This window comes from Planktotalea sp. (assembly GCF_050633725.1).
Taxonomy (GTDB): Bacteria; Pseudomonadota; Alphaproteobacteria; order Rhodobacterales; family Rhodobacteraceae; genus Planktotalea.
Window position 1 is genome coordinate 3,902 of sequence record NZ_JBOEHB010000006.1, and the last position, 115,343, is coordinate 119,244.

Here is a 115,343-nt window from a genome sequence, read left to right on the forward strand (position 1 = left end):
CCGCTTTGTCAATCTCGTCGATTAAAAGAACAACTTTTTCACCGGCTTCAAAGGCTTCCCACAACTTGCCCTTGCGAATGTAGTTTGCCACATCATGAACACGTTCTTCGCCAAGCTGGCTGTCACGCAGGCGTGAAACGGCGTCGTATTCGTAAAGCCCTTGTTGCGCTTTGGTGGTTGATTTGATGTTCCATTCAATCATCCGCAGGCCAAGACCTGATGCGACCTGGCGCGCCAATTCGGTTTTACCTGTGCCCGGCTCCCCTTTGACCAAGAGGGGGCGTTCAAGCGTTACCGCCGCATTGACCGCAATCGTTAGATCGTCAGTTGCCACGTAGTCCTGCGTTCCAGTGAATTTCATCTACAATCTCGCTAATTGATGTAATTTTTCCGCACCTTAACGGCTGGGGTTTTTCGCCGCAACGTGAGTTTATTCGGTAGTGACAAGGTCAGTTGCTTGCGGTATTGCCGCGCTAGAGGTGCCATATACCTAAGGAAAACATCTATGGATGATGGCTATAAAGAGGGAGCGGACATGAAAGCTGAAGTTTTTCTGCCCGATGATTACCAACCGGCTGAAGACGAGCCGTTTATGAACGAGCGTCAGACAGAGTATTTTCGCCAGAAATTGATCAATTGGCGCGATGAACTTCTTTCTGACAGCCGCGACACCATCGAGACATTGCAAGATGGGACGCGCAACATTCCTGACGTCACCGATCGCGCCAGCGAAGAAACAGACCGCGCGCTAGAACTGCGCACGCGGGATCGCCAGCGCAAATTGGTTGCTAAAATTGACGCCGCTCTGCGCCGCATTGATGAAGGCGAGTTCGGCTATTGCGAAGTGACGGGAGAGCCGATTTCGCTCAAACGCCTTGGTGCACGCCCAATCGCAACGATGAGCCTTGAGGCGCAAGAACGTCATGAGCGCCGCGAGAAAGTGCATCGCGACGACTGATCGCATCCGATCTTTGAAATAAAGGAACGCCGGGGCTTTCGCTTCGGCGTTTTTCTTTGCAAACCCTAAGGCATGGCAAATGGTATGAACATCAGCGTGGTCGGCGGCGGAATCGCAGGGCTTACAGTAGCAACCGCATTGGCGCAGCGCGGTGCGTTGGTTACGGTGTTCGAACAGGCCGAGGCGATCAAAGAAGTTGGCGCAGGACTACAGATAAGCCCGAATGGGCTACGTGTTTTGCGCGCGCTTGGTTTGGAGCGGCAGTTGGCAAGCTGTTCGTCCAAAGGCAAATGCGTGAGTTTGCGCCGTGCAGAAAGTGATCGGGAAGTCGCGCGTTTGGATTTGACGCGTTTGCCTGCGGATCAAAGCTATCATTTTGTGCATCGCGCTGATTTGATTGCATTGCTGCTGGATGCCGCGAAGCAAGCTGGCGTGAACATTCAGCTGCTGCAAAAGATTAAGGCGATAGAGCCCGGAAGCCCCGCTACGCTTCACTTCGAAACAGGCGCGCAGGTTCATAGTGATCTGATCATTGATGCAGCGGGACTTCATAGCCCGCTGCGCGCGACATTAAATGGTGACAGTGAGCCATTCTTTACAGGGCAGGTCGCTTGGCGCGCGGTTATCCCGAATACATTTGGCCGCTCAGGTGATGTGCAAGTGCACATGGCTCCGAAATCCCATGTCGTGAGCTATCCGCTGCGCGGCGGCGCGTTGATTAACCTCGTTGCCGTACAAGAACGTACGCTTTGGGCGGATGAGGGCTGGTCGCAAAAGGATAGTGTCGAAAACCTCCTTGCTGCGTTTGAAGGCGTTGCGCCGAGCCTGCGCGCTATGTTGGAAAAGGTGGACACTCTGCATCTTTGGGGGCTTTTCCGTCATCCCGTTGCCCCAAACTGGCACGGCGAAAGCTGCGCGCTTATTGGCGATGCGGCGCATCCGACGCTGCCGTTTCTCGCGCAGGGCGCTAACATGGCTCTAGAAGATGCATGGGCGCTTTGCCGCGCGCTGCAAGAAAGCGGCCCGATAGACCTGCGTCTTGAGGCGTTTCAAGAGTTGCGCCATGCGAGAGTGTCAAAGGTGGTCAAGGCCGCGACAGGCAACGCGTGGAAATACCATCTGCCTTATGGGCCAACCCGATTTGCAGCGCATCTCGCGCTAGGGGTTGGCAGCAAAATAGCACCAAATTTGATGCTTCGGCAGTTCGATTGGCTCTATGGATATGACATCACATCCCAGTCATTTGGCAAATAGCGGTTTCGTGTCGCTCAGACGGTCTTTATACTGGCGCAAACGAAGGAAGCCGGAACAGGCCCATGATCAGAGCAGCTCTTCTCGCACTTGGCCTTTTAATTGGCAGTAGTGGGCCAAGCCTTGCGCAGCACTTCAACGCGCTTGCGCGGCTTGATGTGTCTGCAAGCCGTATCGCCATGCAGGGCGGCGCGTTCAAACTTGACCTCGCTCTGTCGCAGGGCGTGCCATATCGCGTTTTCACACTGACCGAACCTGCGCGGCTGGTCATAGATTTCCGAGAAGTCAGTTTCACAGGAATTGATCCCAAGGCGCTGATTTCGAGCAAAAACTCTGATCTCATTAGGTTCGGCGTGGTGCGCCCGGGCTGGTCGCGGCTGGTTCTTGATCTGCCTAGCCCGCAAGTCGTGGATCATGCTGGGCTAAAGGTGGACGATGACGATGGGCTTGCCCATTTGGCCATTTCGCTTTCGCGCGCGACTGAAGAAGAATTTGCTTCGCGCTCTGGCGCGCCTAGCGATCCACTTTGGTTAAGAACACAGCCCTCTACCGAGATAAAGCCGCCACTTGTTGACGATGGAAAGCTGACAGTTGTTCTTGATCCCGGCCATGGCGGCATTGACCCCGGAGCGCAAGGCGCAGGCATAACAGAAGCCGAGTTGATGCTGGTCTTAGTGCAGGAAGTCCGCGACGCGCTGTTGCGCTCTGGTGATTTTAACGTGGTGTTAACCCGAAGCCGCGACGAATTTGTCTCGCTCGAGCGACGCGTGAAGATTGCGCGCTCGGTCGGCGCGGATATGTTCGTGTCTTTCCATGCGGACGCGCTGGCGAGCGGCAAGGCCAATGGCGCAGCGGTTTACACGCTTTCAAAAGCGGCCTCTGATGCGGCGTCCGCTGCTTTGGCAGAGCGGCACAATCGAACCGACCTTTTGGCAGGCGTTGATTTGTCCGGCCAGGATGACGAAATCGCGTCAATCTTGATGGACCTTGTTCGATTGGAAAATGGCCCGCGATCCAAGGCTTTGGCGCGCGGCATTATCTTGGGAATCAACAATGAAGTAGGGCACACCTACAAGCGCCCGATACAATCCGCAGGGTTTTCCGTGCTCAAAGCAGCAGACATTCCGTCGGTGTTGATCGAAGTCGGATTTCTGTCGAGCAAAGATGACCTGAGCAAGCTGACTGATCCGATATGGCGGGGTAAGCTGGTGACAGGGATAAACAATGGTATTTTGGCTTGGCTTTTGACCGATGCGGCCGACGCCGAGCTGCGGCGCAAATGATTTACGCCAAGAACAACTGAATTGCGCAAAAAACTGCTTAGGTGTGTCGCGGTTGTGTTTTGACCATTCGGGCGCGGGCGCGTATAGACAAGTCAATAAAAATTGGGGGCCAGCACGTGCTCAGAGCAATCGTATCATTTTTCGGGTCAATCTTCTCATTGGTAACAATGGGGATGATGATGGTCGCGCTGACAATCGGCGCAATTTTCTGGATGTACGGACGTGACCTGCCCAGTCATGAAAGCCTTGCGCAATACAAACCGCCAACGATCTCGCGGATTTACTCTGGCGAGGGCCAGATCATCGACGAATTTGCCAAAGAACGCCGTTTGTTCGCGCCTGCGAACGAGATTCCTGATCTCGTCAAACACGCGCTGATTTCTGCCGAGGACAAGAATTTTTACAATCACTCTGGCTACGACACGCGCGGTATCGCGGCTGCGGCTGTTGAATGCGTTCAGTCGAAAGGCAAAGGCTGTCGCGGTGCCTCGACAATTACGCAGCAGGTTATGAAGAACTTCTTGCTCGATGGATCGCGCCAAGCCGAGCGTAAGATCAAAGAAATCATTCTTGCCAGCCGTATCGAAGAGACGCTGACAAAAGATCAAATTCTTGAACTTTACATGAATGAGATTTTTCTTGGTCAAAACAGCTTTGGTTTCGCTGCCGCGTCGCAGTCGTACTTCAACAAAACCATGAGCGAACTTGAACCGCATGAAGCTGCGTTCTTGGCAACCATGCCAAAAGCACCAAGCCAAATGCACCCCGTGCGCCAGAAAGAAAAACTGCGCATACGTCGTAACTACGTCTTGGAAGAGATGATGGAGAACGGTTACATCTCGCAAGAAGTGTATGAGCGCGAGATACAACAGCCTGTTAAGTCGGTTCAAAACGGGGATTATGAGAGCTTTAAGTCGGCTTTGCCGCCACGGGACTATTTCACCGATGAAATCCGCCGCCAGTTGAGCCGCGATTTTGGGGAAGGTGAGTTCTTTACTGGTGGCTTGACCGTGCGCGCGACGATTGATCCTGAAATGCAAGCCGAGGCTGCTGACGCGCTGCGCCGCGGTCTTGAACGCTATGATCGCTCGCTTGGCATTTGGCGCGGCACAGGGCTTAGCCTGCCAAGTGAAGCGCTGACATCCGAGAGTGCATGGCGCGAGGCACTGCGCAAAACAAAAGCGCCGCGCGATGTCCATTTGGAAAATAAATGGCATCCTGCGGTCGTTCTGGAAGTTGGTACCAACGAGGCCCGGATTGGGATTGAAGGTGTTGAAAACGATGAGGACGGGCATTGGATTCCTGCCAAAGACGTTCAATGGGCGCGCAAGCGTTTCAAGGACGGAACGCTTGGCCGAAAAGCGCGGGTTGCTGGCGACCTATTGGAAGTGGGTGAGGTCGTTCTTGTTCGCAAAATGACGGATGACAATTCAGGTGCTTTCATACGCTGGACGCTGCGCCAAATTCCAGAAGTGCAGGGTGGCTTTATGGCGATGGACGTCAATTCAGGCCGCGTGATCGCGATGCAGGGCGGTTTTTCCTATCAGCATTCGGTCTTTAACCGCGCCACACAAGCGCAGCGTCAGCCCGGATCAAGCTTTAAGCCCTTTGTATACGCTTCTGCGCTAGATAGCGGTTATACGCCTGCGACCATCGTTGTTGACGCGCCGATCGAAATCAATACGCCGCAAGGGATGTGGCGACCAAAGAATGCGTCGAAAACGTTCTATGGACCAACTCCGCTTCGGACAGGTATCGAGCGGTCGCGTAACTTGATGACCATTCGCCTTGCGCAAGAGGTGGGTATGGATGTTGTCGGAAACTACGCCGAAAAATTTGGCGTTTATAAAGAAGGAAACTTCCTTCGTGTTCTGGCCAACTCGCTCGGCTCACAAGAAACCACTTTGTTTAACATGGTGGCGGCCTATGCGATGTTCGCTAATGGCGGTGAGCGGGTCGAGCCGACTTTGGTTGACCGTGTTCAGGACCGTTACGGTAAAACAGTTTACAAACACGACCCCCGCATTTGCACAGATTGCGATGATCCAGCGATTGCTCCAACGCGCAGCCCGCGCATCGTGTCTGAGCGTGAGCGCGTGATGAATGATGTAACCGCCTATCAGCTCACATCTATGATGACCGGCGTTGTCGAGCGCGGAACTGCGTCCAAGACTGTGAACTTGGGTGTGCCAACAGCGGGTAAAACCGGTACAACCAACGATGCAAAAGATGTCTGGTTTGTCGGCTTCACCAATCGCATCGTTGCGGGGTGCTACATTGGTTATGATAACCCGCGCAGCTTGGGTCGCGGCGCATCTGGTGGCGGTATGTGTGGTCCTGTGTTCAATCAGTTTATGAAAAAGGCCACAAAGAAATACGGCGCAAGCAAATTTGATGTTCCAGGTGGGTGTGAATTCATCAAGATTGACCGCTTTACTGGCGCGCGTCTATCTGACACCGCCAAAGGCAAGAATGTTGTGAATGAGTGCTTCCGCGAGGGCGAAGAGCCGGTGTTTGGTATTTCCTTTGATGGCGGTTTTGCCATGGGTGGAAACCTGACGCTGATCCGCCCAGACGGTCAGGCGCAAGCGCGTCAGGTCACAACATCCACTGGCAAAAAGGCAGTTGTCGGGCCTAAAGCGACCTTTGGTACGCTCAGTTCTGGCGGGCTTTATTAGCGTGCGCGTCTGATTACTTTACAAGATCAAGTCTCGCTTGGTCTTGTGAGTGGTTGGGGGCTGGTTTATCACCCTGAGAAAGCTATTTAGACGGGACGCCCCATGCGCGCAGAAGCTCAAAACACAGTTGATGAGATCGAAAAATCCTTGGAGCTGTTAAAGCAGCGACTTGATTGGGATACTGCGGCGTTTCGGCTGGAAGAGTTCGATGCGCGTGTCGAAGACCCCGATCTTTGGAATGATCCCACCGCGGCGCAAAAATTAATGCGCGAGCGACAGATGCTTGTCGATGCAATGGGGACCTACACATCCATCAAGCAGGAATTGACCGACAACATTGAGCTGATTGAACTTGGCGAAATGGAAGAAGACGAAGAAGTCGTTGCCGAAGCTGAAGAGGCGCTAACCGCGCTCGCAAGCAAAGCTGCTGCGAAAGAGCTAGAAGCCCTGCTGGATGGCGAAGCCGATGGCAATGACACGTTTCTTGAGATCAACTCGGGCGCTGGTGGCACCGAAAGCTGCGATTGGGCGTCAATGCTTGCGCGCATGTATGTACGTTGGGCCGAGAAAAGTGGCTATAAGGTCGAACTACAGTCTGAAAGCGCGGGCGAAGAGGCTGGCATTAAGTCGGCGGCTTACAAGATTAGCGGTCCAAATGCCTATGGTTGGTTGAAATCTGAAAGTGGCGTACATCGCCTTGTGCGTATTTCGCCCTTTGATAGTGCCGCCAAGCGACATACCTCTTTTACGTCTGTGAAGGTTTATCCCGTCGTTGACGATAACATTGAAATCGAAGTGAACCCCGCTGACATCCGGATTGATACCTACAGATCTTCGGGTGCGGGTGGTCAGCACGTGAACACCACAGACTCTGCTGTGCGTATTACCCACGCGCCAACGGGGATCGTGGTGACGTCGTCTGAAAAATCACAACACCAAAACCGCGATATTGCGATGAAAGCTTTGAAATCTCGCCTCTATCAGATGGAGCTTGATAAACGCTCCGCGCTGGTGAACGAGGCCCATGAGAATGCAGGTGATGCAGGCTGGGGCAATCAAATCCGCTCATATGTCTTGCAGCCTTATCAAATGGTGAAAGACCTGCGCACAAATTACGAGACCTCTGATACCAAGGGTGTTCTTGATGGCGATCTTGATGGTCTGATGGGCGCAACGCTTGCGCTGAATGTTGCAGGAAAGAGCCGCGCAGAAGCGCAAAGCTCGGACTAACCAAGCCTTGGGAGGGGCGACGCGATGGGTGATCTGGTAGAACAGGGCGCTGTCGCGCTCGCTGCGAAAATAGCCAATAAAGAGATCAGCGCCGAAGACCTGATGCGCGCTTCACTTGATCGCATCGAGCAGGTGAATGGCACTGTTAACGCCGTTGTTTCTTTGCGCGAGAGGGATGCGTGCCTCGCGGATGCGCGCGCCGCTGATGCCATTGCGCCAAAGGGCCCGCTGCACGGATTGCCCGTCGCGATTAAAGACCTAGCCAATGCGGAAGGGTTACTCACATCGCTCGGCTCACCCATTTTTGCCGATAACATTGCGCAATCTGATGACCTCATGGTGAAGCGCATGAAAGATGCGGGCGCTATCGTCATCGGTAAAACGAACACGCCTGAGTTCGGCCTTGGCAGCCATACGTTTAACCCCGTTCATGGAATAACGCGTAATCCATACGATCCATCGCGCTCTGCTGGTGGCTCGTCTGGCGGCGCGGCGGCTGCCCTTGCAACGGGAATGACCCCGATCGCGGATGGCTCTGACATGATGGGCTCGCTTCGCAATCCCGGTGCATGGAATAATGTTTATGGTTTGCGGCCAACCTATGGCTTGGTTCCACTTGATATGCCTGGCGATATGTTTCTTCATCAATTGGCTGTAGCAGGCCCAATGGGACGCAGTCCCGAAGATGTGGCACTGTTGCTGGATGTTCAAGCCGGCCTTGATACCCGTCATCCCCATAGTTTCTCGCAAGCTCCGAGCAAGGAGCAACTAAGCGGTGACATCAAAGGCATGCGCTTTGGTTGGCTTGGCGATTGGAGCGGGGCATATCCGATGGAAGACGGCGTGCTGGAAACCTGCGAGACCGCGATTGCGCAATTCGAAGCGATGGGCGCGCACGTAGATAGATTGGACGCGCCATTTCCTGCAGAGCAAATTTGGGATGCTTGGGTTGGTTTGCGCGCATGGGCAAATGCAGGCGGCAAAGCGGCGCTGTATGAGAACCCGAAAATGCGCGCGATGCTGAAAGACGATGCTATCTGGGAAATCGAAACAGGCATGGCGTTAAGCGCGATGGAGGTTCACCGCCTCAGCAACATCCGCACGCAGTGGTTCAATACATTGAATGGACTTTTCGCCGATTATGACGCGCTGTTGATGCCTTCAGCCCAGCTTTGGCCGTTCCCAGCGGAGTGGGACAGCCCCAAGGAAATCGCTGGCAAGAGCATGGATACCTATCATCGATGGATGGAAATTGTGATCCCCGTCAGCCTTGTAGGCGTGCCAAGCCTGAACATTCCCGCAGGCTTTAACGCGGCTGGATTGCCGATGGGGTTGCAGGTGTTCGGCCCGAGGCACAGCGATGCAAAGCTATTGCAGATAGGGCAGCGTTGGCACGAAAGCACGGACTTCTCGTCGCAGCGACCTGATTTGAGCGCGCTCACGGGTTGAACCGTTAGGTTTTTCCCGCTTTGCTAAACTTGGGAGGAACGACAATGCCATTATCGCCGATAGAGGGTGTTCCAGAGTTTGAGCAAGTCTCTGGCTCTGTTTTCAAAGATGCGCTTCGCAAGGGATGGGCCGACTTTCGCGCGCATCCGTTTTATGGGCTGGTCTTTGCCAGCTTTTATGTGCTCGGCGGATTGCTCATCACGTGGATTACATATCTTACGGGAACAACCTATTGGTTGGTTCTTGCCGCGATTGGATTTCCATTGCTCGGCCCCTTTGCCGCAGTCGGCCTGTACGAAGTCAGCCGCCGCCGCGAGCGCGGAATTGGTCTGGAAAATCCCGGAATTTTTGGGGTCGTTCTGCATCAGAGTAAACGACAGCTTCCTTCGATCTGCGCAATTATCGTATTCGTGTTTCTGCTCTGGTTTTTTATTGGCCACATGATTTTCGCGCTGTTTCTTGGGTTGACGCAATTGACCAATATCCACTCAAGCCTTGAGGTTTGGCTTTCGAGCAATGGTTTGATGATGTTGCTCGTTGGGAGCATTGTTGGCGCTTTGTTTTGCTTGTTGCTTTTTATGATCACCGTTTTCGCACTGCCGCTTTTGCTAGAGCGGGAAATTGATTTTGTGACTGCAATGATCACCAGTTTTCAAATGGTTGCCGACAATTTTGTGCCGATGCTTGCGTGGGGCGTGTTCATCGCAGCGGTTATGATCCTGTCGATGATCCCTGCGTTTTTCGGGTTGTTTCTGACGCTTCCATTGCTTGGACATGCGAGCTGGCATCTTTATAGCGCGCTGCGCGTGGATGATCGCTAAAGGATCATTCTTCGCGCCCTGTCGCTTTCAACTTTCCATGCAGTGTTGACGCAGCGGGATGACCGAGTTCGAGCGCAAAAATATAGGCGTGGGTTAGATAAAAGCCCCTGGAGTCTTCATCCTCGCTCATCTCCGCAGCTTCGCTATAAAGCGTAACCAGCGCGGCGTGATCTTGCCGTGCATGCGCTTCCAACAGACGTTGATCCAGATCGCTCATTCAGCGGCAACAGGAGGCGCGCTGCGATAAGTCTCGATCTTGCCCGCGACCCATGCGTGGAAGCAGTGCGTTGGACTGTCCATCACAGCAGAGAAGCGTCCGCCATCGAAATGCGGTGCGTGACGTCCTTTTTGCATGCCTTGCACAACGAAAATGTCCTCTTCAAACACCAGCTTCCATTGTTCCGTATTAGCGGCGCGCATTTCTACGCTTGTTTCCGGGGTTGCATAGTAAAGGTGAATTTTTTCAACTGTGCGCTGCTGCGTTTCGGGAACGAGGACAATTGCAAACGCGTGATCGCGATGAACGCCTAACAACACATTTGGGTAAACTGCGATATATTCGGCAGCTTCCTCCCATTTTTCGCCAACGCCTTCGAAATCTTCGAAGACTTGCCCATCTTTACCTTTTAGTTGGCGGTAGACCAATGTGCCTTGGCCAGAGTAAGCGTCCTGTTTTTCGATGTTGTAGTGATCTTCCAAACGCGAGTAGCTGTTTAGCCCAGGATGAACCCAAGGCAGATGATAGCTTTCGCAATAGTTTTCGACCGCCAGTTTCCAGTTGCAATCGACCGCCAATTCAAAAGCGCTATCTGGGCCGCCATGAAACAAAGGTTTGTCAAATTCGGCCCATCGGGCGATGAGATCAGCGTTTTCTTCTTCAAAGGGCAGGGCGGTCCCGTCAACATTGATCCAAATGACATCGCGCCAAATATAGCTGCGGACTTCGATCAGCCCAAGCAGGGCGCGATCTATGCTCGAATGAGTGTTGTGCCCCGGACCACCCACATGCGGCGTGCTCACCAGTCGCCCATCAGTTCCATAGCACCAGCTATGGTAGGGGCAGCGGATCGCGCCTTCGATCTTGCGAGGCTCTTCGACGAGGATCATCCCGCGATGGCGGCAGATGTTTTGAAACACACGCACCGTTTCGTTTTTATCGCGCACGAGTAACAAGGGCATACCCAAAAATGTGATCGGTTTGGCGTCGCCGATCTCGGGCACATCGGCGGTGACAGCCAAGCCTGACCAAGATGAAAAGAGAACCGCGTGTTTCTCTTCTTCAAAAACGTTAGGATCGATGTAGTGCGGATTGGGCAAGCCTTGCGCGCTTTCGACACTACGACGAACCGCAGTTAGATCGGTTTTCTGTGCTGTCATGCTCTTACCCTTCCTCTCGCGTGTGGCTTTACCCTAGGAAGAGATGGATAGAATCTTTTGCCTTTATGCGACGCTGACTTTTCTCACTGCGACTTTGTGCGTTCAGATGTTTTAGGAAAAAGATTCTCCGACGCGCAGCAGGCGACGGTGAAAAGCGGGCAATTCATCAAGCTCGCAAAAGCCGGATCCGCGCGCAGTTTGTAGGATCAAGGACGTCGAATCTCCCAAATATTCATATACCATGCGCGCAACGCGGGTTGTGTTGATGGTCTCGTTCACGGTGCGCGCAGCGTAGCCATGCCAAAAATTTCGATTAAGCGAGGCGACAGGGGCAATAAAGTTAAACGTGCATGTAAGTGCATTGCGCCGCGACACCATCGCACCAATTCCGTCTTCCCATTGCAAGGCGTAGCCCCTGAACTGACGCGTGCGCACATTGGCAGGCAAGCCTTGCTCCGTAACTGATTGGCGCGCTTCTGAACCCTTCACAAAAGTCCAGCCATCGCGACGGTACACAAAGAGCAATCCCATGACGAAAGATTCTGGGTAGAGAAAACTCTGCCGGGAAAAGCGATAAAAGCCACTGGGAAGCATCTCTTCAGAGACAGCGGAGGTTTCCAAAGCTGTGAATTCTCGTATTTCTGGATGGGTCAATAGATCAGGCCGTGTCTGGCTTATTGCTTCCAGTGGCTCTGTCAGTATTCGAGCGTCCGTGCCAAAGAATTCGCAAATCTTTGCCAATGTATCAGGGCGAGGATAGCTTTCGCCATTGAGATAGCGATTAAATTGAGCGCGATTAATGTCCAATTGGCGGCACACTTCAGATACCGAAGGGTAGGTGTCGCTTAAAATGCGTAAGTTTCGGCCAAATAGTTCTCGTACTGGAAGACCGTTTGCATGTGATTTCATGTGTATCCAGAGCCCCTGTTGGATGCGTTGACAATAATTGAAAAACACAAACTTCAAATGCGATTCAGGCATCTGATACAATTCCGAACAACTTTGAGCAAAAACGCGTCAGATGTCGAGCGGATTGGTACAAATTGCATGCGGACGATGCTGTGAAAGCAGTAGCTTTCGCGCCCCAAGCTATTTTAATTTAACGAAGACTAATTAAGGAAAGAACATGCTCGGAGTAGTTATTTGGAGCGCCGAAGTCGATAGTAAAGCAATCATTTGGTGTGAAGATCACGGTGAATTGGCATTTTTGGGGCAGTCACAACATAGTGCGGCCTGCACCGAGCGCTTTGATGAAGGCGATCTAATTCAGTTTGATATCGAAGAGTTTAGCAACTTGAGATTTGCGCAAAATCCTCGGAAAATCGCTCAGCATTATTGCAGTGATCTGAGTTCTGTTCTGGAAACGGCGCAGGTAATCAAAGAGCGTATTGAAAGCGAAAAGCGCGGATCAATCAGCGACAGCGAAAATGTCGTCTCGCTCGCACGTGAGAAAGAGTTGCGGGAATTGTCAGCGCAGGATGCTGCGGCAGGGTAGCCCAACCGCAGCACTATTTCACAGTCCTAAAATCAGGTGCCACGTGATAGCGCTGCGACGCCAGTGCGCGCCAACTCAGACAGTCCCAAGGGCCGCATTAGCTCGGCAAAAGCATCGATCTTTTCTGACGGTCCTGTTAGCTCAAACACAAAGCTCTCCAGCGTGCTATCGACAACATTGGCGCGGAAGATGTCAGCAAGGCGTAGCGCTTCGACGCGTTTGTCGCCAGAGCCCTCAACCTTGAACAGTGCCAATTCACGCTCGACAGATGGGCCCTCAACGGTCAGGTCATTGACCTGATGCACGGGAACAATGCGGCCCAGTTGCGCTTTGATCTGCTCAATCACCTGCGGCGTGCCCGTGGTAACGACTGTGATACGGCTGAGCTTGCCGAGATGGTCAATTTCGGCGACGGTCAGGCTTTCAATGTTATAGCCACGACCTGAAAACAAGCCGATAACTCGCGCGAGAACGCCCGCTTCGTTGTCAACGATCACTGCCAGCGTGTGGGTTTCCTGAACATCGGAAAAATTCGGACGTAGGTTATAGGCGGAATGGCTGTTTGAGCCTTTTTTGATCTTAAGAGGTGACATCGCTCTGTCCTTCTTCGGTCTCTAAATACCTTGGGGGATGGGGAGCATTGCCCCCCACCTCGATAACTCAACCCGGTGCTTAAACCAGCACGGAGCCTTTGGCATCAATCACGCCCTGCGTGTCGGCTTCACCGAGTAGCATTTCGTTATGCGGCTTGCCTGACGGGATCATTGGGAAGCAGTTCTCATGCTTTTCAACGAGGCAATCAAAGATCACAGGCCCGTCATGCGTGATCATTTCCATGATCGCATCATCCAATGTGTCAGGGTCAGAGCACAGAATGCCCTTTGCACCAAAGGCTTCGGCCAATTTCACAAAGTCGGGCAGAGCGTCGGACCAGCTTTCTGAATAACGCTCACCATGCAGAAGTTCCTGCCACTGGCGGACCATGCCAAGGCGTTCGTTGTTCAAAATGAACTGTTTCACAGGCAGACGATACTGAACCGCTGTTCCCATCTCTTGCATGTTCATCAACCAGCTGGCTTCGCCTGCGATGTTAATCACAAGCGAGTCTGGATGCGCCATTTGCACGCCGATGGACGCAGGATGACCGTAGCCCATCGTGCCAAGGCCACCTGATGTCATCCAACGATTGGGATCTTCAAAGCCCAAGTATTGTGCTGCCCACATCTGGTGTTGGCCCACTTCGGTGGTGATGTACCGGTCATGTTTCTTGGTCAGCTCTTCCAAACGGGCAAGGGCGTATTGTGGTTTGATAACCTTGCCCTTTTGCGTGAACTTCAGGCAATCGACCTTGCGCCAGTCATTGATCTGACCCCACCAGTTTTTCACAGCGCCTGCGTTGGTTTTGCGTCCGCGCGCTTTCCAAACCTTAAGCAGGTCCTCAAGCACATGCGCCACATCGCCTACGATGGGCATATCAACATGGATCACCTTGTTGATGGAAGACGGGTCGATGTCGATATGCGCCTTGCGGCTGTTCGGGCTGAAATGTTCAAGCACGCCAGTGATACGGTCATCAAAACGTGCGCCGATGTTGATCATCAAATCGCAGCCGTGCATCGCCATGTTGGCCTCGTAAAGACCATGCATGCCGAGCATCCCAATCCAAGCGTCGCCTGATGCTGGATAAGACCCAAGACCCATCAAAGTCGACGTAATTGGGAAACCTGTTGCCCCAACAAGCTCGCGTAACAATTGACTTGCCGCTGGGCCAGAGTTGATCACACCGCCGCCCGTGTAGAAAATGGGGCGCTCCGCTGCTTCAATCGCTTCGACCAATTCGGTGATGGTTTCAAGATCGCCCTTCAGCTGGGGTTGATAGTGGCCCAAATCGGCCTTTGCTGGAGGCGTGTATTCGTCCGCTGCGAATTGAACATCTTTTGGAATGTCGATCAAAACAGGGCCGGGGCGGCCAGTGGTGGCCACATGGAAGGCTTCATGGATCGTGCTTGCCAGCTCCGAGGTCTCTTTCACCAGCCAGTTATGCTTGGTGCAGGGGCGTGTGATGCCTACGGTGTCCGCCTCCTGAAAGGCGTCAGAGCCAATCATGAAGGTCGGAACCTGACCTGTCAAAACAACAATCGGGATGGAATCGAGCAATGCGTCCGTTAGGCCCGTCACAGCGTTTGTCGCGCCGGGGCCAGAGGTTACAAGGCAAACACCTGGTTTACCCGTTGAGCGCGCATAGCCCTCAGCTGCGTGCACCGCGCCTTGCTCGTGACGTACAAGAATGTGACGAATGCCGTTTTGCTGAAAAATCTCGTCATAGATAGGTAGGACCGCGCCGCCGGGGTATCCAAAGACAGTGTCGACGCCCTGATCCTTCAGAGCTTGAATCACCATTTTCGCACCGGTCATTTTCTGTGCCATGCGCCTTGTCTCCATCTAATAGGCGTTGTCATTTTCGTTTCGCATAAAAAAGCCCCCGACGCTATGGCGGGGGCGCATGGTTTCCCTCACGGGTGCCGCTATGGGCCCATGCGCCTTGAATTCACGATGACGACGAGGTCGTACATTGATCTGCTCCTTTAAACGTGCGGGGACAATATGTGTGTTGTAAAGAAGGGTCAACAGGCTGGGCGTGAAAAATATGTCCCCTGCTGGCAAAAATCTTTCCATTTATTGCGTAGACTGGGGTTTCTGGCGACATAAGACGGAATTTTGGAGGTTATTTTACCGCGATCTGACGTTTTCATCCGTCGTGAACGGTGCGATTTTTGTGAAACTCGCGGAAAACGAGTCGTTGTCATGGGCGCAGGTGATGAAATCGGGTGTCACATTGTTTGGAGATTGACCAAATACGGCTTTTTGAACGCTGGTTTTTTTCTCTCCAAGGCCGCGTCAGTTTAGGCGGTTTGATTAATCGCAAGCTTGGCGTTCGGCGGATATGATGATCATTTGATCCGCCCTACAAATCACAAGATGAAGAATTTCAACGCCAACCTCTAGAGCCAAGATTTTCTGCGAAAATCTTGGTCGTCAAAATCCTTCGCAGAAGGATTTTTTCTTCAGGCGTCGCGCCATGTGCCATTTTCAATTCCGTCTAAGGACCAATCTCCAACAGACCATCGAACCAGCCGCAGGGTCGGGTGTCCAACTGCGGCTGTCATCCGACGAACCTGTCGATTGCGCCCTTCGCGAATAGTCAACTCTAGCCAGCAATCTGGCACGGATTTGCGAAAGCGCACAGGCGGGGTGCGCTCCCAAAGGGCAGGGGGATCAATACGGCGCACTTCAGCAGGGCGCGTTTTTCCATCTTTGAGCGTGACGCCCTCCCGCAAAGCGCGCAACGCATCCTCATCTGGAATGCGCTCAACCAGAACCAGATAGCTCTTTGGTTTTTTGAACTTGGGATCAGCGATCTGCGCTTGCAGCTTCCCGTCATCGGTCAGCACCAGCAAACCTTCGCTATCGCGATCTAACCTGCCCGCAGGATAGACGTTAGGCACGTCCACAAAGGCAGACAGGGTTGGCCGCTTGGATCCTTCCAAGCCCTTGTCGGTAAACTGAGAGAGAACGCCAAAGGGCTTGTTCAATAAAATAACGCGGCTCACAAGAAAGCGCCTGTTCCCTGCAAAACGCCGTGTTCCAAAGCATAGCGGGTGAGGCCAGCGGTTGATGAAATACCTAGTTTGCGTTTGATGTTTTTGCGATGCGTCTCCACGGTGCGCACAGAAATTTCCAACGTCGCGGCAACGTCTTTGTTCGAACGACCCTTTGCCAGTTGTAAAAGAACCGTCTGCTCTCGGCCGGTTAGGGTTTCTGTGCTTGCACTCGGTGTCAGCGAGCCTTTTGCGCCAGTGCACAGATAGCGCTCGCCCGTCATGACCGTATCAATCGCTGTCTTAATTTCTTCGGTCGGCACGTCTTTCAACAAATATCCCATCGCGCCATGGCTAAGCGCAGTTGTGATATACTCGGCGCTGTCGTGCATGCTTAGAACCAAGACGCGGGTTTCAGCGCGCGCCTCGAGCAGTAATTCAATCGCCGTCAGCCCATTCATGCCGGGCATATTCAGATCGAGCAAAATAACATCAGGGGCAAGTGCCTCGGCGCGATCAATAATGTCTTGACCAGAAGAGCAGGTCGCGACGACCTCTATATCCTCATAGCTCTCCAAAATCGCCTGTATCCCCTCAGCGACCATTGGGTGATCGTCAACGATTGCGACGCGTACCGGCATTAGATGGCATCCTCTGAATTTGCGTTTTTTGCGGCTGGGGCAGCTTCTGGCGGCAACATATGGCTGAGCGGGACGCGCGCTTCAATAGTTGTGCCGTCTTTATTGCTGCTGATGAACAAGGCTCCGTCGATCTGTTCCATACGTTCTTGCATGTTTCGCAATCCCATCCCGCCAAGCGTTTTCTGGTTTTCTCTGGTTTGGGTCTTTGCGAGGCCGTGGCCATTGTCGCGAATGGTTAACACAGCGCCGCGACGATCCCCGCGCACAGAGACGTGGATTTCTGTGGCATCTGCATGGCGTTCAATATTGGTTAATGCCTCCTGCGCGACGCGGTAGAGGGCGATTTTGGACTCTGCATCCAAACGGTTTCGAAATACGACGGTTGAGAACTCGGATTCAATTTGCGTGCGCGCAGTGAAATCCTCGGTCAACGCTTTCAAGGCAGGGCCGAGGCCGAGGTCGTCAAGAACCCCGGGGCGTAAATCGCGGCTAATGCGGCGCACTTCGTGAATGGCACCAGACAGGCTGTCGATCCCCTTATCGAGCATCTTGGGAACCGCTCGTTTGTCCGAGCCCAGCTGGCGGCGGGTTACGTCAAGTGCATAACGAATCCCAACAAGGATTTGGCTAATACCGTCATGCAGTTCACGCGCAACGCGTCCGCGCTCCTCTTCTTGGGCATCAAACACGCGTTGCGTAAGTGCTTTGAGTTTGGTGTCTGCCAGCCTTCGCTCTCGAATATTCAAGAAGAGGCCAGAAATGAAAACGATCAAAAGGGCGGCCAAGGTTATCGCACCGATATAAAGGAAAGTTGCTCGGGTGCGGGCCTCAACTTGGGCCCGTGAACTTGCGACCGTTGCAATGACATCGTCGATGAAAACCCCTGTGCCAACCGCCCATTGCCAGCTTGGAAAACTGGTCACATAAGTGATCATGCGTGCCTCTTTCCCTGTTGAGGGTTTGGGCCATAGATAGCTGTGATATCCGGCACCAGAGCGCGCGATCTGAATCAACTCATCCACAACGGGCGTGCCTTCGCTGTCCGATAGGCCAGACCAATTGCTATTGATCAGATGCGTGTCGCGCGGGCTGACCAGATTGGTTCCGTCATAGTGATAAACAAAAAAACTACCTTCATGCCCATAGATCATCGCAGCAAGAATTTGCATGACTTGCTGCTTGGCCTCTTCGTCATCGGGCGGCGCGTTGCCGTAAATAAAATAGAACCCGTTGCGCGCTTGCGTTACGTAGTTGCGAAGCTCGTCTTTCTTGGCCTCAATCATCGTTTGTTCAAGCGTAGCAATCTCGCGCTCGGCCAATTGACGCGATTGAAAAGCAACAAGCAGTGAAATAGCAGTCACCGCCAAAATCAACGGCAGCGTTCCTAAGAGGAACAGCTTTTGAGTGTAGCTGAGGCTGAAAGCAGTGCGCAGTGACATTTGCTTTAGCTAACGGCGAATCGAGCGCGAATCAAAGCGATTACGCGTAAACGATTCTCGTCTTGGTTCCGACAATTGTGCGTGATCGCTCAGTAAAAGGTCGAAAAATGGTGTTTTGCTGTATTTTTGCCCTATTACCAAGCGTCTTTAACTGCTCACTACGTAGAACTTGGTATTTTCATTTTTGACGGTGCGAGTAGTCTTGCCGGACTTGAAACGATCCGCGCGGGGGGGAGAGCTGGATCCAATCCGGCATTTTCTTTGCGCATCATCAATCTGGGAGGATTCTTTATGGATCGTCGTTCTTTTCTAAAAACATCCGCACTCGGCGGCACGGCAGCAGCAGCGTCCACGCTTGCAGCACCAGCCTATGCACAGGGCAAGCGCGTTCTGACTATGGTTCAGTCTTGGCCACGTGGCTTTGCTGTTCTTGATGACGCAGCGACATACCTGCAGGACATGGTTGGCGCGATGTCTGACGGTCAGTTGACCATCGACAAAAAAGCACCGGGCGAACTGGTTGGCGCGCTTGAAGTATTTGACGCTGTGTCTTCTGGCCAAGCGGACATGTACCACTCTGCGGACTATTATTTCATCGGTCAGCACCCAGCGTATGCGTATTTCACAGCCGTACCATTCGGCGGCACAGCGCAAGAGCTGACAAACTGGTACCACCACGGCGGCGGCCACGAGCTGCACTCCGAGCTGGGCGAAATCTTCAACCTGAAATCCTTCCTTGCTGGTAACTCTGGTTCCCAGTCTGGTGGTTGGTTCCGTAAAGAAATCGGCTCCGCGGCTGACTTCAACGGCCTTAAGTTCCGTATGCCTGGTCTTGGTGGCAAGGTTCTTGGTAAACTGGGCGCATCTGTTCAGAACATCCCGGGCGGCGAGCTGTACCAAGCGCTGTCTTCTGGTGCTCTTGATGGCCTCGAGTGGGTTGGCCCAATGGCGGACGAGCGCGCCGGCTTCCAAGAAGTTGCGAAAGTTTACTACGCTGCGGGCTTCCACGAGCCAGGTTCCGGCCTTGCATGTGGTGTAAACCTTGACGTTTACAACGACCTCTCACCTGCGCACCAAGCAATCATCTCCAACTCTTGCGCGGCAACAACGCACCTGCAGCTGTCCCAGACACTTGCAAACAACGGTGCTGCACTTGCGCGTCTTCAGTCTCAGGGCGTTAAAGTTCTGCAGTTCTCTGACGATGTTTGGGATGCGTTCGGTAAAGCCTCTGCTGAAGTTATGGACGAGAACATGGGCGACGAAATCTTCGCGAAAACGCGTAAGTCCTTCGAAGAGTCCATGGCGGCGTCTTCCTCTTGGATCGACAAGTCAGACGGTTACTACGTCAAACAGCGTAACCGCGTTCTGGGCAACTAAGCCTTTTACGATTTTGAAAACGGGTCAGGCCTCTGCAAGTGCAGAGGCCTTGCCTGCACCATGATATTGCAAAGCTGGCACATCTTAGAACGTTTGGCTGCAATGACAGGTTTATGAAAAAGGGGACACTGATGGCGGATGACGCATCTGGCGGAGCGCTCGCGGCAATAGGCGATGGTTTGCTCTGGTTTATTCAGAATATTGGCATGGCATTTTACAACTTTGGCTATGCTCTGTCGCATCCTGCATCATGGCTCGATTGGTCCGATAGCCAATCGCTGATGCGGTTCATCTACTATGGTGCCTCGGTCGAGCTATTCTTCGTGGTCTTAACGGCGTTTTTGATCCTGACAGCAGTCGGGATGTGGAAAAACGCGATCATGTGGGGCGTTGTGCGCGTGCTTGAGGGATTTGCCAATTCGGTTGGCCGTTTCTTCGCATGGGCTGGCCTGCTCATGGTTCTCCAACAAATTGTCATCGTCTTTATGCAGCGTATCTTTACGCGTCCTGACATTTCGTTTGGATTTGGCATTCCGCTACAATTTGATATCTCATGGTTTGCGGAAGAGCTGAAACTTTACAACGCCTTAGTCGTTTGTCTTTGCGTAACCTATACCTTTGTTCAAGGCGGGCATGTCCGGGTTGATCTGATCTATGCGGCGGTTAAATTCCGCACCAAACGAATGATTGATATGATCGGCTCGTTGATCTTCATGATGCCTGCTGCAATCCTGATCTGGATGTACGGCTGGTTCTTCATGTGGCGCCATCTGGTGACGCCAAAGGTTTCGGCGTCAGACAAATTCGACTTGCTCATGCGCAAATCCAAACTGCTGAAATGGAATGTCGAAACCATCGGTTTCTCGCCAAACGGATTTACGGCCTACTTCCTGTTCAAGATCTTGCTCGTAGCTTTCACCGCTATGGTTCTTTTGCAAGCCGTTGCCTTCTTCTATCGCTCTTATCTCGAGTGGAAGGAAGGCGAAGAAAGTGAGGGCAAGTACCTCGATAAAGATACGCTCGGTGAGGGCGAAGAAGCTTATGAGGGGACACACTAATGTTCTTTGGTCTTGATGGCGTTGAAGTCGGCCTAATTATTGTCTTCCTTTGCCTTTTCGGGGGTATTTTGTCCGGCTTTCCAGTGGCTTTTGCCATTGGCGGTGCTGGTGTCATTGCATTCGGTATTATCGCAGCGCTTGACGGTGCTGGATTGCTTATCCACCAAGCGATCGACACGGGATCGCAAATGTATATCGATCTTGTGAACTCGGGGGTTAAGGCTGAAACAATCTCGGTCTTCCGATACCCCGAATTGCCGACCTATGAAGGCCCTGTTTTCCCACGTGGCTGGGAACACGCGCTGGATCGTAACGTTTCCTTTATTGTGAACCGCATGAACGAACGTGTTCTGGCGGGGCAGTCTATTGAAACGCTTTTGGCCGTTTTGATGTTCGTACTGATGGGCATCACGCTTGAACGCTCCAAGATTGCGAATGATTTGTTGACCACTATGGCGCGGGTCTTTGGACCGCTTCCCGGCGGCTTGGCGGTATCTGTTGTTGTTGTGGGCGCGTTTCTTGCGGCGTCCACAGGTATCGTTGGCGCGACAGTTGTGACGATGGGTTTGCTCAGCTTGCCGACAATGCTGCGCAATAACTATTCACCTGAAATCGCAACGGGCGTCATCGCGGCCTCGGGTACGCTTGGTCAGATTATTCCACCTTCTATCGTGATTGTTCTGCTCGGCACGCTTGCGGGCGATCTTTATTCCTCTGCACAAGAATCGCGCGCAATTGAAGCGGGATGTACCGACGCTCTCACTTACTTGGGTGAGCCAGCGGTGGTTTCAGTTGGCACATTGTTCCAAGCGGCGCTTTTGCCCGGTGTTCTTCTGGCCTTGCTTTATGCGCTCTATGCCTTTGGTTATGCGCTGCTGAACCCAAGCAAAGCCCCCGCAGTTGCGTTGGCGGGTGAAAGCGATGAAGTCATCACGCGCGGAGAGGGGCTAACGTGGTTTGTTGGTATTCCTGTTGCGTTGATTGTTGGCATGATCCTCTTGGGTAACCTGAATGTCATTGGCAGTCAGAGCCTTGACGTTGATAGCTATTCGGACATCGGCGAAAGCGCGAGCTTGCGGACAAACGTAAGCGCTGATTGTCAGGCTTCGATGATTGAGCTGCATGGTCAATCGGCTTGGGACACGGCGATCGCGCAAACGGAAGCTATCGAAGCGGCTGGCGGCGTTGCCGAGAGTGTTAAACTGTCCGAAGACGAGATCGCAGCTGCAATCGCTGAAAAAGCAGGGGCAGCGGCGCCAATCGGAACAGGTATCGCAATCCTCGCTTTGATCATGACCCTGATCCTGACGACAGCGCGCGGCGCGCGCCCGTCCTCCAATCACGGACCAATTTACATTGGTTTGATTGGTGTCGTTCTGGGGCTATTGGTCGATCTGTTGTTCATTCGCCCGGGCACCAGTAGCGGGGCGAGCGTTATGATGATGCTGATCCCTTGGGCCTTGGCGCTCTATGGCTGCACGCATGCTGCGATCATGCTGTCCAAGAACGAGTTGATCCGCGTTGTCTTTCCTCCGCTCGTATTGATCGTTGCTGTACTTGGCTCGATCCTTGGAGGCATCACCAACCCGACACCAGCGGCTGCGCTAGGTGCGGGCGGCGCGATCATGCTCGCGGCGTATCGCCGTCTGCGCGACGAGGATAAGTCTGGCAAGATCATCTTGTTCTCAACACTTGCGGTAATCTTGATGATCCTGATCGGGGTGAACTTCGATCTACGGGTCAACCAAGGCAGCCCAAGCTTTGAAACATGGGTCGCGTTCTTCTTTGCTTACACGGCTTGGCTCTATGCGGCGTTCGGATTGCTGTTCTCGTGCTACGTTCTGTATCGCGCTGGCATCTTGCCACCGATTGTGCGCGAAACGGCGAAAGTGACCAGCATGGTCTTTACCATCCTGATCGGCTCTCAGGTGCTGAACCTTGTGGTGATTTCCTTTGGCGGCGAGCATTACATCCAGCAATTCCTGCGTAGCTTTGACGATGAAGTGAAAGTCTTCCTGATCGTGATGCTCGTGCTATTTGTTCTGGGCTTCGTGCTTGATTTCCTTGAGATCATTTACATCGTAATCCCGATTGTTGGTCCCGTCATATATGGCGGAACTTTTGATCCGAAATGGGTGACGATCATGATCGCGGTGAACTTGCAAACCTCCTTCCTGACGCCGCCGTTTGGCTTTGCTCTGTTCTATCTAAGGGGGGTTGCACCCAAGGAAGTCACTACAGGCCACATCTATCGCGGCGTTGCGCCTTTTGTTCTGATCCAAGTTGTTGGATTGGGCCTGCTTTGGCTGTTCCCGTCAATCGTGACGATCATTCCGGATTTGATCCCGAATTGATCTATCGAGCACAGTGTTAAACCAAGAAGCGAGGCCATTTTGGCCTCGCTTTTTTGTCGCGGCCGCCTTTGAGCAATGCATTTTGGCCAGACACAAAAGGCATGGTTCACATAAGGCAGGAGTGTAAGTGGAGAGAAACGCCGCGTCGCTGGCTTTAGTCTGGCACGGCCCGATAGCCACCGGGCAGCGAAATGCTGGCCACTTGCTCGGCGATTGGCGCCGTTGAAAGCGGATGCAATGTAGGCTCAAACGCTTCAGGATCTCGCATTTTGCACCAAACGCCGTTTGCGAAAACCTCTAGTCCTGAAAAGCTGGCTTTATACCCCATCTTTGGACTGCCGGGGACCCAGTAACCAAGGTAAACATACGGAAGACCTGCGTCCCGAGCGATCTCGATGTGATCCAATATGATATGAGTGCCGAGGGATTGGCGTGGCAGATCGGGTTTGTAGAACGAATATACCATGCTCAAACCATCATCGAGCACATCCGTTAAACAGACTGCGTTCAGCTCCAGTGTGCTTTCGTCTGCGTATTCCACAACGCGGCTTCGGATCGGAGTTTCTTCGATCATCGCTGCAAATTCGAACACATCCATATCGACCATGCCGCCAGAGGCATGGCGCGACTCTAGGTAAGTACGAAACAGCGCGTATTGCTCTTCAGTGGCCCAAGGCGAGGTCGCACGGCGCTCAAGATGCGCATTGCGCCGTTTGATGCGCCTTTGGCTTTTGCTTAGGCTGAAGGCAGATACATCAATGCGCGCCGAAAGACAGGCCGCACAATCCGTGCAAGATGGGCGATAGAGGACGTTTTGGGATCGTCTAAATCCTTGTTTGGAAAGGCTATTATTTAGTGCGTCCGCGCCATCACCTTGCAGTGCAGTAAACAATTTGCGTTCCATCCGATCCTCGAGATAGGGGCACGGCTGGGGCGCAGTGACATAAAACTGCGGAGCAACTGGAAGCGAGTGACGCATAAACTAAACTATCCTTTGAGGCAGGCTAACATTCAATTTATGTACACGCCAAGCCTAGAACTGGGATCGCGCCGCTTTTATCGCCGGTTGATCATGACGGACCCCAAGGCCATGTCTGTCAAACTTTGGCCACGGGCCGAGCCGAGCATCATGATGACAGAGGTTGCTTGAAGCAGGAAAAACGTCATCGAGATCGTGTAACCGAAAGTGTGTACCAACGCTTGGCTGAAATCAAATCGCTCACCACGCGCATCGCGCAGCTCGATAGACATCATGCGCATTCCCCAAGTTGCAGACGAGCCAGCAATCGTCACGCTGCGATACCCAAACCCGATAACCAAGAACAGCAAAGGCAGAATGAAGAGACCTGTAAAGCCGGTTAACGGAACGGCTATGGCTGTCAAAACTACGGTGAACGCTGTGTCAATAAGCCAAGCAATCAAACGCTTAGTGGGCACGGACGCATAAAACTGCGGCGCGCGAAATGGGTCAGGGTGGTTGGCAAATGGCTGGGTCATTGTCCTGTTCTTGTTGCTTAAGTTTCGTAAATGCGACCTACCTTGGGAGGCAGGTAGGCCGCAAGAGAAGGAGCTGTTACGCGTCTTCTGTTTCTTTTGATGCGTCAGATGGCTTTGCGCGATCATCCATGAATTGATCGAACTCTGCTTTGTCTTTTGCATCGCGCAGACGCTGCAAGAAATCTTCAAAGCTGTTCTGCTCGTCTTCTAGGCGACGCAGCGTTTCTTCTTTGTATGCGTCAAAGGCCGAGTTGCCAGAGGGGCGCATTGCAGAGAAAGCGTGATGGCGGGACATTTGGCGGCCAGCGCCGCGGCAAGAGCGATTGAACATGCGTTTACTCCAGATCATGTAGAACAATAGGGCAAGGCCGACGGGCCAGACAAAGATAAAGCCGAGGACCATAGCCGCAATCCACGCGCCTTTGCCTTTGCTATCGAGCCAGGCCTCAGAGCGGGCGAACCAACCTTGGGGTTGGGCGGTATAGGCGGGGGCTTGGGCGAGGGTGGACATGAAGTTCTCCTGTTTCAGTTTTGCGTTAATGTGAATGTCTTTCACATTGAATAAATGGGGAGCTTTTCCTGCCGCGCAAGGGATAATGTAAAACTTTTTAACATTAATGAGGTTCGGAGGCTCTGGGGGCGCGACCAAAAGGGTGGTATCGCCTTGAATTAATGTTGAAATTTAAAAAATGGGCCTGTTTATAAAATATCTCTGGATAGCGCTAAAAGAGGTAATCACAGACTTAAGTGAACTCTGCGAGCGTTGCCCCTGAGTGCTTTAGAACATCCTGCGGCGAGGCTTTGAACACATGACGCGGGGTTCCAGCGGCGCCCCATATCTCGCTGAAGTCCATCAATGCTGGATCAAAGAAGGCGCGCGGTGGGGTAAGGTGCCCCAATGGAGAAACTCCGCCGATCGCAAAGCCCGTTTGGGCGCGGATCATAGCAGCATCGGCTTTGCCCAGCGGTTCACCCGCAAGCGCTGAAGCTTTTACACTATCCACTTGATTGCCGCCCGACGTGAGAAACAGCACACAGCGTCCAGACGTCTCTCCTAGAAAGATGATAGATTTGACGATTTGATCGACCGTGCATCCTAGCTCATCCGCAGCCATTTGCGCGGTCGTTGCGTGACCTGTTTCTCGGATTGTGTCTTCAAGTCCGGCGTCAAGGATTGCCGCGCGCACGCGCTTTAGTGATTTGCTCATGGCTTGGTCTCGTAGGTTTCAGGTTTGCACTGCACCACATTCAACGCTGTGTGCCAAGAGGCGCCAAGAGGCGCTGAGCGCAAAATGCTTCATCGCTTTTTTGGGCAAGGGCAGATCATTAGGCCGTTGAGGCGCCCAAGCTCCCTACTTCTCATTGCCTATCTTTGAAAACTCCGCTCTAGTTCCAGAATAAGAAAGAAGGATAAGGGAGAGTTAAGTTGAAAAACCTATTTATTGCCGCTGCAATCGCAGCACTTACGACGAGCGCCGCTTCTGCAGACGTGAAAGTCGGAATGATCACAACGCTATCGGGTGGTGGTGCAGGCCTTGGGATTGATGTGCGCGATGGCTTCATGCTCGCGATGGGGCAATCGGGCCGTGACGATATCGAAGTGGTGATCGAGGATGATCAACGTAAACCGGACATCGCGGTTCAGCTTTCCGATAAAATGATCCAGTCAGAACGCGTTGATGTCATGACGGGTATTATCTGGTCCAACCTCGCGATGGCCGTTGTTCCGGCGGCGGTCAATCAAGGGGTGTTCTACCTCTCGCCGAATGCTGGCCCATCGCCGCTTGCGGGTAAGGGGTGTCATAAGAATTATTTCAACGTGGCATGGCAGAACGATAATTTGCACGAAGCGGCCGGGGCCCATGCAAATGGTGTTGGCTATGAGAACAGCTTTATCATCGCGCCGAACTATCCTGCAGGCATTGACGCGCTGACAGGCTACAAACGCTTTTTCGACGGCGAATTGGCAGGCGAAGTCTATACCAAATTGGGCCAAACAGATTACGCGGCTGAAATAGCGCAGGTCCGTGCAAGCGGCGCGGATAGCGTTTTCTTTTTCTTGCCCGGTGGAATGGGAATTTCTTTCCTCAAGCAATATGCCGATAGCGGAGTAGAGCTGCCTGTTGTTGGCCCCGCTTTCAGCTTTGATCAAGGGATTTTGCAAGCCGTCGGCGACGCGGCCTTGGGGGTCGTGAACACATCCCAGTGGAACAAAGACATCGACAACCCAACCAACGCTGCGTTTGTCGAAAGTTTCCAAGCCGAATACGGCCGCTTGCCGTCGCTTTATGCGAGTCAGGGTTTTGATACGGCCAACCTGTTGTTGTCCGCGTTGGCAATGGCGGAGCCTTCAGATGCGGATGCGTTCCGCGAGGCTTTGCGCGCTGCGAAATTTGACAGCACCAGAGGCGAGTTTGCATTCGGTCCCAATCATCATCCCGTGCAATCGATCTACGCGCGTGAAGTGATCAAAGAGGGCGATGTTTACACAAACAAAATCATCGGTACCGCTTTGGAAAACCACTCGGACGCTTATGCGGCTGATTGCAAAATGTAAGCGCGCGCCTTTGCTTGCCTCTTGCGAGAGGCAAGCGCCAAAGCGGACCTGATATGTCTTTCATTTTGATAACCGAGCAAATCTTGAACGGCCTTCAGTTCGGGGTGATGCTGTTTTTGATGGCGGCTGGCCTGACGCTGATCTTTGGTGTGATGGGGTTGATCAACCTCGCGCACGGCTCGCTTTATATGGTTGGCGCTTTTGCGACTGCGGCGGTTGCGTCGATGACGGGATCCTTCTTCTTGGGTCTTGTCGCGGCGTTGGTGGCGGCGGCCCTCGCAGGGGCAATCATTGAAATGGTGGTTATTCGGCGGCTCTATAAGGCACCTCACTTGGATCAGGTTCTGGCGACATTTGCCCTGATCCTCATCTTTTCTGAAGGAACGCGCTGGGTTTTCGGCTCTTTCCCTCTGTTCTTGGATATCCCGCATGCGATCTCTGGCCCCGTGACCTTGCCCGGAGGCATTCAATACCCGCTTTATCGCCTCACACTTATTGGCATTGGTCTTGCCGTTGCCGTCGGGCTTTGGTTGCTGATTGAAAAGACCCGTCTGGGAATTCAAATTCGTGCGGGCGAAAATGATCGTGAAATGATCGCAGCCCTCGGCGTTGATATTCGTAAATTATACACGCTGGTATTCGCCCTTGGCGCAGCGCTGGCGGGCCTTGCGGGGGGGCTTGTTGGTGCAATTCAATCGGTTCAGATTGGAATGGGCGAACCGGTTCTGATCCTCGCCTTTGTTGTGATTGTTATCGGTGGGATCGGATCGGTCCGCGGCGCTTTTGTTGGCGCGTTGCTGGTGGGGCTAACGGATACGCTTGGCGGCGTTTTTCTGCCTGAACTTTTCAAGCTCTTTATGGAGACAGGGGCCGCGCAACGCAGTGGCTCTGCGGTTGCCTCGATGAGCGTTTATGTTTTGATGGGGATTGTCCTTGTGTGGCGGCCCACAGGCTTGTTTGGAGCGCGCGCATGAAGTTGAACGAGAGCGCGATAAACCTAGCAATGCTCGTCGGGCTTGTCGCATTGCCACTTTGGGCGCTGCTCATTGACGAGCCGTTCACAATCACCCTCGCAACGCGCGCGGTGATCCTAGCGCTGGCGGCTGTCGGATTGAACGTGATCTTGGGCTATGGCGGAATGGTAAGCTTTGGCCATGCCACGTTCTTTGGAATCGGCGGCTATGCAATGGGCATCTTGGCCCATCATGCGCAAACCTACACTGCGTTGGACCTCGGCTTTGTGGCTTTTGATGGCAGCAAATCAATGCCTGTGATCTGGCTGACGGCGATGGTCCTGTCAGCGCTTGTCGCTTTTTTGATTGGTGTGTTGTCGCTGCGCACGAGCGGCGTCTATTTCATCATGATCACCTTGGCTTTTGGCCAGATGTTTTTCTACTTTGCGATCTCATGGGCGCAATATGGCGGCGAAGATGGCCTGTCGATCTATGTTCGCAATGGCTTTCCCGGGCTGAATACACTGGTTCCAATCCAGTTCTACGGCATTTGCTTTGCGATCCTGTGTATTGTTCTGTTCTTTGTTGCAAGATTGCGCGCCGCGCCTTTTGGCCTTGCGCTTAATGCTGCGCGCCAATCAAGTGAACGGGTCGAAACGGTGGGGCTTAACCCAACGCGAATAAAGCTGCTCGCTTTTGTTTTGTCGGGCGCAATCACCGGGCTGGCGGGGGCGCTATTTGCTGATCTCAATCGGTTTGTGTCGCCCTCGATGTTCAGCTGGCAATTGTCTGGTGAATTGATCGTCTTGATTATTATTGGCGGTGTAGGACGGCTTATGGGCCCTGTTATCGGGGCTTGCGTCTTTGTAGCGCTTGAGCATTTTCTCGGCGGGCTGACCGAGTTTTGGCATGTCTACCTTGGGGTTATCCTGCTTGGCATTGTGTTGTTCGCGCGTGGTGGTCTGATCGGCCTGTTGACAGGAAAGGACAGCGCGCATGTCTGATGCGGTCCTTTCTACCCGAAACCTTGCCAAAAACTTTGGCGCGCTAAAGGCAACGGATGATGTTTCTATAGATTTGCGCGCAGGCGAAATTCATGCGGTGATCGGGCCAAATGGGGCTGGGAAATCGACTCTTATCAAACAGATATGTGGCAGTTTGAAACCCGATGCGGGGCAGGTGTTTCTCAATGGACGCGATGTGTCAGGGCTGAGCACGCAGGATCGAGCGCATGCAGGTTTGGGGCGCACGTTCCAAATTTCCGCGCTTTGCATGGAGGACACAGTTCTTGAAAACGCGGTCCTTGGCACAATTGGAGCAGAGCGCGCAGTCTGGAGCTTTTGGTCCAACGCGTTGAAGATGAAAAAGCTGACCGAGCGCGCGATGGAAGCGCTTGAGCGCATTGGTCTTGCCGAGCATCATCAAACCAAATGCGCTAACCTCAGTCACGGCCAGCGTCGCCAATTGGAAGTCGCAATGGCCCTCACGCTATCACCGCGCGCCTTTATCATGGACGAGCCTATGGCGGGGCTGGGCGCTGAAGGATCAAAGCAACTGACTGGGATGTTAGATGGTTTGCGAAGCGAGGCCCCAATTCTACTTGTGGAACACGATATGGATGCGGTCTTTGCTTTGGCCGATCGGATCAGCGTTTTGGTCTATGGCAAAATCATCGCGACAGGCACAGCGGACGAGATCAGAAACAGCCAAGATGTGCGCGACGCCTATCTAGGTGAAGAAGTATGAGTTTTCTGAAAGTGGAAAATCTCACGGCCTCTTACGGTGTAAGCCAAGCGTTGTTTGGCGTTGATTTAACAGTTGCAGAAGGCGAGGTCGTCGCGCTGATGGGGCGCAATGGCATGGGCAAAAGCACGACAGTAAAAGCCATATGCCGAATGATTGACTCGCAAGGCGGGCTGACCTTCGATGGCAATGATTTGCACAAATTGCCGAGCCACAAAGTCGCGCGTTTGGGGGTCGGCTTGGTGCCCGAAGGTCGCCGCTGCTTTGCCGATCTCACCGTGCGGGAGAACCTGACAGCTGCAATGCGAGACGGGGCGTGGACGTTTCAGTCGGTGACGCAATTGTTTCCCCGTCTTGGTGAGCGCCAAGGACAGACAGCCGCGACCCTATCAGGGGGCGAGCAACAGATGTTGGCGATTGGGCGGGCCTTGATGACCAACCCGCGTCTTTTGATTTTGGATGAAGCGACGGAGGGTCTCGCGCCGATCATTCGTCAAGAGATTTGGGCGGCGATAAAACGCCTGAAATCCGAAACTGGCGTGGCAATCCTGCTGATTGATAAGTCGCTGAAAGAGCTGGTCGCTGTCTCGGATCGCGCTGTGATCATAGAGCGTGGTAAGACGGCATGGTCTGGGAAAACCAGCGATTTGGTAACTGGCGTTAGTGAAAAGTATCTTGGAGTTTAATCTGTCTCAGCCGCTGAATGTCGGCGGGGGCAGAGGTCAGCAATTTGAAAGCTGACTCAAGCAGCGACAACTATGACTAGGACATAGTCAATCGCGCTTGAGCCACCCTCACTCACCTAGCGAACAACATAAACCGAACATTTTGCGTGCCGCACAACGCGGGCAGCATTGGGACCTAGCAGGTAGTCTGCCAAATCCGACGTATGCGCCCCAACAACGATCAAGTCTGCACCTGTCGTATCTGCGAGTTTCAACACTTCTTCATAAGCACGGCCTGTCGCGATGACATGCCGTACTTTCTTGTTTTCTGCATCATTCAGAGCCTTCGTAACCAGAGCATTAAGATGCTCTTTGGCGTCGGCGACCATCATGTCGTGATGGTCCTTGTTAAAGAAGGTTCCGACCTGACTTATTCCGAAATCAGGAACAACGGCGATGACATCGAGCTGTGCACCTTCCAGACGGGCCATGCGTGCGGCCGTTTGGATCGTGTTGATATCGTCATCGCCATTGCTGACGTCTACGGCGCATAAAACTGAGTTGCTCATGCTGGCACTCCTTCTCGTGACATGCGGGCGCGTTGCAGGAAGGCGATCAGAGCCAAGAACAACAGGGCCGGAATGAAGATCAACTCCTTAGCCATTTGCTTGGCTGGCGCGTTGACTGATGCGATTTGCACGGGGTCATCGGCGTAGAAGTCAAAGCTGCCCAATGATGCGCCAAACGGTGATCCGAATGATGGCTCGTCCATTTTGACAATGCCGTCTTCTTCCAAAAGAAGCAGACCAGATGCCGCGAGACGTTCTTCACCAGAACCAGCGCCAACAGGGAGAACCAGAGTGGTTTCCTTGATATCGCCGGTATCAAAGTCTGGACCGGATACCACCAAACGCATCTCGTCGCCTTCGCTTGCATCACCAAGGGCCTGGGTGAAGGCCGCTGGCTCAACTTGCTGGAAGGGTGGTTGTAGGCGATCCATGACAAAGTCAGGACGGAACAACACGAAGGCCACCAAGATCAGTGCAACGCTTTCGTAAATGCGGCTCTTAGTCAGGAACCAACCCATTGTGCCTGCCGTAAAGACAAGGATCGCAATGGAGGCGGTGACAAAGACTAAGATGCCTTGCATCCATGTGACGTCAATCAACAGCAAATCGGTGTTGAAGATGAACACGAAGGGCAGGGCCACGGTGCGCAGGCTATAGAAGAAGGCCACGAACCCTGTCTTGATCGCATCACCGCCTGAAACAGCCGCCGCCGCAAAGCTGGCAAGACCAACAGGAGGCGTCACATCGGCCATGATACCGAAGTAGAACACAAAGAGGTGCACAGCGATCAGCGGAACAATCAATCCAGATTGCGCGCCAAGCTCAACAACAACGCCCGCCATCAAAGAGGACACAACGATGTAGTTTGCCGTTGTCGGCAGACCCATACCAAGGACGAGAGACAACAGGCCCACCATCACCAGCATCAGGATCAAGTTACCGCCCGAGAGGAACTCAACCAGATCGGCCATAACTTGACCAACACCTGTCAGGGTAACTGTGCCCACGATCACACCTGCGGTTGCCGTCGCAAGACCGATACCGATCATGTTACGGGCACCGTCGATGAGGCCTTGGATCAGATCCGCAACACCTTGCGTGACTGCATTGGCCATATCGTTCTCGCCGCGGAAGATCGCTTTGAGAGGGCGCTGCGTGAGCAGGATCACGAACAAGAGCATCGTTGCCCAGAAGGCCGAAAGACCGGGTGATTTCTGCTCGATCATCAGGAAGTAGACCAAAACGATGATCGGCAGCAGGTAGTAGAGACCTGATTTGTAGATTTCGCCAACAACGGGCAGTTCTACCTCAGCCGCATTAGGATCATCTGGCTCCAGATCAGGAACGCTCGCCGCCATCCAGAGCAGACCAACATAGGCCGCGAAGATAAGGATCGACATTACCAGCGCAGAGGCACCCGGAACAGCCGCAGCAATCCAGCCAACAGGGTATTGAACACCGTAGCAAAGCAGTGCGAAGCCTACAAAGAAGGCCGCCATGCCGCCAATAGTCTTACCCATAGACACAACGCGGTTGCCCAGCGTCGGCATGTTGTTCTTCACCGCTTCAAGGTGAACAATATACACCAGCGCGATGTAGGAGATCGTTGCAGGCAAGAATGCGTGAGTGATCACCTCGACATAAGAGATGCCCACATACTCCACCATCAGGAACGCCGCAGCGCCCATGACGGGTGGCATGATCTGGCCGTTAACCGACGATGCGACTTCGACCGCGCCCGCCTTTTCTGAGGAAAACCCAACACGCTTCATTAAGGGGATGGTGAAGGTGCCGGTGGTTACGACGTTCGCGATCGAAGAGCCGGAAATAAGGCCAGTTGCGGCAGAGCCGACAACAGCGGCTTTTGCAGGTCCACCTTTAAGGTGACCAAGCGCGCCAAAGGCCATTTTGATAAAGTAGTTCCCTGCGCCAGCCTTATCGAGCAGAGCGCCAAAGAGAACGAAAAGGAAGACGAATTTCGTCGAAACGCCAAGGGCGATACCGAAGACACCTTCAGAGGTAATCCACATATGGCTCATGGCTTTTTTCAGCGATGCGCCTTTCCAGCGGATCACGTCAGGAACAACTTCTGAGGAGCCGAAAAAGACATAACCCAGAAAAATCACCGCAATGATCGCCATTGCAGGTCCAAGCGCGCGGCGCGCACCTTCAAACAAGATCAGCAAACCCGCAAGTGCGAACCATTTGTCCAGGTCATCAGCAAGGCCACCAGCGTTCACAATCTTCTGGTAAAAAATGTAGCCATAAAGCGCGGTGAACACACCGAACAAGCCCAATAGCCAGTCCTGGATAGGGATGTAGTGGCGTGGGCTGGATTTAAGGGCAGGGTAGGCCATGAACGCGAGGAAAATCGCAAAGCCTAGATGAATTTGACGAGAGTTATTGATGATGTCGCCGGGCAGAACATAGTTTGCAATCGGTGACGCCAAAAGGACTTGGAACAGCGACCAAACGACGGCGACGATCGCCAAAAGCGTGCCAACGCCTCCAGCAGGATCTCGTGCACCAGCGTCGGAGGATGCAACAAGATCTTGAAGCTCCTCCTCGCTTAAAGCACGGTTTTCGGATGATTTTTCGGCCATGTGTTACGTCCCCCTGAAGACAGTTTCGCCATATTTTTATGGTCTAAACAAATAGGAGAGACGCTGAGCGCCTCTCCTTGGCAGCTCGATCGATTAGTCGATCAGGCCTTTTTCTTTGTAGTACTTCGCCGCACCAGGGTGCAGAGGTGCAGACAGACCAGCTGTTGCCATTTCCTTTGGATCAAGGTTGGCAAATGCAGGGTGCAGCTTTTTGAAGTCTTCGATGTTTTCCATCACGGAAGACACAACCGCATAGACCGCTTCGTCAGAAACGTCCGCAGATGTTACGAATGTCGCGCCAACGCCGAATGTCGCTGTGTCGCCATCGTTGCCACGGTACATGCCGCCCGGAATGGTTGCGGTACGGTAGAATGGGTTGTCATCAACCAGACCTGTTACCGCATCGCCATCGACCGTTACGAGAACGGAATCGCATGCTGTTGTTGCTTCTTGGATGGAACCAGATGGGTGACCAACGGTGTAAACCATCGCGTCAATTTGGTTGTCGCAAAGCGCGGCGGACTGCTCAGCTGCTTTCAGCTCTGTTGCCAAAGCGAAATCGCCTGTTGTCCAGCCTTTTGCTTCGAGCAGAACTTCCATCGTGCCGCGCTGACCAGAACCCGGGTTGCCGATGTTTACACGCTTGCCTTTGAGGTCATCAAAGTTCGTTACGCCTGCATCCGCACGGGCAACAACGGTGAAGGGCTCAGGGTGAACCGAGAATACAGCGCGCAGGCCTTCGAATTTGCCAGCGTCCTTAAACTTGGATGTGCCGTTATACGCGTGGTACTGCCAATCAGACTGCGCAACGCCGAACTCAAGCTCGCCTTCGCGGATTGTGTTGATGTTGTAAACGGAGCCACCTGTGGATTCCACGGAGCAGCGAATGCCGTGCTCTTTGCGGCCTTTGTTTACCAAACGGCAGATTGCACCGCCTGTTGGGTAATAAACGCCGGTTACGCCGCCTGTTCCGATTGTGATGAATTCCTCAGCCATCGCAGCAGGTGCGCCAATTGTAAGCGAAACCGCGGCAACAGCAGCAAGAGTGAATTTGTTTTGTGACATGTCGTTCTCCCTTTGGTGTCTTGATATAGCTCGCACAGATTTTGGTTCAGACGGCCGAGTGGGCAGCACAAAAGAAGCAGCAGACGCACGAGCAATACGTCAAAATATCTAACCGATATGCGTCAAGAGGGTCTCAGCCAGAGCGCGATCTGTCTATGCGCGTAACTACCTATGGAAAGAATCCCGATGAAATGACAGGCTGCGGGATCACATCTCGGAAATACACATATGTCGCGAATTTTTCCTAGGAATTCCAATAGCCAACCTCCCATCGGAATGAACGCGCAGGGGTGCTATTTGATCGACTCTCAAGGCAAGAGCTACTTTGATGGATCGGGTGGGGCGGCAGTTTCCTGTCTTGGACATGGGGATCGCGATGTGATCGAGGCGATAAAAAGCCAGCTCGATTCGATGGCCTATGCGCACAACAGTTTCCTGTCATCCGAACCTGCTGAACAGCTCGCAGATTTGTTGGTCGATCATGCTCCGGGCGATTTGGAGCGGGTTTATTTTGTATCCAGCGGATCGGAAGCGATTGAAGCCGCGCTCAAACTTGCGCGCCAGTATTTTCTGGAAATAGGCGAGCCGAACCGACACAAAATCATTGCGCGCCGCCAAAGCTATCACGGCAATACGTTGGGTGCTTTGGCTGTGGGTGGCAATGAATGGCGCCGCGCGCAGTTTGCGCCGCTTTTAATTGATGTCAGCCATATCGCGCCTTGTTTTGCGTATCGCGATCAAGCTGAAAACGAAACAGAAGCCGAGTACGGATTGCGCGCTGCAAACGAGCTGGAGGAAGAAATCCTGCGTCTTGGCCCAGATCAGGTCATGTGCTTTGTCGCCGAACCCGTTGTAGGCGCAACGCTCGGCGCGGTGGGCGCTGTTGAGGGCTATTTTCGGCGCATACGAGAGATTTGTGATCAATACGGTGTTCTTTTGATCTTGGATGAGGTGATGTGCGGGATGGGCCGTACAGGCTCTTTGTTCGCGCATGAACAAGAGGGCATTTCCCCAGATATTTGCACGATCGCCAAAGGATTGGGGGCCGGCTACCAACCTATTGGGGCGATGATGTGCCGTGAAACCATCCATGATGCGATCAAGATGGGATCGGGCTTTTTTCAACATGGCCATACCTATCTGTCCCACCCGACAGCCTGCGCCGCTGGCGTCGCGGTACTGAAAAAACTGACCGGTGGCTTGGTCGATGGGGTGCATGAAAAAGGCCGATATTTGCAAAACAAACTACACGAACGCATGGGCGAGAATGCGCATGTAGGGGATATTCGCGGGCGCGGACTCTTTGTTGGGGTCGAATTTGTGCAGGACCGCCATAGCAAAGCCAGTCTGGATCCAGCATTGAAGTTCCATGCAGCGCTCAAAAGCGCGGCTTTTGCCGAGGGGTTGATCTGTTACCCTATGGGCGGCACAATTGATGGGCGAAACGGGGATCATGTCTTGCTGGCGCCCCCCTTCATTTCAGAGCGCGCGCAATTGGACGAGGTGGTCGACAAGCTTGGAGCGGCTTTTGAGAAAACGCTTGAAAATGTCGGGCTGCGATAGCCTTCGTGCGGCCCGAATAGGGGCGCTGCTGTGAGGTTTTCGCTTGGTTTTATTCTCGCGCTCAGCTTGGCTGGATTGCAGTTTCTCGTAATTGTTATTGTCGTTTCAACGTCTTACGTGACGTCGGAAAGGGCGATGCTGCAATACGCGCGGGATCGTTTGGCCGAAGCTGGGGCAAATGCCAGCGCGCATTCCAACGGTTTTCTTAAACCCGCGCGCGAAAGCGCAGAGCTCTCTAAGCGCGTATTTGAAAGCGGTATTGTTGCGAAGGGCGACTTTTCGCAGCTAGAGACATTCCTGTTTCAAGTCCTGCAGAACCAAACACAGATTTCCGGGATCTATTTTGGCGATGAAAGCGGCAATTTTACGTATGTGATGCGAACGGACGGGCCGGGACCGTTTCGCACGAAAATTGTGCAAACGCAGGGCGATGTCGCTGGTGCAAAGTTTATTTGGCGCAACCCGGATTACTCGATCGTCGAAACGGCAGTTGACGCAAATGACGATTTTGATCCACGCACGCGCCCCTGGTACGAGAGCGCCAAACGCGACCGCGCAACGATCTGGACAAAGCCCTACATCTTCTTTTCTTCGCGTCAGCCGGGCATAACAGTTGCTGTTCCTGTTATGGAAAACGGTACTTTGGCTGGGGTGATTGGCGTCGATATCGAGATTTCCGCAATCTCGAAATTTCTATCGCAACTCGCGTTGAGCGAACATGCATCTGCTCTCATTCTTGATGAATCAGGCCATGTCATTGCCCACCCCAATATGGCGCAGATTATGGAAAATGACGGGACGACCCCGCTGCGCTTGATCGAAATCGGAGAAATTTCCGATCCGGTCGCGCAGGCCGCATTTGCGCGTTTGGGTGCGGCCGAAGTCATTCAAATCGAGCAAGAGACACAGTCAGAATTCAAGTATGAAAAGAACGAATATGTTTCTCTTTTGAAACCGCTTAGCAGCACGGGGTTGCCTTGGACAATCGCGGTGTACGCGCCAGAAACGGATTTCACGCAAAGCATCAAGGACAACCGTAAACGCAATTTATGGCTCGCAGCGGCAATTACATTTGTTGCTGCGCTTGCAGGGCTTGCCTTGTCAGAACTCATCCTAAGACCCGTGCGCGTGTTTGCGGTGCGAACAGCGCTGGTTTCACAGGGTGCGGTATCGGAAACAGACCCGCTTCCCGCGACATACCGTGAGCTTGGAAAAGCGAACGAGACTTTGATTGATCAGATCGCCCAGCGACGCAAAGCGGATGCGCGCATCCATGAGCTGAACAGGGATTTGTCCCATTTTTCCCGCGTGAATTTGATGGGCCAAATGGCGACAGGCTTGGCGCATGAACTGAGCCAGCCGCTTACCGCGATTTCGCAAAACGTAGACGCTGCGATCACGACTGCGCAGCAACAAGACAACGAAAACGCCGATCTTTTGAGCATCCTTCGCGAACTTGACGATCAGGCCCATCGCGGCGGCGATATTCTGCGCGCGCTGCGTGGGTTTGTCCGCAAGGATCAGGGCGAAATGGAACCCTTCGATGTGAATGAGTTGGTCAAACAAGCCGAAAGCCTGTTGCATCACGAAGCGATTGAGCAGGGGGTCACACTGCGCTTTGATGTCGAAAAATTGCCGCAAGTGACGGGAAACAGAATTCAAATTGCTCAGATTTTGATCAACTTGGTACGCAATGCGATTGAAGCGATCACCTCGGCTGACAGCGCAACCAAAGAAGTAATGATCAGAGCCTTTGAAAAGGCGGGTGAGTTGGAAATTTGGGTGGAAGATTCAGGGCCGGGTGTCGATCCGGACGTAACGTTGTTCAAGCAGTTCGAAACGAGCAAGAAGGACGGCATGGGGTTAGGTCTGTCGATTTGCCGAACGCTTGCAGAAGCAAATGGCGGTCGGCTGCGCTATGATCGCAGCTCCAAGAACGGGGCGAGATTCTGTTTGTCTCTGCCTATCTGATGTATAAAGTACCAGACGCGGCAAGGCCCGATTGCTTTGGCGCTGACATCAGTGAGGTTCTGATTTGACGACGCTGCCCTTTGAGCCGCCCTTTGAAAATCCAATTGTCTTTCTTGTAGATGACGATGAACGCATTCGCACCAGTCTTGCGCGCGCGTTGGACAAGCGCGGCTTTCATGTAGAAAGCTTTGCTTCGGCCGAAACCTTTCTGGATGCCTATGATCGGCGGCAACCGGGTTGCCTCGTGCTGGATTACGGAATGCCGGGGTTGAATGGTCTGGATTTGCAAAAGCATTTGGCGGCGAACAACCTGTTTGTTCCAATCATCTTTATTTCTGGGCAAGGGGGCGTGCCTGAATCTGTGCAAGCGATGAAAGCTGGCGCGATAGATTTCCTCGAAAAACCGTTCCGCCAGAGCGAGTTGGTCGCGTGCATCAATACCGCGTTCGAGGCCGATCTTGCCGCGCGCAGTGCCGAAGAGGTCAGCAAGACCGCGCGTGACAAATTTGAACTGCTCACCGCGCGCGAAAAGGAAATCGCGATTTTCATAATTCGCCACCCATCGACGACATCCAGCAAAGAGATTGGTCGACAGTTGGATATCAGCCCACGAACTGTGGATCATCACCGTGCGCGCATTTTGGAGAAAATGTCGATCGGCTCGGTCGCCGAACTTATTGATCTTTCTGGCACTGCCGCGTTGCTGCCAGCTGATCCAGTGAAAGATCGCGCCTTGTTGTCGCGATCTGTAGCGACGTGATATCGAAATGAGTGATTTTACCAATATTACCCGCGTGCCAACACCGTTTGATCGTTGCAATGGTCTAGATGCTTTGGATGTTTTGCCCGCTCTACCGAGCACGCAATCAGACCTGATACTGGGCGCGGCAGGATGCAGTCCCTACCTTAAGGGGTTGATCACAAAAGAAAACAAATGGCTCGAGGAAGGGTTGGACAATCCGGACACAGCCATTGATCGCCTATTCGAAGATTTGCGGCGCACCGAAAGTAAAGCTTTGCCCAACGCGTTGCGGCAGGCCAAGCGACGTATTGCTTTGATCACCGGGCTTGCTGATTTAGGCGGTGTTTGGCCGCTTGAAAAAGTCACAGGGGTTTTGACGGAATTTGCTGATCTCGCCGTAACATGCGCGTTGCGCGCAACGATTGGAGCTGAGATTGCACGCGGAAAACTTCCGGGCATGGGCGAAGATGATATCGCGGATGCAGGCGGGATGAGTGTTCTCGCGATGGGCAAGATGGGCGCTCATGAGCTGAATTACTCGTCGGATATTGACCTGATCTGCCTCTTTGACGAAACGCGTTTTACACCTGATGATTTTCATGATGCACGTGCCTCCTTTGTGCGCGCGACGCGCCGTATGGCCGCGATGCTGAATGATTTGACGGGCGAGGGGTATGTCTTTCGCACTGATTTGCGGCTGCGCCCCGATCCGGGCGTGACGCCTGTTTGTATGGCGATGGAAGCGGCAGAGCGATATTACGAAAGCCTCGGGCGCACGTGGGAGCGTGCCGCCTATATCAAGGCGCGCCCCTGTGCGGGGGATATCAACGCTGGCAATGCGTTTTTGAAGTCGCTTACGCCTTTTGTGTGGCGCAAACACTTGGACTTTGCGGCGATCCAAGACGCACATGACATGCGCCTGCGTTACCGCGAGCATAAAGGTCTTGGCGGGGCGTTGAAATTGCCAGAGCATAATATGAAACTTGGGCGCGGGGGCATTCGCGAAATCGAGTTTTTCACCCAGACCCGACAAATTATCGCAGGCGGGCGCGATCCTGAGCTAAGGGTGCGTGGCACGGTGCAGGGGCTAGATATTCTTCGCGCAAAGGGATGGGTTCCTGAAGAAACGGCTCACGCTCTTACAGATCATTACCGCGCGCACCGCGAAGTTGAGCATCGTTTGCAGATGATCAATGACGCGCAAACCCACAGTCTGCCGAACTCGGACGAGGGTTTCGCGCGTCTTGCTGCCTTTATGGGACGCGAAGAAAACGAGATGCGTCAAGACTTGGAGCGTCGATTGCAGGCGGTGCATGATCTGACCGAGGGGTTCTTTGCGCCAGACTCCAAAGCCAAACAGATCGAACACAGCTTTGATGAGAACATTCTGGCGCGTTGGCAAACCTATCCGTCTTTGCGCTCTGAGCGCGCCGTTGAAATATTTGAACGGCTCAAACCAGACATTCTGAAACGTCTATCGCAGACGGCCAAACCGAACGAGGCGTTCTTGGCCTTTGACGGGTTTCTAAGCGGCTTGCCTGCTGGTGTTCAGTTGTTTTCTCTTTTTGAAGCCAATCCTCAACTTATTGATCTGCTAATCGACATTGTCGGAACGGCGCCTGCACTTGCGCGTTACTTGGCGCGCAATGCTGCTGTGTTTGACGCCGTGATCGCAGGGAGCTTTTTCGATGAATGGCCCGGTGTTGCAGCGCTCACCAAGCGGCTTGACGATGTGCTTTCGCGTGAAACGGACTACGAAAACAAACTAGACGCGGCGCGGCGTTGGGCAAAAGAATGGCATTTTGGCATTGGTGTGCATCATCTGCGCGGCTTGGTCAGCGCCCCTGTTGCCGCCACGCGTTATGCAGAGCTGGCGGAAGCTTCCTTGCGTGCGCTTTGGCCCTATGTCGTCGAGAATTTCGCGGCGAAACACGGCCCCTTGCCGGGGCGAGGGGCGGTCATTATCGGGATGGGATCGCTTGGCGCAGGGCGCTTAAATGCGACATCTGATCTTGATTTGATAATGATTTATGATGCCGATAGCGTCGAAAGCTCGGATGGAACGCGCCCGTTGCCAGTGCGCCAGTACTACGCGCGCCTTACCCAAGCGATGGTCACAGCCATGACGGCGCAGATGGCGCAGGGGCGCCTTTACGAAGTTGATATGCGCCTGCGGCCGTCTGGCACGCAGGGGCCCGTGGCTACCTCTTGGCAAAGCTTTCAAGACTATCAACAAAACCAGGCATGGCTTTGGGAGCACCTAGCGCTTACACGCGCGCGGGTCATCGCCGGAGACGACGCACTTGGCGCTGATGTGGAAGCGCTGCGGTTGTCGGTCATCGACAGGCCGCGTGCGCCAGACATGGTGTTGCAGGAAGTCGCAAAAATGCTTGCGCGCATTCAATCCGCGAAACAGGCCAAGTTTTGGGACGGCAAACTCGGTGCAGGGCGGTTGCAGGAAATCGAGTTGATTGGACAAGCTGGATTGCTTGGAGGCGCCGAGCACGCACGTGACATCGAAACCGGCCTGCGCTCTTGCGTCGCTTTAGGCTGGATGGATGCCGCACAAGGCGAAGCACTTTTGAGCAGTTACAGGCTCTTTTGGCAGATGCAGGTTGCCGCAAAGCTTCTCAGTGAAAAGGTCATTGATGACGCAGACATGCCAGACGCAATCGGGCAGGGCGGATTGGCGTTCCTACTGCGTGAAACGGGGTATGAAGATTTGGAAGAACTACGTTCGGGAATTAACCAAATCTCTGCGCAGGCGGCGGAAACTTTGGTGGCTGTTTTGCCAAACGTCCAAGGGGATGTGTAATGCGTATGCTCAAAGGCGACGAGTTTGATCCCAAGGGTTTGATCGCCGAGGCCTTCAACATGGAAGGAATAACGCCCGCCGAATGCCGCAGCATTTTTCTGGACTGGGCTTTGAACCTGCAAGGTGACAGCCGCGCCGCGATTGAGGTTTTGCTAAAGCGTCATGCACATAGCGATCATCCGATGACCGAAGTTTTGACAGAAGGGTTAGGAACCAACCTTCGAGCAAAGCGCAGAGGTGGTTGGCGCTCTCGAAAGCGGCCATGACGCAGGTTTTATTGCAAAAAGGGCGATACCGCGCGCGCCAGAGCCAAGCGCCAGAAGATATCAAGGCGGCGCAGTCTCTGCGCGCGTTGGCATTTGAATGCGATGACGCAGATGAATTGGACGCGCATTGCACCCATATTTTGGTCGAGGATACAAATACTGGCGAGGTCCAGTGCTGCTTTCGCATGCTTTGCCTGACCGCACATGACGTTTCTCAAAGTTACTCGGCGCAGTTTTACGATCTTTCCGCTTTGGAGCATTTTGAAGGGGCGATGGTCGAAATGGGCCGTTTTTGCACCCACCCCAAGGCGAGCGCGAACCCAGATATTCTTAGAATGGCATGGGGCGCGATGACGGTTTTTGTCGATGCAAACAAGATAGAATTGCTCTTTGGGTGTTCGTCCTTTCGCGGAGTTCACACAGAAGACTACCTTGATAGCTTCGCCGTTTTAAGCGCACGTCATCTCGCGCCGAAGCGTTGGTTGCCAAGGGTGAAAGCACCCAATGTTTTTCGGTTTTCTAGGGCTGCGAGCGGCGCGTTCAATATCAAACGTGCCATGCGCGCGATGCCACCTTTGCTCAAAACGTATTTGATGATGGGGGGCTGGGTCAGCGATCATGCGGTGATCGATCGAAAGATGAACACGCTGCATGTTTTCACCGGGGTCGAGATCCGTGCCATCCCGCCTGCGCGAAAGCGACTATTAAGAGCGGTGGTTGGCTAAAATGGCGCGGCGCCGCTTCCGTACTTTCTTCAGATAAACGGAGCAAGTGTTATCGAAGGCGTTGACCTTTTGATGCACCTTGCGTAGCTGGCAGGCATGGCACGCGCACCCCTTCTTCAGCTTTCCGATATCTCCCTGACCTATGGCGGAGATCCTGTTTTTGATGCACTTGATTTGGTGGTCCAACCAAATGATCGTGTCGCTCTTGTAGGGCGTAATGGTTCGGGCAAATCGACATTGATGAAAGTCATGGCTGGCTTGGTCGAAGCGGACAGGGGGAGCGTTATCGCAGGTCCCGGTGTCAGCGTTGGTTACATGGAGCAAGAGCCCGAAATGAAAGGGCATGCCACGCTTGGCGATTTTGCTTTGAGCGCGCTTGATCCGTCAGAAGCCTACAAAGTTGAACGCGCAGGCGCAGGTTTGAAATTCGATCCAGCCCGCGCTGTGGAAACCGCATCAGGCGGCGAGCGTCGCCGCGCGGCTTTGGCGAAACTCATGGCAGAAGCCCCCGGTTTGATGTTGCTAGACGAGCCGACCAACCATTTGGACATCGAGGCCATTGGCTGGCTTGAGGCCGAGTTAAGCACCACGCGCACTGCCTTTGTTCTAATTTCGCACGACCGTGCATTTTTGAATGCTCTGACGCGCGCGACGCTTTGGATCGACCGTGGGCAGGTAAGACGTCAGGAAAAGGGCTTCGAGCACTTTGAAGCGTGGCGGGATACGGTTTGGGAAACAGAAGATATTCAGCGCCATAAGCTGGACCGCAAGATCAAATCCGAAGCGCGTTGGGCGGTAGAAGGCATTTCCGCGCGCCGCACACGCAACCAAGGACGGTTGCGCGCTTTGCAAGATTTGCGCGCTGAACGTGCGTCGCAAATCAGGCGTCAGGGCACAGCGGCAATGGCGCTTGATGGCGGACAGCAGTCCGGCAAAAAGGTCATCGAAGCGCATAACCTTGAGAAATCCTTTGACGGCAAACAGATTGTTCAGAACTTTTCGCTTACGGTGCAGCGCGGTGATCGAATTGCTTTTGTTGGCCCGAACGGCGTGGGAAAAACCACGTTGATCAAAATGCTGATGGGACAAGAGCCCGCCGATAGCGGCGAGGTAAAGCTGGGTAGCAAGCTTGAATACGCCATCTTTGATCAGGCGCGCGCGCAGCTAGATCCGGAAATGACGCTTTGGGACAGCCTCACGGGCGATCCTGAGATGCGTGTTTCTGGCAAGGCGGATCAAATCATAGTGCGCGGCGCGCCGAAACATGTGGTCGGGTATCTCAAAGAGTTCTTGTTTGACGACGCCCAAGCACGCGCGCGTGTTCGATCGCTCTCTGGCGGTGAAAAAGCGCGGTTGCTCCTTGCAAAGATCATGGCGCGGGAAAGCAATCTTTTGGTGCTTGATGAGCCAACCAATGATCTTGATGTTGAAACCCTGGACTTGTTGCAAGACTTGCTGGGCGAATACCCGGGCACGGTTTTGCTGGTAAGCCACGACCGTGATTTTCTAGACCGTGTTGCGAGCACCACGATTGCGATGGAAGGCGACGGACGCGCGACGGTTTATGCTGGTGGATGGAGTGATTATCAAACCCAGCGCGCCGAGATTGCTAAGGAAAAAGCCACGCCAGCCAGAAAAGCGAATGCAACCCAAGGCTCGGTTCAGGCGAAGCCAGAACAGGGCAAGTCTGGAAAGCTGACTTTTAGTGAAAAGCACCGCTTGGAAGAATTGCCCAGTGTCATTCAGCGCTTAGAGGCGGAAATCTCCAAGCTAGAAGAATTCCTCGGCACGCCGGATTTGTTTACCGAGGAGCCTGCAAAATTTGCCAAAGCCAGCGATGCCCTTGTGGAGCGACATGCTGCGCTAAGTGATGCGGAAGAAGAGTGGATTACGCTTGAGGAGAAGGCGGGCGGTTGAGGCGTTTATAGCCTGCACTCATGATAAACACCGTCACAGCAATGCGGTACACATGCGCGAGCGTGACCAAAGCGGGATCAGCCGCAAGGCTAAGGGCCACCAAGGACATTTCAGTGACGCCGCCCGGCGCAAGGCTAAGCCATGACGCGCTAAATCCAATATCCGCGAGCTGCATGGCCAGCAGGGCGAGTGCAAAACCAAGCAGAAGCATCATCAAGGTCGATGCAACCCCCAGAAGCACGCCACGTTTCAGGATAGCAGCGCTTAAGCCGTTAAAACGCAGTCCTAAAGTTGTCCCAACAGCAACTTGAGCAAGGATAACAAGCCAGCTTGGAAGCGACAGCGCCAGCCAGCCGGTCGCGCTCAGAATGCCAGCAAGAAGCAATGGACCTGTCAATTGTCCTGCGGGAATACGCAAAACGTGGCCGAGCCCATAGCCACAGGCCCCAACGCAAATGATAAGCCAAAGCGCGCTGGTGTTGGTTTCGGACATTTCGGCAAGTCCCGCAGCACTTCCCACGGGGTGCCCGACCCAAAGCGACATGATCAAAGGGATCAGCGTGACGACCAAAACAATGCGCAAGAACTGCTGCACCGTCAGCGTTGCGATATGCGCGCCAGCTTTTTCGCCGAGGGTCATCGCTTCGATCAATCCACCCGGCGCGGCAGAGAAAAAAGCAGTGGGTGCATCATAGCCACCAAAGCGGCGCATCAGTTTGTAGTTGAGCCAATGGGCAAGGGGGGTAAACAGCGTCACGACAAGCAACATCACAGCGATTGTTCGCCAAGACGTGAGCATTTCGAGATGCACCTGAGCGCCGATTAACAGACCAATGCAAGCAATGAATGGCAGTCTAAACAGCTCAGGAACGGAGAACCCGTCCATGATTTTTGACGGCAGCAAGGCCACGCAAAGCGCGCTGGAGGTCATCGCGCCCAGCATAAAGGGAAGAGGGATAGGGAATTGCGAAAACAGCCATCCAGAAAGGCCTCCCACCAGAAGGAAAACGAGCATTTTTCTAAGGGTTTGAAAGGTCAAAACGATGCTCGCAAAGCGAAAGGAAACTGGAGCGGGTAACGGGAATTGAACCCGTAACTAAAGCTTGGGAAGCTGCCGTGATACCTTTTCACCATACCCGCCTTATATTCGGGATACGCCTGCTCAGTGAAGCCGTCAAGCGCGCTTATCCACGCCGCTTTCGCCTGCGCCCCCCCGCGGTATCACCGCCACCTGTATTGAAGCTCACGTTGGGAAGCGTTGCGACTTTGCTGAGTTCGGGGAAAGCATCGGTTTTATGTGGGATCGCGCTGGCGTTCACGAAATGCTCTTGGAATTTTGGTTCGATCGCCGTTTCAACTTTGGTGATTTCACCGACAGTCTTCTCGATCTCTGCCCGTGAGGCGACATTGCACAGCGCAATGCGCGCGCCAGTGCCAGCGGCATTGCCAGCGCTGCTCACCTTGTCCAGTGGGGCGTCAGGGATCATGCCCAGAACCATCGCGTGTTTGGGCGAAATATGCGCGCCGAATGCACCTGCCAGAACAACGCGGTCCACGTGGTCGACCTCGCGTTGATCCATCAAAAGGCGCGCGCCAGCATAAAGTGCAGATTTCGCCAGCTGGATAGCACGAATGTCCCCTTGGGTGACTGTGATGCGTGGACCACCGTCGTCGCTGGCGTCATGGATCAAATAGGAATGGGTGCGCCCTTCGGGAAAGCTGCGCTCTGTTCCGGTTTGCGCCGCAGAGCCGATGAGACCACTTTCATCAAGCAAGCCTGCCATGCGCATTTCGGCCACCGCTTCAATGATGCCAGAGCCGCATATGCCAGTGATCCCGGTCGTTGCAATCGCAAGGTCAAAACCATCTTCATCTGACCAAATGTCAGAGCCAATCACACGAAAGCGCGGCTCTTTTGTTACGGGATCAATTTCGAGCCGTTCAATTGCGCCAGGGGCCGCGCGTTGACCTGAGCTAATTTGCGCACCTTCAAACGCAGGCCCTGTGGGGGACGAGCACGCCAGCACGCGGTTTTCATCCCCAAGAAGAATTTCGGCATTCGTGCCAACATCAACAATGAGAACCAAGTCCTTGGATTTACCAGGTTCTTCGGAAAGGGCAACGGCTGCTGCATCCGCTCCAACATGGCCCGCAATGCAGGGCAGTATATAAACCCGCGCGTTGTCGTTCATCGAAACTAGGTCCATGTCGCGTGCATCTAGGCTCATCGACCCTGATGTCGCCAAGGCGAAGGGCGCTTGGCCAAGTTCCACAGGGTCGATGCCCAACAGCAGATGGTGCATAACCGGGTTACACACAAAAACCGTTTCGAAAATCGCTTTGGGGTCGATCCCAGCCTCTGTTGCGATGGTTTCGGTTAATCCATTGATCGCAGTGCGCACCGCTGCAGTCATTTCAATGTCGCCACCGGGGTTCATCATCACGTAAGAAACGCGGCTCATCAAATCTTCGCCAAAGCGGATTTGAGGGTTCATAAGACCCGACGAGGCCTTGACTTCGCCAGTCACAAGATCACACAAATGCGCCGCAATGGTGGTCGAGCCAAGATCAATGGCCAGCCCGTAAAGCCCGCCCTCATAAAGCCCCGGCCATACTTCCAAAATACGCGCATGGTTTTCATCATGCCCTTTGTTCACGGCGACAGTAATTTGCCAATTGCCCTTGCGAAGCGTGGGTTGCAATTTGCTGAGAACAGGCAGGGCGGCACGAATATCAGCGATGTCCCATTGCTCTTTCAAGGCGCGGGCAACCCGTTCCAAATCGCCCGTTGGCGTGTGCATGTCCGGCTCGTCGACTTCGATGAAATAAAGCCGCGTTGCAGGGTCCATTGTGATCGCGCGCGCCGAGGCCGCTTTGCGAATGACCTGCTTATGCACTTGGCTTTCTTCGGGTACATCAATCACAATGTCGCCTTGCACCGTCGCTTGACATCCAAGGCGGCGACCCGCTTTCAATCCGCGCTTGTCATCATAACGCTGCTCAACGGCGTTCCACTCGGACAAAGCGTCCTCGCGCGCGGTCACGCCATGTTTGGGGAATTCACCAAACGAGGGTGTGATCTGGCATTTAGAGCAAATGCCCCGTCCGCCACAGACACTATCGAGATCAACACCAAGCTGGCGCGCTGCCGTTAATACAGGCGTTCCAACGGGAAAATTCCCGCGTTTTCCTGAGGGTGTGAAGACAACAAGAGGATCACCAGACATAAGTTCTCACCTGTGGATAAAAGCTTTGCTCGTTTTGTACCTTATGGCTCAAAGATGAAAGCGAAAGCGTGTGAGCGGCATAAACTTTGCCACGTGCGTCATTTCTGCGATTGTCTCGTTTGACATTCCAGCTATCCATCGCATTACTGATCGCGCGCCACCTTTTACCAAAGAGCAAAACATGTCCTCGCAAAACCCTGAGCCACCCACTGTACAGACCGATGAAACCCAAGTGGAGTTTTGGCGCCGAACGCCGCCTGCTTTGTTTCCGACATTGATGGGCTTGTTGGGCTTGGGCTTAGCTTGGCGCGCCGCTGCACAATCAGGGATACTGTCCATAACGCCTTGGATCAGCTATGTCTTGCTTGCTTTCGCGAGCGTGTTGTTGCTGTTCGTGTTGGCGTGCTACCTCTCTAAAATAAGCGTGCGCCTAGGTGTGATTTTGGAGGATCTACGCTCCGTGCCGGGGCGCGCAGGCGTCTCTGCGATGGGCGTTAGCCTTTTGCTGTTTTCTAGCGCTATGGTGCCCTTGTCGCCTCTGGTCGCAACAGCAACGTTGTTTATGGGGTTGATTTGGCATAGCGCTGTCGCCGCCTTGATCATTTTCGTTATGGTGCGCACACCGCAGGGCCTCGTTATTTCACCCGCTTGGCATCTGTCTTTTGTCGGCTTTATCGTCGCCTGTTTGTCTGCGGTGCCACTTGGCTATGTCGCGCTATCCCAAACGATCCTTGGTGCGACCGTGCTTATGTCTTCGTTGATCTATGGCGTAAGCTTGTTGCAACTGAGCAAAGCCGAAGTACCTGAGCCGCTGCGCCCGATGCAGGTAATCCACCTCGCACCCCTTAGCCTGTTCACAACGGTCTCTGTCCTATTAGGACATGCGTTGCTCGCATTGATCTTTGGCACATTGGCAATAGGGCTTGCAGGGGTGTTGATCACACGCGTGCGCTATCTGACACGCGCGGGATTTTCGCCGCTTTGGGGCGCGTTCACATTCCCCGTGGCTGCATTTAGCGTCGCGCTCTTTGCACTTAGCGCGCAAATTGGACTTTTCGCCTGGCTCGCGCTCGTTCCTCTGGCTTTGGCCAGCGTTATCGTCCCGATCATCGCTTTGCGTGTGCTGCGCATGTGGTCCACGGGGGCGCTGGCGACAAAAACGGGTGCTGCAGTTGCATAATACGCGCGCACGCCCTTTTCATTTCGCGCGGCCCGTGAAATAGGAAACTGCCAAACGACCCTTCCAAGGAGAATTCTCATGGAGATTCGCGAGGCTCTTACCTTTGACGATGTGCTACTGGTCCCTGCGGCCTCAAATGTGTTGCCCAGCACCGCAGATACACGCACGTTTGTGACGCAATCAATTGCATTGAATATCCCGCTGCTTAGTTCTGCAATGGATACAGTTACCGAAAGCCGTATGGCGATTTCGATGGCCCAAGCAGGCGGCATGGGGGTTATCCACCGTAATTTGGACATCGAAGCCCAAGCCCGCGAAGTGCGCCGCGTGAAGCGATTTGAAAGCGGGATTGTTTTTAACCCGATCACATTGACGGCTGATCAGACACTTGCCGACGCCAAAGCGTTGCAAGAGCGCTATCGCGTGACTGGTTTCCCCGTTGTCGATGAATCAGGTCGCGTCGTGGGCATTGTAACCAATCGCGATATGCGCTTTGCGACAGACGATGCAACGCCTGTTCGCGTGATGATGAGCGCCGACAATCTCGCGATGTTGCAAGAACCTGCGGATTTAGAAGAAGCCAAAAGCTTGATGAAATCGCGCCGGATCGAGAAACTGCNNTGGGCAAACTGACGGGCCTTTTGACATTGAAAGACACAGAGCAGGCAGTCTTGAACCCGACCGCCTGCAAAGATGACTTGGGCCGTTTGCGCGTGGCCGCGGCAACCACTGTTGGTGATGCAGGTTACGAGCGCTCACAGGCCTTGGTCGAAGCAGGCGCGGATATGATCGTTATCGATACAGCGCATGGTCACTCCGAAGGCGTTGCCCATGCAGTGCGCCGCGCCAAAGAGCTATCCAGCACGGTTCAAATCGTGGCCGGAAATGTCGCCACGGGCGCTGCGACGCGCGCATTGATTGATGCAGGCGCCGACGCGATCAAAGTAGGTATTGGCCCCGGATCGATTTGCACCACACGTATGGTCGCAGGTGTCGGCGTTCCTCAGCTAACGGCGATCATGGATTGCGCCTCTGCTGCGGGTGATATTCCGATTATTGCCGATGGCGGGATCAAGTTCTNNTTGCCAAGGCGATTGCGGCGGGTGCATCGTGTGCAATGGTTGGCTCAATGATCGCGGGTACCGACGAAAGCCCGGGAGAAGTCATTCTATATCAAGGCCGTAGCTTCAAAAGCTACCGTGGTATGGGAAGCCTTGGCGCGATGGCGCGGGGGTCTGCTGATCGGTATTTCCAAAAGGATGCCGCAAGCGACAAACTCGTGCCCGAAGGAATCGAGGGTCAGGTGCCCTATAAAGGGTCTGCAAATGCAGTTGTGCACCAACTCGTCGGCGGTTTGCGCGCGGCAATGGGATACACAGGCTGCGCAACGGTCGAGAGCATGCGAAAAGACTGTAGCTTTGTGAAGATTACAGGCGCAGGCTTGAAAGAAAGCCACGTGCACGATGTTCAAATCACCCGTGAATCACCGAACTACCGGATCGGATAGGGGCGCAATATGACTCCAGCAGCGCGCGTTCAGGCCGCAATCGAATGTTTAGATGACATTTTTGCGGGCGCGCCTGCTGAAAAAACGCTGACGAGCTGGGCGAGACGTTCGCGTTTTGCAGGCTCCAAAGATCGCGCGGCGGTGCGCGATCATGTGTTCGATGCATTGCGAAATCGCGACAGTTTTGCCGCTCTTGGTGGCGGTTTGAGCGGGCGGGCTGTGATGATTGGACTGGCAACCCATCAAAACCTACCTCTTGACGATCTCTTTAGCGGCCTAGGGTACTCCGCAGCACCGCTAAGTGAAGACGAACAAGCCTTAGTTGCTTCGGCTGAAGTACGTCTCAAAGCCGAAGAATTTGATGAAATTTGGGATCTGCCAGATTGGTGTCAAAGTAAATTACAGGCTTCGCATCCCGAGACGGCTAAAGAGATTGCGACTGCCCTGAGACAGCGCGCGAGCGTCGATTTGCGCGTGAATACCCGCAAATCAAGTCGCAGCGATGCTTTGGAAGAGCTGGCGAGCAGCGGCATTTCTGCTGAGGTGTGCCAGATTTCTAATTCTGCGCTTCGCGTCACTGAGGGCGCGCGCCGTGTTAAAAATAGCCCAGCCTATTTGGAGGGCAGGGTTGAGCTGCAAGACGCGGGCAGTCAAGCGCTGGTTGATGCGATCCCGCTGTCAGGCGCGCACCGTGTGCTGGACTACTGCGCAGGCGGCGGTGGCAAAGCCTTGGCGCTTGCTAGTCGCGGAACCGCCGCTATTTTTGCTCACGACATTAGCGATGCTCGGATGAAAGACATCCCAATCCGTGCAAAGCGTGCAGGCGTGGAAATAACCTGTCTCAACACCGCGTCCCTTGCGTCACATGGGCCTTTTGACGTGGTTCTCTGCGATGCGCCATGTTCGGGTTCAGGTGCTTGGCGGCGCAGTCCCGACGCGAAATGGCGGATTACACCAGACAGATTCGAAGAGTTAGTAGAATTGCAATCCGATGTGCTAAGCAATGCGTGTTCCTTGGTGCGCCCCGGTGGTCTCTTGGTCTATGCGACGTGTTCTCTTTTCGCAGAAGAAAATGAACATCAAGTTAAACGGTTTTTGGATCATTCATCGCAATTTGAGCTAAACACGTCTCATTCTTGGAGCCCTTTGGACGATTGTGATGGGTTCTACGTTGCAATTATGAGTTCATAGTTGCGTTAACTCATCTTTGAGTTGTATTTCTTCCAGCTTAGGATAGCCTTAACACATTCGCCTTAGGAGCGTTGATTAGGTCTATCTTGGAGCTTGATGTGTCTCACGCAATAATGGAACGACGGGCGAGCGCCTCCATTGATGCATCGTCATTGATTCAGAACGTTCTGTTGCCGCTTTGCGCACTCAGCGCGTTGTTCTTTTCTGTTTGGATACAGGCCAGAACCGCCAGCTTGATTTTGGGAACCATTGCGAGCGTTCTGTTGATCGTTTGGATCGTGCAAATTGTTCGGAAGCTAAGAAAAACATCGCTCGAAACGTCGCAAGTGCAAGTTGTGAGGTCGATTGGGGAAAATGACACGCGACCAGCATTGTTAAGCGATCCAATGGGGCAAGTAATTTGGCACAATCGCGCCGCTCAAGAAGAATCCAGCCGTGGTCTTGCCACCCTTACAACCGTATCCTCCTTGTTTGACGGCTTGGTCCCAAATGCAACAAGTGTGGTTCGACGGCTTGAGGGGGATGCGCGCAAAGAGGGCAGGGCGAAAGAGCGCCTCAACGGAATAGGCAGTGCGCTAGAAGTCCATGTCCAACGTTTGGGCACTTTTCTGCTTTGGCACATTGATCACATAAACGAGGCTCAAAGCAGCGAAACAATCGGCGAAGCTATGCTGACGATTGGTCGCAACGGGACGATACTATACATGAATCCCGCGGCAAAAAACTTGATCGGAGAACGCGTTACATCGCTTGACCGACTTTTCCTGCCGGGCACAATTGATCCGTCGGGCATTCGAACACTCGCAACCCGCAGCGGTGCAATTGATGTACATGTGCGCGAGCAAAGAATGTCACTTGAGCGTTCCCATATGTTTTTAAAGGTCGTCGAAGGTACGCTGCGGAGCAATGAATTCTCTTTACTTGACCTACCTGTGCCGCTTTTGCGGTTGTCATCAAATGGGACCATCGCACAAGCGAATGAAAGCTCAAGTGTCTTGCTCGATCAATCTCAGCTCGTTGGCCGAGCACTTCTTGATGTCTTTGACGGATCAGGACTGGACTTCGAAGATTGGATTTCAAAGGCCAATCACTCTGATCAACCGACAGATCCTGAATTTCTGCGGGTTAAACTGGGAAATAAAGAGACATTTGTCCAAGTCGCTCTAAAGCGAGTTAAGCATGATACAGACGTTAGCATCATCGCGGTTTTGTCCGACGCAACTAAGCTGAAGTCTTTGGAGGCCCAATTCGTGCAAAGCCAGAAAATGCAAGCGATCGGTCAGTTGGCGGGTGGGGTTGCTCATGATTTCAACAATCTTTTGACTGCGATTTCGGGACATTGCGACCTGATGTTGCTGCGCCATGATCCGGGCGATCAGGATTATGGTGATCTGATGCAAGTGCATCAAAATGCGAATAGAGCGGCGGGGTTGGTGAGCCAATTGCTCGCGTTTTCCCGCAAGCAGACTTTGCAACCAGAACAATTGGATCTTCGCGATACCCTGTCCGATTTGACCCATCTTTTGAATAGGTTAATTGGTGAAACAGTGGTGCTGACCCTGTCTCATGATCCTGTGTTGCAGCCTGTTCGGGCAGACAAACGCCAGTTGGAGCAAGTTATTATGAACCTTGTTGTCAACGCACGAGATGCGATGCCTGATGGTGGCGAAATCACGATTGAGACCGAAAATATTGCGCTAACGGCCCCCATGCGGCGAGACAGAGTAACTGTTCCATCTGGTGACTACGTTGTTGTACGTGTTCGAGATCTTGGCACAGGCATCGAGCCAGTTGCGCTTCAGAAAATATTCGAACCCTTTTACACCACGAAACGCACCGGCGAAGGAACTGGCTTGGGCCTGTCGACCGCTTACGGAATCGTTAAGCAAACAGGGGGCTACATATTCGCGGAAAGCGAGTTGGGAATTGGGACGTGCTTTTCTCTGTATTTTCCAGCCAGTAAAGCGCGAGAAGAAGCACCAAAACAGGAAGTTCTGGCTGAACAAAATCGATCGGTTACTCAATGTACAGGGACTGTTTTACTCGTCGAAGATGAAGCGCCAGTGAGAGCATTCGCATCAAGAGCCCTAAGCATGCGCGGTTTCGAAGTCATAGAAGCGGAATCCGCCGAGCAAGCGCTAGAATTACTTGAAAACTCTGACTTGCATGTGGATGTTTTTCTAACGGACGTCGTGATGCCTGGGATGGATGGCCCAACTTGGGTAAGCAAAGCCCTTGTAACGCGGCCAAACGTGAATGTTGTTTTTATCTCTGGATATGCGGAAGGTGCGTTTCAGGGAGACAAGGCGCATATGCCAAATTCGGTTTTCTTACCGAAACCATTTTCACTGTCGGAACTCACTTCTACGGTTCAGAACCAACTACATTAACCGCCGGAGGAAATGCTCTGCCATAGATCGAACTCTTCGGACATCTTTCGTCTGAATTTTGTTTCAACGTCACGCGAAAGAATCGGTGAACTGCCTGACGAAACATTCAAGCGCTCAAGCTCAATCTTGCGGTTTAGGCGGTGTTCCAGAAAGCCTGTCCAACCGGCACGATCTTCGTAGCGAAACAAGTGGTCTACTTTAGTCCCGTTCGGTCGGGGCTCCAAAAATCGTGCTTGCGATCCTACGTTGGCAAAAGACGGTTTGTTTCCCTTCATATAGGCGAGAACGAATTCGTCGAAACTGATGTCAGCGGTCGAGTTCGGATGCCCGCTTAAAAAGGGGCGTTGACGGTATTTATACCAACTTCCCAGCCAACTTATTGGTTCTCGCATCATCGCAAAAGTTTCCATTTCCGCTTTGCACGCTTTTTCAAACATCGGACGGAAGAATCTGTTGTAGCGGTAGACGGGAGCGTGTTTCAATTCGGGTGGGTCGGAAACGATCATTGATGCTTTGTCGGACAAGGCTGCCTCTATCGCGGTCGTTCCTGTTTTAGGGACTGACAGTAAGACTAATTTTTCTTTCCAAAACACCAACATAGCAGACTTTCGAAACTTTTGATCGCTGATAAACCCATTCTTAACCGATCCGAGACATTCTGCCAGCAGGAAGATTCAGCTTGATTTGTTCTCTTTTTGATCTAAATGTGAACGAATAAAGAACATTGGAACTGATTGCTGCGCTTGGCAGCATGTGAAATAAGGTGGCAGACACAATGGCAACGGCAGATTTATTGACCATGAGCAGCAAAGCAACCGCAGACAAGCAAAAGGCACTCGATAGTGCGCTGGCGCAAATTGAACGCCAGTTTGGCAAGGGTTCGATCATGAAACTGGGCGATGAAAACGCCGTCCAGCAAATTGAAGCGACCTCAACAGGCTCGCTAGGTTTGGATATCGCACTGGGCATCGGTGGCCTGCCAAAGGGGCGAATTGTTGAGATTTATGGCCCTGAAAGCTCTGGCAAAACTACGCTGACCCTACATACGGTCGCGGAAGAGCAGAAAAAGGGCGGGGTTTGCGCCTTTGTCGACGCAGAACATGCGCTCGATCCGCAATATGCGCGAAAGCTTGGTGTTGATCTGGACGAGTTGTTGATTTCACAACCCGACACAGGCGAGCAAGCACTTGAGATCGTCGATACGCTGGTGCGTTCAGGCGCTGTGAATATGATCGTCGTTGATTCGGTTGCGGCTTTGACGCCGAAATCCGAACTCGAAGGAGATATGGGGGATAGTAGCGTTGGCGTTCACGCCCGTTTGATGAGCCAAGCAATGCGCAAGCTTACGGGCTCGATCGCGCGTTCTAACTGTATGGTGATTTTCATTAACCAGATCAGGATGAAGATCGGCGTTATGTTCGGCTCTCCGGAAACGACGACCGGTGGTAACGCGTTGAAGTTCTATTCATCTGTTCGCCTGGATATCCGCCGGATTGGCGCGCTAAAGGACCGCGATGAAGTGGTTGGTAACGCCACGCGTGTAAAAGTGGTTAAGAACAAAGTCGCGCCGCCGTTCAAGCAAGTTGAATTCGATATTATGTATGGCGAAGGCATTTCCAAGATGGGCGAGCTGCTTGATCTAGGGGTGAAAGCCGGCATCGTGGATAAGTCTGGATCATGGTTTAGCTATGGTGACGAGCGGATCGGGCAGGGACGTGAAAACGCCAAGACCTTCCTAAGAGAAAACTCTCACATGGCCTACGACATCGAAGATAAAATCCGCGCGGCGCACGGCCTCGATTTTGATATGCCAAAATCCGAGCAAAAAGAGGATGACGATATCCTCGAAGCGTAATCAGGACGTCAAGTTTGGAAAAGAGCGCTGCCTTTGGGGAGCGCTCTTTTTGTTTGTTTGGGCTGCGGCACTTTTAATGCTTTGGATCAACCTGTGGACAGTTGCGAGGCAGAGGGGTATTTCACCATGAACGCAAATCCGGTCTAAAAGGCGCATGTCCAATGGCAAGTCTTAACGATATTCGATCCACCTTCCTGAATTACTTTGAAAAACAGGGGCATGCCGTAGTGGCATCCAGCCCGCTGGTTCCGCGCAATGATCCTACTTTGCTTTTTGCAAACTCGGGCATGGTGCAATTTAAGAACCTGTTTACCGGGTTAGAAACACGCGATTATGCTCGTGCAACGACGTCGCAAAAATGTGTCCGTGCAGGCGGTAAGCACAACGATTTGGACAACGTGGGATACACTGCGCGCCATCACACGTTTTTCGAAATGCTCGGCAACTTCAGTTTTGGTGACTATTTTAAAGCAGACGCGATCAAGTTTGCTTGGGAATTGCTGACAGAAGAATTTCAAATTCCCAAGGAAAAACTGCTTGTAACGGTTTTCCATACGGATGACGAGGCAGCGGAAATCTGGAAGAAAGTCGCTGGTTTAACTGACGATAAAATCATTCGCATTCCAACGGATGACAACTTTTGGCGCATGGGGCCTACGGGGCCCTGTGGTCCGTGCACCGAAATTTTCTACGATCATGGCGAGCATATCTGGGGTGGCCCTCCCGGCAGCCCTGAAGAGGATGGTGATCGGTTTATCGAAATCTGGAACGTCGTTTTCATGCAAAACGAGCAATTCGAAGATGGCACCATGAAGCCGCTCGATATGCAGAGTATCGATACCGGAATGGGGTTAGAGCGTGTTGGCGCTTTGCTGCAAGGCAAACACGACAATTATGACACCGACCTTATGCGTAATTTGATCGAGGCGAGCGCGGATGCGACGAGCAGCGATCCTGACGGGCCGGGCAAAACCCATCACCGCGTCATTGCGGATCATTTGCGCTCCACGTCGTTCCTGATTGCAGATGGCATTATGCCATCCAATGACGGACGCGGGTACGTTCTGCGCCGAATTATGCGCCGCGCGATGCGTCATGCGCATCTTTTGGGGGCAAGCGATCCGTTGATGCATCGTCTTGTTCCAGCACTTGTGCGCCAAATGGGCGGTGCATTCCCCGAGCTTGGGCAGGCGCAAGCGATGATTGAAGAAACTTTGCGCCTTGAAGAAACACGTTTCAAGCAGACGTTGGATCGCGGCCTCAAACTGCTCGACGACGAACTTGCGGGCCTTCCCGAAGGTGACGTTCTGCCTGGCGCGTCGGCGTTCAAGCTATATGACACCTACGGTTTCCCGCTCGATCTCACACAGGATGCGCTTCGCGAAAAAGGGCGTGAAGTCGATACAGATGGTTTTGATGCCGCAATGGCCGAGCAAAAGGCCAAAGCGCGGGCCGCTTGGTCGGGTACGGGCGAAGCCGCCGATAGTGCGATCTGGTTTGATGTTGCCGACGCATATGGCGCAACCGATTTCTTGGGATATGACACAGAGACGGCCGAAGGATTGATTGCGACGCTTGTCATGGACGGCGCGGAAGCCGACACAGCCAAGCAGGGGCAAGAGGTTCAAATCATCCTGAACCAATCGCCATTCTATGCTGAAAGCGGTGGCCAAGTTGGCGATCAAGGTCTGATCAAAACAGAGGCTGGTGTCGCTCGGGTTACGGATACAAAGAAAAGCCAAGGCGTCTTTATCCATATAGCGACCGTCGAAAGCGGTGAGATTTCGAAGGGCAGCGCGGCTGTTCTGGAAGTTGATCATGCGCGCCGCTCGTCCATTCGGGCGAACCACTCCGCGACCCATCTGTTGCATGAAGCATTGCGTGCAGCGCTTGGCGATCATGTCGCGCAGCGTGGCTCTTTGAATGCAGAAGACCGTTTGCGGTTCGACTTTTCTCACGGAAAGGCGCTCACGCCAGAAGAACTGGTAGGGGTCGAAAAGGAGGTTAACGCCTACATTCGACAAAATGCGCCAGTTGAAACACGGATCATGACGCCAGACGATGCGCGCGCGATTGGTGCACAAGCGCTCTTTGGTGAAAAATACGGTGACGAAGTGCGGGTCGTTTCTATGGGCGTGCAAGCTGGCTCTGGCAAAGGGAGCAATGGAGAAACCTATTCGCTTGAACTTTGCGGCGGCACGCATGTGCGTCAAACGGGTGACATCGGTGCCTTTGTTGCGCTTGGCGATAGTGCGTCCAGCGCGGGCATCCGCCGCATTGAAGCACTGACTGGCCAAGCTGCTCTTGATCACCTTCGTGCGCAGGATCTGCGTTTAGCGACTGTCGCGAACGATCTCAAAGCGCAGGCGAGCGATGTGCCGGCCCGAGTCAAAGCGTTGCTTGAAGAACGTAAAACATTGAACAATGAAGTCGCGCAATTGCGCCGCGAACTGGCGATGGCAGGCGGCCAAGGGCAGGGCGGCGGTGCTGAAGCTGAGGTCGTGAATGGCATCAACTTTGTAGCGCAGGTTCTTTCGGGCGTCTCTGGCAAGGATCTACCTGCACTGATTGATGAGCATAAATCGCGCATTGGCTCTGGTGCTGTCTTGCTTATCGCTGATGCAGGCGGCAAGGCGGCTGTTGCGGCTGGTGTTACGGATGATAGCAAAGACAAAATTTCGTCTGTCGATCTTGTGAAGGCAGCGGTCGTGGAGTTAGGCGGCAAAGGTGGCGGCGGTCGTCCAGACATGGCGCAGGGCGGCGGCAAGGACGTCGCGAATGCGCAGGCAGCCATTGCTGCGGCGAAGCAAGTCTTGGAAGGATAAATAATGCCAACAGCACTTTGGATTGCGAATGTCCATGTCACGGACGAAGCGGCGTATAAAGAATATGCAAGTCGCGCTACGGGTGCGATTGCGGATCATGGCGGTGTGTTTCTTGCGCGCGCAGGCAAACATGAACAACTCGAAGGTCGGGATCGCGCACGCAACGTTGTCGCGCGTTTTCCTAGCCTGCAAGCCGCACACGATTGTTACTACTCTGACGCTTACCAAGCCGCGCTCGATTTTGCGCGCGGCGCCTCTGAACGTGATCTGGTGATTGTTGAAGAGGCTGAGATCTAAGCCCAAGCGAAAAGTTGTGATCGGCTCTGAAACACTGGCGGTTCTCTGCTGGTGTTTTTAGTTTTCAGAACAAATTGACCAAAGAAGTCCAAGTCTAAGCTAGATATGATCTGTGGATAATTCATCCAACCTATGGCCGATTCGGCAAATACGATTCTCGCGTCCCCCTGAAAAAAGTAAACAATCGCAATCGACTAGCGCCACTGTTTCGAATGTGGCAAGAGTGCGCCTTTTTTGCGCAAACTTCCTGTTGATAAAACTGGTGCGGAAAAAACACAGTTTCGTCGAATATCAAGTAAAATAAGGGGTTTTGGTTAATGAACCCGAATTGGGGCCTGTTTTCTCTATAGCTGCTCCAAAGTTTCTTGCGTTAGGTTTTAGATACGTGAAGGGAAACTGGAGGATTTCATGAAAAAGACCCTATTTTCTGCTGTAGTAGCAGCTGTCGCCTTTGCCGCACCTGCAATGGCTTGGGAAGGCAAAACAGTAGCTTGCTATGACAAGCACCTGGTTCCTGCGACTTACCATTACACAAACAAATTGGTTAAGCCTGGCAAGAAACAGTACGAGCACCGCAATGGTCGCATCGAGCTGGTTTCTTACCCACCTGTTTACCGTCAGATCGCGACGCTTAACACAGGCGCGCACTATGTAATGCGTCAGGTAAAGTGCCACCACTAAAGGAATAGTCTGCGTTGTTCGTCTAAGAGCAGTGCAGTCATCCAAAACGAAAAGCGCGGCAGATTTCTCTGCCGCGCTTTTCTCGTTTGAAAGATAAAGATTGTGGTTACGCGTTGCCGCGCGCTTGGCGCTTGCGCTCATGCGGGTCGAGGTAGCGCTTACGCAGACGCACAGCGTTTGGCGTTACTTCAACAAGCTCGTCGTCGTTGATGTAAGCAATCGCTTCTTCAAGGCTGAGCGTGATTGGCGTCGTCAAACGAACCGCTTCGTCCGTGCCAGAAGCACGTACGTTGGTCAGTTTCTTACCTTTGAGCGGGTTCACTTCCAGATCGTTCTCACGGCTGTGCTCGCCGATGATCATGCCAGTGTACACATCAGCTTGTGCGCCGATAAACATTTTGCCGCGATCTTCGAGGTTCCACAGGGCGAAGGCCACGGATTGACCGTTCTCCATGGAGATCAGAACACCTGCGCGCCGGCCCGGGATTGCGCCTTTATGCGGTGCCCAGCCGTGGAAAACACGGTTGAGAACGCCAGTGCCGCGTGTGTCCGTGAGGAATTCACCGTGATAACCGATGAGACCACGGGACGGCACATGCGCGATGATGCGGGTCTTGCCAGCGCCAGCGGGGCGCATTTCGACCAACTCGCCTTTGCGCGCGCCTGTGAGTTTTTCGATGACCGCGCCAGAATATTCGTCATCCACGTCAATGGTGGCTTCTTCAATCGGCTCAACGCGCTGACCGTCGGCATCGTCTTTCATGATCACCTGCGGGCGGGAGATCGAGAGCTCAAAACCCTCGCGGCGCATGTTTTCAATCAAAACACCCATCTGGAGTTCGCCGCGACCGGAGACCTCAAAGGCCTCGCCGCCCGGCGTTTCACCGATTTTGATCGCAACGTTGGATTCCGCTTCTTTCATCAAGCGGTCACGAATGACGCGCGACTGAACCTTTTTGCCATCGCGGCCCGCAAGAGGGCTGTCGTTGATGCCGAAGGTTACTGTAATGGTGGGCGGATCGATGGGCTGTGCATCGAGCGGCTCGTCAACGGCCAATGCGCAGATCGTATCCGCAACCGTCGCTTTGGACATGCCAGCGATGGAAACAATGTCGCCTGCCTGCGCTTCGTCGATGTCCTGCTCAGAGAGGCCACGGAAGGCTTGGATACGCGTGACGCGGAATTGCTCGATCTTTTGGCCAATACGGGACAGCGCCTGAACCGTTGCACCTACCTTCAGCGTACCGCTTTCAACGCGGCCCGTCAGAAGGCGGCCAACAAAGGCGTCAGAGCCGAGCGTTGTTGCCAGCATGCGGAAATCTTCGCTTTGGCGCGCGATTTGGCGCGGCTTGGGAACGTGGTTCACGATCAAGTCGAACAAGGCAGAAAGATCTTTGCGCGGACCGTCCAGTTCATTGTCGGCCCAGCCGTTACGGCCAGAGGCATACATGTGTGGGAAGTCGAGTTGGTCGTCATTCGCATCGAGCGAGGCGAAGAGATCAAAACACTCGTCCAGCGCGCGATCAGGCTCGGCGTCTTGCTTGTCCACTTTGTTAAGGCAAACGATAGGGCGCAGACCAAGGGCCAGCGCTTTGGATGTCACAAATTTGGTCTGAGGCATCGGGCCTTCAGCCGCGTCAACCAGTAGGACAACGCCGTCAACCATGGACAGGATGCGTTCAACCTCGCCGCCAAAGTCGGCGTGGCCGGGCGTATCAACGATGTTGATGCGTGTGCCTTTCCACTCAACCGATGTCGGTTTTGCGAAAATTGTAATGCCGCGCTCGCGCTCGATCGCGTCATTGTCCATAGCGCGTTCTGCAACGGCTTGGTTCTCGCGGAATGCGCCAGATTGCTTCAAAAGTTCGTCCACGAGCGTCGTCTTGCCGTGGTCAACGTGTGCGATAATCGCAATATTGCGAAGGTCCATTAGAGTCTGCCTTTAAGTGAGTTGCGCCCCCGTTATAGGGACGCAACTCAAAAGGCCAGCAAAATAGCGCGTTACTCTTAAGAGGGGGCGAAACTCAGCGTTCTATTGCTAAAAAACGCTAAGTTATGCAGGCAAGTAGATCTTAAAATGCGCGCGTATGTCGCTATCGAGCTCTGCGTCGAATCTCGCTTTTGAGCGCGTTGCGAGAATTTCTTCTTTCTTGGCGATGGCCTTTTCGATCAGAACAGGTTTGCCAATTTCAGCCCATTCCTTTGGCGAAGTGCGATCGCCGAGGCTGGGATAGACGTGATCGGCTTGCATACGGCCCAGCGTTTGTTCCGTGCCAAGGTAGTGACCGGGACCACCCATGCAGACCTCTGCCATTTGATCCAGCGCGAGGGTTTCGTCACTCACTTCGATCCCGCGAACACAACGCATGGCTTGCCCGATAATGTCATCGCTGAGGATCAGGCTTTCGTGGCAAAACCCAAGCAGGGAGGAATGCATGCCAGCCGCCTCATAAACCATGTTGAGACCAGAAAGCCCCGCCATAACGTTAGAGCACATCTGCTCCCATCCCGCCTGCATGTCCGGCATTTTGGAATCCGATGCGCCGCCTGCCGCGCCGCCGGGCAGGCCGTAAAAGGCGTGCATTTGCGCGCAGCCTGCCGAGAGCAACGCTTGCTCGCCCGAGCCGACGGTCATTGCGCCCGTGCGAAGATCAAGGCCAAAGGGCCATGTGCCAAAGATCGCGGGATGGCCGGGTTTGATGGCGTTCACATAGACCAGACCCGCAAGGCATTCCGCGCAGGCCTGCGTGATCGCGCCTGCAATCGTCGAGGGGGCCGTCGCACCAGCCATGCCAGCCGACAAGAGCAAGACAGGGATGCCGCCCTCAATGCAGGCCTCCATAACTTCGCAGGATTCTGTTGCGAATTTCATCGGCGGAACAACAAAGCAGTTCGAATTGGACATAAACGGGCGCTCGAGCCATTTGTCTTTGCCGCCCGCGATTTTATGCAGCATTTCAACGGCGTGTGGGACGATGCTTGCTTCGGAAAAGGATATGCCGACATGTTTTGTCGTCCCGCTTGTGCAGGCGTAAACCGAATTCAACTCGCCTTCCATCGTGTCGAGGATATCGCGCGCAACCATGGGGCGCTGCACAAAGTTGATATTGTCCAACACGTCGCAAATGCGCGCGGCGTCGTGCAGGTCTTGCAGCGTGCTTTCGCGGTACTCATGGCCCTCGATATCCACCAAATGAACCGCAGCGCCAGCGGTGCCGTAATGCACACGCTGGCCTGAAAGATCGAGATCATTGAGACCATCGCGACTGTAGAGCGTCACCTCGCGATTGGCCTTCGCGAGGGCATCCTCGACCAGCGCGCGGGGAAAGCGGATGCGTCCGTCATCGCCAAGAATAGCACCTGCATTCGTCAGGATTTCAACGCCAGAGGCAGGCGCATCGGCAAGGCCAATGGTCTCAAGCGCCGTCAGCGCCGCTTGGTGGATTTTCTCTACATCAATATCGCTGAGCGGTTTATATTGCCCACCTTCCAACCCAGCGCGGATGGGGCGCAGGTGATCGGCAAGTTTGCTAGAGCGCGCTTCACGGCGCGCAGAGCGTCCGCCAGAGCGACGAGTAGGGGATTGTGCATTCATGATAGTCTTGGCTTTCAATTGGAATAGGGAAGGGGTGAAACCTTCCTAAGGGCGCCCGCGCGCCGCACGGCCACGCCGCGCTCCAATCGTCACGCGCGTCAGCGTGAGCTTCCAAGATGAGTTCGCCAAGGGCTTTCCTCCGACCAGTGCAGATCAGTGAAAAGCCAATTTTTTTGCGATTCTACTTCAATTGCGACAAGGCGTCGCTTTCAGACTTTACCAGCGCCCAGATGCGCCGCCGCCACCAGATGAGCCGCCGCCAAAGCTAGAGCTTGAGGAAGAAGAAATTCGGCTGGTTGAATAGGGCTCTACAGATTCGAAGGAACAATTTGAGCATTTGATAATTTTGTTGCCGTGACCGCCTGACTTACGCGTGGCTTTCATCAAAACTTCGCGCGTTAAATCTAACGTCCTTTGCCCGCATTGCGGACATTTCTTAAGCTTTACGAATTTGTCTTTGAAAATAAGCGCGCCAATGCCGCCGAACACGGCAAGAACTATCGCCCAAACCCAGTTGTCGCTCTCTCCTTTGGGGGCCTCGGCTCCGGCAAGGAAGGGAGTGACAATCGTGTTAATCGTATCTGTAACACCTGCCTCGATGCCGTCCTGATAGCGATCCTCTTTAAAGGCAGGCAGGAAAGAGCGATCAATCACGCGCGCCGCGGCGCGATCCCAATCGCGCCCATATGCACGGCCAAGCTCGATACGCATTGCGCGGTCTGTGCGCAGGATCATTACGAGCACACCGTCGTTGCTGGTCTTGTCGCCAATGCCCCATTCATTGAACAGACCCGTTGCGAATTGCTCTAGCGTTTGATTTGGCGCGAACATGTCTTGGCGCGACAGTGTAAGCACTGTCATTTCGACACCTGTATCTTTGCGCAGTTTCTCAAGTTGCTTAGAAACCCGCGCGTCAGAGGCGTCGTCCAAAAGCCCCGCGTAGTCGTTCACGGTTATCGAATTGTATTCAGGGTAGGATTGCGCCAGCGCCGTGCTCGCCGAGAAAACCAGCGCCAAAATCATCAAAATACGTGTCATCAAAATTGCTTTCGTTGCTTCTATTCCCAAAAACTAGCGCAATTCAGTCTATTCGCAAAGCGTCGCCGCAAAAGCGCAAAGTCTGCGCAAAGCATCGCCGTAAGCCTCATCATCAATCGTCATGGCGACGCGAATATGACCCGCAGCAGCTTGGCCAAAGCTTTCACCGGGCATCACGGCGATGTGTTCGTCGTCCAGCAAGCGATTGGCGAACTCTTCACCCGTTAGACCCGTCTCGCGAATATCCAACATCACATACATCGCGCCATCCGCAGGAATTAGGCGCACATGGTTTTGTTGTTTTAAAATGTCGACCGCGATTGCGCGGCGGCGCTCGAACGGGGCGGCGATCTTTCGTTCGAAAGCTGGCCCTTGACGCAGCGCAAAGAGCGCGGCGTCCTGAATGAACCCTGCAACGCCATAGGTCGTGTGTGTGGCGAGGTTCATCAGATGCGCAATCGCTTCTTTCGGTCCAACGATCCAACCGACGCGGCTTCCTGTCATCGCATGGCTCTTGGACATGGAGCCAACTACAAGCGTGCGCTCGGCCATATCGGGCAGGGCGCGCGGCGAGATATGTTCGCCCTCCCAGACTTGCGTGTCGTAGACTTCGTCAGAAACGAGCCAGAGGTCATGGCGTTTGCAAACCTCTGCGATGCCTTCAAGCGTTTCGCGGGTGTAAACAACGCCTGTCGGGTTGTTGGGGGAATTGATCAAAAGGCTCGCCGCGCCTTCCGCCTCTGCCTCGATATCCTCAATGCGCGGTTGGAAGCCATCCTCGGCATGGGCTTGGATTGGGGTCGCGATGCCGCCAATGCCGCGCAACGTGCCGGGGTAGGTTGCGTAATAAGGATCGATGAACAGCGCTTTGTGCCCTTCGGGGCAGGCCGCAAGATGCGATGCAAAGAGCGCCGCTTGTCCACCGGGAGTGATCAGGACATTTTCAACCGTGGTTTCTACGCCAGTGCGCTCCTCAACGCGGCGCGCAACCTCGGTCCGCAGCGCCAAAATACCGGGTACCATCGCATAGCCCGTGTGACCACCGCGCGCGGCCTTGTCCATCGCACCCAAGATGCTGGCGTCAGTGCGAATGTCATGCTCGCCAATCGTCAACTCGGTCACAGGCGTACCGCCCGCGATCATTTGACGGGCGCGCGTGAAGACCTCCCAACCGTCGGATCCGCTGGGCGTGATATTGGTCAATCTCGGTGACAGAACTGGCATTGCGATCTCCTTGCAACAGACGCCCACTTGGACGCGGCGCGCGAGATTCGTCAACACGTCTGGACGCGGGGGCAGTTGCGCGCTATCAAGGGCGCATGAACACCGTACAAAGCATCATTATTATTTGCTGTATTTCCCACTAACTTCGTTAGGCGGGCCGGTTTCACATTTCTTCTTTTGATCTGAGTTGCTAAGTCCGCCGCAATACCTGCGCGCGCTTTAAGGACTTGTGACATGACCAAAATCACACTGCACAACACCAAGACCCGTTCCAAAGAGGAACTGGTGCCGATCAAAGACGGGCAAGTGTCGATGTATGTCTGTGGTCCAACGGTCTATGATCGCGCCCATATCGGCAATGCGCGCCCTGTGATCGTGTTTGATACGCTGTTCCGCTTGCTGCGCCATGTGTATGGCGAGGCGAATGTGACTTATGTGCGCAATTTCACTGACGTGGACGACAAGATCAACGCGCGCGCGGCAGAGAGTGGGCGCTCGATCCGAGAGATTACCGATGAAACAACGCAGTGGTATCTCGATGATATGGCCGCTGTGGGGGCGCTTGAGCCAACGCATATGCCGCGCGCAACCGAATATATCGCGCAGATGGTCGCGATGGCGGAGGACTTGATCGCTAAAGGCCACGCTTACGCGGCTGAAGGGCATGTGCTCTTTGCCGTTGAGAGCTACGCTGATTACGGCAAGCTGTCCGGTCGCTCTGTCGATGATATGATCGCAGGTGCACGGGTTGAAGTCGCGCCCTACAAGCGCAATCCAATGGATTTCGTGATCTGGAAACCCTCCGATGAAGGCACGCCCGGTTGGGATAGCCCTTGGGGTCGCGGGCGTCCGGGCTGGCATATCGAATGCTCTGCTATGGCGCATGAATTGCTGGGTAAAGCCTTTGATATCCATGGCGGCGGCAACGATCTGATGTTCCCGCATCATGAGAATGAAATCGCGCAGAGCAAATGCGTCGGCGATGATTTCGCCAGCATCTGGATGCACAACGAGATGTTGCAGGTCGAGGGCAAGAAGATGTCCAAGTCCTTGGGCAATTTCTTCACCGTGCGCGATTTACTGGATCAAGGCGTTCCGGGCGAGGTCATTCGTTTTGTATTTTTGTCCACGCATTATCGTAAGCCGATGGATTGGACGGCTGAAAAGGCTAAAGAGGCTGAGAAGACGCTGAGGAAATGGCAGGCATTGACAGATGGAATCGATGAGGGTCGCGTTACAGCAACTGTCATTCACGCGATTGCGGACGACCTAAACACTGCTGGGGCAATTGCCGAGATGCATAAACTGGCCAATGCAGAGGATGCTTCGAGTTTAAAAGCAGCTGGAAGGCTACTTGGGTTGCTAAGCGACGCAAAAGAAGATTGGTTGAGTGACGGTGCTGAATTTGGTGTAACCAACCACCTTAGGTTATTTGCAAACACGCTAAATAGCTTAAGGACTGAAGCAATGAAAACGAAGAACTTCTCTAAATTGGATGCGTTGAAAACCCAACTTTCTGACATCGGTATCAAGACGATGCAAACTAAAGAAGGCATTCAATTGGAAATTGATTGGTTCGGCGCTTACCAAGCTATGCTGATCGCGAAGAAAGACCCTCGTTTCGTAAGAGTGACTGGTGTGAACAGGCGCGAAACATGGGAATGGCTAAAGAAAGAAATAGAGGCTTTAGTGTGACCCGTTTCGAAACGCAGGACAGCCTCCGACCGCGGGTGGGGGTGAAGCCCCCGCCCTGGGGGGCGGTCGGGGGCTGTCCGTGCCAAGAGCACGGACTTGGCGAGACAAGCAGACGGTGCGCATCATGAGCAAAGAAAAACTCTACCTCTACGACACCACCCTGCGCGATGGGCAGCAAACTCAAGGCGTGCAATTCTCGACCAAAGAGAAAATCCAGATCGCAGAAATGCTCGACCAGCTTGGCGTGGATTACATCGAAGGCGGCTGGCCCGGTGCGAACCCGACGGACTCTGCGTTCTTTGATGAAGCCCCAAAAACCAGTGCCAGAATGACCGCCTTTGGCATGACCAAACGGGCAGGGCGCTCGGCTGAGAACGACGATGTGCTCGCCCAAGTCATGCAAGCCAACACAGGCTCCGTCTGCCTTGTCGGTAAATCGAGCGCCTTCCATGTCTCCGACGCGCTCGGCATCACCAAGGCCGAGAATACCGCCAATATTGCCGCCTCCATGTCACATATCGTGGGCGAGGGGCGCGAGGCGCTCTTTGATGCGGAACATTTCTTTGACGGCTATAAAGCCGATCCCGATTACGCGCTCGAAACCCTACACGCCGCCATCGAGGCTGGTGCGCGTTGGGTGGTGCTGTGCGATACCAACGGCGGTACGCTCCCTGCGGAAGTAAGCGAGATCACCAAAGCGGTCATCGCCTCTGGCATCAGCGGTGAGCAAGTTGGCATCCACACCCACGACGACACAGCAAACGCTGTCGCGTGTTCGCTTGCGGCTGTCGATGCTGGCGCGCGCCAACTCCAAGGTACGCTGAATGGGTTGGGCGAGCGCTGTGGCAATGCGAATCTCACGACTTTGATCCCAATCCTGCTGCTGAAAGAGCCCTACAAAAGCCAGTTTGAGACAGGCGTTACGCTTGATGCGCTTAAAACGCTCACGCAGATATCGCGCACGCTGGATGACATTTTGAACCGCGTGCCCCAGCGCCAAGCGCCCTTTGTTGGTAATTCGGCCTTCGCTCATAAAGCGGGCTTGCACGCCTCCGCCATTCTCAAAGACCCCACCACCTATGAACATGTTGCGCCTGATCTTGTGGGCAATGAACGTATCATTCCGATGTCAAACCAAGCGGGGCAATCTAACCTGCGAAAACGCCTTTCTGATGCGGGACTAAGCGTGGAAAAGGGTGATCCTGCGCTTGGCTACCTGCTCGATGAAATCAAAAGCCGTGAAGCGCTTGGATATTCCTATGACACAGCGCAAGCCAGTTTCGAGCTGCTGGCGCGCCGCGCGCTTGGCCAAATGCCCGATTTCTTCGAGGTAAAGCGCTACAAAGTTACGGTTGAGCGCCGCAAGAACAAATACGACAAGATGATCTCGCTTTCCGAGGCTGTCGTGGTCGTAAAAGTGGATGGGGAAAAGAAACTCTCCGTCAGCGAATCCATGGATGAAACGGGCTCGGATCGTGGTCCTGTGAATGCGCTTTCCAAGGCTTTGGCGAAAGATTTGGGGCAATATCAAGAGATGATCGACGATATGCGCCTCGTCGATTTCAAGGTGCGCATCACCCAAGGCGGTACCGAAGCGGTGACGCGTGTCATCATCGATAGCGCTGATTCTAAAGGCAATCGTTGGAGCACGGTGGGGGCGTCGCCCAATATCGTGGATGCGAGTTTCGAGGCGCTCTTGGATGCGATCCAATGGAAGCTGATCCGCGATACGAAAGAAAAATGAAGAAGTAACCTTGACGTTACATGTCACCCTAGCTACTCATGTCACCCACAGGTTACATGGGGCAGCAAATGGCGTGGTTACTACTTACAATTTCGGGCGGGCTAGAGGTGGTTTGGGCCGCAGCTCTCAAAGCGTCCGACGGCTTTAGCAAACCCCTCTATAGCGGCATCACCGCGATTGGTGCGTTTGCCAGCTTTTGGCTACTGGCCTATGCGATGAAGTCTTTGCCGCTTGGCACGGCCTATCCTGTTTGGGTCGGCATTGGTGCGATTGGCTCGTTTCTCATCGGCATTCTGGTGTTTGGCGAAAGCGCAACGCCGCTACGCCTCGCAAGTGCTGCGCTGATCGTGATCGGCATTGCTGGCCTCAAGCTGGCGGAGGGCTAGGACATGAAAGCTCAAACACTCACAAATGTAAGGCTGATCGTTCTGGGCATCGCCGGACTCGTTTGTGCCAGCTACAGTGGCTTGGCCATTCTCTGGGATAACCCGCAACCGTTTTCGCCTTGGTTGCCCGGTATCGCTGGCGTTTTCGCTGCGATCGTAATCACCCTGTCTGCAATCCTTGCTGGGCCGCGAAATACGCAAATCGCAATGGACGAGCTGTATCGCGCAGAGTGGGGCAAGGCGGTTCAGATATCCTATTGGATCGGCATCTTGTTGTTTATCGCTGGCGCTGTTGCGATCACGCGCGACTGGATTTCTCCCGCTGCAGGCATAGCGGCCGCAGGTACTGCATATGGTGCTTCGCCGATGTTGCTCTTTTGCCTGATCTCGCTGCGGGGGTGAGCTATGGAGACGCTACAAAACACGCTCAAAGCGCTGCGCACGGAAAAGGGGTTTACCCAAGCATCCCTTGCTGAAGCGGTCGGCGTTTCGCGCAAAACCATCAACACGATTGAAAACCATGTGTTCACCCCATCTGCCTTGCTCGCGATGCAAATCGCGCGGGCGTTGGATGTGACGGTCCATGACATTTTTTACTTGAAAGACGATTGATATGCTCATGAAAATAATAACTTTTACGGCGATAAATCTCGCAATAACCGCGCTGATCGCGCTTGGTTTGATCGCCTCTCAAAATCCGAAGGCCCTTGTTGAAAGCGACGCCGCGGCTGGCTTGAACTTTGAAAGCACAGTCGAGCGCGGCGTTAGCACTGCGCCTGCGCAGGTCGGCATCGAAATGGGGGATGGCTGGCAAATGCCTGTGCGCCAGTACGGAACGCAGGACGCCAGCAAACCTTTGTTGGTTCTTGTGCACGGCTCTGGTTGGGTCGGGCTGCAATTTAATGACCTCGCCCAAAGCCTGTCAGATGAGGCCTATGTGCTTGTGCCGGATCTGCGTGGTCACGGCGCTAGCCCAGAGCGGCGCGGGGATGTGGATTACATTGGCCAGATGGAAGATGACCTCGCCGCGTTAATCAAAGCAGAGCGTCTGCCAAATCAAAAAGTCATCGTCGCAGGTCATTCGTCTGGCGGCGGGTTGGTGACGCGATTTGCAGGCGGCGTGCATGGCGCGCTGATGGACGAGGCGATCCTGCTTGCGCCCTTTCTCAAGCACAACGCCCCGACAACACGTTTAAATTCAGGCGGTTGGGCGCATGTGTTAACGCGCCGCATCATTGGGCTGAGTATGCTCAATACATTCAAGATCACTGCGCTGAATCACCTCACGATTATCCAATTCAACATGCCCAAGGCGGCGCGCGAAGGTAAATTCGGACACCTTGCAACGCTGGCCTATTCCTACCGCCTCAACACAGGGTTTGCCCCGCGCGGCGACTACCTGAAGGACATCGCGGCATTGCCGAACTTCACGCTGATCGTTGGGAGCGAGGACGAAGCCTTCTTCGCAGATCAATACGAAGGGGTGATGAGCGCGGTCACGGACAAGGGCAGCTATCATATCGTGGATGGTGAAACCCATCTGAGCATTGTAGACGCTGCGCAAACCGAAAGCTTGATCCGAGGAACGTTTGAGTGAGCAAGACACCTGACTGGCACGCCTGTGCGGCCATCGTTGAGCGGGGCGATCCGACACGCTTTCGCGCGGCGATGGCAGCAAAACCCGAAGCGCGCGCCGTGCTGTTTCCAATCTATGCGGCGAATGTTGAAATCGCGCGCGCCCCTTGGGTGACGCAGGAGCCAATGATTGCAGAGATGCGTTTGCAATGGTGGCGCGATGTAATGGAAGAAATCATCGAAGGGCGCGAAGTGCGCCGCCATGAGGTCGCAACGCCGCTGGCCACTGTCCTGAGCAAGGAGGGGGCAAGCGCATTTGACCGCCTGATCGAAGCGCGCCGCTGGGACATCTATAAAGACCCGTTCGAAGACACCGCAGCTTTCACGCGCTATCTTGAGAACACCGCTGGGGGGCTGTTGTTCGCCAGTTGCGATGCGCTTGGCAAAGCCGACACGCAGGTTGCCAAAGATGCGGGATATGCGGCGGGGTTAGCGACGTTCTTTCAAGCCATTCTAGAACTTGAGGCGGCCAAACGTGTGCCGCTTTTGGATGGTCGTCACAGCGCAATTGTCGAGTTGGCAAACGATGGGCTTGATCGTTTGAGTAGGGCGCGCAAACAGCGCAAGCAGCTCGCGCCAGCGGGTTGCATTTCACTTGCCCATAGCGAAGCCTTGCTGGTTCAAGCCGCGCGCGATCCGAGTGCGGTCAGTGAGGGACGGCTGCAAACCAGCGGTCTGCGCGCTTCTTTGAGCCTAATGAAGGCAGCGCTATTCGCGCGTTGGTAGCGGTTAACTGGCGCTGAACTCTTTCGGGCGCATCACCAGCCAAATTAGCGCAGAACCCGCCAAGGCAAGGAAAGGCACCATCGCAAGGTTCACCGCCGTCCAGCCCTGAACAGGATCACCGCCAGAGCAGTTCATCAAGCCGCCCGAGGCAAGCGATGCCATTGTGACGCCGCCAAAGACAAACAGATCGTTCATGCCCTGAACCCGTCCTTGGTCCTGCTTTTCATGCGCAGAGGTGAGCATCGCTGTGGCACCGATAAAGCCAAAGTTCCAACCCACGCCAAGCAAAATGAGCGCGATGAAGAAGTTTTCAAGCTCTACATCTTGCAGCGCAACAACGCCCGCTGCGGCAAGGATAACGAGACCTGCACCAACGATCTTTTCTACGCCAAAACGCGCGATCAGATGACCGGTAAAGAACGACGGGATGAACATCGCTAGAACGTGGCTGGACACCACATCCGCCGCTGTATTCGTCTCATAGCCGCAACCAACAACCGCCAAGGGGGTTGAGGTCATCACGAGGTTCATCAGCGCGTAAGAGACCATGCCGCAGATCATTGCCACTGCGATGCGCGGCGTTTTGATCAATTCAAGCCGGCTTTTGGCAGCGGGTGCGTCAGCCGCTGGTGCAGGGGGCGGCGGGATTTTGATGAACAAGAAAAGAGCGGAGCCAATCACGTTGATCGCGATCACCACGGCATAAGTGCCAAGGAAGGGCACCACATAGGCGTCAGCGGTGAATTTCACCAATTGCGGGCCAATGATTGCTGATGCGAGACCACCTGCCATGACATAGGAAATCGCTTTCGGGCGGAATTCATCGCTGGCCGTGTCAGCAGCAGCAAAGCGGTAAAACCCTTGCGCGCTCATGTAGAGGCCAGTGAAGAAGCTGCCAAACAGAAACAGCGGGAAAGACGCGTAATAAAGCGCGATTGCACCGATCAAACCACCCGTTGCGCCGCCCGCAGTCCCGATCCAGAACCCTGCGCGCCGTCCATATTTCTGCATGACCGTTGAAATTGGCGTGGCCGCGCACATCGACCCGAGAACAATCATCGAAATCGGCATGGTCGCAAAGCAGATGTTTGACGCGAGCGATTGTCCGGCGAGGCCAGCGATTGTGAAGAGCATCGGCATCTGCGCGCCAAGAAAGGCTTGGGCGAGAATGAGGATGAAAACGGTGCGACGTGATGAGGATGTGGATTGGGTCATGGATTCTGCCATACGCCTGCTTTTTGGATCAAGCAAGCGCGCTCATGCCGCATCAATAAGGTGTGCAAAGGAACCGCTGATGTGACCTTGCGTCAAACCCATGTCGGGCAGGGCGGTGCCCTCGGCGTCGCTGGCTTGGAACAGCGGTGTTCCTTCGGCGCGTATGGTGCTGGCGTAGTGGAATTCATGGGCGTTCCAGCGGCCTTTGAAGGGGCCAGTCTTGGCGCTCAAAGCGCGATAGCCGAGATGGAGTTTTCGTTTTGCGAAGGACGTTTCCAGTTTCAGAAGCCCAGCCATCGCGTGCCGCGTTCCATCCGCGTCAATCAACCCATCGCCCAAGAGCATATAGCCGCCGCATTCTCCGTAGATCGGTTTGGCACTGCCGTGCTGGCGCAAAGAGTGCAAAAATGTCTCGCTGCTTGCCAATGTGCCTGCGTAAAGTTCAGGATAGCCGCCGGGTAAGAAGACGAAATCGCTTTCTGGAACTGCCGCATTTGCGAGCGGTGAAAATGCGATGACTTCCGCGCCTTGTGCACGCCAGTCTTGCAAAACATGAGGGTAGGCAAACGCAAAGGCGGCGTCCTGCGCGATCGCGATACGCTGCGCGGGCGGCGCGAGCGAGGGCAATGCGCTGTGTTTGGGCAATGGCTTTGACAACGCTGTTAGCGCGCTGAGGTCGATACGGGAGGCGACCAAATCTGCGGCAAGATCGATGAAACTGTCCAAATCATCGCGCTCTTGTGCTTGAACCAATCCAAGGTGGCGCGAGGGCGTTTGAATAGCTGCGTCGCGAGGGATTGCGCCAAGCACAGGCAAGCCGAGCGGCTCGAGCGCGCGGCGCAGCATCGTCTCGTGGCGCGCGCTGCCGACTTTGTTCAAAATGACGCCTGCGATTACGACGTTCGGATCATACTGCGCAAAGCCTTGCAAAATGGGCGCAACCGATTGGGCCATACGGGACGCGTCGATCACCATGATGACGGGCAATTTAAGAATTTTCGCCAAATCCGCGACAGAGCCGCGGCCTTCAGGGGGGGCGCCGTCAAACAGGCCCATTGCGCCCTCAACGATCAAAGGCGCATCGCCCGCTGCCAGTGAGGTGATACGCTCTGACGACATGGCCCAAGCATCAAGGTTAAAGCAAGCTGCGCCAGAGGCCGCCTCGTGAAAGCGCGGGTCGATATAATCAGGGCCAGATTTTGCGCCGCGAATTGCATGGCCTTGGCGCTTGAGCGCGCGCAGCAAACCAAGTGTTAGGGTTGTTTTGCCCGAGCCCGAAGCAGGAGCCGCGATGATGAGGCCCGTGCCGGTCTTCATATGGCCTCGGCAGGTTTGCCTCGTCCCAAAGGATCGGTGTTGCGCGGCTCGAAACCTTGGGCAATGGCTTGCCAATCGAGCGCTTGGCGCATCAGGACAGAGCGGCCAATGCACAAGATGGACGGCGGCTTTAGATCTGCCTTTTCAATGTCCGCTGCCATCGCGCCAAGCGTGGTTTCCAGCACATGCTGATCTGGCGTCGTGGCAGAGGTGACAACCGCGGCAGGCTCATTTGGGTCGCGCCCTGCGTCAAGCAAGGCATTGGCGATGCGTTCGACATGTTTCATGCCCATGTAGATCACCAGCACCTGCGCGCCCTCGGCGATGGCCTTCCAATTGAGCGAAGATGGCGTGTCGCCAGTCTGATCATGGCCTGTCACAAAGGTCACAGATTGATTCACATCGCGGTGCGTGACGGGAATGCCTGCGTAGGCTAGACCGCCGATGCCTGCGCTAATGCCCGGAATGATGCGAATAGGAATGCCGTGCTGCACCAGCGTTTGGCCTTCTTCACCGCCGCGCCCAAATACGAATGGATCGCCACCCTTAAGACGCAAAACGCGTTTGCCCGCTTGGGCCATTTCGACCAGTTGCAGCGAAATATCGCGCTGCTTGGCTGAAGGCTTGCCGCCGCGTTTGCCTGCGTAGATATGCTCGGCTTGTGGTGCCCAGTCCAAAATCGCGCTTTGCACGAGGGCGTCATAGACAATCACATCCGCTTGGCGCAAAGCGTTCAAGGTGTGAAGGGTCAACAGCCCTGGATCACCAGGGCCAGCACCAGCAAGCCAAACCCAGCCAGCTTGGAATTCGGGCCATTCGTTGCCCACTAACGCGGGGAGGGAGATATGCGAGTCGCTCATGTGCCCCTTATGCCCCCTGCGTCATTTAGGGGAAAGGGACCAAGCGACATCATTTGAGCAATTGGCGGCGCGGATTTGCACGCCTATAGTCAGCGAGATGAGCAGAAAGCCCGAAACAGAACTGCGCCGTGGTTGGACCACAGGTGCCTGCGCGACAGCAGCGGTGCAAGCCGCGCTTGCTGGGCTCTGGGAAGGGCGTGTGCCGTCATCGGTGCAAATTACGCTCCCGCGTGGTGAAACGCCTGTCTTCGAAATTGCGAAAAGTGAGATTGGCGACGGATTTGCCTGCGCGGCTGTGATCAAGGATGCAGGAGATGACCCTGACGTGACGCATCAGGCTTTAATCGAGGCGCGGGTTGAGGTGTCCCAAGGGGGCATCATTTTCAAAGGCGGAACAGGCATCGGCCATGTGACGCGCCCCGGTTTACCGATTGCAGTGGGCGAGCCTGCAATAAACCCGGTGCCACGTTCGATGATGCAAAGCGTCGTGCGTGATACCGCCGCGCGCTTGGGCGAGGGGGCCGATATTACGATTACGCTTAGTGTGCCTAATGGCGCGGAGTTGGCGGAAAAAACATGGAACCCGCGTCTCGGAATTATCGGCGGGCTGTCGATCCTTGGCACAACGGGCATTGTGCGCCCGTTTAGTTGCGCGGCTTGGATTGCCTCAATCCATCGCGGCGTTGACGTAGCGCGCGCTGAAGGCTTGCCGCGCATTGCGGGCTGCACTGGGGCGACCAGCGAGCGGGTGGTGCAGGGCCTCTACGATCTACCTGATCACGCAATGATGGACATGGGCGATTTTGTTGGCGGCATGTTGAAATATATCAACAAACATCCCGTGCCTCATGTCACGATTGGGGGCGGGATAGGCAAAATGACAAAACTGGCCCAAGGCGCGCGCGATTTACACTCTGGTCGCTCGCAAGTGGATTTGGCCGCTCTGGCGCATGTGCTTGATCGAGCGGAGGTTGCAGACATGAACACCGCCTTGCAAGCCTATGAAACTGTTGGAGAAGATATGGCCGTTTGGGTGGCGCAAAACGCCCTAAAGACCGTGCGCGGGATGATCCCTGATAGCGTCGGCGCGGATGTGGTGATAATTGATCGCAAAGGCAAGGTGATAGCGCGCGCATGACAATTCTGGTACTTTCTGGCACCCGCGAGGGGCGCGATATCGCGGCTGACTTACACCGCAGTGGCATTGATGTGATTGCCTCGCTCGCTGGGGCAACGCGCTCTCCGCGCGCGCAGGACGTGCCAACGCGGAGCGGGGGTTTTGGCGGGGCTCAAGGCTTCAAAACCTATCTGAAAGAGCATTCGATTTCTGCGGTCCTGGACGCAACGCATCCTTTTGCGAGCGCAATAACAGAGCGCTCCGCGCGCATTTGCGCTGAGCTGGGCATTCCCTATTGCCTTTATAGCCGCCCTGCATGGCGCGCGACTGAGCAGGACAATTGGACGATGCTTGGCAATGAAACCGAAGCTGCGCAGCACGTTAAGGCGGGTGAAATCATCTTCCTTGCAACGGGCCGCAAAACGCTGGAGAGGTTTGCCAACCTTTCAAACAATTATCTAATTTGCCGCCAGATTGATCCGCCTAACGGGCCATTTCCGTTTCCAAACGGGGAGTTTCTGATCGGGCGTCCGCCGTTTTCAATCGAAGATGAAGTGCGTTTGTTCAAGAAACTCAAAATTGATTGGTTGATCGTGAAGAATGCAGGGGGAACGGCAAGCTTTTCCAAACTCGATGCCGCGCGTGAACTTGGCTTGAAGGTCGGGATGATTGAACGTCCTGCTGTGCCGGATGCGCTTTGTGTCTCAACGATTGAGCAGGCCATCGAATGGAGCGCCGCGCATGGATGAACGGGTGATTAAGGGCGACGCTTGCGTGATCGAAGGGGCCGAATGGCTGGCATCCTATGATCCGCGTTTCAAAGCCGCTTGGGAAGAGACGGGGCCCTTGCCATTGCGTTTGAAACCAGAAGGATTTGATCAGCTTTTGAATGCGATCATTGGTCAGCAAGTGTCTGTCGCCTCGGCCAATGCGATTTGGGCGCGGATGGAAGGTTTGGGTCTGACCTCTGAGGATAACATTGCAAAGGCTACCGATGACGAATTACGCGCGGCTGGGCTGAGCGGTCAAAAAATGCGCTATGCCCGTGCTTTGGCTGCTGAACGTATTGATTACGAGGCCCTACGGGCGATGTCGTCAGATGACGTCATTAAAACCCTCACAAAAGTCACAGGTATTGGGCAATGGACCGCAGAAATTTATGCGATGTTCAGTCTAGGGCGTGCAGATGTGTTTGCGCATGGGGATTTAGCCCTGCAAGAAGCGGCGCGCATTTTGCTTGATTTGCCCGAGCGCCCGAAAGAAAAACAAATGAGAATAATCGCGGCGGATTGGTCGCCGTGGCGGTCGGTTGCAGCGCGCGTGCTTTGGGCCTACTACCGCGTAGCAAAAGCACGGGAAGGTATCAGATGACACGAGTTCTTAACGCACAGCGCCGCGAGCCACTTTCGGGCGAGACACGTTCGGTCGTAGTATTCTTGCACGGATATGGGGCCAATGGTGCGGACCTTTTGGGCCTTGCTGATCCTTTGGGCGAACACCTGCCAGATACGCTGTTCGTCGCCCCTGATGCGCCAGAGGATTGCGCAGGATCGCCAATGGGGTTCCAGTGGTTCCCGATCCCATGGATCGACAATTCTTCAGAAGAAGAGGCCGAGCGCGGAATGAACGCGGCGGTTGAAGACTTGAACGCCTTTCTTGACGCTTTGATGGTGGATGAAGACGTGCTGCCTGAGCAGGTCGTTTTGTTCGGCTTCTCGCAAGGCACGATGATGTCACTGCATGTCGCGCCGCGCCGCGAGGATTCAGTTGCAGGTGTCGTCGGTTTCTCGGGCCGTTTGCTTTCACCCGAATTGCTGGTGGACGAGGTGGTTGTTCGCCCTCCAATCCTCTTGGTGCATGGCGATGCGGACGATGTGGTCCCGGTGCAATCTCTGCCAGAAGCGGCCGAAGCTTTGCAAAAGGCAGGCTTTGAGGATGTCTATGCGCATATTATGAAAGGCACAGCGCATGGAATTGCGCCGGACGGGCTTTCCGTTGCATTGGCCTTTATGCGCGACAAGCTAAACCTCTGATCGCGCCTTGGCGCTGCGCCATCGCAGCGTTCTCCTAATTCTACTGTGTCTCGTAGGGCACTATATAGGGCTTGCTAGTAAGCGGCCTCTATATATAGTGGAATTATGTTTACACGGTCTTAAGCTTGAACCGTGGTAGGTCTTTCAGGGAGGAATGGCTTCAAAATTGTAGAACCCAAAAGCATTCGATGCGCTAAATCGCGGCGTCATGTGTTAAGGGGGGCGATGTGATTTCTGAGCAAACCACGTCAAACCTACAGCAACTAAATGCACGCCGTACCTTGGTTTTGAACGCTGACATGCAACCCCTAAGCTGGATGCCGCTTTCTACATGGTCATGGCAAGAAGCAATGACTGCTGTGCTACAAGAAAGGGTTATCCAACTTAAAGGCTACGAAGACGTCGCAGTCCACTCTGCAAAACACGCCTTCAATGTGCCAGCGGTTGTGTGCCTACGTCAGTATCACAAGCGCAGGAATGCAGCATTTACGCGATACAATTTGTTTTTGCGAGATGGGTTCTGCTGTCAGTATTGCGGCACCAAACGAGCTGCAAAAGATCTGACGTTTGATCATGTCATGCCGCGTTCTCGCAAAGGGCCTGCGAATTTTGAGAATATTGTTGCAGCTTGTCAGAGCTGTAACTTGCGAAAAGGAAACAGAACGCCGAAGGAAGCTGGGATGAAACTGTTGCGCGCTCCGCGCGTGCCAAGTCCACATGAGTTGGACAAGATTGGGCGCAAACTGGCGCGGGTGCAAAAAGAGTTACATCAAACGTGGTTAGACTTTTTATATTGGGGTGCCGATCTCGATGAGTAGGCAAAGTAAGGGGTAGAGTGTTGCATGTACGAAGATGAACACAGCGAAGAAGAGCGATTAGAGGATTTTTCGACAGACCGTCTAAGTGTAACCCATTGGGCTGCGCAGTTGGGGGATGATGGCGATATGTCCGTATTAGAACGCGGTGTCGCAAAATTGCTTACACCAAAGGTTCTTAAGTTCTTGCCAGCTGAGCTCGCATTGTCAGAAGGCGAAGACGCGGTTTCAGAATGGATAACAGCGCGCGATGAAAGCGCTTCTGTTTATACCGTTCGGTTGAAGGCAGATAACAGGCTCATCGGCCTGTTGATCTTAAGCGAACGTGTGGAGCAAACCGATGACGAGGACAACGCGCCAGACGTCTTCCTGATGCTTGGCTATCTGTTTGCTGATAGCGAATGGAAACAAGGCTATGCAAGTGAATTGATCGCGGGCGCATTGAATGGCTTTGATGAGTTTGACATGCCCTGTGTGCGCGCGGGGGTTGCCAGTGGCAACGATGCATCGGCTCGGGTTTTGGAGAAGAACGGCTTTGAGTTGAACGAAGCGCTCTCAAGCGATGATCTTCAGATGTATGAGATAAACGCTTAGGCGCAGCATAGTTTGATATTTTGAGCAAAAGGGGGTTGGCACGTAATGTGCCTGAACCTTATTTTTTGTTTTTCAAATCTAAAGATTTGATGATCTTGCTCAGGTTTTTCTCTTTGTGTTTCCGCTCTGACAAAGACGCCGTGTTAAAGGCATCTTCGGCCACGAGTTTGCGCCAACGGTTCACACGTGCGCGCTCGATTGTTCCGTTCTCAAGCGCGGCTTTTACCGCGCATCCCGGTTCACTGTCATGGGCGCAATCGCGAAATTTGCATTGGGATTGAAGCGCTTCCAGATCGGAAAACAGATCTCCAACGCCTGCGGCGGCGTCGGTGAGCTGCAACTCGCGCATGCCCGGTGTGTCCAGCACCGCGCACCCGCTGGAAACAAAGTGCAGCTCGCGCCGCGTGGTCGTATGACGCCCTTTGCTATCGCCAAAACGCACGGCACCTGTTTCAATATCGTCATTACCTGCGAGTGCGTTTGAGAGCGTCGACTTTCCCACACCTGATGAGCCAAGAAACGCAATTGTTTGACCAATCTTGCACCAAGGCGCGAGTTGTTGAGTTGTATCAGGAGATTTCGCATTGAGCGCTTCAACATGAACGTTGCTCGAAATCGCGCGGGCTTGTTTCATGAGCGGTTCAACATCTTCACACAGATCGGCCTTAGTGATCAGGATCACCGGGGTTACATCCGCATCAAGGGCCAGCGCGACGTAGCGCTCTAGGCGGGCAATGTTGAAATCCGCATTGAAGGACGTCACGATAAAGGTCGTGTCAATATTCGCCGCGATCAGCTGTTCAAAACGGTCTTTTCCCGGCGAGCGGCGTTTTATCAGACTTTTGCGCTCAAGGAGAATGCTGTCTTGGGGGCGTTCTGCATCAAAAAGAAACCAATCCCCGACCGTTGCGTCCTGACGCGGGGGAATTGTCGCGTGCAGATCATCGACGCCTTGCGCCTGTAGCCCGCTGCGATGAACCGAGGTGATGCGTACGGGAGGTGTTTTCTCCATCGCGTCAATTTCGGTTTGCTGGGCAAAGTAGTTGGACCATCCCAAACGCTCAAGCGGGGAGGGCTCTGCCTTGGGCATGGGTTTATTGGAAAAAAACGCATCGTAGTTTCGGCTCATCGGTAGGCCCATTCTGACATGATCGCTTGCATGAAAAAGGGCCGCACAAGGCGACCCTCAACAGAAATCATTTGATGCGCGAAGCTCACTCGGACTTCGGCGCGCCACTTGGAACTTTACTCGCACCTTTGGTGTTCAGTGGATCATCCTGACGCTGAACGGAGCCTTCAAAGTGTGCACCGCTTTCGATCGCGATTGTCTTGTGGATGATGTCACCCTCAACACGTGCAGTCGATGTGAGACGGACCTTCAAACCGCGCACACGGCCAACGATACGGCCGTTTACGACGACATCATCTGCGATCACTTCCCCTTTGATCGTTGCGCTTTCACCAATGGTCAGAAGATGCGCACGGATGTCGCCTTCGACAGTACCTTCGACCTGAATATCACCGGTCGTTTTCAGGTTGCCAGTCACATGCAGATCAGCAGACAGCGTTGATGCTGGCGGCTTTGCTTTGGGTGCGGAAGCCTTGAATTCGCTCGGGCGCGGGGCCACTGCCGGTGCGGCTGCTTCAGGAGTGCTGGGTGTAGCGCCGTCCGCATTTGGACCGGGCTCATTGATTTTGCTTTTAGAAAACATCGTTTGCAGCCTTAATGTAGATCATCGGGTTAACGGCTTTTCCGCCGACACGAACTTCGTAATGTAGATGGGTGCCGGTAGAACGTCCAGTGTTCCCCATATCACCAATGCGTTGACCACGCGAGACCCTTTGTCCAACCTTAACGCGAATTTTTGAAAGGTGGGCGTAGCGTGTTTCAATGCCGAACTGGTGCTGGATTTTGATCAAGCGGCCATAGCCTGATTGCCAGCCAGCGTGCACGATGACACCATCGGCGGTTGAATAAATTGGGGTTCCGTGTGGACCCGCAAAATCAGCGCCGCTGTGCATGCGGCCCCAGCGACGACCAAAGCCGGAAGTGAAACGAACCGCGTCTTTGACCGGTTTTGCAAATGGCGCTTTTTGCGCAGCAATACGGTAAAGGTTGAGCGAATCCATATCTTTAAGGATTTGGTTCGCACGTTTCGTTTCGCCAGACGGGGCCTCACCGCGCGTTGAGAAGCTAAGTGGCATCAACGGGCCACCCTGACCAGAATAGCCTTTACGCACTTCATTAAGAATGCGATCTGGGTTCATACCAGCCGCGCGGAACATCTTGTCCAGAGGTTTGACCGAGACAGTCATTGCTTCTTCGAGCTGGCGGAAAATCTGGTCGTTCTTGTCAGACATCACTTGGATTTCTGACTTCATTTCTTCTGCTTGGATCAATGCGTCTTGCGCATCTGCGACAACTTGATCGCGCTCCTTTGCGGTAGATTCTAAAGCCGCAGTCAGGAAATCAAGCGCAGCGTCATCCGCAGCGCTATTGACCGAAGAGTTTTCGCCACCAGCAGAAACTTCTGCCAATTGGGTGCGCGCTGCTTCGCGGTCTTTCATCGTGCGGCGCAGAGTGGATTGAACCACCTCGATGCCCGTTTCCAATTCGCGGCGACGTGTTTCAGAACTTAGAAGTTCGGATTGCATCATCGAAATCTGGCCAAGCGCTGCGTTGAAACGCTCTTGCGCGGCAAGGGCTTCTTCGGCGCGCGCGTCGCGTTCTGAAGACAGCTCGTTCAAGCGGCGCTCATAAGCGTCTTGATCCCGCTTTGCTTGATCCCGAAAATTGCCCGCGCCAATGCTGTCCATCAACAAGATAGAGGTCGCGATAATTGCCCAAGCGACGATTATCGCAACGCCAGCAAAGCCAACGAGCTGAGTGGTAGGACGCAAACGGATGAACCGCGTATCCGTGTCGGAGCGCAGGAAAAGCCGGCGCTCAGGAAAATGGCGCTCTAGCAGCGCATTAATCTTCATTGAAAGCCGAGTTCGCAAACCAGCATCCCCTTATTGTCCCAACCCAATAATGGCGTTCATTGTAAATCCGAGTGAAGGATCTCCGCCGCCTTGTGGATTTCATAAACAGCCATATGCAAGCACGCAAGTCATTTGGCGCAAGGCGCAGGACAGCATGGGGAATTAATGACAATTTGTGGCAAAAAACCGCCTAACTCAAAGACTTGCTTTCGCGTTTCACTCTGCTCCTGGGGCAGGCAAATCTTCGGTTAAGGGCCAGTAAAAGTCAGGTGGCAAACCCGCATCAGCGCGTTTCTCTTCGTTAAAGGGTGGTTTGAGCTTGCCGGGGAAGTAGCGCCGAACAAGGGCGTGGAACACCTCTTTGGGGTCAGAGTTTTCCCGCCCGCACATGAAATTGAACCACTTTGAGCCATAAGCAACGTGGCTGACTTCTTCTGCGTAGATGGTTTCTAACGCGGCAACCGCGCTTTCAGCCTTCGCATTTTGGAAGATTTTGATCATGCCCGGTGTCACGTCAAGTCCGCGCGCTTCAAGCACCATAGGCACGACAGCCAAGCGGCCCATGAAGTCGTTCGCGGTATCCTCCGCAGCGCGCCACATGCCTGCATGTGCAGGCATAGCGCCGTAATAGCTGCCCATTTCTTCAAGGCAATCACACATCAAATTGAAATGTTTGGATTCGTCGTCCGCAGCACTGACCCAATCGTCATAAAAGCCAGCAGGCAGGGGGACATGGGTGAAACGCGCGATGATATCCCAGTGAAGATCGACGGCGTTGAGTTCGATATGCGCAACTGCATGTAGTAGCGCAAGGCGACCCGGTTCAGTGCCCGGCCTGCGGCGCGGAACATCACGCGGCGAGAGCAGTTCAGGCTTTGCAGGACGGGCAGGATGCATCGGCGGATTGGCGGTGCCAATCTCTGGCAAGCTTCCATCAGCGCGCGCAGCGCGCCATTGTGCCGCGTATTTGTGTGAAAGCGCTGTCTTTTCTCTTCCGTCTGCTGTTTGCAGAACATCAAGCGCCATTTGCGCCAATGGTTTCATGCGCTTAGCGCCTTTGCGGCGTCAAACACGGCATCAACATGACCTGGCACTTTCACTTTGCGCCAAACCTGTGCAAGCGTGCCGTCTGAAGCGATCAAAAAGGTTGAACGCTCTATCCCGAAGAACTTTTTGCCGTACATATTCTTTTCTTTCCACACGCCATAAGCTTCGCTGACAGCGTTGTCGGTGTCTGCCAAAAGCGGCATAGATAGCCCATGTTTGGTGATGAATTTTTCGTGGCTTTTAATGCTATCCGCTGAAATGCCCCAGACTTTGACGCCAATTGCGGCAAAATCAGCACTCAGATCGGTAAAGCCGATGGCTTCTTTTGTGCAGCCCGGTGTGTCGTCGCGCGGATAGAAGAACAGAACAACAGGGCAATTGGCATCCGCAAGGCTAAGGGTTTGATCACCGCTTGCCGACAATGAAAATTCTGGCGCTTTCTCACCGACATCAATCATTTGGCATCCCCCTTGGTTTAACTGCCCACGCGTTTCATATTAGAAGAGAACAAGAATGAGAACGCCGTTCTCTGCAATAATGAGCAAAGCTTTACCGAATGAGCGAAACCCCGCAGGTTCCAGATGAGGCCGCAAAGCCGCAAAACCGCGAACGTCGTTTGCGCAAGCGTCATATGGCGCATGCGGTGTGGAGCGGTGTTCTTGGCTTGAGTGTTGCGCTCGCGCTTGGATTCGCCGTGCTTATCGGGCGCGACATTCCTGCGCCCGACTGGCTTCAGGCGCGAATTGAGGAAAAGCTGGCAGAAGCGCTGCCTGACATCAAAATTGATCTGGGCGATATTTCCCTGCGCATAGAGCGATCTGACCTTAGTCCGCGTGTCTTCTTTCAAAATGTGACAGCCCTTGATGACACAGGGTTGCCCTTTGCCTCGCTTAGCGAATTTAGTGTGCGCGCGGCTTTTCCTGCGGCTCTGAAGGGACAGTTTTCGCCTAAGAAAATCTCTCTGTCGGGCGCTTTGATTAAACTAAGGCGCGCGTCGGACGGGCATTTCGATTTGACGATTGGCTCCGCGCTGCAATCTAGTGAACAGGCCGCAAGTTTGGTTGAATTGATAGATCGCATTGATCAAGTTCTTGTGCAGCCAGAACTCGCGCATTTGCGCGAAGTCAGCGCCGATAGCCTTACAGTTCTTTATGAAGATGCGCGCGCAGGGCGTGCTTGGACCGTTGATGGCGGGCGCATGCGTCTTAGCTCGAAGGACGGGCAATTGGCGATTGGTGCAGATTTTGCGCTTTTGGGGGGGCAGGATTACGCGACAACGCTTGAAATGAGCTATGATAGCGAAATCGGATCGCCTGCTGCGCGTTTGGGGCTAACACTGGCGGATGCCCCGTCCGAAGACATTGCAAGTCAAACCGCAGGCTTGGCGTGGATGGGGGCTCTGCGCGCGCCGATTTCTGGATCTTTGCGGATTGAAGTTGATGACGACGGCGATTTGGGGCCTCTCAATGCAACGCTTCAAATCGGCAAAGGCGTGGTGCGTCCTGAAGATGAAGCGCGCCCCATTCCTTTTGATGGTGCGCGGGCCTACTTCAGTTATGAACCTGATGAAAACATATTATCCTTCAATGAGTTAACGGTGAAAACTGAATGGTTCGAAGCAAGCGGAGAAGGGCGCGCGCGCATGGAGAATGCGCCCGGTGGTTGGCCTGTTGCGATGCTCGGACAATTCCGCTTGAACAACGTAAAAGCCAATCCTGACGGCCTTTACCCTGAACCTATCACGCTTGAGCGCGCTGAATTGGACATGCGGTTGGTGTTCGATCCGTTCCGTTTGGACATTGGTCAGCTGCTCTTGCATGAAGCAGGGCAAACCTTGAGCGCAAACGGGCGCGCGGATGTGGGCGAAGATGGCTGGCGCATCGCCGTTGATGCAAATGCACAAAGCCTCGATCTGAAAGAAGTTCTGCGTGTGTGGCCAGAAACGGCCAAGGAAAAAACCCGCACTTGGATTGAAAGCAATATCCTTGGCGGCGAAATACACGGCGCGCGCCTTGCGTTTCGTGCCTCCGAAGGGGAACGCCCGAACTTGCATCTGGGGCTTGAATTCAGCGATACATCATTGAAATTCTTGAAATACCTGCCGCCAGTTGAAAAAGGGCGGGGGTATGTGATGATTGAAAACGAACGTTTGATCGCTGTTGCCGAAGCTGGGCATGTGGTCGCGCCGCAAGGCGGGCAAATTGATGTCGCTGGCACCGTTTTTGAAATCCCGGACATGCGGGTGCGCGGTGCCCCGTCAAATGTGACCCTCGCAACAAGCAGCTCGGTCACGGCGGCGCTTTCAGTCCTCGACCAACCTCCATTCGAGTTCTTGAGCAAAGCGGGTCAGCCCGTGGCGCTTGCAAATGGTCGCGCAGAGCTGAGCGGCGAGATCAATGTGCCTTTGAAACAGAAAGTGCCAGCTTCGGAAATCATTTTTGATGTCGCAGGAAAGATAACTGCAGTTACAAGCGAAACCTTGGTTGAAGGGCGAAAACTCACGTCAGCACGCCTTGATCTGAAGGCAAAACCAAGTGGACTTTCGCTTTCCGGTAAGGGCCGAATTGATGCTATCCCGTTTGAAGGGGCTTGGAGCATGCCTTTGGGGCAAAAAGGCGGGGGTAGCCAACTTACTGGTCAGATCGAACTGTCAGAGCAATTTGTCAAAGCCTTCAACATAGGTCTGCCGCCCGGATCGGTTTCCGGCAAAGGCAGTGCGGATATCGCGTTGGATCTAAAGCCTGATAGCGTTCCTAGCTTTGAACTTAACTCCGGTTTGCTCGGGGTTGGTTTGAATATTGCGCCTTTGGGCTGGCGCAAGAGTGCTAAGAGCAAAGCCACGCTCGCTGTGCGCGGCACACTTGGAAGCAAAAAGACAGGCGCGGTGCCAAAGGTTGATCGCTTGTCGCTGAAGGCGGCTGGCTTGGAAGCTCTCGGGTCCGTCAAAATCAAAGCAAATGGGACCTTGGATCGCGCAACGTTTGAGCGTGTGAAAGCAGGGAACTGGCTTGACGCGAAACTAAGTTTGATCGGGCGCGGCGCTAACGCAACGCCAGGGGTTGAAGTCGACGGTGGCAGGCTTGATCTGCGCAATATTCCGAGCCAAAACAGCAACGCATCGACAGGGGCGACGCCGCTTGGTGTGAAACTTGATCATCTACAGGTCACGCAAGATATCGCGTTAAAGCGGTTTACTGGAAAATTTGTGTCCGACCGTGGTCTGAACGGTGAATTCAATGGTCAGTTGAACGGCTCTGCCTTGATCACCGGTCAAACCACGCCCAAAGCGGGAAAAACTGCGGTGCGCATCAAAACAAGTGATGCAGGCGCTGCGTTAAATGCCGCTGGCTTGTTGAAAAATGCGAGCCAAGGCGCGCTGACACTGACGCTTGATCCTCGAAATGCAGAGGGCCAATATGACGGATCCTTGAGCATCGCAAATATTCGCTTGCGCAACGCTCCGCCTGCGCTTGCGGTTCTTAGCGCGGCCAGTGGAATTGGTTTGCTTGAGCAAATGGACGGTCGCGGGTTGATGTTTAACGAAGTAAGCAGCGTGTTCCGATTGACGCCAAAGACGATCATTGTCTCTGAGGGCAGCGCAGTTGGCCCGTCTCTTGGCCTGTCGGTTGACGGGTATTATGATGTCGCAAGCAAAACCATGGATATGCAGGGTGTGGTCTCGCCGTTTTTTGCGATCAATGGCATCGGCAGCATCTTGACGCGCCGTGGCGAGGGCCTCATTGGCTTCAATTATACGCTTGAGGGCGCGGCTGCGGCTCCTCAGGTTAAGGTCAATCCGCTTTCGCTGTTCACGCCGGGAATGTTTCGTGAAATTTTCAGACGCCCGCCACCAAAATTAGGTCAATGACACCAATGAAACTGAGTGATTTTGATTTCGATCTCCCGGAAGAGTTGATCGCGACACGCCCTGTAAAGCCGCGCAGCGCATCGCGTTTGTTGCTGGCGCAAGGTGGGGTGATCTCGGACAAACACGTGTATGATTTACCCGATATTCTTCAAGCGGGTGATGTGCTGGTTTTGAATGACACCAAGGTCATTCCAGCGCGTTTGTTTGGTGTGCGCAAACGTCAAAGCGAACATGGCTCTGGCGAAGCAAAGATAGAGGTGACTTTGCTGGATCCAAGCGCCAAGCAAGGCGCTTGGCGCGCGTTGATCAAGCCGTTGCGCAAAGTGAAAGAGGGGGAAAGCATCCTCTTTTCCGACGCGCTAAGTGCGACGCTTATCGCTAAAGAAGACGGGCAGGGCACGCTTGAATTTAACGTTCAGGGAGATGCTTTTGATGCCGCGCTGGCGGATGCGGGTGCGATGCCCTTGCCGCCCTATATTGCGGCGCGCCGCGCGGCGGATGCGCAAGATAAGGAAGACTATCAGACTGTTTTTGCAGCCCATACCGGCGCAGTTGCAGCGCCCACGGCATCGCTTCATTTTGATGATGCTTTGCTTGCTGAACTCGCCAAGCGCGGTGTGGAGTTTGCCCATGTCACCCTTCATGTGGGGGCCGGAACCTTTCTGCCTGTAAAGGTGGAAGATGTAACGAGCCACAAAATGCATGCCGAATGGGGGCAGGTTAGCGAAAAAGCGGCAGCCCAGATTGCCAAGGCCAAATCAGAGGGGCGGCGCGTTATTCCTGTCGGAACCACGGCGCTGCGATTGATCGAAAGCGCAGCGGTGCAAACGGGGGCAATCACGCCTTGGCAGGGGGAAACAGATATCTTCATCTATCCGGGGTTCACATTTCATGTGGCGGATGCGTTAATGACCAACTTTCACTTGCCTAAAAGTACCTTGATGATGCTGGTGTCTGCTTTGATCGGAAAACAACGTGTCGATCACATTTATGAACATGCGATTGAGAACGGATACCGTTTCTTTTCTTATGGTGACAGCTCGTTGCTTATTCCTGACTAGGCCGTGCGCGACATTCGAAATGTCGCGCCTGTATCAGACCGCCAACGTTGCGAAGCCTAGATGCTGATTCATTGATATTTGCCCAAACGAGGCCCGCCGATGATTTCCGTTCTGTCAAACTCTTGGGCACTCTTGCTCGGAATGATGTTGCTAATGCTTGGCAACGGCCTGCAAGGCACTTTGCTTGGTATCCGAGGCGAGATCGAAGGATTTTCGACCTTCCAAATGTCCTTGGTAATGTCGGCGTATTTCATCGGCTTTTTGGGCGGTTCGCGTATGGCGCCCGAGATGATCCGCCGTGTAGGGCATGTACGGGTCTTTGCTGCGCTTGGATCGCTTATTTCCGCGGTTTTGATCCTCTATCCGACGCTACTGAACGCCGAAGCGTGGATTGTCGGGCGCATTATCATCGGGTTTTGCTTTTCTGGCGTTTATGTGACAGCTGAAAGCTGGCTTAACAATTCGGTAACGAATGAAACGCGGGGGCAGACGCTCTCGCTGTATATGATTGTTCAGATGATCGGTATCGTTGCGGCGCAGGGTGTTCTGGTCTTGGGCGATCCTTCGGGCTTTATCCTGTTCATCGTGCCTTCGGTTTTGGTTTCCGTGGCCTTCGCGCCAATCCTTTTGTCCGTTAGTCCAACGCCCGCATTTGAGACAACCCAGCCGATGACGCTGCGACAGCTCTATGATGCTTCGCCCTTGGGCGTTGTCGGAATGTTTTTGCTCGGCGGCGTTTTCTCTGCGCAGTTTGGTATGGCAGCGGTCTATGGAGGCAAAATCGGCTTGTCGGTTGGGCAAATCTCGCTCTTCGTGTCTGCGTTCTATGTTGGCGCTATGCTCATGCAATACCCGCTTGGCCTCGCATCTGACAGGATGGATCGACGGCTCTTGATCTTGGTATCTGCGGGTTTGGGCGGCATATCGGCCTGCGCGGCCATTTTGTGGGAGGACAATTATGTCTTGCTTCTTGCAACCGCGTTCTTCGTGGGGGGAACTTCCAACCCGCTGTATTCCCTATTTCTCGCGTATACGAATGACTTTCTGGAGTACGAAGATATGGCTGCGGCCTCTGGGGGTATGGTTTTTATTAACGGGCTCGGGGCAATTTCCGGACCGATCATAACGGGTTGGTTGATGACAACCTTCGGGCCTTGGGCGTTTTTCGGAGTGATCTCGGCGTTGATGCTTGCGATTGGCGGGTATGCGACCTTCCGGATGACCCAGCGTTCTGCGCCTTCAGCGGATGAGACGGCTGGCTTCCAAGCTGTTATGCCCTCGGTCTCGCCAGTTTTTGTTGAAGTTGCGCAAGAAATCGCGATTGAAAACGCAATTGAAGAGCAGCTTGACGAAAATTCCCCCTAATGATGTCGCATTTGACGCATTTTGTTACTTGGAGACGGCGCTAAGCTGATTGTAACAAAGTGGTGTCAATACCCGCGCAATTGGGAGAATTTGTATGATTGCTGCACCTGATGACGTTCTGAGCTTTTGGCTCGATGAGAAACAGCCGTCCGATTGGTACAAGGCTGACGAAAGCCTTGATCAAGAAATTCGTGATCGCTTTGGTGCAACATGGCAAGAGGCGATGGAGGGCAAGTTCGGACTGTGGTTGACCTATCCCAGCGGTGCTTTGGCCTACATCATTCTCATGGACCAATTTCCGCGCAATATGTTTCGCGACACCGGCAAAGCCTTCGCCTCTGACAAAGCTGCGCTTGCCGCCGCAAAAGTCGCGATTGATCGCAATTGGGATATGCGCATCGACGAGCCTGCGCGCCAGTTTTTTTACATGCCCTTGATGCATTCCGAAAGCCTATGTGATCAGGAACGCTGCATTCGTTTGATGAAAGAACGTATGCCTGAATCGGGCGATAGTCATTTGCTGCATGCCAAAGCGCACCGCGAAGTGATCCGCAAATTTGGCCGCTTCCCTTATCGCAACGAGGCGCTGGAGCGTCGGTTTACCAAAACGGAACAGGACTATGTTCAAGCGGGCGGATACGGCAGCACTGTGCGTGATCTGCAAAGCGTGAGCGCCTGATAAACGTTTCATAACGTTCATTCGAAACGGGCTGTCCAATTGGGCGGCCCTTTTCATTTGTCGCGCCTCTGGTTAGCCTGAATTGAGCATCCATGAAGGGAACACCAGATGAGCCAACTTGAGTTCGATATGATCGTCATCGGTGCAGGTCCTGGCGGATATGTTGCGGCAATCCGAGGTGCGCAACTGGGCTTGAAGGTTGCAATTGTCGAACGTGAACACTTGGGCGGGATTTGCCTGAACTGGGGTTGTATTCCAACCAAGGCCATGCTGCGCTCTGCCGAGGTGTTTCATTTGATGCAGCGCGCGAATGAATTTGGCCTTTCTGCCAGCGGCATTTCCAGTGATCTAGACGCAATTGTCGCGCGCTCGCGCAAAGTCGCGGCGCAGCTCTCAGGTGGCATCGGTCATTTGATGAAAAAGAACAAAATTCACGTGATCATGGGGCATGCGCGGTTAAACACGCCAGGTTCTGTTCTGGTCACGAGCGAGGATGGCGAACAAGAGCTAAAGGCCAAGCACATTGTTCTTGCAACAGGCGCGCGCGCGCGTGAATTGCCAGGCCTGGAAGGTGACGGCGATCTGGTTTGGACCTATAAAACAGCGCTTCAACCCCCAAGAATGCCCAAAAAGCTACTTGTTATTGGCTCTGGCGCTATCGGAATAGAATTCGCGAGTTTTTACAACACGCTTGGCGCCGAAACGACGGTTGTCGAAGTTATGGACCGCATCTTGCCGGTGGAAGATGCAGAAATCAGCGCCTTTGCCAAAACGAGTTTTGTTAAGCAGGGGATGAACATCCTCGAAAAAGCGACCGTAAAACAGCTTGATCGCAAAAAGACGTCGGTAACAGCCCATATCGAAGTCGGTGGAGAGGTCGTCAAAGAAACATTCGATGCAGTCATTTCCGCAGTGGGGATTGTGGGCAATACCGAAGGGCTTGGCTTGGAAGAGGCAGGCGCGCAGGTGGATCGCACGCATGTTGTAACGGATGCGTATTGCCGAACTGGCGTTGAGGGCCTTTACGCGATCGGTGACCTCGCAGGCGCGCCATGGCTTGCTCATAAAGCCAGCCATGAAGGCGTGATGGTCGCAGAGTTGATCGCCGGCAAGTCCGTGCATCCGATAAAAGAGGGTTCTATCGCGGGATGTACCTACTGCCATCCGCAAATCGCCAGCGTGGGCATGAGCGAAGCGCAGGCAAAGGATGCAGGATATGATATCAACGTCGGGCGATTTCCCTTCATGGGAAATGGCAAGGCAATCGCTTTAGGTGAAGCCGAAGGGTTGGTGAAAACCATTTTCGATGCAAAAACGGGCGAACTTCTTGGCGCACATATGATCGGTGCTGAGGTGACGGAGTTGATCCAAGGCTATGTCGTTGGACGCCAGTTGGAAACGACAGAAGAAGATCTGATGCACACCGTTTTCCCCCATCCGACTTTGTCTGAAATGATGCACGAAAGCGTGCTGGATGCTTACGGCCGCGCGCTACATTTTTAGGATCAAATACAATGCCCTCACTCAATCGAATTGAGCTGCGCCGTATTTCGCGTAGCTGGCTGAAAGAGCTTCCGCTGAAAGGAATGTCCGTTGCCGAAATTTCGGGGCAATGGGGCAAGTATTTCAATTTCGGCTCGTATGAACAGTTCAGGTATCCCAAGTATGATATCTGTAAGGGGCCGTTTTTGGGGGATGATGAACGCCCTCGCAAGTTCGATCTCATCATCGCGGATCAGGTATGGGAGCATCTGGATCGGCCTTATGCCGCAACGAAAAATGTGCGAAAAATGCTAAAACGGGGGTCATATTTTTATATTGCGACGCCCTTTTTCATCCCGTTTCATGCCGCCCCTCAAGACAATTCGCGTTGGTCTGCGCGCGGTCTAAAGAACCTTCTGATTGAAACGGGCTTTGACGAAAGCGCTATTCGCGTTGGCCAATGGGGCAATCGCGCTGCCGCTCAGAGAAATCTGGAAATGGAATGGCCGCCGGAACATGACCCAGACTCCGATGACTTAACCAATGACCCCGAGTTTCCGATTACCGCTTGGGCATTGGCGCAAAAAATCTAAATGATGGAGCATCGCGCACAGCGAACAGAATGGCGCATTGTTCTTCTTGTCTGGATGGCCGGACTTGGCGCTGCTGTTCAATTCGGCAAGATCGCTATCTCACTAGATAGCTTTCGTGCGATCTATGATGTCGGTGAAGTTGCTCTTGGTTTTTTGATTTCCTGCGTCGGCGCCGTCGGTTTGACGCTGGGTGTGTTGGGTGGAATCCTGATCACGCGGGTCGGTATTCGCCGTGCATTTGTGCTGGGTCTGCTTATGGCTGGCCTTCTTTCAATGCTACAAGCGGTCTTGCCAGCCTATCCCCTCATGATCGCGTTGCGTGTTCTGGAGGGGGCAACGCATCTCGCTATCGTTATCGCGGGACCAATCTTAATGGCGCGGCATAGTTCTGATCAGGCTCGTGGCGCTGTGATGACGCTTTGGAGTAGCTTTTTTGGTTTATCCTTTATGTTCATTGCACTTCTTGCGCCACCAATTCTAAGCGCTGGTGGGCTGTCAGCCCTTTTGCTTGCACACGCCCTTTATATGAGTGTTCTTGCAGTCCTGTTATGGTGTGTTTTGCCTGCTCCGGCCACGCCGCAAAGGGGCATGTTGAAAGATGTTCCATTGACGTTTCTCAACGTCATTAGAATTCACATCGAAATTTACCGCTCTCCTATCACGAGCGCAGCGGCACTTGGGTTTGTTTGGTACACCGCAACCTATATTTCTGTGCTAACCTATTTGCCGGGTTTTGTTGATGACTCTTATAGAACAGGCTTGTCTGCCAGCCTTCCGCTTGCTTCGATCCTGACATCTTTGACTTTAGGTATTTTCCTTTTGCGTTTGGTTGAGCCTGTGCGCGCGGTGCAGATCGGGTATGGCTTTGTCATTTTGGCGGCTTTTCCGCTGCTTTGGACCTTTGGCCGTGACGCGGCATTCGTTCTTGCATGCCTGTTGTTGTTAGGCGCAACGGGATTTGTCCCAGGCGCGAGTTTTGCGGCGCTTGCGTCCCTAAATACCACCGATACCTCCCGCGCTTATGCGACAGGTGCACTTGCTCAAATGGGAAATGTGGGCACAACCTGCGGACCGCCAGTGTTGGCCGCAATTGTCAGTGGTTTTGATCTGCTCGGGCTGTTCGTATTTGTTGTCCTGCTCTCGTTCTTCGGTATCCTTGTGCATATGGTGTTGTCGCGTCGCCGTAATGCATCTTTCGCACGGATAGATTAATCTTTCGTATATTCCCCATTTGTTCTATTGAGGGGGCAGGTGGTGTCTGGTCGAATCCGGCAAGTCACCTATGTGTGTTGCTGTGACTGCTGTAGGGGGCAAAATGGCCGAGCTGAAAAACATCGAAGTCCGCGGAGCGCGCGAGCATAATCTAAAGTCCATTGATGTGGATATTCCACGTGACCAGCTGGTTGTTATCACGGGTCTTTCCGGTTCTGGAAAGTCGTCATTGGCCTTTGATACGATCTATGCCGAAGGGCAGCGCCGCTATGTCGAAAGCCTGAGCGCTTATGCTCGCCAATTCCTTGATATGATGCAGAAACCTGATGTGGATCACATCAGCGGCCTGTCTCCAGCGATTTCGATCGAGCAGAAAACCACGTCGAAAAACCCGCGCTCAACAGTTGGCACTGTAACTGAAATTTACGACTATATGCGTCTTTTGTTTGCGCGCGTCGGCACGCCTTATTCTCCCACGACCGGAAAGCCCATCGAGGCGCAACAAGTTCAGGATATGGTTGATCGCATTATGGCGATGCAAGAGGGCACGCGCGCCTATCTTCTTGCGCCGATTATTCGGGATCGCAAAGGCGAATATCGTAAAGAATTTATGGAATTGCGTAAGCAAGGTTTCCAACGTGTTAAGGTCGATGGCACGTTTTATGAGCTGGATGAACCGCCTACGCTCGATAAGAAATATCGCCACGATATTGATGTGGTTGTGGATCGAATTGTTGTTCGTGAGGGGTTGGAAACGCGCCTCGCAGATAGTCTTCGAACCTCGCTTGATTTAGCTGATGGTATCGCAATTCTCGAAACCGCACCTAGCGAAGGGGAGCCAGATCGCTTTACCTTTTCCGAGAAATTTGCCTGCCCTGTCAGTGGCTTCACGATCCCAGAGATTGAACCGCGGCTATTCTCGTTCAACGCGCCGTTTGGGGCGTGCCCAAATTGTGACGGACTTGGAAAAGAGCTGTTTTTCGATGAACGTCTCGTGGTTCCTGACGCAGATCTAAAGATCTCTGACGGCGCATTGGCACCATGGCGCAAAGGCAAATCTCCCTACTTTTTGCAGACAATTGAGGCCATCGCAAAGCACTACAAGTTTAATCCAAGCACCAAATGGAAAGATTTACCGTCAAATGTGCAGCAAGTTTTCTTGCGCGGCTCTGGCGATGAAGAAATTCCATTTCGTTATGACGAAGGCGGCCGCGTCTATGAAGTAACGCGTGTTTTCGAGGGCGTTATTCCAAATATGGAGCGCCGATATCGCGAGACGGATAGCAATTGGATTCGCGAAGAATTTGAACGTTATCAAAATAATAGACCCTGTGGTTCATGTAACGGTTTCCGTTTGAGGGAGGAAGCGTTGGCAGTGAAAATTGCGGACCTTCATGTGGGGCATGTGGTGCAGATGTCGATCAAAGAGGCCTTTGATTGGTGCGCTCTGGTGCCGGAAAGCTTGAGTGTTCAAAAGAATGAGATTGCGACGGCGATCCTGAAAGAAATCCGTGAGCGTTTGGGCTTTCTTAACAATGTCGGCCTAGAGTACCTCACATTGTCGCGCTCTAGTGGAACTCTTAGCGGAGGAGAAAGTCAAAGGATCAGATTGGCCAGTCAGATTGGTTCTGGCTTGCAAGGTGTTTTGTATGTGTTGGATGAACCTTCGATCGGTTTGCACCAACGCGACAACGACCGTTTGCTTGGTACGCTGAAAAACCTGCGGGATCAGGGGAATACAGTGATTGTTGTCGAGCATGATGAAGAGGCTATTCGCGAAGCGGATTATGTCTTTGATATTGGCCCCGGGGCCGGGGTTCACGGCGGACAGGTTGTGTCAAAAGGCTCGCCTGCTGAGATCATAGCTGATGCTGGCTCTATCACAGGTCAATATCTAAGCGGAAAACGAGAAATTGAAATTCCCGCGAAACGGCGCAAAGGGAACAAGAAAAAGATCAAAGTGGTGAAGGCGTCGGGGAACAACTTGCAGAACGTAAGTGTCGATTTCCCTCTTGGCAAATTCGTGTGTGTGACGGGTGTATCGGGCGGCGGTAAATCGACGTTAACCATCGAAACCCTGTTCAAGACAGCGTCGATGCGTTTGAACGGGGCGCGTCAAACACCAGCGCCCTGCGAGACAATCAAGGGGTTGGAACACCTTGATAAAGTTATCGACATTGATCAGCGAGCCATTGGTAGAACGCCGCGCTCGAACCCTGCCACATATACAGGTGCATTTACGCCGATCCGCGAATGGTTTGCCGGGCTGCCAGAGGCTAAAGCGCGCGGATACAAACCTGGACGCTTTAGTTTCAACGTCAAAGGCGGTCGCTGTGAGGCGTGCCAGGGCGATGGTGTTATCAAGATCGAGATGCACTTTTTGCCCGATGTCTATGTGGAGTGCGAAACCTGCAAAGGTGCGCGGTATAACCGCGAAACACTTGAAGTCCGCTTTAAGGGCAAGAGCATCGCAGACGTTCTCAGCATGACCGTGGAAGATGCGCAGGAATTTTTCAAAGCGGTGCCAAGCATCCGCGAGAAAATGGATGCGCTCATGCGGGTCGGTCTGGGCTATATCAAGGTCGGTCAACAGGCAACGACCCTGTCAGGCGGCGAGGCGCAAAGGGTAAAACTGTCGAAAGAACTGAGCAAACGTTCAACTGGGCGCACGCTTTATATCTTAGATGAACCTACGACTGGATTGCATTTCGAAGATGTGCGCAAGCTGTTGGAAGTGCTGCATGAATTGGTCGATCAGGGCAATACAGTGATCGTGATCGAGCATAATTTGGATGTCGTCAAAACTGCGGATTGGGTGATTGATATCGGGCCGGAAGGGGGCGATGGCGGCGGCGAAGTTGTCGCGACGGGAACGCCGGAAAAGATCGCCGAAGAGCCGCGCAGCTATACGGGGCACTATCTAAAATCGATGCTGAATCCCGAAGCCAAACACGTCGCCGCAGAGTGAGCTTGCTTAGAGTGGCCGGATCTTCAATTCAGTGATCCGGTTACCTTCGCGACTTGCGACTTCAAATCGAAACCCGTGAAAACTAAACACCTGTCCTGCTGTCGGGATCATTTGGGCTTCGTGAATGACCAGTCCCGCAACGGTATTCGCTTCATCATCAGGCAGCGACCAATCAACCGCGCGATTTAGATCGCGGATGGTCATAGCGCCGTCGATGCAGAAATGACCGTCTTCGTCGGGCACCAAAGCTGCGTCTTCTTCGAGATCGAACTCATCGGTGATTTCACCAACGATTTCTTCCAGAATGTCTTCCAGGGTGATCAAACCCTGCAAGGTTCCATATTCATCCACAACCAAGGCAAAATGCGTGCGTCGACGCAGGAAGTTGCGCATTTGATCGTCGAGCGTGGTGGTCTCGGGCACAAAGTAAGGGGGATTAGCGACTTCGCGAATGTCAAATTTTGTCAAACCTGAAACAGATCCTGATTCCGGGTCAATCAAACGATGCATGGCGCGCAACAAGTCTTTGGCGTGAACCATGCCGATGATATTTTCCGGCTCGCCGTCAAAGACGGGCAAGCGGGTGTAACGGCTTTCCAAACACTGGCGCAGAATATCTGCAGGGTCAGAGGCGGCATCAATCATTTCAATGCCAGAGCGATGCAACATAATTTCTTCGACGGCGCGCTCGCTCAGATCAAGTGCGCCAAGAATGCGATCGCGATCTTCTTTTTCGACAACGCCTTCGGAGTGGCCAAGATTTAACGCGCCTTCGATTTCTTCCTTTACCGCAAGGATATGGCTGTCCGGATCGGTTCTCACGCCAAACACACGAAGGACACCGCGCACCAAAAGACGCACGGCGTTAACGATGGGGGAAAAGACCGTGATCACCAATTGGATGATGGGGGACACCAGAGCGGCCGCGCGTTCTGCATTGGTTATCGCGTATGTTTTCGGCAAAACCTCCGCAAAAATCAGGACCAACAACGTCATGACCAAGGTCGCAAGAGCGACCCCGCTTTCTCCGAAAACGCGCGTAAACAAGGCCGTCGCCAAAGAGGTCGCTAGAATATTAACCAAGTTGTTGCCGAGCAGGACCGAGCCGATCAGCCGCTCATTGTCTTCGGTGATGTCCAAAGCACGTTGCGCGCCGCGTGATCCTTTGTCTGCCTGTGCGCGCAGCTTTCCTCGAGATGCCGCGGTCAGGGCTGTTTCAGAGCCAGAGAAAAACCCGGAGAGCACGAGCAACAACAGGATCGAACCTGCTGTGATCCAAAAGGCATTATCAAGAACTGGTGTGATCGCATCCATCGGGCTTGTCTTTCATTTTGCTCTTTGTCTTATGGGGGCGGGCGGTCAGCACTTCAAGGGAGCGGGTTATGCGCGTATCAGATTTGGGCGAACTCAGCGGCGAAATTACCGTGTTTGGGGGGCCATATTCCAACAGACAGGCGTTGGAGGCCTTGCTCGAAACTGCGCGTGGCACGTTGATTTGCACCGGCGACATGGTTGCCTATTGCGGCGCGCCGCGCACGGTGATCGAAATGATGCAGCGCAATAGGGTGCATGTGATTGCAGGCAACTGTGAAAAGCAACTCGCAGCCAATGCTCTGGATTGTGGTTGTGGATTTGAAGATGGCACCACATGCGATGTTCTTTCAGCCGCGTGGTACGGGTTTGCTAACGAAAACGTATCCCAAGCTGCGCGCAGTTGGATGGGTGATTTGCCCGATGTGATCGTCTTCACTCACAAAGGGCGACGCTATGCGGTGTTACATGGCGGCCTCACAGATATTGCGCGGTTTATCTGGAGCGTTTCCGAGGATGCGGTTTTTCATGAAGAGCTAGACGCTTTGAATATGCTTTGCGGCGATGTTGATGTTGTTTTAGCGGGGCATAGCGGGATCGCATTTGAGCGGCAGGTCGCAGGTGTGTCTTGGATCAACGCGGGGGTGATAGGTATGCCGCCCCATAATGGCCAACAAAGCACCGAGTTTTTGCGTATTTCTGAGCAAGGTAAAGCCAGCTTCGAAAACCTGAGCTATGATGTCAGCGGGGCCGTGTCGGATATGGAGCAAGCGGGGCTGCGGCAAGGGTATCATAAAGCGCTGCAAACAGGGATTTGGCCTTCAGAGGATGTTTTGCCAGAGGCGCTGCGTCGTTATTCTTCGTCCTTTGCTAAGGGGTGATGGGTCAGCACCAACTCTTGCAAACGTGCTTCAAGGACATGGGTGTAAATCTCGGTGGTCGCGACGTCCGCGTGGCCCAAAAGGGTTTGAATCGAGCGAAGATCGGCGCCGTTCTCTAGCAAATGCGTCGCAAAGGCATGCCGCAGCGTGTGCGGCGTTACTTTCGAGGGCATGACGCCAGCGTTTACCGCAAGTTCTTTGATCAGTATGTAAAACCGATGGCGCGTAAGATGCCCTTCTTTACCGCGCGACGGGAAAAGAAATCGCGATGCCGGTTTGCCCTTTTTCAGCGCTTCCTCTGATTGCGCCTCCCACGCAGCGAGCCAATCGTTCAAAGCGCTGCGTGCAGGTGGTGAGAGCGGAACCATGCGTTCTTTGTCGCCTTTTCCGCGGATCAAAAGCATACGCGGATTGCCTCGCGCGGCAGCGACAGGAAGCGAGACCAATTCGCTCACCCGCATACCTGTCGCGTAGAGCAGTTCCATCAAACAGGTGTTGCGTAGTCGATCGGCAGGCCCGCGTCCCACGACGCGCGCAGCAGCGAGAAGCCTGTCCACTTCGGATAGGCTAAGTGTTTTCGGCAGGCGTTTGTCACGTCCCGGCCCAGCAATTTGAATGGCAGGATTGTCGCTGCGCCAGCCTTCTTCAAAGCCAAAGCGGTAAAGCTGTTTGATCGCAGACAAGCGGCGCGCGCGCGTGGATTTGGCCAAACCTTGAGCGTCGCAGTAAATCAAATAGGCTTCCACGTCATCACGCGAGGCATCGTCGAAGGCGCAGTTTTTGCGCGAGAGCCACTCGGCAAAGTCTTTTAGATCGCGCGCATAGGCCAATTGGGTATTTGTGGCGGCTCCGAGTTCAGCAGACTGCGCGTCCAAAAATGTGGAAATCCATCTCAGATGGTCTGCGCTCGCGCTCATCCTTGAAATACCCCATCTAGCAACATCAACTGCAATGCGGTGCGGCGGGCCGTGTCTTCCAAGCCAACGCTGCGCAGGAAAGCGAGGCCGCTTTGGATCGCTCCTGTATCACCGTTTGCTCCCGAGATGGTTAACGCCATTGCGCGCAAAATCGCTTCGCCCAGACGTCCTTGAGACACCATATCGGTTAGAAACTGTGGCGTGCCTTGACCAGAAAAGGCGCTTTTGATTGCGATGGAGAGTTCATTTGCGCTGCGCTGGTTTGGCTCACCAAGAGCGACGGATTGTGCAGTTTTTAGTAGCGGATCGTTGGTTTCCCGGGTCACCGCTTGCTCGTAGAAGGGCGAGAGAAGCGCGATACGTGTGATCAGGTCGGCGTCAGCGCCTTTGCTCGGCAGGCGGAGCAATTCTTCGCTGAACAAGGTCGCGAAGGGCACTTCCAATTCAGCTTCTTTCATCTTTGACCAAGCGCGCGCAAGTTGCTTGAAGATACTTGCAGGATCGCCAGATGATATCGCGGTCTCCAAACGTTGCACGGCCTCCAAACGATCCCAAACTCCGCCAGAGGCAGAAGGAATGCGATCCGTGTAGATGCCAAGCAGTCGGTTTTCCGAAATCGCGCCCGATCGCAAAAGGCGCTCAGCGGCATCAATTTGCGCTTTCCATCCCGCATCGCCGCTAAGATCAATGGCCGAGAACGCGCGCGGTAGTGACGATGTGGGCAGCGCTTCGCCAATGGCTTCGAAAAGACGGAACTGCAATACGCTCGGACGCGAGGAAGGCGCAGGAATGCGGGTTCCTTCGAACAGGTCAGGGTCCAAGAAACGCTCTAAAAGCGCGACGTCAATGGGTTCAAGCGCGCCAATGGCATCCGCCGTGGACAAGGTGAGCGCCGCATTGTCCCAGTTTTGCGCTTGGGCATCGCAATAAATACGCCGCGCCAGATCAGGGCTGAGGGCGGGGTCACGGCTCAAGGCATCGCAGGGGGCCTGGCTGTCTCCGCCAAGAAGCGCAACATCAAAATATAGATCAAACAGGTCTTTGTGGGCCGGATCAGCGCGCGCTAAAAGGGCAGATGCGGGATCGACAGCTCCGAGGAACAAAAGTTTGTTGACCCGCGCGCGCAAGAAATCGGCACCATGAACGCGGCTTGGCGCATCTGCTTCGGCAAGCAGAAGCGTATAGAGAAGCGATTGAAGGGCCGGGAGTTTTTCAACATCAAGCGCCCTGATCTGGCTCACAAGCGTATCTGTGTCACTTTCCTGCCAAAGCGATCGCGGCAAACCGGTGACTGAACTTGGCAGCAACCCTGCGGACGCGCGATTGGGCGCACCGAGCGGCATAACCGTAACTTCCGGCGTTACGACCGAGCCCGCGACAGCGGGTTCATCTATGATGTCATCTTTTGGAGGCTCAAGCGGCACAACAATTTGCTTGGGCCGTTTTTCCAGCCACTCGATGGCCGACAAGGGGTCCGTAGCAAAGGCAGGTGCGCATAACGATATCGCAAAAATACTGGCCAGCACAAAAGGGGGGTTAATTGCCACCGTTCACATCCACTGGCACACGGATTTCACGCAAGGGGGCGGAAAAATCGGCACCGAAAAAGGGTCCGAGATAGGCGTAAGCGATCAGAGCGATTCCCGCGAGGATCGCTAAGTAGATCAGCCATTTCAGTATGCGCCCCATATGTTTTATCCTTGCCTGCCTGTCGTCTTTTGTCACGTTTATATATGGCCTTTTGCGCAAGTTCACGTCATTGAAGGCCACTAATTGGATTTTGGCGGTCATTGGCCTACCCATTCACTCGGAATAAGAGACAAATGATCTGGAAATTGCACAAAACGGTGGTTCTGGTCGGCATGATGGGGGCCGGAAAAACCGCTGTGGGCAAAGCGGTGGCGAACAACCTGGGCGTGCCGTTCCTTGATTCGGATGCGGAAATTGTGAGCGCGGCCAACATGAGCATCGCCGAAATCTTTGAGCGTGACGGCGAGCCTTTTTTCCGCGCACGGGAAAGCGAAGTGATCGCGCGATTGCTGGATGGGGCGCCATGTGTTCTGTCGACGGGCGGCGGAGCCTTTTTGGCCGAGCGCAACCGCACGCTCATTTCGCAGCTCGGCGTTTCTGTTTGTTTGCAAGCCTCGCTAGAGCTGCTGTGGTCGCGCGTGCGCAATAAAGATACGCGCCCCTTGCTACGCACACCCGATCCTTTGGGCGCTTTGACCGAGCTTTATCAAGCGCGCGCTGCGACCTATGCGCTTGCCGATATCTCGGTTCAGGCGCGCGATACCTATTCAATTGAAGATATGGCCGCACAAGTCATCGATGCTTTGCGTGCGCGCCCTGATGTTCTGGAGAGCGATGAAAATGGTTGAAGTGGTTCATGTTCCTTTAGAAGGACGCGCGTATGATGTGCGCATTGGCCCGGGTCTGATCGAACGCGCAGGTGCCGAGATCGCGCCGCTTCTGGTGCGCCCGCGTGTAGCAGTGGTCACCGAAAGCCACGTTGCTAGATTGCATCTGGATCGTTTGAAGGCAGGCTTGGCAGAGCAGGGGATCGAGATGGTCTCGCTTGAATTGCCTCCCGGTGAAAGCACTAAAGCCTGGCCAGAGTTCTCACGCTGCGTCGAGTGGCTGCTCGAGCAAAAGATCGAGCGCCGCGATATCGTGATCGCGCTTGGTGGCGGTGTAATTGGCGATTTGGTCGGCTTTGCTGCGGCTGTTCTGCGCCGCGGTATTCGTTTTGTACAAGTCCCGACCTCCCTGCTGGCCCAAGTGGATAGCTCGGTTGGCGGCAAAACGGGGATCAATGCACCTCAGGGCAAAAACCTGATTGGGGCATTCCATCAACCCGCCTTGGTGCTGGCCGATACCGATGTTTTGAACACGCTGACACCGCGTGATTTCCTGTCCGGTTACGGCGAAGTTGCGAAATACGGCATGCTCGGTGATGCGGGTTTCTTCGAGTGGCTCGAGGTCATGGGGCCAAAGCTATTGGCTGGCGATCAAGAGGCCCGGATCGAAGCCGTGCGCCGCTCTGTGCAAATGAAAGCCGACATCGTGCTTCGCGATGAAACGGAACAGGGCGATCGTGCGCTGCTTAATCTTGGGCACACCTTCTGCCACGCGCTTGAATCCGCGACAGGATATTCGGATCGTCTTTTGCATGGGGAAGGCGTTGCCATTGGATGCGCTTTGGCCTTTGAACTCTCGTTCCGCCTTGGACTGTGTAGCCAAGAAGACCCCAGCCGCGTGCGCGCGCATCTTCGTGAAATGGGCATGAAGGTTGATTTGAGCGATATCGAGGGTGACCTGCCGAGCGCCGAAGCGCTGCTTGATCTAATGGGGCAGGACAAAAAGGTCATCGACGGTCAGCTTAGATTTATCCTCGCGCGGGGTATTGGCGATGCGTTTGTAACGTCCGATGTGCCAAAAGATGTTGTTTTAAAGCTGTTGAAAGACGCTTTAGCTGCGCGCTAAAGCCTGTCTTCCTCTCTCGCTAAATATCCCGGGGTCTGGGGCAGCGCCCCAGTCCCGAAATACCAGTCTTTAGAACGGGATTTCGTCATCCAGATCGCGTGAAGGTGCGCCACCGCCGCCACCTTGGCTGCCACCACCATAACCGCCGCCACCTTGACCGCTATCATAGCCACCGCCCTGACCGCCGCCGTCATAACCACCGCCTTGGTTGCCACCACCGTAGCCGCCACCGCCGCCACCCTGATTGTCACCGCGTCCGTCAAGCATTGTCAGCGTTGACGTATAAGGGCGCAGGACGACCTCAGTGCTATATTTGTCTTGGCCAGACTGATCTTGCCATTTGCGTGTCTCTAACTGTCCCTCAAGATACACTTTGGACCCTTTACGCAGGTATTGCTCTGCAACACGTGCCAGAGGCTCTGAAAAGATAGCAACAGAATGCCATTCCGTGCGCTCGCGTCGCTCGCCTGTGTTACGGTCTTTCCACGTCTCGGACGTGGCGATGCGCAAGTTGCAGACTTTGCCACCATTCTGGAATGTGCGCACTTCGGGATCGCGGCCCAAATTGCCGATGAGGATAACTTTGTTTACTGAACCGGCCATATCGCCCCCTGTAGGTATACTATAATTACACTTTCACCGACTCAGTCAGCGAAGTTTTGCCGAACCTACACCACCAGATCGTGGTTAAAAACGGAATAACGACCCAAGGGGTAGCGAAGTGGCGAAATCTAGCTATATTGCGCGTGATACAGGATTAGTGGGGCATATGTGCATGCGCGCTCATAGAAGGCGACAGGTCGCAATCGTTTCAGCAGGATTGATTTTCGCACTGGCCATGCCAGCGGCGGCCGACAGGCTGTCGACGAAATCACGTGCGAAACTGTTTAGCTCTCAAACCAAGATTTTGGACAATCGCGCCGCAGAGCAATACAAAGCTTCGGTTCGTCTCCAACCACCTACCGTGAACACACCGACAAAATGGGGCGATACAAAGAAATCCCCCAAATATCGGGGGCGTTACAAGGGCAAGTATTCGACCATGGCCCGCAAAGCTGCGCGCAAACATGGCGTTCCAGAAGATCTGTTCTTGCGTCTCGTGCAGCAAGAAAGCAACTGGAACCCGAACGCAGTGTCCCATGCCGGCGCTCAAGGGCTGGCCCAGCTGATGCCCGGCACGGCCGAATATCTTGGCGTTGATCCCAGCGTGCCTGCGCAAAATCTAGAAGGCGGCGCACGTTACCTCAAAGAGCAATACAAAAAATTCGGCTCATGGCGCCTCGCGCTCGCGGCCTATAACGCCGGTCCCGGCGCAGTCGAAAAACACGGCGGCGTGCCTCCCTACAAAGAGACACGCAACTATGTGAAGGTGATTTGGGGCAGCTAAACAAAGGTGCCCTCTAGTTTTCCCCGAAAAAGATGTCTGCTCGAGGAAAAACGTTCATTTCCAAATGGTTATTCCGCCGCGATTTTGATCACGGGCTCCATTCTCGCCAGCATTTCATCGCTAAGGTGACATTTCAACTGGTGATCACCAGGCAAAATACGCACGGGAGGAACTTCCTTGTCGCAAAGCCCGTTCGGCACTTCCGACTTCCAGCGACACCGCGTCTGGAACGGACAGCCCGTCGGCGGATTCATCGCAGAAGGGATATCGCCGTCTAGCACAATGTGCTTTTTCTCGATGCTCGTATCGGCGATTGGAACTGCAGAAAGCAGCGCTTCTGTGTAAGGGTGATAAGGCGGCGAAAAGACCTGATCGGTTGTGCCAAGTTCTACCACATGGCCTAGATACATCACCATCACGCGATCACTAAGATAGCGCACAATCGACAGATCGTGAGAGATGAACAGAAGCGTCGTTTTCTCGTTGCGCTGAATTTCCATCAAAAGATCGGTCACCGCGGCCTGTACCGACACATCAAGCGCAGACACAGGTTCATCGGCAACAACAATGCGCGCGCCGCCAGAAAAGGCACGCGCAATGCCCACACGTTGCTTTTGACCACCCGAAAGTTGACGCGGCATGCGATCCGCAAACGCGCGCGGCAGTTTGACAAGATCCAGTAGCTCTAGCATGCGATCACGCCGCTCGGCTTCATTCTTGCCGATCTTGAAAATCTCAAGCGCGCGGATGATCTGGCGACCCACGGTCATTGAAGGGTTGAGCGTGTCAAAAGGGTTCTGGAATACCATTTGAACGTCGGCGACGGTCTTGGTGTCGCGTTCTTCAATTGGGGTGTTTCCGATACTTTGATTGTCGAGCAGGATTTCTCCGTCCGTGGCGGTTTCCAGCCCCATCAAAACCTTGGCAAAAGTGGATTTGCCACAGCCAGATTCGCCAACGATTGCAAGGGTTTCGCTTTCCCGTGCCTCAAAGCTCAGGGTTTCGTTGGCCTTAACAACCTTCTTGCTGCCACTCCCGAAAAGCGCATTGGCCGAAACTTCGTAATATTTCTTGAGATCGTCCATTTTCAGAACGACATCGCCAATCTCGCCTTTTTCCTTCTGTTCACCAACGGAGATAGGCGCGTCCCAATCGATTTCCTTAAACCTCAAACACCGCGTTTCATGACGACCTTCTTCGTCAGCAGGGTACATGGGGATAAAGTCTTGATCACATAGACCTGCTTCGAAGTAATCACAGCGCGGGCCAAAATTACAGCCATTCGGGCGCTCATGCGGTAAGGGGAAATTGCCCGGAATCGCCACCAAGGGGCGCGCGTTTTTGTCAGCGCCGGGCAGGGGGATCGAGCGGAACAGCGCCTGCGTATAGGGGTGCTGCATTTCGTCGAACACATCCTCGATCGAGCCACGCTCAACCGCTTCGCCGGAATACATCACGCAGATGCGGTCACAGGTTTCCAAGACAAGCCCAAGGTTGTGCGAGATGAACAGCATCGAGGTGCCGTATTTCTTGCCCAGATCACGCACCAGCTCGACAATCGCAGCTTCAACCGTCACATCAAGCGCCGTTGTCGGCTCATCCAGAATAAGCAAGGCAGGTTTGGACATCAGCGCCATCGCGATCACGATACGCTGCTGCTGACCACCCGAAAGCTGATGCGGATAGCTGCCCAGAATACGCGCAGGATCAGGCAGTTTGACATCCGTCACCACCTGCAAGGCGCGATCATAGGCCTCTTTCTCGCCGATGCCTTCATGGATCATCGGCACTTCCATCAACTGCTTGCCGATCTTCATCGCGGGGTTCAGCGAGGCCATCGGCTCTTGATAAATCATCGCGATTTCATTGCCGCGCACATCGCGCAGCTCTTCATCGCTCATCTCGGCCAGATCGCGGCCTTTGAACTTGATAGAGCCACCGACAATGCGGCCATTTTTGCCCAAATCCTGCATCACGCCAAGCGCCACAGTGGATTTACCGCAACCAGATTCGCCAACCAATCCAACCGCTTCGCCGGGCCGCACGGTGACCGAAAAATCCATCACAGCCGGAATTTCGCGCAAGCGCGTAAAGAAGGAAATCGAGAGCTTATCAATCTCTAGAATTGGCCCATCATACTCTATCTTCGACATGTCTTTCTCCTTTTGGAGCAGAAAAAGAAAACCTTGGTTTCCTCTCTCTAAAAATATCCCGGGGGTCGGGGGGCTGGCCCCCCGTCCGCCCATCCATTCTTAATCGCGCAAGCTTTCTTCGCGCAGCCCGTCCGCCAAGAGGTTCAAACCAAGAACCAAGGACAGCAAAGACAGGGCAGGTGGAAGCGCAGGATGCAGATAGATCGACAAGAGCTTGCGGCCCTCGTTAATCGTGCTGCCCCAGTCAGGGCTCTCTGGTGGCAGACCAAGGCCGAAGAAACCCAAGGTTCCGAGCAGAATGGTCGTATAGCCAATGCGTAGGCAGAAATCGACGATCAGCGGGCCACGTGCGTTGGGCAGGATTTCCCAGAGCATGATGTACCACGGACCTTCACCGCGCGTTTGCGCCGCCGCCACATAGTCGCGTTGTTTGATGTCCAGCGTCAGGCCGCGCACGATACGGAAAACTGTGGGCGAGTTGACGAAAACCACCGAAACGAAGACCACAAGAACACCGGGTGCTGGGTTGAATTTGTCCAAAGCGCCGAGAACGTTAATTTGGCTATCAGGTGCGTTGATGGTCAGCGCATAGATGATGGCCAAAGGCACCAGCACTGCAATCAGCCAAACGCGGTTCTTTTCGGGTTGTTGTTTCAGTCGCGTGTGGATGAGCACCGCAAAGAAAACCAACGGGAAGAAGAACAGCACAACAGCCATATATTGCGGCAATCCTGTTTCCACGATCTCGGGCGTCACCAAGAGGTAAAAGAGCAAAATCACAGGGAAGGCCAGCACGAGGTTGGCAAAGAACGACAGGATCGTATCGAAACGTCCGCCGTAATAGCCCGCAGGCAGACCCAGCGTGATGCCAACCATATAGGCAAAGAGCGTAGCCAGCGGCGCGATCAGGATCACGATCCCCGCGCCCTTCATCACGCGGCTAAAGATATCGCGTGCAAGATTATCACCTCCGAGCAGGTAATAGGCGTAATCTCCATCTTCTGCACCGCGCATCGGCGTACCGGGCACTTTGTTTTTCATGCCAGAGACTTGCGACAGGGGATCATGGGTTAAGATAAGATCGATCGCGCCGAAAATAGCTACAAAGACCCAGAACATGACGATTAGAAAACCAATGACACCAATCGTGCTGTCAAATAGTTTGCCATATAGCCCAAGCTTACGTTTATACCTCACTGATACGATTGTAAGCACAACCAGTGAGATCCAAACGGGGATTAACTGGCGTGATATGCCGCCAATTACGCCAGCATTTATTCCCAGTAGCGCTCCGATCACGAGATAGATCAGCGTGGCCAAGATTAAAAGTGTTAGTATGGCTGCTAGTGCTTGGTTGAACAACACGCTGATGCTCATGCCAGTGAACCAAAAATGGTTTGCCTCGCCTGTGTCCTTTTCAAATGCACTCGCAATAAAGGATAGGACAAAGACGATGATCAACAAGCATCCAAGAAACAAGAATGGCAGGTTCAGAAAAGAAAGGGCTCCTGCCCAGGTAAGCGGTTCCATGAGCAATCCTCCTTAGCTGACGCTGATGCGTGGGTTGAGGTAGACGTAACCGATATCTGAAATCAGCTGCGTGATCAGAACAACGATGACGGATACGACCGATACGCCGAGCAGAAGTTCGATGTCGTTGTTGCCCGCCGCTTGGACAAGAACCCAACCGAAGCCTTTGTAATTGAACAGGGTTTCCACGATGACAACCCCGTTCAAGAGCCACGGAATTTGCAACATGATTACGGTAAACGGCGCGATCAGCGCGTTGCGCAGCGCGTGTTTCATGATGATGTTAGGAAAGCTCACGCCTTTGAGGCGGGCCGTTCTGATATATTGCGCGGTCATGACTTCCGCCATCGAGGCGCGGGTCATGCGGGCGATATAGCCCATGCCGTAAAGGGCGATGGTGAGGACGGGTAGGAAGAAGTTCTCGAAATTTGCGCTCTCCATGGCCGAAGTCGCGGTTCCTTTGAACCACTTCAATCCGACTGCGGACGAGGCGAAGACCGCGATCAGTATAACGCCAGAAACGTATTCGGGTGTTGCCGTCGTGGTAATTGCCACCGTTGAGAGCGTGCGGTCTGTGCGCGAGCCTTCGCGCATTCCAGCTAGCACGCCCAGAAGCAGGGCCGAGGGCACCATCAGAACCATCACCCAGAACATCAATTTACCTGTCAACGCGAGGCGAATACCAATGATCTTGGCGACGGGCTCTTTGAAAACTGTGGAATAGCCCCAATCGCCTTGCAAAATCCCGCAGAAACGTGGCGCATCCGCAGGATCAACGCCCGGATCAAGGCAGCGACCAACCATTTTGCCATCTGCGCCTTCAATCTGTTTGGACGGAAGAACACCAAGCCATTCACCATATTTCACAGGTAAGGGTTGCATATACCCACGATTGGTCAACCAGCTTTGAACCTGTTCGTCGGTCATCCGCATGTTGCCTTGGGTTTTGGCAAGTTTTTCAAGGTTTGGATAAAGGTTCGTCAAAAAGAAGACGATAAAGGTCAAGCAGAGCGCCGTGAGGATCATCACCCCAAGACGTCGCAATATAAACATTCCCATGTGTGCCCCTGTCAGTCAGGCTGTGCGAACCATTTTTGGTCCGTCATTTTTGGCCCTAAGGCCCTTGGCTTGTTGACCCGAAGGTCACTGGCGAAAAAGGCCGCCCCAGATGGGGCGGCCTATCGTCATTTTGCTTAAGCTGCGAAGCCCAATGCATGTGGGTAGATTTCAAACGATGGGTGCATTTCCGCGCCCACGATACCCTCTTTGTAGTGACGGTAGAGGGACTGCCAATATGGCTGGATGATAACACCCTCGTCCTGCATGATCTTCTCGATCTTCGCCATGACTTCGCGGCGTGCATCTGCGTCCGCAATCGCCATTGCTTCTACCAGAAGGCCGTCGAACTCTTCGTTCGCAAAGCCCGCTTCGTTCCAAGCTTCGCCAGAACGGTACGCAAGCGCGAGAACCTGAACACCCAAAGGACGCTGGTTCCAGTTTGTGGAAGAGAAGGGGTATTTCGCCCAATCGTTCCAGAACGTGGAACCCGGCAGGATCGTACGCTTCACCTTGATACCCGCGTCGCGCAACTGCGCTGCAACCGCATCCGTGGTGTTCTTGCGCCAGTCATCGTCGATAGAGAGCAGCTCGTGCTCGTAATCGCCCATGCCTGCTTCATCCATCAGAGCCTTTGCTGCGGCGCCGTCAACCGTTTGGGCTGGCAGCTGAGCATACTCAGGGTGAAGCGGGGAAACATGGTGGTTCTCAGCAACCGTACCGTTGCCCGCAAAGCCAAGCTCAAGGCAAACCGCGTTATCAACAGCCATTGCAAGAGCGCGGCGCACGCGTACGTCAGCGTAAATCTTCTTGCCGTCAACTTCAGCGAGCTGGTTTGTACGGATAACGATTGTGTTCGCTGTTGGTGTCTCGGATTTAACCCAGCCGTCCAGCGTGTCGAAGACTTCCACGAAATCACCGTCGATGCGGTATGTCATGTCGATCTCTTCGGATTCAGCCGCAGCTACGAAAGCAGACGGGTCTGTGCCGTAGTCGATATACTCGATGCGATCGAGATATGCGCCTTCGCCCCACCAGTCGTGATCTGTGTTCTTGACCAGAACCGCTTTAACGCCAACTTCGAGGCTTTCAGGAAGGTAGGGACCTGTGCCAACCGCGTTGCCGACCATGTCATCTGCATTGTGAGATGAGTGCGTGATCGCGGATGGGTAGTCGCCCATGCCCGGAATGATCGTGATGTCAGGTGCAAGCATCGTCAGCTTAACAGTGTGGCTGTCAATAACCATTACCGCGCCTTCGCGCGCTTTGTTTGTCTCAGGATCAACCAAGGATGCCATACGGCCAGCCATGGAGTTGCCTTCCATGTCCTTGTCACACCAACCGATGATGTTGCGCGCTACGTCTTCTGCGGTGAAATCATCGCCGTTGTTCCACTTCACGCCTTTACGGACGTTCAGTGTGTATTCGGTGGCGTCGTCATTTGCAGCCCAGCTTTCCAGCAGGCGACCCTCAAAAGAACCGTCCGCGTTGATCTGTACGAGATACTCGAGCCAACCGCGTGAGAAGTTCGCAATCTGTGACCAGTCATATGTACGAGGGTCTTTGAGAGCGCGCACTTCTTGCTGAATGCGAAGCGTGCCACCAGCTTTTGCATGACCTGCCGCTGCGAGCGGCTGAGTTAGGCCAGCCATCGTATAAGCTGTTGCGGTCGCAACACCCAAAGCAGATGCGCGCGTAAGGAATTCGCGGCGATCCATAAGACCTGCTTTAAATTCGTCCGCATACATCGTCGCCGCTGGATGAATCCGCTGGCTGTTGTTGGTTTCGTGCGTCATCTTTGTCTCCCTGTGACACATTATATTTTTATCTGAGGCAATCGGTTAGCGCCAAATTTCTGAGCAAGCCGAGCAATATCCCCAAGTCGTTACATTCGGCACTAGAAATTCCTTCAGGTCAATTCACCGTTTCGAGAATTCGAGGTCTGAATGCGACGTCTCCCCCAATCAGAAACGACATTCGATGCAAATGCAACTGCGAAATCCGCTTTACAAATTTGGCTGGATGAGGTGGCCCAAAATGATTGTACGAACGTGATTGGCCTTTGCTCTTAGGGGCTGACCGGTTTGAGTGACCGACGCTGCTCTTTGGTGCGAATGCAAAAACACTGAATTACGACGCGGATGAACCCATCGTGCAATTTGCCCCGCGCTCGAAAAAAAACAGCTATGCAACGACCACTTTGGTGGCGCGCGTTTTTTGTTGCTCTGTGTTTCTGGGCGAAACCTCTCAAAAACAATTTAACCTGTCCAAACATTAACCTGAGTAAAATTATCAGATTGACTTAACCTACTGTTTTGATCAGGTAAGAGGTAAGTCAAGCCACCCCGATTCTGTTGCAGGGGAAGCCCGACACTTTGAAATGTGAGGACTTCCTAATGTGGTTACCCAAATTGAAACTGGCTCCGACTATCGCTGAGCAACGCGATGACCGCCGGGTTCCCCAGATCGATTATGATCTGCTCTTTTCGCTTCCCCCATCCGAGGGGCTGCCTTTGGAATGGGCATTGGATCATACGCGAAACACGATGGGAGCCGTATCATGAGCTTTCACATTGCCCCGCCTAAACGCCCTGCATCAACAGAAACTCTTCCAGCCTATTCCGCAAGAGATCTGACAGAAGGGGGCGATTTGGCTCAGATCTGCCTGGACAATCAAACCTATACGCTACGCATCACGCGGGCGGGCAAATTGATCTTAACCAAATGACACAGCAACACCCACAGCGCGGAGGCGCACCCGTTGGCTTTATCACCGAGTTGGATAACCTCGAGGCTGCGACGGTGGTTTATCTGCGACTTTGGAGCAATGGGCCTGACAGCCGAGAGCAGGTCTGCAACGATCTGACCGCTGGACTTGGCCCTGAACATGCACAAAAGGCGATCCAGTCTTTTGAGACCCTTTGCATTTTGTGCGCACGACATGGGCGCAGACCGCTTATGCGACACTCTGTGCACTGCAAATGTCTCGGCGGTGATGAATCCTGCTTTGCCAATTTCGTCGCGGCTGCGGCCGAAGGCGCGCTGGAAGATGCGATGCTTTTCGCGACGCTTCTTGTGCGCGCAGATGTTGCGCCGCTTATCGCCTCATGTGCTGCGGACTTTGGGCTTGCTCTTAAGAAAATGCAGCTCGCCGCGCCGCGCGTTCTGGCAAAGCCGCACTATCAACCTACAACTCTCCATTAACACTAAAGGACGTCCCCGATGAAACGGACCCAGTTTTTCATGAGCGCAGCGCTTCTAGCCTGCGCAACACCGGTTTTGGCGCTGGAAAAAAGCGCTGTGCTGGACACTTACGCAAACATCGCAGAGGCAAAATTCGCCGATAGCCTTGTCACGGCTCAACGCCTAAAGACAGCGGTTGATGCGCTGCTTGCGGATGCTTCTGCCGAGAACCTTGCAACCGCGCGCGCGGCTTGGATCGCGTCCCGCGTCCCTTATCAGCAAACCGAAGTTTACCGTTTCGGAAATGCGATCGTTGATGATTGGGAAGGCAAAGTGAATGCTTGGCCCTTGGACGAAGGCCTGATCGATTATGTTGACGCCTCCTATGGTGGCCCCTCTGATGAAAATGAACACGCGGCGCTAAATATCGTTGCAACGCCGACGTTTACATTGTCGGGCAAGGAAATTGACGCATCAGCGATTACGCCTGCTTTGCTTTCGGAGACGCTTCACGAAGCGGATGGTGTCGAGGCCAATGTAGCAACAGGATACCACGCAATTGAGTTCCTGCTTTGGGGCCAAGACTTGAATGGCCATGGCGTAGGTGCAGGCGCGCGCTCTGCGAGCGATTTTGCATCCGGCGACGCATGCACCAACGGCAATTGTGATCGCCGCGGCGAATACTTGAAAGCGGCGACAGATCTTTTGATCTCTGACTTGGAGTGGATGGCGGCGCAGTGGGCCACTGGCGGCGCAGCGCGCAGCGAATTGACCGCAGATGAGGACGCAGGCCTTGCCGCGATCCTCACCGGCATGGGGTCTCTGTCCTATGGCGAGCAAGCAGGCGAGCGGATGCGCCTTGGTCTGATGCTAAACGATCCTGAAGAAGAGCATGATTGCTTCTCTGACAACACACACAACAGCCACTACTTTGACGGCCTTGGTGTGCAGAATGTTTACTTGGGGGAATACGTGCGCGTTGACGGATCGCTCGTTTCGGGCCCGTCCTTGTCTGATCTTGTTGCCGAGGTAAACGCAGACCTTGACGCCGAAATGCAAAACAAGCTGAGCACAACTATGATGGCGCTTGGCCGGATCAAAACCGCTGCTGAAGCGGGATTCGCTTACGATCAAATGCTTGAACGCGGCAACGAAGCTGGCGAAGCGCTTGTGATGGGGGGCGTGAACGGGCTGATAGATCAAACAAAATCTATCGAGCGCGTGGTCTCTGCCTTAGATTTAAGCGCAATCGCCTTTGAAGGCTCGGACAGTCTGGACGATCCGGAAGCCGTCTTTCAGTAAGCAAAACACGCCAGCCATATAGCCAGCCTTATCGCCCCAAGTGGGGCCGAAACGAACTAAGGAAAGAACATGAAAGCATTTTGTGCATTGGCTGGCGTCATTGCGTTGGGCTTGCCTGTGGCAACGTCTGCGCAAGAGATTGAAGCGTCTAGCGAATTTGGTGTGAACGTCGCAACATCGGGCGGTGGCACAACGGAAACAACTGCAAGCCTCGGAACTGAATTGTCGTTTGGTGGGGCATTTATCGGCGGATCGGTCGAATCCCTTTACCAAGATCCAGTAGACAAAGCCGAAGTCACGCTCACCTTTGGGTACGGCTTTGATCTGGGCAATGATTTTGCTCTGACGGCGTCCTACGCCCGCATCTATCTCGACAAAAGTGGCTTTGCCTCGCATGAGGTCGCTGTAGCGCTTGATTTCCCGGTAAGCGACAATGTGGGCGGAACGCTTGAAGTTGTGCATGATCTGACGGCCGATAACACCGACGTCAGCCTCTCAACCGAGTTCGGTCTAGGCGGCAATTTCACTGGTGCTGCGCTCGTCGGGTATGATGGCGCTGCGACATATGGTGAGCTGGGTGTGTCTTACGCATTCAATGACAATATTTCGACGGGCCTCGTTGTTGAAATGGCTGAAAACACACCTGCGGTTTACAACTTTGGCGTCACGTTCGGTTTCTGATCCAAAGCAAAGAGCAGGGTGCAATTGCAGTTGCGTCCTGCTCTGTCCGCGCTCCAAGGGCGAGGGGGGGCGTACACGGGAGCGCAGGTCAATTTGAAGCGTTGCGAGGCTGCAATTAAAGGCATATCGAGTTTGCAAACGCACTTTTGTCTAAACGGTAAAATTTGGAACAAAAACATGTTCAACGCAGAGCGTCATAGATGGGCAAAGCCGACAGCCCTCGCAATCTTGGGGGCATTTGCTACAAACATCGCTGTCGCTGAACCCGTCGTTTGGGACCTTGGTGATCCGCATCTGAATGTTGTGCCGCGCACCAAAGCGGAAGCAGACCGCATTGCCAGGGCGATCAAGTTGACCACTGACTTTTCCGCCTCTAGCAAATTTGAGAAGA

General features: G+C 53.9%; 101 protein-coding genes, 1 tRNA gene and 3 pseudogenes (1 of these 105 cut by a window edge). 64 read left to right on the forward strand and 41 right to left on the reverse strand.

Annotated elements, in window-relative coordinates:
• Positions 1-361: AAA family ATPase (locus tag ACRBCU_RS06735; RefSeq protein ID WP_431364611.1), on the reverse strand; the 361-nt coding region annotated here is incomplete at its 3' end.
• 174 nt (positions 362-535) lie between these two features.
• Between ACRBCU_RS06735 and dksA the strand changes: the two genes are divergently transcribed.
• The 7 genes from dksA to ACRBCU_RS06770 all read left to right on the forward strand — a co-directional run bounded on the left by dksA (position 536) and on the right by ACRBCU_RS06770 (position 9,670).
• The gene (gene dksA / locus ACRBCU_RS06740; protein WP_431364711.1) at positions 536-958 is read left to right on the forward strand and encodes an RNA polymerase-binding protein DksA; all 423 of its coding nucleotides are present in this window, start codon (positions 536-538) and stop codon (positions 956-958) included.
• A gap of 84 nt (positions 959-1,042) precedes the next feature.
• A complete protein-coding gene (locus ACRBCU_RS06745; RefSeq protein WP_431364612.1) occupies positions 1,043-2,212 on the forward strand; it encodes an FAD-dependent monooxygenase in 1,170 nt (389 codons plus the stop codon).
• Positions 2,213-2,274: 62 nt separating this feature from the next.
• Positions 2,275-3,492: an N-acetylmuramoyl-L-alanine amidase gene (locus tag ACRBCU_RS06750; protein ID WP_431364613.1), complete on the forward strand. Its 1,218-nt coding sequence runs from the start codon at positions 2,275-2,277 to the stop codon at positions 3,490-3,492.
• A gap of 116 nt (positions 3,493-3,608) precedes the next feature.
• The gene (locus ACRBCU_RS06755; protein WP_431364614.1) at positions 3,609-6,170 is read left to right on the forward strand and encodes a penicillin-binding protein 1A; all 2,562 of its coding nucleotides are present in this window, start codon (positions 3,609-3,611) and stop codon (positions 6,168-6,170) included.
• 102 nt (positions 6,171-6,272) lie between these two features.
• Positions 6,273-7,400 carry a peptide chain release factor 2 gene (gene prfB / locus ACRBCU_RS06760; RefSeq protein ID WP_431364615.1) on the forward strand — a complete coding sequence of 376 codons (1,128 nt, stop codon included), beginning with the start codon at positions 6,273-6,275 and terminating at the stop codon, positions 7,398-7,400.
• 24 nt (positions 7,401-7,424) lie between these two features.
• A complete protein-coding gene (locus tag ACRBCU_RS06765; protein ID WP_431364616.1) occupies positions 7,425-8,849 on the forward strand; it encodes an amidase in 1,425 nt (474 codons plus the stop codon).
• Between the two features lie 44 nt (positions 8,850-8,893).
• On the forward strand, positions 8,894-9,670 hold the full coding sequence (locus ACRBCU_RS06770; protein WP_431364617.1) for a DUF2189 domain-containing protein: 777 nt from the start codon (positions 8,894-8,896) through the stop codon (positions 9,668-9,670).
• A 4-nt stretch (positions 9,671-9,674) separates the two neighbouring features.
• On the opposite strand, the gene ACRBCU_RS06775 is transcribed toward ACRBCU_RS06770, so the two are convergent.
• The 3 genes from ACRBCU_RS06775 to ACRBCU_RS06785 form a co-directional block, all read right to left on the reverse strand.
• Positions 9,675-9,887 (reverse strand): hypothetical protein, encoded by a 213-nt coding sequence (locus tag ACRBCU_RS06775; protein WP_431364618.1) that lies wholly within the window; start codon positions 9,885-9,887, stop codon positions 9,675-9,677.
• Positions 9,884-11,047 carry an aromatic ring-hydroxylating oxygenase subunit alpha gene (locus ACRBCU_RS06780; RefSeq protein WP_431364619.1) on the reverse strand — a complete coding sequence of 388 codons (1,164 nt, stop codon included), beginning with the start codon at positions 11,045-11,047 and terminating at the stop codon, positions 9,884-9,886. The genes ACRBCU_RS06775 and ACRBCU_RS06780 overlap by 4 nt, the downstream gene beginning before the upstream one ends.
• A 111-nt stretch (positions 11,048-11,158) precedes the next feature.
• A complete protein-coding gene (locus ACRBCU_RS06785) occupies positions 11,159-11,956 on the reverse strand; it encodes a helix-turn-helix domain-containing protein (RefSeq protein ID WP_431364620.1) in 798 nt (265 codons plus the stop codon).
• Positions 11,957-12,173: 217 nt separating this feature from the next.
• Here ACRBCU_RS06785 and ACRBCU_RS06790 point away from each other — a divergent pair, with 217 nt between their 5' ends.
• The gene (locus ACRBCU_RS06790; RefSeq protein ID WP_431364621.1) at positions 12,174-12,542 is read left to right on the forward strand and encodes a hypothetical protein; all 369 of its coding nucleotides are present in this window, start codon (positions 12,174-12,176) and stop codon (positions 12,540-12,542) included.
• A gap of 32 nt (positions 12,543-12,574) precedes the next feature.
• On the opposite strand, the gene ilvN is transcribed toward ACRBCU_RS06790, so the two are convergent.
• The 5 genes from ilvN to ACRBCU_RS06815 form a co-directional block, all read right to left on the reverse strand.
• Positions 12,575-13,135 carry an acetolactate synthase small subunit gene (gene ilvN, locus ACRBCU_RS06795; protein ID WP_431364622.1) on the reverse strand — a complete coding sequence of 187 codons (561 nt, stop codon included), beginning with the start codon at positions 13,133-13,135 and terminating at the stop codon, positions 12,575-12,577.
• A 79-nt stretch (positions 13,136-13,214) separates the two neighbouring features.
• Positions 13,215-14,969, reverse strand: coding sequence for an acetolactate synthase 3 large subunit (locus ACRBCU_RS06800; RefSeq protein WP_431364623.1), 1,755 nt, complete (start codon positions 14,967-14,969; stop codon positions 13,215-13,217).
• 638 nt (positions 14,970-15,607) lie between these two features.
• The gene (locus ACRBCU_RS06805; protein WP_431364624.1) at positions 15,608-16,153 is read right to left on the reverse strand and encodes a pseudouridine synthase; all 546 of its coding nucleotides are present in this window, start codon (positions 16,151-16,153) and stop codon (positions 15,608-15,610) included.
• The gene (locus tag ACRBCU_RS06810) at positions 16,150-16,782 is read right to left on the reverse strand and encodes a response regulator transcription factor (protein ID WP_431364625.1); all 633 of its coding nucleotides are present in this window, start codon (positions 16,780-16,782) and stop codon (positions 16,150-16,152) included. The genes ACRBCU_RS06805 and ACRBCU_RS06810 overlap by 4 nt, the downstream gene beginning before the upstream one ends.
• Positions 16,782-18,221: a cache domain-containing protein gene (locus ACRBCU_RS06815; protein WP_431364626.1), complete on the reverse strand. Its 1,440-nt coding sequence runs from the start codon at positions 18,219-18,221 to the stop codon at positions 16,782-16,784. The genes ACRBCU_RS06810 and ACRBCU_RS06815 overlap by 1 nt, the downstream gene beginning before the upstream one ends.
• A 291-nt stretch (positions 18,222-18,512) precedes the next feature.
• On the opposite strand from ACRBCU_RS06815, the gene ACRBCU_RS06820 reads away from it, so the two are divergent.
• The 3 genes from ACRBCU_RS06820 to ACRBCU_RS06830 all read left to right on the forward strand — a co-directional run bounded on the left by ACRBCU_RS06820 (position 18,513) and on the right by ACRBCU_RS06830 (position 23,010).
• On the forward strand, positions 18,513-19,598 hold the full coding sequence (locus ACRBCU_RS06820; protein ID WP_431364627.1) for a TRAP transporter substrate-binding protein: 1,086 nt from the start codon (positions 18,513-18,515) through the stop codon (positions 19,596-19,598).
• A 131-nt stretch (positions 19,599-19,729) separates the two neighbouring features.
• Positions 19,730-20,656 (forward strand): TRAP transporter small permease subunit, encoded by a 927-nt coding sequence (locus ACRBCU_RS06825; protein WP_431364712.1) that lies wholly within the window; start codon positions 19,730-19,732, stop codon positions 20,654-20,656.
• Positions 20,656-23,010, forward strand: a complete 2,355-nt coding sequence (locus ACRBCU_RS06830; protein WP_431364628.1) for a TRAP transporter large permease subunit — start codon at positions 20,656-20,658, stop codon at positions 23,008-23,010. The genes ACRBCU_RS06825 and ACRBCU_RS06830 overlap by 1 nt, the downstream gene beginning before the upstream one ends.
• Positions 23,011-23,164: 154 nt before the next feature.
• On the opposite strand, the gene ACRBCU_RS06835 is transcribed toward ACRBCU_RS06830, so the two are convergent.
• The 4 genes from ACRBCU_RS06835 to ACRBCU_RS06850 form a co-directional block, all read right to left on the reverse strand.
• On the reverse strand, positions 23,165-23,989 hold the full coding sequence (locus tag ACRBCU_RS06835) for an arginyltransferase (protein ID WP_431364629.1): 825 nt from the start codon (positions 23,987-23,989) through the stop codon (positions 23,165-23,167).
• A gap of 77 nt (positions 23,990-24,066) precedes the next feature.
• Complete coding sequence (locus ACRBCU_RS06840) at positions 24,067-24,507, reverse strand: RDD family protein (protein ID WP_431364630.1); 441 nt, start codon at positions 24,505-24,507, stop codon at positions 24,067-24,069.
• A gap of 76 nt (positions 24,508-24,583) precedes the next feature.
• On the reverse strand, positions 24,584-25,018 hold the full coding sequence (locus ACRBCU_RS06845; protein WP_431364631.1) for a DUF2852 domain-containing protein: 435 nt from the start codon (positions 25,016-25,018) through the stop codon (positions 24,584-24,586).
• Between the two features lie 232 nt (positions 25,019-25,250).
• Positions 25,251-25,715, reverse strand: coding sequence for a YbaK/EbsC family protein (locus ACRBCU_RS06850; protein WP_431364632.1), 465 nt, complete (start codon positions 25,713-25,715; stop codon positions 25,251-25,253).
• A gap of 218 nt (positions 25,716-25,933) precedes the next feature.
• Between ACRBCU_RS06850 and ACRBCU_RS06855 the strand changes: the two genes are divergently transcribed.
• Genes ACRBCU_RS06855 through ACRBCU_RS06875 form a run of 5 tightly spaced genes read left to right on the forward strand, consistent with a single transcriptional unit; the run spans position 25,934 to position 30,446 of the window.
• Positions 25,934-27,064: an ABC transporter substrate-binding protein gene (locus ACRBCU_RS06855; RefSeq protein WP_431364633.1), complete on the forward strand. Its 1,131-nt coding sequence runs from the start codon at positions 25,934-25,936 to the stop codon at positions 27,062-27,064.
• Positions 27,065-27,117: 53 nt separating this feature from the next.
• Positions 27,118-28,038 (forward strand): branched-chain amino acid ABC transporter permease, encoded by a 921-nt coding sequence (locus tag ACRBCU_RS06860; RefSeq protein WP_431364634.1) that lies wholly within the window; start codon positions 27,118-27,120, stop codon positions 28,036-28,038.
• Positions 28,035-29,021: a branched-chain amino acid ABC transporter permease gene (locus ACRBCU_RS06865; protein ID WP_431364635.1), complete on the forward strand. Its 987-nt coding sequence runs from the start codon at positions 28,035-28,037 to the stop codon at positions 29,019-29,021. The genes ACRBCU_RS06860 and ACRBCU_RS06865 overlap by 4 nt, the downstream gene beginning before the upstream one ends.
• Positions 29,014-29,763, forward strand: a complete 750-nt coding sequence (locus ACRBCU_RS06870; protein WP_431364636.1) for an ABC transporter ATP-binding protein — start codon at positions 29,014-29,016, stop codon at positions 29,761-29,763. The genes ACRBCU_RS06865 and ACRBCU_RS06870 overlap by 8 nt, the downstream gene beginning before the upstream one ends.
• Entirely contained in the window at positions 29,760-30,446 is a 687-nt protein-coding gene (locus ACRBCU_RS06875) for an ABC transporter ATP-binding protein (protein ID WP_431364637.1), read from the forward strand. The genes ACRBCU_RS06870 and ACRBCU_RS06875 overlap by 4 nt, the downstream gene beginning before the upstream one ends.
• 116 nt (positions 30,447-30,562) lie before the next feature.
• On the opposite strand, the gene ACRBCU_RS06880 is transcribed toward ACRBCU_RS06875, so the two are convergent.
• The 3 genes from ACRBCU_RS06880 to ACRBCU_RS06890 all read right to left on the reverse strand — a co-directional run bounded on the left by ACRBCU_RS06880 (position 30,563) and on the right by ACRBCU_RS06890 (position 34,662).
• Positions 30,563-30,994 carry a universal stress protein gene (locus ACRBCU_RS06880; RefSeq protein WP_431364638.1) on the reverse strand — a complete coding sequence of 144 codons (432 nt, stop codon included), beginning with the start codon at positions 30,992-30,994 and terminating at the stop codon, positions 30,563-30,565.
• Positions 30,991-33,597 (reverse strand): TRAP transporter permease, encoded by a 2,607-nt coding sequence (locus ACRBCU_RS06885; RefSeq protein WP_431364639.1) that lies wholly within the window; start codon positions 33,595-33,597, stop codon positions 30,991-30,993. The genes ACRBCU_RS06880 and ACRBCU_RS06885 overlap by 4 nt, the downstream gene beginning before the upstream one ends.
• A 93-nt stretch (positions 33,598-33,690) precedes the next feature.
• A complete protein-coding gene (locus ACRBCU_RS06890) occupies positions 33,691-34,662 on the reverse strand; it encodes a TAXI family TRAP transporter solute-binding subunit (RefSeq protein WP_431364640.1) in 972 nt (323 codons plus the stop codon).
• Between the two features lie 228 nt (positions 34,663-34,890).
• Between ACRBCU_RS06890 and ACRBCU_RS06895 the strand changes: the two genes are divergently transcribed.
• The 7 genes from ACRBCU_RS06895 (at position 34,891) to ACRBCU_RS06925 (ending at position 44,661) form a co-directional block, all read left to right on the forward strand.
• Complete coding sequence (locus tag ACRBCU_RS06895) at positions 34,891-36,225, forward strand: aspartate aminotransferase family protein (protein ID WP_431364641.1); 1,335 nt, start codon at positions 34,891-34,893, stop codon at positions 36,223-36,225.
• 30 nt (positions 36,226-36,255) lie between these two features.
• Positions 36,256-38,196 carry a cache domain-containing protein gene (locus ACRBCU_RS06900; protein WP_431364642.1) on the forward strand — a complete coding sequence of 647 codons (1,941 nt, stop codon included), beginning with the start codon at positions 36,256-36,258 and terminating at the stop codon, positions 38,194-38,196.
• A gap of 64 nt (positions 38,197-38,260) precedes the next feature.
• Positions 38,261-38,956, forward strand: coding sequence for a response regulator transcription factor (locus ACRBCU_RS06905; protein ID WP_431364643.1), 696 nt, complete (start codon positions 38,261-38,263; stop codon positions 38,954-38,956).
• A gap of 7 nt (positions 38,957-38,963) precedes the next feature.
• Positions 38,964-41,753, forward strand: coding sequence for a glutamine-synthetase adenylyltransferase (locus ACRBCU_RS06910; protein ID WP_431364644.1), 2,790 nt, complete (start codon positions 38,964-38,966; stop codon positions 41,751-41,753).
• Between the two features lie 5 nt (positions 41,754-41,758).
• A complete protein-coding gene (locus tag ACRBCU_RS06915) occupies positions 41,759-42,019 on the forward strand; it encodes a hypothetical protein (RefSeq protein ID WP_431364713.1) in 261 nt (86 codons plus the stop codon).
• Entirely contained in the window at positions 42,016-42,744 is a 729-nt protein-coding gene (locus ACRBCU_RS06920) for a GNAT family N-acetyltransferase (protein ID WP_431364645.1), read from the forward strand. Before ACRBCU_RS06915 ends, ACRBCU_RS06920 begins: the two co-directional genes overlap by 4 nt.
• Positions 42,745-42,840: 96 nt before the next feature.
• A complete protein-coding gene (locus ACRBCU_RS06925) occupies positions 42,841-44,661 on the forward strand; it encodes an ABC-F family ATP-binding cassette domain-containing protein (RefSeq protein ID WP_431364646.1) in 1,821 nt (606 codons plus the stop codon).
• On the opposite strand, the gene ACRBCU_RS06930 is transcribed toward ACRBCU_RS06925, so the two are convergent.
• The 3 genes from ACRBCU_RS06930 to ACRBCU_RS06940 all read right to left on the reverse strand — a co-directional run bounded on the left by ACRBCU_RS06930 (position 44,633) and on the right by ACRBCU_RS06940 (position 47,888).
• Entirely contained in the window at positions 44,633-45,700 is a 1,068-nt protein-coding gene (locus tag ACRBCU_RS06930; RefSeq protein ID WP_431364647.1) for an AbrB family transcriptional regulator, read from the reverse strand. The two genes, ACRBCU_RS06925 and ACRBCU_RS06930, sit on opposite strands and share 29 nt — an antisense overlap.
• 27 nt (positions 45,701-45,727) lie before the next feature.
• Positions 45,728-45,801 (reverse strand) — tRNA-Gly (locus ACRBCU_RS06935).
• Between the two features lie 44 nt (positions 45,802-45,845).
• Positions 45,846-47,888 carry an ASKHA domain-containing protein gene (locus tag ACRBCU_RS06940; RefSeq protein ID WP_431364648.1) on the reverse strand — a complete coding sequence of 681 codons (2,043 nt, stop codon included), beginning with the start codon at positions 47,886-47,888 and terminating at the stop codon, positions 45,846-45,848.
• A gap of 181 nt (positions 47,889-48,069) precedes the next feature.
• Between ACRBCU_RS06940 and ACRBCU_RS06945 the strand changes: the two genes are divergently transcribed.
• The 6 genes and pseudogenes from ACRBCU_RS06945 to ACRBCU_RS06970 all read left to right on the forward strand — a co-directional run bounded on the left by ACRBCU_RS06945 (position 48,070) and on the right by ACRBCU_RS06970 (position 54,156).
• Complete coding sequence (locus ACRBCU_RS06945) at positions 48,070-49,068, forward strand: tellurium resistance protein (RefSeq protein ID WP_431364649.1); 999 nt, start codon at positions 48,070-48,072, stop codon at positions 49,066-49,068.
• 78 nt (positions 49,069-49,146) lie between these two features.
• A pseudogene (locus tag ACRBCU_RS06950) lies at positions 49,147-49,503 on the forward strand (IMP dehydrogenase); the annotation flags it as partial.
• 186 nt (positions 49,504-49,689) lie between these two features.
• Positions 49,690-50,148: pseudogene (locus ACRBCU_RS06955) on the forward strand (IMP dehydrogenase); the annotation flags it as partial.
• 2 nt (positions 50,149-50,150) lie between these two features.
• A pseudogene (locus ACRBCU_RS06960) lies at positions 50,151-50,575 on the forward strand (IMP dehydrogenase); the annotation flags it as partial.
• 9 nt (positions 50,576-50,584) lie between these two features.
• The gene (locus tag ACRBCU_RS06965; RefSeq protein ID WP_431364650.1) at positions 50,585-51,766 is read left to right on the forward strand and encodes an RsmB/NOP family class I SAM-dependent RNA methyltransferase; all 1,182 of its coding nucleotides are present in this window, start codon (positions 50,585-50,587) and stop codon (positions 51,764-51,766) included.
• 98 nt (positions 51,767-51,864) lie between these two features.
• A complete protein-coding gene (locus ACRBCU_RS06970; RefSeq protein WP_431364651.1) occupies positions 51,865-54,156 on the forward strand; it encodes an ATP-binding protein in 2,292 nt (763 codons plus the stop codon).
• Here the strand turns inward: ACRBCU_RS06970 and ACRBCU_RS06975 are convergent.
• A complete protein-coding gene (locus ACRBCU_RS06975; RefSeq protein WP_431364652.1) occupies positions 54,153-54,755 on the reverse strand; it encodes a gamma-glutamyl kinase in 603 nt (200 codons plus the stop codon). The two genes, ACRBCU_RS06970 and ACRBCU_RS06975, sit on opposite strands and share 4 nt — an antisense overlap.
• A 176-nt stretch (positions 54,756-54,931) precedes the next feature.
• Here ACRBCU_RS06975 and recA point away from each other — a divergent pair, with 176 nt between their 5' ends.
• From recA to ACRBCU_RS06995, 4 genes are all read left to right on the forward strand, one after another.
• The gene (recA, locus tag ACRBCU_RS06980; RefSeq protein WP_431364653.1) at positions 54,932-56,011 is read left to right on the forward strand and encodes a recombinase RecA; all 1,080 of its coding nucleotides are present in this window, start codon (positions 54,932-54,934) and stop codon (positions 56,009-56,011) included.
• Between the two features lie 161 nt (positions 56,012-56,172).
• Complete coding sequence (alaS, locus tag ACRBCU_RS06985) at positions 56,173-58,836, forward strand: alanine--tRNA ligase (protein WP_431364654.1); 2,664 nt, start codon at positions 56,173-56,175, stop codon at positions 58,834-58,836.
• 3 nt (positions 58,837-58,839) lie between these two features.
• Positions 58,840-59,133 carry a DUF1330 domain-containing protein gene (locus ACRBCU_RS06990; RefSeq protein WP_431364655.1) on the forward strand — a complete coding sequence of 98 codons (294 nt, stop codon included), beginning with the start codon at positions 58,840-58,842 and terminating at the stop codon, positions 59,131-59,133.
• Positions 59,134-59,541: 408 nt separating this feature from the next.
• Positions 59,542-59,814: a hypothetical protein gene (locus ACRBCU_RS06995; protein ID WP_431364656.1), complete on the forward strand. Its 273-nt coding sequence runs from the start codon at positions 59,542-59,544 to the stop codon at positions 59,812-59,814.
• 106 nt (positions 59,815-59,920) lie between these two features.
• On the opposite strand, the gene typA is transcribed toward ACRBCU_RS06995, so the two are convergent.
• The 4 genes from typA to ACRBCU_RS07015 all read right to left on the reverse strand — a co-directional run bounded on the left by typA (position 59,921) and on the right by ACRBCU_RS07015 (position 65,671).
• A complete protein-coding gene (typA, locus tag ACRBCU_RS07000) occupies positions 59,921-61,744 on the reverse strand; it encodes a translational GTPase TypA (RefSeq protein WP_431364657.1) in 1,824 nt (607 codons plus the stop codon).
• A 123-nt stretch (positions 61,745-61,867) separates the two neighbouring features.
• Positions 61,868-63,409, reverse strand: coding sequence for a trimethylamine methyltransferase family protein (locus ACRBCU_RS07005; protein WP_431364658.1), 1,542 nt, complete (start codon positions 63,407-63,409; stop codon positions 61,868-61,870).
• A gap of 216 nt (positions 63,410-63,625) precedes the next feature.
• On the reverse strand, positions 63,626-64,447 hold the full coding sequence (locus ACRBCU_RS07010) for a TPM domain-containing protein (protein ID WP_431364659.1): 822 nt from the start codon (positions 64,445-64,447) through the stop codon (positions 63,626-63,628).
• 48 nt (positions 64,448-64,495) lie between these two features.
• Positions 64,496-65,671 carry a pyridoxal phosphate-dependent aminotransferase gene (locus ACRBCU_RS07015; protein WP_431364660.1) on the reverse strand — a complete coding sequence of 392 codons (1,176 nt, stop codon included), beginning with the start codon at positions 65,669-65,671 and terminating at the stop codon, positions 64,496-64,498.
• 234 nt (positions 65,672-65,905) lie between these two features.
• On the opposite strand from ACRBCU_RS07015, the gene cysS reads away from it, so the two are divergent.
• From cysS to ACRBCU_RS07050, 7 genes are all read left to right on the forward strand, one after another.
• Positions 65,906-67,366, forward strand: a complete 1,461-nt coding sequence (gene cysS / locus ACRBCU_RS07020) for a cysteine--tRNA ligase (protein ID WP_431364661.1) — start codon at positions 65,906-65,908, stop codon at positions 67,364-67,366.
• A 124-nt stretch (positions 67,367-67,490) separates the two neighbouring features.
• A complete protein-coding gene (gene cimA, locus ACRBCU_RS07025) occupies positions 67,491-69,110 on the forward strand; it encodes a citramalate synthase (RefSeq protein WP_431364662.1) in 1,620 nt (539 codons plus the stop codon).
• A 68-nt stretch (positions 69,111-69,178) separates the two neighbouring features.
• Positions 69,179-69,496 carry a DMT family transporter gene (locus ACRBCU_RS07030; RefSeq protein ID WP_431364663.1) on the forward strand — a complete coding sequence of 106 codons (318 nt, stop codon included), beginning with the start codon at positions 69,179-69,181 and terminating at the stop codon, positions 69,494-69,496.
• A gap of 3 nt (positions 69,497-69,499) precedes the next feature.
• Entirely contained in the window at positions 69,500-69,898 is a 399-nt protein-coding gene (locus ACRBCU_RS07035) for a hypothetical protein (RefSeq protein WP_431364664.1), read from the forward strand.
• A gap of 3 nt (positions 69,899-69,901) precedes the next feature.
• On the forward strand, positions 69,902-70,108 hold the full coding sequence (locus ACRBCU_RS07040; protein WP_431364665.1) for a helix-turn-helix transcriptional regulator: 207 nt from the start codon (positions 69,902-69,904) through the stop codon (positions 70,106-70,108).
• Between the two features lie 7 nt (positions 70,109-70,115).
• The gene (locus tag ACRBCU_RS07045) at positions 70,116-71,093 is read left to right on the forward strand and encodes an alpha/beta hydrolase (protein ID WP_431364666.1); all 978 of its coding nucleotides are present in this window, start codon (positions 70,116-70,118) and stop codon (positions 71,091-71,093) included.
• The gene (locus ACRBCU_RS07050; RefSeq protein WP_431364667.1) at positions 71,090-71,857 is read left to right on the forward strand and encodes a squalene/phytoene synthase family protein; all 768 of its coding nucleotides are present in this window, start codon (positions 71,090-71,092) and stop codon (positions 71,855-71,857) included. The genes ACRBCU_RS07045 and ACRBCU_RS07050 overlap by 4 nt, the downstream gene beginning before the upstream one ends.
• A gap of 3 nt (positions 71,858-71,860) precedes the next feature.
• Here ACRBCU_RS07050 and ACRBCU_RS07055 read toward each other — a convergent pair whose 3' ends face one another.
• Genes ACRBCU_RS07055 through cobA form a run of 3 tightly spaced genes read right to left on the reverse strand, consistent with a single transcriptional unit; the run spans position 71,861 to position 75,249 of the window.
• On the reverse strand, positions 71,861-73,084 hold the full coding sequence (locus ACRBCU_RS07055; protein ID WP_431364668.1) for an MFS transporter: 1,224 nt from the start codon (positions 73,082-73,084) through the stop codon (positions 71,861-71,863).
• A 30-nt stretch (positions 73,085-73,114) separates the two neighbouring features.
• Positions 73,115-74,389 carry a cobyrinate a,c-diamide synthase gene (locus ACRBCU_RS07060; protein WP_431364669.1) on the reverse strand — a complete coding sequence of 425 codons (1,275 nt, stop codon included), beginning with the start codon at positions 74,387-74,389 and terminating at the stop codon, positions 73,115-73,117.
• Positions 74,386-75,249, reverse strand: coding sequence for a uroporphyrinogen-III C-methyltransferase (cobA, locus tag ACRBCU_RS07065; protein WP_431364670.1), 864 nt, complete (start codon positions 75,247-75,249; stop codon positions 74,386-74,388). The genes ACRBCU_RS07060 and cobA overlap by 4 nt, the downstream gene beginning before the upstream one ends.
• Before the next feature lie 97 nt (positions 75,250-75,346).
• On the opposite strand from cobA, the gene ACRBCU_RS07070 reads away from it, so the two are divergent.
• From ACRBCU_RS07070 to ACRBCU_RS07095, 6 genes are all read left to right on the forward strand, one after another.
• Positions 75,347-76,387 carry a cobalt-precorrin-5B (C(1))-methyltransferase gene (locus ACRBCU_RS07070; protein WP_431364671.1) on the forward strand — a complete coding sequence of 347 codons (1,041 nt, stop codon included), beginning with the start codon at positions 75,347-75,349 and terminating at the stop codon, positions 76,385-76,387.
• The gene (locus ACRBCU_RS07075) at positions 76,384-77,115 is read left to right on the forward strand and encodes a cobalt-precorrin-6A reductase (RefSeq protein ID WP_431364672.1); all 732 of its coding nucleotides are present in this window, start codon (positions 76,384-76,386) and stop codon (positions 77,113-77,115) included. The genes ACRBCU_RS07070 and ACRBCU_RS07075 overlap by 4 nt, the downstream gene beginning before the upstream one ends.
• Positions 77,108-77,737 (forward strand): DNA-3-methyladenine glycosylase family protein, encoded by a 630-nt coding sequence (locus tag ACRBCU_RS07080; RefSeq protein WP_431364673.1) that lies wholly within the window; start codon positions 77,108-77,110, stop codon positions 77,735-77,737. Before ACRBCU_RS07075 ends, ACRBCU_RS07080 begins: the two co-directional genes overlap by 8 nt.
• Positions 77,734-78,399, forward strand: coding sequence for an alpha/beta hydrolase (locus ACRBCU_RS07085; protein WP_431364674.1), 666 nt, complete (start codon positions 77,734-77,736; stop codon positions 78,397-78,399). The genes ACRBCU_RS07080 and ACRBCU_RS07085 overlap by 4 nt, the downstream gene beginning before the upstream one ends.
• Positions 78,400-78,698: 299 nt before the next feature.
• Positions 78,699-79,217 (forward strand): HNH endonuclease, encoded by a 519-nt coding sequence (locus tag ACRBCU_RS07090; RefSeq protein WP_431364714.1) that lies wholly within the window; start codon positions 78,699-78,701, stop codon positions 79,215-79,217.
• 24 nt (positions 79,218-79,241) lie between these two features.
• Positions 79,242-79,808 carry a GNAT family N-acetyltransferase gene (locus ACRBCU_RS07095; protein ID WP_431364675.1) on the forward strand — a complete coding sequence of 189 codons (567 nt, stop codon included), beginning with the start codon at positions 79,242-79,244 and terminating at the stop codon, positions 79,806-79,808.
• 58 nt (positions 79,809-79,866) lie between these two features.
• On the opposite strand, the gene rsgA is transcribed toward ACRBCU_RS07095, so the two are convergent.
• The 5 genes from rsgA to ACRBCU_RS07120 form a co-directional block, all read right to left on the reverse strand.
• Positions 79,867-80,937, reverse strand: a complete 1,071-nt coding sequence (gene rsgA, locus ACRBCU_RS07100) for a ribosome small subunit-dependent GTPase A (RefSeq protein ID WP_431364676.1) — start codon at positions 80,935-80,937, stop codon at positions 79,867-79,869.
• An 85-nt stretch (positions 80,938-81,022) separates the two neighbouring features.
• A complete protein-coding gene (locus tag ACRBCU_RS07105; protein WP_431364677.1) occupies positions 81,023-81,520 on the reverse strand; it encodes a bactofilin family protein in 498 nt (165 codons plus the stop codon).
• Positions 81,510-82,811: a DUF5930 domain-containing protein gene (locus tag ACRBCU_RS07110; protein WP_431364678.1), complete on the reverse strand. Its 1,302-nt coding sequence runs from the start codon at positions 82,809-82,811 to the stop codon at positions 81,510-81,512. The genes ACRBCU_RS07105 and ACRBCU_RS07110 overlap by 11 nt, the downstream gene beginning before the upstream one ends.
• 198 nt (positions 82,812-83,009) lie before the next feature.
• Entirely contained in the window at positions 83,010-83,837 is an 828-nt protein-coding gene (locus ACRBCU_RS07115; protein ID WP_431364679.1) for a ferritin-like domain-containing protein, read from the reverse strand.
• Positions 83,834-84,298: a peroxiredoxin gene (locus ACRBCU_RS07120; RefSeq protein ID WP_431364680.1), complete on the reverse strand. Its 465-nt coding sequence runs from the start codon at positions 84,296-84,298 to the stop codon at positions 83,834-83,836. Before ACRBCU_RS07120 ends, ACRBCU_RS07115 begins: the two co-directional genes overlap by 4 nt.
• Positions 84,299-84,396: 98 nt before the next feature.
• On the opposite strand from ACRBCU_RS07120, the gene ACRBCU_RS07125 reads away from it, so the two are divergent.
• From ACRBCU_RS07125 to uvrA, 8 genes are all read left to right on the forward strand, one after another.
• A complete protein-coding gene (locus ACRBCU_RS07125) occupies positions 84,397-87,708 on the forward strand; it encodes an AsmA-like C-terminal region-containing protein (protein WP_431364681.1) in 3,312 nt (1,103 codons plus the stop codon).
• 5 nt (positions 87,709-87,713) lie between these two features.
• Positions 87,714-88,769, forward strand: coding sequence for a tRNA preQ1(34) S-adenosylmethionine ribosyltransferase-isomerase QueA (gene queA, locus ACRBCU_RS07130; protein WP_431364682.1), 1,056 nt, complete (start codon positions 87,714-87,716; stop codon positions 88,767-88,769).
• 99 nt (positions 88,770-88,868) lie between these two features.
• Complete coding sequence (locus tag ACRBCU_RS07135; protein ID WP_431364683.1) at positions 88,869-90,134, forward strand: MFS transporter; 1,266 nt, start codon at positions 88,869-88,871, stop codon at positions 90,132-90,134.
• A gap of 97 nt (positions 90,135-90,231) precedes the next feature.
• Complete coding sequence (locus tag ACRBCU_RS07140; RefSeq protein WP_431364715.1) at positions 90,232-90,813, forward strand: DUF924 family protein; 582 nt, start codon at positions 90,232-90,234, stop codon at positions 90,811-90,813.
• Between the two features lie 108 nt (positions 90,814-90,921).
• Positions 90,922-92,316, forward strand: a complete 1,395-nt coding sequence (gene lpdA / locus ACRBCU_RS07145; RefSeq protein WP_431364684.1) for a dihydrolipoyl dehydrogenase — start codon at positions 90,922-90,924, stop codon at positions 92,314-92,316.
• Between the two features lie 11 nt (positions 92,317-92,327).
• Positions 92,328-92,888 (forward strand): methyltransferase domain-containing protein, encoded by a 561-nt coding sequence (locus tag ACRBCU_RS07150; protein WP_431364685.1) that lies wholly within the window; start codon positions 92,328-92,330, stop codon positions 92,886-92,888.
• Positions 92,889-94,100: an MFS transporter gene (locus ACRBCU_RS07155; protein WP_431364686.1), complete on the forward strand. Its 1,212-nt coding sequence runs from the start codon at positions 92,889-92,891 to the stop codon at positions 94,098-94,100.
• 103 nt (positions 94,101-94,203) lie between these two features.
• Entirely contained in the window at positions 94,204-97,068 is a 2,865-nt protein-coding gene (gene uvrA / locus ACRBCU_RS07160; protein ID WP_431364687.1) for an excinuclease ABC subunit UvrA, read from the forward strand.
• Positions 97,069-97,074: 6 nt separating this feature from the next.
• On the opposite strand, the gene ACRBCU_RS07165 is transcribed toward uvrA, so the two are convergent.
• Entirely contained in the window at positions 97,075-98,382 is a 1,308-nt protein-coding gene (locus ACRBCU_RS07165; RefSeq protein WP_431364688.1) for an HlyC/CorC family transporter, read from the reverse strand.
• Positions 98,383-98,450: 68 nt separating this feature from the next.
• On the opposite strand from ACRBCU_RS07165, the gene ACRBCU_RS07170 reads away from it, so the two are divergent.
• A complete protein-coding gene (locus tag ACRBCU_RS07170; RefSeq protein WP_431364689.1) occupies positions 98,451-99,260 on the forward strand; it encodes a metallophosphoesterase family protein in 810 nt (269 codons plus the stop codon).
• On the opposite strand, the gene ACRBCU_RS07175 is transcribed toward ACRBCU_RS07170, so the two are convergent.
• Genes ACRBCU_RS07175 through ACRBCU_RS07185 form a run of 3 tightly spaced genes read right to left on the reverse strand, consistent with a single transcriptional unit; the run spans position 99,233 to position 101,866 of the window.
• The gene (locus ACRBCU_RS07175; RefSeq protein ID WP_431364690.1) at positions 99,233-100,177 is read right to left on the reverse strand and encodes a site-specific tyrosine recombinase XerD; all 945 of its coding nucleotides are present in this window, start codon (positions 100,175-100,177) and stop codon (positions 99,233-99,235) included. The two genes, ACRBCU_RS07170 and ACRBCU_RS07175, sit on opposite strands and share 28 nt — an antisense overlap.
• The gene (locus ACRBCU_RS07180; protein WP_431364691.1) at positions 100,174-101,724 is read right to left on the reverse strand and encodes a hypothetical protein; all 1,551 of its coding nucleotides are present in this window, start codon (positions 101,722-101,724) and stop codon (positions 100,174-100,176) included. Before ACRBCU_RS07180 ends, ACRBCU_RS07175 begins: the two co-directional genes overlap by 4 nt.
• A complete protein-coding gene (locus tag ACRBCU_RS07185) occupies positions 101,714-101,866 on the reverse strand; it encodes a hypothetical protein (protein WP_431364692.1) in 153 nt (50 codons plus the stop codon). Before ACRBCU_RS07185 ends, ACRBCU_RS07180 begins: the two co-directional genes overlap by 11 nt.
• Positions 101,867-102,000: 134 nt before the next feature.
• Between ACRBCU_RS07185 and ACRBCU_RS07190 the strand changes: the two genes are divergently transcribed.
• Both ACRBCU_RS07190 and aroB read left to right on the forward strand, forming a co-directional pair.
• Positions 102,001-102,555, forward strand: coding sequence for a shikimate kinase (locus ACRBCU_RS07190; RefSeq protein ID WP_431364693.1), 555 nt, complete (start codon positions 102,001-102,003; stop codon positions 102,553-102,555).
• Complete coding sequence (gene aroB, locus ACRBCU_RS07195; RefSeq protein WP_431364716.1) at positions 102,548-103,660, forward strand: 3-dehydroquinate synthase; 1,113 nt, start codon at positions 102,548-102,550, stop codon at positions 103,658-103,660. The genes ACRBCU_RS07190 and aroB overlap by 8 nt, the downstream gene beginning before the upstream one ends.
• Positions 103,661-103,729: 69 nt before the next feature.
• On the opposite strand, the gene ssb is transcribed toward aroB, so the two are convergent.
• Positions 103,730-104,263, reverse strand: coding sequence for a single-stranded DNA-binding protein (gene ssb, locus ACRBCU_RS07200; protein ID WP_431364694.1), 534 nt, complete (start codon positions 104,261-104,263; stop codon positions 103,730-103,732).
• Positions 104,264-104,498: 235 nt separating this feature from the next.
• Between ssb and ACRBCU_RS07205 the strand changes: the two genes are divergently transcribed.
• Positions 104,499-105,047 (forward strand): lytic transglycosylase domain-containing protein, encoded by a 549-nt coding sequence (locus ACRBCU_RS07205; RefSeq protein ID WP_431364717.1) that lies wholly within the window; start codon positions 104,499-104,501, stop codon positions 105,045-105,047.
• 68 nt (positions 105,048-105,115) lie between these two features.
• Here the strand turns inward: ACRBCU_RS07205 and ACRBCU_RS07210 are convergent, their stop codons facing one another.
• The 4 genes from ACRBCU_RS07210 to ACRBCU_RS07225 form a co-directional block, all read right to left on the reverse strand.
• On the reverse strand, positions 105,116-107,200 hold the full coding sequence (locus tag ACRBCU_RS07210; RefSeq protein ID WP_431364695.1) for a dipeptide ABC transporter ATP-binding protein: 2,085 nt from the start codon (positions 107,198-107,200) through the stop codon (positions 105,116-105,118).
• Positions 107,201-107,299: 99 nt separating this feature from the next.
• Positions 107,300-108,730 (reverse strand): ABC transporter permease, encoded by a 1,431-nt coding sequence (locus tag ACRBCU_RS07215; RefSeq protein ID WP_431364696.1) that lies wholly within the window; start codon positions 108,728-108,730, stop codon positions 107,300-107,302.
• 12 nt (positions 108,731-108,742) lie between these two features.
• A complete protein-coding gene (locus tag ACRBCU_RS07220) occupies positions 108,743-109,789 on the reverse strand; it encodes an ABC transporter permease (protein WP_431364697.1) in 1,047 nt (348 codons plus the stop codon).
• A gap of 134 nt (positions 109,790-109,923) precedes the next feature.
• Positions 109,924-111,582, reverse strand: coding sequence for an ABC transporter substrate-binding protein (locus ACRBCU_RS07225; protein ID WP_431364698.1), 1,659 nt, complete (start codon positions 111,580-111,582; stop codon positions 109,924-109,926).
• A gap of 600 nt (positions 111,583-112,182) precedes the next feature.
• On the opposite strand from ACRBCU_RS07225, the gene ACRBCU_RS07230 reads away from it, so the two are divergent.
• The 6 genes from ACRBCU_RS07230 to ACRBCU_RS07255 form a co-directional block, all read left to right on the forward strand.
• Complete coding sequence (locus ACRBCU_RS07230; RefSeq protein WP_431364699.1) at positions 112,183-112,350, forward strand: hypothetical protein; 168 nt, start codon at positions 112,183-112,185, stop codon at positions 112,348-112,350.
• Positions 112,347-112,514, forward strand: a complete 168-nt coding sequence (hemP, locus tag ACRBCU_RS07235; protein WP_431364700.1) for a hemin uptake protein HemP — start codon at positions 112,347-112,349, stop codon at positions 112,512-112,514. The genes ACRBCU_RS07230 and hemP overlap by 4 nt, the downstream gene beginning before the upstream one ends.
• Positions 112,511-112,990, forward strand: a complete 480-nt coding sequence (locus ACRBCU_RS07240; protein WP_431364701.1) for a hypothetical protein — start codon at positions 112,511-112,513, stop codon at positions 112,988-112,990. Before hemP ends, ACRBCU_RS07240 begins: the two co-directional genes overlap by 4 nt.
• Before the next feature lie 18 nt (positions 112,991-113,008).
• Positions 113,009-114,271, forward strand: coding sequence for an imelysin family protein (locus ACRBCU_RS07245; protein WP_431364702.1), 1,263 nt, complete (start codon positions 113,009-113,011; stop codon positions 114,269-114,271).
• A 69-nt stretch (positions 114,272-114,340) separates the two neighbouring features.
• Positions 114,341-114,952, forward strand: coding sequence for a hypothetical protein (locus tag ACRBCU_RS07250; RefSeq protein ID WP_431364703.1), 612 nt, complete (start codon positions 114,341-114,343; stop codon positions 114,950-114,952).
• A gap of 177 nt (positions 114,953-115,129) precedes the next feature.
• Positions 115,130-115,343, forward strand: the beginning of a protein-coding gene (locus ACRBCU_RS07255; protein WP_431364704.1) for a di-heme oxidoredictase family protein. Its footprint extends 1,340 nt past the window's final position; only the first 214 of its 1,554 coding nucleotides appear in the window; its start codon is at positions 115,130-115,132; the stop codon falls past the right edge of the window.

What these genes read in the sequence shown, in the direction of transcription:
- dksA (WP_431364711.1), top strand. Translation starts at nt 536, where the DNA reads ATGAAAGCTGAAGTTTTTCTGCCCGATGATTACCAACCGGCTGAAGAC.
- ACRBCU_RS06745 (WP_431364612.1), top strand. Translation starts at nt 1,043, where the DNA reads ATGAACATCAGCGTGGTCGGCGGCGGAATCGCAGGGCTTACAGTAGCA.
- ACRBCU_RS06750 (WP_431364613.1), top strand. Translation starts at nt 2,275, where the DNA reads ATGATCAGAGCAGCTCTTCTCGCACTTGGCCTTTTAATTGGCAGTAGT.
- prfB (WP_431364615.1), top strand. Translation starts at nt 6,273, where the DNA reads ATGCGCGCAGAAGCTCAAAACACAGTTGATGAGATCGAAAAATCCTTG.
- ACRBCU_RS06765 (WP_431364616.1), top strand. Translation starts at nt 7,425, where the DNA reads ATGGGTGATCTGGTAGAACAGGGCGCTGTCGCGCTCGCTGCGAAAATA.
- ACRBCU_RS06770 (WP_431364617.1), top strand. Translation starts at nt 8,894, where the DNA reads ATGCCATTATCGCCGATAGAGGGTGTTCCAGAGTTTGAGCAAGTCTCT.
- ACRBCU_RS06775 (WP_431364618.1), bottom strand. Translation starts at nt 9,887, where the DNA reads ATGAGCGATCTGGATCAACGTCTGTTGGAAGCGCATGCACGGCAAGAT.
- ACRBCU_RS06780 (WP_431364619.1), bottom strand. Translation starts at nt 11,047, where the DNA reads ATGACAGCACAGAAAACCGATCTAACTGCGGTTCGTCGTAGTGTCGAA.
- ACRBCU_RS06785 (WP_431364620.1), bottom strand. Translation starts at nt 11,956, where the DNA reads ATGAAATCACATGCAAACGGTCTTCCAGTACGAGAACTATTTGGCCGA.
- ACRBCU_RS06790 (WP_431364621.1), top strand. Translation starts at nt 12,174, where the DNA reads ATGCTCGGAGTAGTTATTTGGAGCGCCGAAGTCGATAGTAAAGCAATC.
- ilvN (WP_431364622.1), bottom strand. Translation starts at nt 13,135, where the DNA reads ATGTCACCTCTTAAGATCAAAAAAGGCTCAAACAGCCATTCCGCCTAT.
- ACRBCU_RS06800 (WP_431364623.1), bottom strand. Translation starts at nt 14,969, where the DNA reads ATGGCACAGAAAATGACCGGTGCGAAAATGGTGATTCAAGCTCTGAAG.
- ACRBCU_RS06810 (WP_431364625.1), bottom strand. Translation starts at nt 16,782, where the DNA reads ATGCCGGTACGCGTCGCAATCGTTGACGATCACCCAATGGTCGCTGAG.
- ACRBCU_RS06815 (WP_431364626.1), bottom strand. Translation starts at nt 18,221, where the DNA reads ATGTCACTGCGCACTGCTTTCAGCCTCAGCTACACTCAAAAGCTGTTC.
- ACRBCU_RS06820 (WP_431364627.1), top strand. Translation starts at nt 18,513, where the DNA reads ATGGATCGTCGTTCTTTTCTAAAAACATCCGCACTCGGCGGCACGGCA.
- ACRBCU_RS06825 (WP_431364712.1), top strand. Translation starts at nt 19,730, where the DNA reads ATGGCGGATGACGCATCTGGCGGAGCGCTCGCGGCAATAGGCGATGGT.
- ACRBCU_RS06830 (WP_431364628.1), top strand. Translation starts at nt 20,656, where the DNA reads ATGTTCTTTGGTCTTGATGGCGTTGAAGTCGGCCTAATTATTGTCTTC.
- ACRBCU_RS06835 (WP_431364629.1), bottom strand. Translation starts at nt 23,989, where the DNA reads ATGCGTCACTCGCTTCCAGTTGCTCCGCAGTTTTATGTCACTGCGCCC.
- ACRBCU_RS06840 (WP_431364630.1), bottom strand. Translation starts at nt 24,507, where the DNA reads ATGACCCAGCCATTTGCCAACCACCCTGACCCATTTCGCGCGCCGCAG.
- ACRBCU_RS06845 (WP_431364631.1), bottom strand. Translation starts at nt 25,018, where the DNA reads ATGTCCACCCTCGCCCAAGCCCCCGCCTATACCGCCCAACCCCAAGGT.
- ACRBCU_RS06850 (WP_431364632.1), bottom strand. Translation starts at nt 25,715, where the DNA reads ATGAGCAAATCACTAAAGCGCGTGCGCGCGGCAATCCTTGACGCCGGA.
- ACRBCU_RS06860 (WP_431364634.1), top strand. Translation starts at nt 27,118, where the DNA reads ATGTCTTTCATTTTGATAACCGAGCAAATCTTGAACGGCCTTCAGTTC.
- ACRBCU_RS06865 (WP_431364635.1), top strand. Translation starts at nt 28,035, where the DNA reads ATGAAGTTGAACGAGAGCGCGATAAACCTAGCAATGCTCGTCGGGCTT.
- ACRBCU_RS06870 (WP_431364636.1), top strand. Translation starts at nt 29,014, where the DNA reads ATGTCTGATGCGGTCCTTTCTACCCGAAACCTTGCCAAAAACTTTGGC.
- ACRBCU_RS06875 (WP_431364637.1), top strand. Translation starts at nt 29,760, where the DNA reads ATGAGTTTTCTGAAAGTGGAAAATCTCACGGCCTCTTACGGTGTAAGC.
- ACRBCU_RS06880 (WP_431364638.1), bottom strand. Translation starts at nt 30,994, where the DNA reads ATGAGCAACTCAGTTTTATGCGCCGTAGACGTCAGCAATGGCGATGAC.
- ACRBCU_RS06885 (WP_431364639.1), bottom strand. Translation starts at nt 33,597, where the DNA reads ATGGCCGAAAAATCATCCGAAAACCGTGCTTTAAGCGAGGAGGAGCTT.
- ACRBCU_RS06890 (WP_431364640.1), bottom strand. Translation starts at nt 34,662, where the DNA reads ATGTCACAAAACAAATTCACTCTTGCTGCTGTTGCCGCGGTTTCGCTT.
- ACRBCU_RS06895 (WP_431364641.1), top strand. Translation starts at nt 34,891, where the DNA reads ATGTCGCGAATTTTTCCTAGGAATTCCAATAGCCAACCTCCCATCGGA.
- ACRBCU_RS06910 (WP_431364644.1), top strand. Translation starts at nt 38,964, where the DNA reads ATGAGTGATTTTACCAATATTACCCGCGTGCCAACACCGTTTGATCGT.
- ACRBCU_RS06915 (WP_431364713.1), top strand. Translation starts at nt 41,759, where the DNA reads ATGCTCAAAGGCGACGAGTTTGATCCCAAGGGTTTGATCGCCGAGGCC.
- ACRBCU_RS06920 (WP_431364645.1), top strand. Translation starts at nt 42,016, where the DNA reads ATGACGCAGGTTTTATTGCAAAAAGGGCGATACCGCGCGCGCCAGAGC.
- ACRBCU_RS06925 (WP_431364646.1), top strand. Translation starts at nt 42,841, where the DNA reads ATGGCACGCGCACCCCTTCTTCAGCTTTCCGATATCTCCCTGACCTAT.
- ACRBCU_RS06940 (WP_431364648.1), bottom strand. Translation starts at nt 47,888, where the DNA reads ATGTCTGGTGATCCTCTTGTTGTCTTCACACCCTCAGGAAAACGCGGG.
- ACRBCU_RS06945 (WP_431364649.1), top strand. Translation starts at nt 48,070, where the DNA reads ATGTCCTCGCAAAACCCTGAGCCACCCACTGTACAGACCGATGAAACC.
- ACRBCU_RS06965 (WP_431364650.1), top strand. Translation starts at nt 50,585, where the DNA reads ATGACTCCAGCAGCGCGCGTTCAGGCCGCAATCGAATGTTTAGATGAC.
- ACRBCU_RS06975 (WP_431364652.1), bottom strand. Translation starts at nt 54,755, where the DNA reads ATGTTGGTGTTTTGGAAAGAAAAATTAGTCTTACTGTCAGTCCCTAAA.
- recA (WP_431364653.1), top strand. Translation starts at nt 54,932, where the DNA reads ATGGCAACGGCAGATTTATTGACCATGAGCAGCAAAGCAACCGCAGAC.
- alaS (WP_431364654.1), top strand. Translation starts at nt 56,173, where the DNA reads ATGGCAAGTCTTAACGATATTCGATCCACCTTCCTGAATTACTTTGAA.
- ACRBCU_RS06990 (WP_431364655.1), top strand. Translation starts at nt 58,840, where the DNA reads ATGCCAACAGCACTTTGGATTGCGAATGTCCATGTCACGGACGAAGCG.
- ACRBCU_RS06995 (WP_431364656.1), top strand. Translation starts at nt 59,542, where the DNA reads ATGAAAAAGACCCTATTTTCTGCTGTAGTAGCAGCTGTCGCCTTTGCC.
- typA (WP_431364657.1), bottom strand. Translation starts at nt 61,744, where the DNA reads ATGGACCTTCGCAATATTGCGATTATCGCACACGTTGACCACGGCAAG.
- ACRBCU_RS07005 (WP_431364658.1), bottom strand. Translation starts at nt 63,409, where the DNA reads ATGAATGCACAATCCCCTACTCGTCGCTCTGGCGGACGCTCTGCGCGC.
- ACRBCU_RS07010 (WP_431364659.1), bottom strand. Translation starts at nt 64,447, where the DNA reads ATGACACGTATTTTGATGATTTTGGCGCTGGTTTTCTCGGCGAGCACG.
- ACRBCU_RS07015 (WP_431364660.1), bottom strand. Translation starts at nt 65,671, where the DNA reads ATGCCAGTTCTGTCACCGAGATTGACCAATATCACGCCCAGCGGATCC.
- cysS (WP_431364661.1), top strand. Translation starts at nt 65,906, where the DNA reads ATGACCAAAATCACACTGCACAACACCAAGACCCGTTCCAAAGAGGAA.
- cimA (WP_431364662.1), top strand. Translation starts at nt 67,491, where the DNA reads ATGAGCAAAGAAAAACTCTACCTCTACGACACCACCCTGCGCGATGGG.
- ACRBCU_RS07030 (WP_431364663.1), top strand. Translation starts at nt 69,179, where the DNA reads ATGGCGTGGTTACTACTTACAATTTCGGGCGGGCTAGAGGTGGTTTGG.
- ACRBCU_RS07035 (WP_431364664.1), top strand. Translation starts at nt 69,500, where the DNA reads ATGAAAGCTCAAACACTCACAAATGTAAGGCTGATCGTTCTGGGCATC.
- ACRBCU_RS07040 (WP_431364665.1), top strand. Translation starts at nt 69,902, where the DNA reads ATGGAGACGCTACAAAACACGCTCAAAGCGCTGCGCACGGAAAAGGGG.
- ACRBCU_RS07045 (WP_431364666.1), top strand. Translation starts at nt 70,116, where the DNA reads ATGAAAATAATAACTTTTACGGCGATAAATCTCGCAATAACCGCGCTG.
- ACRBCU_RS07055 (WP_431364668.1), bottom strand. Translation starts at nt 73,084, where the DNA reads ATGGCAGAATCCATGACCCAATCCACATCCTCATCACGTCGCACCGTT.
- ACRBCU_RS07060 (WP_431364669.1), bottom strand. Translation starts at nt 74,389, where the DNA reads ATGAAGACCGGCACGGGCCTCATCATCGCGGCTCCTGCTTCGGGCTCG.
- cobA (WP_431364670.1), bottom strand. Translation starts at nt 75,249, where the DNA reads ATGAGCGACTCGCATATCTCCCTCCCCGCGTTAGTGGGCAACGAATGG.
- ACRBCU_RS07070 (WP_431364671.1), top strand. Translation starts at nt 75,347, where the DNA reads ATGAGCAGAAAGCCCGAAACAGAACTGCGCCGTGGTTGGACCACAGGT.
- ACRBCU_RS07075 (WP_431364672.1), top strand. Translation starts at nt 76,384, where the DNA reads ATGACAATTCTGGTACTTTCTGGCACCCGCGAGGGGCGCGATATCGCG.
- ACRBCU_RS07080 (WP_431364673.1), top strand. Translation starts at nt 77,108, where the DNA reads ATGGATGAACGGGTGATTAAGGGCGACGCTTGCGTGATCGAAGGGGCC.
- ACRBCU_RS07085 (WP_431364674.1), top strand. Translation starts at nt 77,734, where the DNA reads ATGACACGAGTTCTTAACGCACAGCGCCGCGAGCCACTTTCGGGCGAG.
- ACRBCU_RS07090 (WP_431364714.1), top strand. Translation starts at nt 78,699, where the DNA reads ATGCAACCCCTAAGCTGGATGCCGCTTTCTACATGGTCATGGCAAGAA.
- ACRBCU_RS07095 (WP_431364675.1), top strand. Translation starts at nt 79,242, where the DNA reads ATGTACGAAGATGAACACAGCGAAGAAGAGCGATTAGAGGATTTTTCG.
- rsgA (WP_431364676.1), bottom strand. Translation starts at nt 80,937, where the DNA reads ATGAGCCGAAACTACGATGCGTTTTTTTCCAATAAACCCATGCCCAAG.
- ACRBCU_RS07105 (WP_431364677.1), bottom strand. Translation starts at nt 81,520, where the DNA reads ATGTTTTCTAAAAGCAAAATCAATGAGCCCGGTCCAAATGCGGACGGC.
- ACRBCU_RS07115 (WP_431364679.1), bottom strand. Translation starts at nt 83,837, where the DNA reads ATGAAACCATTGGCGCAAATGGCGCTTGATGTTCTGCAAACAGCAGAC.
- ACRBCU_RS07120 (WP_431364680.1), bottom strand. Translation starts at nt 84,298, where the DNA reads ATGATTGATGTCGGTGAGAAAGCGCCAGAATTTTCATTGTCGGCAAGC.
- ACRBCU_RS07125 (WP_431364681.1), top strand. Translation starts at nt 84,397, where the DNA reads ATGAGCGAAACCCCGCAGGTTCCAGATGAGGCCGCAAAGCCGCAAAAC.
- queA (WP_431364682.1), top strand. Translation starts at nt 87,714, where the DNA reads ATGAAACTGAGTGATTTTGATTTCGATCTCCCGGAAGAGTTGATCGCG.
- ACRBCU_RS07135 (WP_431364683.1), top strand. Translation starts at nt 88,869, where the DNA reads ATGATTTCCGTTCTGTCAAACTCTTGGGCACTCTTGCTCGGAATGATG.
- lpdA (WP_431364684.1), top strand. Translation starts at nt 90,922, where the DNA reads ATGAGCCAACTTGAGTTCGATATGATCGTCATCGGTGCAGGTCCTGGC.
- ACRBCU_RS07150 (WP_431364685.1), top strand. Translation starts at nt 92,328, where the DNA reads ATGCCCTCACTCAATCGAATTGAGCTGCGCCGTATTTCGCGTAGCTGG.
- ACRBCU_RS07155 (WP_431364686.1), top strand. Translation starts at nt 92,889, where the DNA reads ATGATGGAGCATCGCGCACAGCGAACAGAATGGCGCATTGTTCTTCTT.
- uvrA (WP_431364687.1), top strand. Translation starts at nt 94,204, where the DNA reads ATGGCCGAGCTGAAAAACATCGAAGTCCGCGGAGCGCGCGAGCATAAT.
- ACRBCU_RS07165 (WP_431364688.1), bottom strand. Translation starts at nt 98,382, where the DNA reads ATGGATGCGATCACACCAGTTCTTGATAATGCCTTTTGGATCACAGCA.
- ACRBCU_RS07170 (WP_431364689.1), top strand. Translation starts at nt 98,451, where the DNA reads ATGCGCGTATCAGATTTGGGCGAACTCAGCGGCGAAATTACCGTGTTT.
- ACRBCU_RS07175 (WP_431364690.1), bottom strand. Translation starts at nt 100,177, where the DNA reads ATGAGCGCGAGCGCAGACCATCTGAGATGGATTTCCACATTTTTGGAC.
- ACRBCU_RS07185 (WP_431364692.1), bottom strand. Translation starts at nt 101,866, where the DNA reads ATGGGGCGCATACTGAAATGGCTGATCTACTTAGCGATCCTCGCGGGA.
- ACRBCU_RS07190 (WP_431364693.1), top strand. Translation starts at nt 102,001, where the DNA reads ATGATCTGGAAATTGCACAAAACGGTGGTTCTGGTCGGCATGATGGGG.
- aroB (WP_431364716.1), top strand. Translation starts at nt 102,548, where the DNA reads ATGGTTGAAGTGGTTCATGTTCCTTTAGAAGGACGCGCGTATGATGTG.
- ssb (WP_431364694.1), bottom strand. Translation starts at nt 104,263, where the DNA reads ATGGCCGGTTCAGTAAACAAAGTTATCCTCATCGGCAATTTGGGCCGC.
- ACRBCU_RS07205 (WP_431364717.1), top strand. Translation starts at nt 104,499, where the DNA reads ATGCCAGCGGCGGCCGACAGGCTGTCGACGAAATCACGTGCGAAACTG.
- ACRBCU_RS07210 (WP_431364695.1), bottom strand. Translation starts at nt 107,200, where the DNA reads ATGTCGAAGATAGAGTATGATGGGCCAATTCTAGAGATTGATAAGCTC.
- ACRBCU_RS07215 (WP_431364696.1), bottom strand. Translation starts at nt 108,730, where the DNA reads ATGGAACCGCTTACCTGGGCAGGAGCCCTTTCTTTTCTGAACCTGCCA.
- ACRBCU_RS07220 (WP_431364697.1), bottom strand. Translation starts at nt 109,789, where the DNA reads ATGGGAATGTTTATATTGCGACGTCTTGGGGTGATGATCCTCACGGCG.
- ACRBCU_RS07225 (WP_431364698.1), bottom strand. Translation starts at nt 111,582, where the DNA reads ATGACGCACGAAACCAACAACAGCCAGCGGATTCATCCAGCGGCGACG.
- ACRBCU_RS07230 (WP_431364699.1), top strand. Translation starts at nt 112,183, where the DNA reads ATGTGGTTACCCAAATTGAAACTGGCTCCGACTATCGCTGAGCAACGC.
- hemP (WP_431364700.1), top strand. Translation starts at nt 112,347, where the DNA reads ATGAGCTTTCACATTGCCCCGCCTAAACGCCCTGCATCAACAGAAACT.
- ACRBCU_RS07240 (WP_431364701.1), top strand. Translation starts at nt 112,511, where the DNA reads ATGACACAGCAACACCCACAGCGCGGAGGCGCACCCGTTGGCTTTATC.
- ACRBCU_RS07245 (WP_431364702.1), top strand. Translation starts at nt 113,009, where the DNA reads ATGAAACGGACCCAGTTTTTCATGAGCGCAGCGCTTCTAGCCTGCGCA.
- ACRBCU_RS07250 (WP_431364703.1), top strand. Translation starts at nt 114,341, where the DNA reads ATGAAAGCATTTTGTGCATTGGCTGGCGTCATTGCGTTGGGCTTGCCT.